The 115343-nt window shown below is 65.8% G+C and carries 75 protein-coding genes (1 of these 75 running past the window's edge); 16 read left to right on the top strand and 59 right to left on the bottom strand.

The features are described from left to right. From QX108_RS20220 to QX108_RS20190, 7 genes are all read right to left on the bottom strand, one after another. Positions 1–569: the 5' portion of an ATP-binding cassette domain-containing protein gene (locus QX108_RS20220; RefSeq protein WP_315782949.1), read on the bottom strand. The gene continues 184 nt to the left of window position 1, outside the view; the window shows 569 of its 753 coding nt (coding positions 1–569); its start codon is at positions 567–569; its stop codon lies beyond the left edge, outside the window. Between the two features lie 43 nt (positions 570–612). Next, positions 613–1935: a xylose isomerase gene (gene xylA, locus QX108_RS20215; protein WP_315719026.1), complete on the bottom strand. Its 1323-nt coding sequence runs from the start codon at positions 1933–1935 to the stop codon at positions 613–615. Next, a complete protein-coding gene (gene xylB, locus QX108_RS20210; protein ID WP_315782816.1) occupies positions 1932–3389 on the bottom strand; it encodes a xylulokinase in 1458 nt (485 codons plus the stop codon). Before xylB ends, xylA begins: the two co-directional genes overlap by 4 nt. Before the next feature lie 116 nt (positions 3390–3505). After that, positions 3506–4534: a LacI family DNA-binding transcriptional regulator gene (locus QX108_RS20205; RefSeq protein WP_315719024.1), complete on the bottom strand. Its 1029-nt coding sequence runs from the start codon at positions 4532–4534 to the stop codon at positions 3506–3508. Positions 4535–4653: 119 nt separating this feature from the next. Continuing rightward, complete coding sequence (locus QX108_RS20200; RefSeq protein ID WP_315719023.1) at positions 4654–4986, bottom strand: PAN domain-containing protein; 333 nt, start codon at positions 4984–4986, stop codon at positions 4654–4656. A gap of 877 nt (positions 4987–5863) precedes the next feature. After that, on the bottom strand, positions 5864–7036 hold the full coding sequence (gene pobA, locus QX108_RS20195) for a 4-hydroxybenzoate 3-monooxygenase (RefSeq protein ID WP_315782819.1): 1173 nt from the start codon (positions 7034–7036) through the stop codon (positions 5864–5866). Between the two features lie 162 nt (positions 7037–7198). Further along, a complete protein-coding gene (locus QX108_RS20190) occupies positions 7199–8119 on the bottom strand; it encodes a helix-turn-helix domain-containing protein (RefSeq protein ID WP_315782821.1) in 921 nt (306 codons plus the stop codon). Between the two features lie 135 nt (positions 8120–8254). Between QX108_RS20190 and QX108_RS20185 the strand changes: the two genes are divergently transcribed. Then, positions 8255–9418, top strand: a complete 1164-nt coding sequence (locus QX108_RS20185; protein ID WP_315782823.1) for a cytochrome P450 — start codon at positions 8255–8257, stop codon at positions 9416–9418. Positions 9419–9780: 362 nt separating this feature from the next. Here the strand turns inward: QX108_RS20185 and QX108_RS20180 are convergent, their stop codons facing one another. Further along, positions 9781–10899 carry an NADH:flavin oxidoreductase gene (locus tag QX108_RS20180; protein ID WP_315782825.1) on the bottom strand — a complete coding sequence of 373 codons (1119 nt, stop codon included), beginning with the start codon at positions 10897–10899 and terminating at the stop codon, positions 9781–9783. Between the two features lie 181 nt (positions 10900–11080). Here QX108_RS20180 and QX108_RS20175 point away from each other — a divergent pair, with 181 nt between their 5' ends. After that, on the top strand, positions 11081–11404 hold the full coding sequence (locus QX108_RS20175; RefSeq protein WP_315726032.1) for a helix-turn-helix domain-containing protein: 324 nt from the start codon (positions 11081–11083) through the stop codon (positions 11402–11404). Positions 11405–11493: 89 nt separating this feature from the next. On the opposite strand, the gene QX108_RS20170 is transcribed toward QX108_RS20175, so the two are convergent. Together QX108_RS20170 and QX108_RS20165 are read right to left on the bottom strand one after the other, a co-directional pair. Continuing rightward, positions 11494–12468, bottom strand: a complete 975-nt coding sequence (locus QX108_RS20170; RefSeq protein WP_315782827.1) for an MBL fold metallo-hydrolase — start codon at positions 12466–12468, stop codon at positions 11494–11496. 60 nt (positions 12469–12528) lie between these two features. Next, positions 12529–14013: an AMP nucleosidase gene (locus QX108_RS20165; RefSeq protein WP_315719017.1), complete on the bottom strand. Its 1485-nt coding sequence runs from the start codon at positions 14011–14013 to the stop codon at positions 12529–12531. Between the two features lie 258 nt (positions 14014–14271). Here QX108_RS20165 and QX108_RS20160 point away from each other — a divergent pair, with 258 nt between their 5' ends. Genes QX108_RS20160 through QX108_RS20150 form a run of 3 tightly spaced genes read left to right on the top strand, consistent with a single transcriptional unit; the run spans position 14272 to position 17168 of the window. Continuing rightward, positions 14272–15114, top strand: coding sequence for a shikimate dehydrogenase (locus QX108_RS20160; protein WP_315782951.1), 843 nt, complete (start codon positions 14272–14274; stop codon positions 15112–15114). 24 nt (positions 15115–15138) lie between these two features. Further along, positions 15139–15990 carry an amidohydrolase family protein gene (locus tag QX108_RS20155; RefSeq protein ID WP_315782829.1) on the top strand — a complete coding sequence of 284 codons (852 nt, stop codon included), beginning with the start codon at positions 15139–15141 and terminating at the stop codon, positions 15988–15990. A gap of 23 nt (positions 15991–16013) precedes the next feature. Beyond that, positions 16014–17168: an ABC transporter substrate-binding protein gene (locus tag QX108_RS20150; RefSeq protein ID WP_315719015.1), complete on the top strand. Its 1155-nt coding sequence runs from the start codon at positions 16014–16016 to the stop codon at positions 17166–17168. 56 nt (positions 17169–17224) lie between these two features. On the opposite strand, the gene QX108_RS20145 is transcribed toward QX108_RS20150, so the two are convergent. The 10 genes from QX108_RS20145 to QX108_RS20100 all read right to left on the bottom strand — a co-directional run bounded on the left by QX108_RS20145 (position 17225) and on the right by QX108_RS20100 (position 26533). Further along, positions 17225–18184 (bottom strand): Gfo/Idh/MocA family oxidoreductase, encoded by a 960-nt coding sequence (locus QX108_RS20145; protein WP_315782831.1) that lies wholly within the window; start codon positions 18182–18184, stop codon positions 17225–17227. After that, the gene (locus QX108_RS20140) at positions 18185–19048 is read right to left on the bottom strand and encodes a class III extradiol dioxygenase subunit beta (RefSeq protein ID WP_315782833.1); all 864 of its coding nucleotides are present in this window, start codon (positions 19046–19048) and stop codon (positions 18185–18187) included. Then, positions 19049–19438 carry a protocatechuate 4,5-dioxygenase subunit alpha gene (gene ligA / locus QX108_RS20135; RefSeq protein ID WP_009030426.1) on the bottom strand — a complete coding sequence of 130 codons (390 nt, stop codon included), beginning with the start codon at positions 19436–19438 and terminating at the stop codon, positions 19049–19051. It abuts the gene before it with no gap. Positions 19439–19451: 13 nt separating this feature from the next. Then, positions 19452–20366 (bottom strand): amidohydrolase family protein, encoded by a 915-nt coding sequence (locus tag QX108_RS20130; RefSeq protein WP_315782837.1) that lies wholly within the window; start codon positions 20364–20366, stop codon positions 19452–19454. A gap of 8 nt (positions 20367–20374) precedes the next feature. Then, positions 20375–21298 carry an NAD(P)-dependent oxidoreductase gene (locus QX108_RS20125; protein WP_315782839.1) on the bottom strand — a complete coding sequence of 308 codons (924 nt, stop codon included), beginning with the start codon at positions 21296–21298 and terminating at the stop codon, positions 20375–20377. 6 nt (positions 21299–21304) lie between these two features. After that, entirely contained in the window at positions 21305–22000 is a 696-nt protein-coding gene (ligK, locus tag QX108_RS20120; protein WP_011925385.1) for a 4-carboxy-4-hydroxy-2-oxoadipate aldolase/oxaloacetate decarboxylase, read from the bottom strand. Between the two features lie 17 nt (positions 22001–22017). Beyond that, entirely contained in the window at positions 22018–23043 is a 1026-nt protein-coding gene (locus QX108_RS20115) for an amidohydrolase family protein (RefSeq protein ID WP_315782841.1), read from the bottom strand. Between the two features lie 40 nt (positions 23044–23083). Beyond that, complete coding sequence (locus tag QX108_RS20110; protein ID WP_315782843.1) at positions 23084–24460, bottom strand: MFS transporter; 1377 nt, start codon at positions 24458–24460, stop codon at positions 23084–23086. Positions 24461–24976: 516 nt separating this feature from the next. Further along, positions 24977–25876 (bottom strand): LysR substrate-binding domain-containing protein, encoded by a 900-nt coding sequence (locus tag QX108_RS20105; RefSeq protein ID WP_315782845.1) that lies wholly within the window; start codon positions 25874–25876, stop codon positions 24977–24979. A 243-nt stretch (positions 25877–26119) separates the two neighbouring features. Next, positions 26120–26533, bottom strand: coding sequence for a TspO/MBR family protein (locus tag QX108_RS20100; RefSeq protein WP_315782953.1), 414 nt, complete (start codon positions 26531–26533; stop codon positions 26120–26122). A gap of 276 nt (positions 26534–26809) precedes the next feature. On the opposite strand from QX108_RS20100, the gene QX108_RS20095 reads away from it, so the two are divergent. Both QX108_RS20095 and QX108_RS20090 read left to right on the top strand, forming a co-directional pair. Beyond that, a complete protein-coding gene (locus QX108_RS20095; protein WP_315782847.1) occupies positions 26810–27769 on the top strand; it encodes a MoxR family ATPase in 960 nt (319 codons plus the stop codon). A 5-nt stretch (positions 27770–27774) separates the two neighbouring features. Then, positions 27775–29145: a vWA domain-containing protein gene (locus tag QX108_RS20090; RefSeq protein ID WP_315782849.1), complete on the top strand. Its 1371-nt coding sequence runs from the start codon at positions 27775–27777 to the stop codon at positions 29143–29145. 526 nt (positions 29146–29671) lie between these two features. Here the strand turns inward: QX108_RS20090 and QX108_RS20085 are convergent. From QX108_RS20085 to QX108_RS20070, 4 genes are all read right to left on the bottom strand, one after another. Beyond that, positions 29672–29947, bottom strand: a complete 276-nt coding sequence (locus QX108_RS20085; RefSeq protein WP_315782851.1) for a hypothetical protein — start codon at positions 29945–29947, stop codon at positions 29672–29674. A gap of 692 nt (positions 29948–30639) precedes the next feature. Then, on the bottom strand, positions 30640–31083 hold the full coding sequence (locus QX108_RS20080) for a RidA family protein (protein WP_315719004.1): 444 nt from the start codon (positions 31081–31083) through the stop codon (positions 30640–30642). Between the two features lie 21 nt (positions 31084–31104). Then, positions 31105–32787 (bottom strand): benzoate-CoA ligase family protein, encoded by a 1683-nt coding sequence (locus QX108_RS20075; RefSeq protein WP_315782853.1) that lies wholly within the window; start codon positions 32785–32787, stop codon positions 31105–31107. A gap of 165 nt (positions 32788–32952) precedes the next feature. Then, entirely contained in the window at positions 32953–33447 is a 495-nt protein-coding gene (locus QX108_RS20070; RefSeq protein ID WP_172111801.1) for a MarR family winged helix-turn-helix transcriptional regulator, read from the bottom strand. A 300-nt stretch (positions 33448–33747) separates the two neighbouring features. Here QX108_RS20070 and QX108_RS20065 point away from each other — a divergent pair, with 300 nt between their 5' ends. Together QX108_RS20065 and QX108_RS20060 are read left to right on the top strand one after the other, a co-directional pair. Beyond that, positions 33748–34920 (top strand): ABC transporter substrate-binding protein, encoded by a 1173-nt coding sequence (locus QX108_RS20065; protein WP_315782855.1) that lies wholly within the window; start codon positions 33748–33750, stop codon positions 34918–34920. 20 nt (positions 34921–34940) lie between these two features. Next, complete coding sequence (locus tag QX108_RS20060; protein ID WP_172111799.1) at positions 34941–35399, top strand: cupin domain-containing protein; 459 nt, start codon at positions 34941–34943, stop codon at positions 35397–35399. A gap of 122 nt (positions 35400–35521) precedes the next feature. Here QX108_RS20060 and QX108_RS20055 read toward each other — a convergent pair whose 3' ends face one another. The 4 genes from QX108_RS20055 to QX108_RS20040 form a co-directional block, all read right to left on the bottom strand. Continuing rightward, positions 35522–36769 carry a flavin-dependent oxidoreductase gene (locus QX108_RS20055; RefSeq protein WP_315782857.1) on the bottom strand — a complete coding sequence of 416 codons (1248 nt, stop codon included), beginning with the start codon at positions 36767–36769 and terminating at the stop codon, positions 35522–35524. 53 nt (positions 36770–36822) lie between these two features. Further along, positions 36823–39171, bottom strand: a complete 2349-nt coding sequence (locus QX108_RS20050; protein ID WP_315782859.1) for a bifunctional salicylyl-CoA 5-hydroxylase/oxidoreductase — start codon at positions 39169–39171, stop codon at positions 36823–36825. Between the two features lie 87 nt (positions 39172–39258). Then, positions 39259–40095: an enoyl-CoA hydratase family protein gene (locus tag QX108_RS20045; protein WP_315782861.1), complete on the bottom strand. Its 837-nt coding sequence runs from the start codon at positions 40093–40095 to the stop codon at positions 39259–39261. Between the two features lie 42 nt (positions 40096–40137). Then, entirely contained in the window at positions 40138–40899 is a 762-nt protein-coding gene (locus QX108_RS20040; protein ID WP_315782863.1) for an SDR family oxidoreductase, read from the bottom strand. 171 nt (positions 40900–41070) lie between these two features. On the opposite strand from QX108_RS20040, the gene QX108_RS20035 reads away from it, so the two are divergent. The 5 genes from QX108_RS20035 to QX108_RS20015 are packed head-to-tail and all read left to right on the top strand — an operon-like array spanning position 41071 to position 46789. Beyond that, positions 41071–41898: an alpha/beta hydrolase gene (locus QX108_RS20035; RefSeq protein WP_315782865.1), complete on the top strand. Its 828-nt coding sequence runs from the start codon at positions 41071–41073 to the stop codon at positions 41896–41898. Further along, on the top strand, positions 41895–43181 hold the full coding sequence (locus QX108_RS20030; RefSeq protein WP_315782867.1) for an acyl-CoA dehydrogenase family protein: 1287 nt from the start codon (positions 41895–41897) through the stop codon (positions 43179–43181). The genes QX108_RS20035 and QX108_RS20030 overlap by 4 nt, the downstream gene beginning before the upstream one ends. A 3-nt stretch (positions 43182–43184) precedes the next feature. Beyond that, positions 43185–44699 carry a class I adenylate-forming enzyme family protein gene (locus QX108_RS20025; protein ID WP_315782869.1) on the top strand — a complete coding sequence of 505 codons (1515 nt, stop codon included), beginning with the start codon at positions 43185–43187 and terminating at the stop codon, positions 44697–44699. Positions 44700–44711: 12 nt separating this feature from the next. Then, a complete protein-coding gene (locus tag QX108_RS20020) occupies positions 44712–45806 on the top strand; it encodes an NAD/NADP-dependent octopine/nopaline dehydrogenase family protein (protein ID WP_315782871.1) in 1095 nt (364 codons plus the stop codon). Further along, positions 45803–46789, top strand: coding sequence for a 3-hydroxybutyryl-CoA dehydrogenase (locus tag QX108_RS20015; RefSeq protein ID WP_315782873.1), 987 nt, complete (start codon positions 45803–45805; stop codon positions 46787–46789). The genes QX108_RS20020 and QX108_RS20015 overlap by 4 nt, the downstream gene beginning before the upstream one ends. Positions 46790–47831: 1042 nt before the next feature. Here the strand turns inward: QX108_RS20015 and QX108_RS20010 are convergent. The 6 genes from QX108_RS20010 to QX108_RS19985 all read right to left on the bottom strand — a co-directional run bounded on the left by QX108_RS20010 (position 47832) and on the right by QX108_RS19985 (position 54268). Next, positions 47832–48878 (bottom strand): peptidase M29, encoded by a 1047-nt coding sequence (locus tag QX108_RS20010; protein WP_315782875.1) that lies wholly within the window; start codon positions 48876–48878, stop codon positions 47832–47834. 33 nt (positions 48879–48911) lie between these two features. After that, complete coding sequence (locus tag QX108_RS20005; RefSeq protein ID WP_315782877.1) at positions 48912–49673, bottom strand: ABC transporter permease; 762 nt, start codon at positions 49671–49673, stop codon at positions 48912–48914. Continuing rightward, the gene (locus QX108_RS20000; protein WP_315782878.1) at positions 49670–50446 is read right to left on the bottom strand and encodes an ABC transporter permease; all 777 of its coding nucleotides are present in this window, start codon (positions 50444–50446) and stop codon (positions 49670–49672) included. Before QX108_RS20000 ends, QX108_RS20005 begins: the two co-directional genes overlap by 4 nt. Beyond that, positions 50443–51288: an ABC transporter ATP-binding protein gene (locus QX108_RS19995; RefSeq protein WP_315718990.1), complete on the bottom strand. Its 846-nt coding sequence runs from the start codon at positions 51286–51288 to the stop codon at positions 50443–50445. The genes QX108_RS20000 and QX108_RS19995 overlap by 4 nt, the downstream gene beginning before the upstream one ends. 274 nt (positions 51289–51562) lie before the next feature. Continuing rightward, complete coding sequence (gene ilvD, locus QX108_RS19990; RefSeq protein ID WP_315782880.1) at positions 51563–53269, bottom strand: dihydroxy-acid dehydratase; 1707 nt, start codon at positions 53267–53269, stop codon at positions 51563–51565. A 24-nt stretch (positions 53270–53293) separates the two neighbouring features. Next, complete coding sequence (locus tag QX108_RS19985) at positions 53294–54268, bottom strand: ABC transporter substrate-binding protein (protein ID WP_315718988.1); 975 nt, start codon at positions 54266–54268, stop codon at positions 53294–53296. Positions 54269–54793: 525 nt separating this feature from the next. Between QX108_RS19985 and QX108_RS19980 the strand changes: the two genes are divergently transcribed. Next, positions 54794–55144, top strand: a complete 351-nt coding sequence (locus tag QX108_RS19980; RefSeq protein ID WP_008965519.1) for a RidA family protein — start codon at positions 54794–54796, stop codon at positions 55142–55144. Positions 55145–55800: 656 nt separating this feature from the next. Here QX108_RS19980 and QX108_RS19975 read toward each other — a convergent pair. The 15 genes from QX108_RS19975 to QX108_RS19905 form a co-directional block, all read right to left on the bottom strand. Further along, complete coding sequence (locus tag QX108_RS19975; RefSeq protein ID WP_315782883.1) at positions 55801–57168, bottom strand: sigma-54 dependent transcriptional regulator; 1368 nt, start codon at positions 57166–57168, stop codon at positions 55801–55803. Beyond that, entirely contained in the window at positions 57158–58987 is a 1830-nt protein-coding gene (locus QX108_RS19970; protein WP_315782885.1) for an ATP-binding protein, read from the bottom strand. Before QX108_RS19970 ends, QX108_RS19975 begins: the two co-directional genes overlap by 11 nt. Before the next feature lie 190 nt (positions 58988–59177). Next, a complete protein-coding gene (locus QX108_RS19965) occupies positions 59178–60500 on the bottom strand; it encodes an NAD(P)/FAD-dependent oxidoreductase (RefSeq protein WP_315782955.1) in 1323 nt (440 codons plus the stop codon). Positions 60501–60769: 269 nt separating this feature from the next. Then, the gene (locus QX108_RS19960; RefSeq protein ID WP_315782887.1) at positions 60770–62089 is read right to left on the bottom strand and encodes a dicarboxylate/amino acid:cation symporter; all 1320 of its coding nucleotides are present in this window, start codon (positions 62087–62089) and stop codon (positions 60770–60772) included. A 486-nt stretch (positions 62090–62575) separates the two neighbouring features. Continuing rightward, a complete protein-coding gene (locus QX108_RS19955; RefSeq protein WP_210261781.1) occupies positions 62576–62920 on the bottom strand; it encodes a hypothetical protein in 345 nt (114 codons plus the stop codon). Positions 62921–63089: 169 nt separating this feature from the next. Further along, complete coding sequence (locus QX108_RS19950; protein WP_315782889.1) at positions 63090–64421, bottom strand: lysine N(6)-hydroxylase/L-ornithine N(5)-oxygenase family protein; 1332 nt, start codon at positions 64419–64421, stop codon at positions 63090–63092. Positions 64422–64435: 14 nt separating this feature from the next. Then, entirely contained in the window at positions 64436–65503 is a 1068-nt protein-coding gene (locus QX108_RS19945) for a GNAT family N-acetyltransferase (protein WP_315718981.1), read from the bottom strand. Between the two features lie 132 nt (positions 65504–65635). Beyond that, a complete protein-coding gene (locus QX108_RS19940) occupies positions 65636–67369 on the bottom strand; it encodes a cyclic peptide export ABC transporter (protein WP_315782891.1) in 1734 nt (577 codons plus the stop codon). After that, positions 67366–68349, bottom strand: coding sequence for an alpha/beta hydrolase (locus QX108_RS19935; protein ID WP_315718979.1), 984 nt, complete (start codon positions 68347–68349; stop codon positions 67366–67368). The genes QX108_RS19940 and QX108_RS19935 overlap by 4 nt, the downstream gene beginning before the upstream one ends. Positions 68350–68356: 7 nt before the next feature. Further along, positions 68357–84763: a non-ribosomal peptide synthase/polyketide synthase gene (locus tag QX108_RS19930; protein ID WP_315799601.1), complete on the bottom strand. Its 16407-nt coding sequence runs from the start codon at positions 84761–84763 to the stop codon at positions 68357–68359. Further along, positions 84756–91331, bottom strand: coding sequence for a non-ribosomal peptide synthetase (locus QX108_RS19925; RefSeq protein WP_315799600.1), 6576 nt, complete (start codon positions 91329–91331; stop codon positions 84756–84758). The genes QX108_RS19930 and QX108_RS19925 overlap by 8 nt, the downstream gene beginning before the upstream one ends. Further along, positions 91331–101044, bottom strand: coding sequence for a non-ribosomal peptide synthetase (locus tag QX108_RS19920; RefSeq protein ID WP_315782898.1), 9714 nt, complete (start codon positions 101042–101044; stop codon positions 91331–91333). Before QX108_RS19920 ends, QX108_RS19925 begins: the two co-directional genes overlap by 1 nt. 57 nt (positions 101045–101101) lie before the next feature. Continuing rightward, positions 101102–102064 carry a TauD/TfdA family dioxygenase gene (locus QX108_RS19915; protein WP_315782900.1) on the bottom strand — a complete coding sequence of 321 codons (963 nt, stop codon included), beginning with the start codon at positions 102062–102064 and terminating at the stop codon, positions 101102–101104. An 83-nt stretch (positions 102065–102147) separates the two neighbouring features. Next, positions 102148–102876, bottom strand: coding sequence for a thioesterase II family protein (locus tag QX108_RS19910; RefSeq protein ID WP_315782902.1), 729 nt, complete (start codon positions 102874–102876; stop codon positions 102148–102150). Positions 102877–102896: 20 nt separating this feature from the next. After that, positions 102897–103127: an MbtH family protein gene (locus QX108_RS19905; RefSeq protein ID WP_315782904.1), complete on the bottom strand. Its 231-nt coding sequence runs from the start codon at positions 103125–103127 to the stop codon at positions 102897–102899. Here QX108_RS19905 and QX108_RS19900 point away from each other — a divergent pair. Continuing rightward, on the top strand, positions 103126–103332 hold the full coding sequence (locus QX108_RS19900) for a hypothetical protein (RefSeq protein ID WP_315718972.1): 207 nt from the start codon (positions 103126–103128) through the stop codon (positions 103330–103332). The two genes, QX108_RS19905 and QX108_RS19900, sit on opposite strands and share 2 nt — an antisense overlap. An 89-nt stretch (positions 103333–103421) precedes the next feature. Here QX108_RS19900 and QX108_RS19895 read toward each other — a convergent pair whose 3' ends face one another. From QX108_RS19895 to QX108_RS19850, 10 genes are all read right to left on the bottom strand, one after another. Further along, the gene (locus QX108_RS19895) at positions 103422–105764 is read right to left on the bottom strand and encodes a TonB-dependent receptor (RefSeq protein ID WP_315718971.1); all 2343 of its coding nucleotides are present in this window, start codon (positions 105762–105764) and stop codon (positions 103422–103424) included. 586 nt (positions 105765–106350) lie between these two features. Then, complete coding sequence (locus QX108_RS19890; protein ID WP_315718970.1) at positions 106351–106605, bottom strand: hypothetical protein; 255 nt, start codon at positions 106603–106605, stop codon at positions 106351–106353. Next, on the bottom strand, positions 106602–107726 hold the full coding sequence (locus QX108_RS19885; protein WP_315718969.1) for a PepSY-associated TM helix domain-containing protein: 1125 nt from the start codon (positions 107724–107726) through the stop codon (positions 106602–106604). Before QX108_RS19885 ends, QX108_RS19890 begins: the two co-directional genes overlap by 4 nt. A gap of 641 nt (positions 107727–108367) precedes the next feature. After that, positions 108368–109063, bottom strand: coding sequence for an ABC transporter ATP-binding protein (locus QX108_RS19880; RefSeq protein WP_315718968.1), 696 nt, complete (start codon positions 109061–109063; stop codon positions 108368–108370). Continuing rightward, on the bottom strand, positions 109063–109812 hold the full coding sequence (locus tag QX108_RS19875) for an ABC transporter ATP-binding protein (protein ID WP_315782905.1): 750 nt from the start codon (positions 109810–109812) through the stop codon (positions 109063–109065). Before QX108_RS19875 ends, QX108_RS19880 begins: the two co-directional genes overlap by 1 nt. Continuing rightward, positions 109809–111101 carry a branched-chain amino acid ABC transporter permease gene (locus QX108_RS19870; RefSeq protein ID WP_315782906.1) on the bottom strand — a complete coding sequence of 431 codons (1293 nt, stop codon included), beginning with the start codon at positions 111099–111101 and terminating at the stop codon, positions 109809–109811. The genes QX108_RS19875 and QX108_RS19870 overlap by 4 nt, the downstream gene beginning before the upstream one ends. Continuing rightward, complete coding sequence (locus tag QX108_RS19865) at positions 111098–112045, bottom strand: branched-chain amino acid ABC transporter permease (protein WP_315782907.1); 948 nt, start codon at positions 112043–112045, stop codon at positions 111098–111100. Before QX108_RS19865 ends, QX108_RS19870 begins: the two co-directional genes overlap by 4 nt. Positions 112046–112152: 107 nt before the next feature. Beyond that, on the bottom strand, positions 112153–113385 hold the full coding sequence (locus tag QX108_RS19860) for a branched-chain amino acid ABC transporter substrate-binding protein (protein ID WP_315782909.1): 1233 nt from the start codon (positions 113383–113385) through the stop codon (positions 112153–112155). A gap of 27 nt (positions 113386–113412) precedes the next feature. After that, the gene (locus QX108_RS19855; protein WP_315782911.1) at positions 113413–113628 is read right to left on the bottom strand and encodes a hypothetical protein; all 216 of its coding nucleotides are present in this window, start codon (positions 113626–113628) and stop codon (positions 113413–113415) included. Then, on the bottom strand, positions 113625–114896 hold the full coding sequence (locus QX108_RS19850; protein ID WP_315782913.1) for a serine hydrolase domain-containing protein: 1272 nt from the start codon (positions 114894–114896) through the stop codon (positions 113625–113627). Before QX108_RS19850 ends, QX108_RS19855 begins: the two co-directional genes overlap by 4 nt. Between the last annotated feature and the right edge of the window lie 447 nt (positions 114897–115343).

Below are 115343 nucleotides of genomic sequence, written 5' to 3'. Positions count from 1 at the left end.
ATCAGGCTCAGCACCTGCTCGACCTGGCGCACCGAGATCGCTGCGGTCGGCTCGTCCATCATCACCAGCTTGGCGTTGGACAGCCGCGTGCGTGCGATCGCCACCGCCTGGCGCTGGCCGCCGGACATGTCCTTGACGAGATCGTGCGGCCGCGTCTCCGAGCGCAGCTCGCGAAACAATTCCAGCGCACGCGCCTCCATGCCCTTGTGGTCGAGCAGCACGAGAGGTCCGAAATTGCGCTTCAGCTCGCGGCCGAGAAACACGTTGGCGGCGGCGGTGAGATTGTTGGCGAGCGCGAGATCCTGATAGACGACCTCGATGCCGACGCTGCGCGAGTCCATCGGGCGATGGAAATGCACCTCGCGACCGCCGAAATGAATCGTGCCCTGGCTCGGCGGAAAGTTGCCGGCGATGATGCGCACCAGCGTCGACTTGCCGGCGCCGTTGTCGCCCATCAAACCGACGACCTCGCCGGGACGAATGGTGAGATCGACGCCGTGCAGCGCGCGGATCGCGCCGAACTGCTTGCCGAGGCCCTTCAGTTCGAGCACCGGCGCGGCTGCCACCATGGCAGTTGTTCCGGTCTGGCTCGTCGACGTATCCAGGCTGTGGTCAGACATAACGGTTCACCACGCTTTCGAGATATTCCTGCCGGCCGGAGCGCGGCTGCGGATCGAGGCCGGTACTGACGGCGCGGTCGGCGAGCTCGGCGAGCGAGCGGCGGCCGGCGAGGATCGCTTGCCCCTCCTCGCCGTCCCAGCCGGCATAGCGTTGAGCGAGCGGCGCGGTCAGCGCGCTGTCGGTGAGCATCTCGTCCGCGGCGATCAGCGCCCGCGCGCAGGCGTCCATCGAGCCGACATGGGCGTGCAGGAGATCGTCCGGATCGATCGACTGCCGGCGGATCTTGGCATCGAAGTTCAGGCCGCCCGTGGTGAAGCCGCCGGCCTTGAGCATGTCATGAAACACCAGCGCCAGCTCCGGCACGTTCATCGCGAACTGGTCGGTGTCCCAGCCCAGCAGATCGTCGCCACGGTTGATGTCGAGCGAGCCGAACACGCCGAGCGCCTGCGCCAGCGCGATCTCGTGCTGGAACGAATGGCCGGCCAGAATCGCGTGGTTCTGCTCGATGTTGAGCTTCACGTCGTCGAGCAGGTCGTAGCGCTTCAGGAAGCCGTAGCAGGTCGCGACGTCGAAATCATATTGATGCTTGGTCGGCTCCTTCGGCTTCGGCTCGATCAAGAGTGGGCCCTTGAAGCCGATCTTGTGCTTGTGCTCGACGACCATCGAGACGAAGCGCCCGAGCTGATCGAGCTCGCGCTTCATGTCGGTGTTGAGCAGGGTCTCATAGCCCTCGCGGCCGCCCCACAGCACGTAGTTGGCGCCGCCCAGCCGATGCGTCACCTCGAGCGCGGCGCGCACCTGGCCCGCCGCGTAGGTGAACACGTCGGGATCGGGATTGGTCGCGGCGCCCGCCATGTAGCGGCGATGCGAGAACAGATTGGCTGTGCCCCACAAGAGCCGCACCTTGGCCTGCTCCATCTTCTGCGCGAACAGGTCGCCGATGGCGTTGAGGTTGGCGACCGATTCCTTCAGCGTCGCGCCCTCCGGCGCCGCGTCGACGTCGTGGAAGGTGAAGAACGGCACGTCGAGCAGGCGGAACAATTCGAACGCGACATCGGCCTTGGCGCGCGCCATGGCGAGTGCATCGTCGCCGTGCTGCCACGGCCGCAGGAACGTCTCGCCGCCGAACGGATCGCTGCCCGGCCAGCAGAGCGAATGCCAGTAGCAGACGGCGAAGCGCAGATGGTCCTCCATGCGCTTGCCCCGGATGACACGATCCTTGTCGTACCAGCGGAACGACAGCGGGCTGCGTGACTCCGGACCGCCATAGGTGACGGTCGCGCCGGTCTGGAAGAAGGGAGCCTGGACGTTCACGAGATGCACTCCTTGAGAGCAGGATAGAGCTTGCGCCAACGCGCATAGGCGTCGTCGTAGGCGGCGCGCTGCGTGGCGCGGGGTTCGAAGCTCTGCAGCCGCTGCGGCTTGCGGCAGACATCGGCCGGCGCCGCGCCGGTCGCGGCGAGACGGCCGAGCCTGGAAGCGCCGATGGCGGCGCCGACCTCGCCTTCCTCGACGCGATGCACGGTGACGCCGAGCACGTCGGCCATGATCTGCGCCCACAGCAGCGAGCGCGAGCCGCCGCCGACGAGATCGAGCGCGGTGATCTCACGATCGCTGCGGCCGAGCGCGGCGAGCATGTCGCGGGAGGCGTAGGCGACGCCCTCCAGCACCGCCTGTACGAGATCGTCGCGTGACGCAGCGCTACGCAGGCCGACCAGGGCGCCGGCGGCGTGCGCATCATTGTGCGGCGTGCGCTCGCCATCGAGGTAGGGCAGGAACTGCACCGGACTCGGACGATCGACGCTCGCACCGAGCGGCGCCAGCAGCGCAGATTCCGGCGCACCGAGAATGCGCGCCAGCCACGACAGCGACGCGGCGGCCGACAGCATCACGCCCATCTGATGCCAGAGTCCGCCGAGCGCATGGCAGAACGCATGCACGGCCGCTTCCGGTGCCGGCGCGAACCGATCGGTGACGCGGAACAGCACGCCCGATGTGCCCAGCGACAGGAAGGCGTCCCCTGGCGTGATCGCGCCGAGCCCGATCGCGCTCGCCGCATTGTCGCCGGCGCCGCCCGCGATCACGACATCGGCGCCCATGCCCCAGCGCTGCGCCAGCTCGCGCGACAGCACGGCGCTCGGCTCGTTGCCCTCGACCAGCCGCGGCATGTGATTGAGACCAAGCCCGGTCGCCGCCAGCAGCCTCTCCGACCAGCGCCGCGCCCCGACATCGAGCCACAGGGTGCCGGCCGCATCCGACATGTCCTCGGCCATCTCGCCGGACAGGCGGTAGCGCACATAAGCCTTCGGCAGCAGCACCTTGGCCACCTGAGCAAAGATCTCAGGCTCGTGCTTCGCGACCCAGACGAGCTTCGGCGCGGTGAAGCCGGGCATCGCGAGATTGCCGGCGATCGCATGCAGCTCGGGGCAGCGCCGTTCGAGCTCGGCGCACTCGGCCTGCGAGCGGCCGTCGTTCCAGAGGATGGCGGGGCGCAGCGGCCGGCCGTCGCGGCCGAGCAAGGTCGCCCCATGCATCTGGCCGGACAGGCCGATGCCGCGCACCGCGGCCGTCTCGCGCGGATGGGTGCAAGCGAGATCGTCGACCGCGCCGATGACCGCCTCGACCCAGTGATCGGGATCCTGCTCGGACCACAGCGGCTGCGGATGCGACAGCGCCAGCGGACGCGACGCGGTCGCGACCAGCACGCCCGCCTCGTCCTCCAGCACGGCCTTCACGCCGGATGTGCCGACATCCAGTCCGAGAAACACTGTTCACTCCTCCCACGCGCCCCCTGGAATGCGGCGATCTTGCGTCGCCTCGAACCGGGGCCGTCCTCGTCCGCATTCCGTGATCAGTCCGGCCGCGTGCGCCGCGGCCGTCCGGCTCACGGCAGATTGTCCCGCATCACGATGTCGATGCGGATTGCTTCCTGCTCGCTCAGGAGCGGCTCGCCGCGCGCCAGCGCCAGCAGCACGCGCACCGCCGAGCGGGCCTCGTGTCCCGGATTCTGCGAGATGACGGCGTCCATCACGCCATTCAGCAGCAGCTTGCGCGTCACCGCCGTGACGTCGTGGCCGACGAACACGACGTCGTCGGCGCGACCGGACTCGGTCAGCGCCTTGGCCACGCCCGCGGTGCCGGCTCCGACGTTGTAGAGACCGACGATATCGCTGGACTCGGCCAGCAGCTTGCGCATGAGGTGTTCCGAGCGGTCGTCCACATCATGGCCCTCAGCCACGGGCAAAACTTGGAGTTGCCGGTACTCGGACGTCATCACCTGCGTGAAGCCGAAGATCCGCTCGGCATGGTCGCGCAGCCCCTGCGAGCCGGCGACGATCGCCACGCGCCCGGACCGGCCGCCGATGAAGCGCCCGACCAGCCCAGCGGCGGTCCGCCCGGCCGCGATGTTGTCGACACCGACATAATGATGCCGCCGCGACGACGGCACGTCCGACACCAGGGTCACCACCTTGGCGCCGGATTCGACGAGATCGTTGATGGCGGCACGCACGTTCGGATGGTCGAGCGCGACCACGGCCACGCCGTCGACGCGGCCGACGAGATCTTCGAGCTTGGCGGCCAGCACCGATGAATCAAACACATCCGTGGTGACGACATCGACGGTCAGGCGGCGCGCCGCCATCCAGTTCGCCAACTCGCCGAGATGCGCCTCGATCTGCTGCATGAACAGGTTGGCGCCCGCGGGCATCACGAACGCGAAGCGCCTGGAACGGGCACGCGCGAGTTCGGAGGCCGCCGCATGCGGCTGAAACGCGCTGCGCGCCATGGCGTCCCTGACCCGCCGCACCGTGTCCGGGCGGACGCCCGGCCGGTTGTGCAGGACGCGATCGACCGTGGCGAGGCTGACGCCCGCCTGCCGCGCAATGTCCCGCAATGTCAGCGGTGCGTTCATGCTCCTCCCCTTCGGGTTGAGGAACTTAGCGCGATTTTTGAGGTGCGCAACTCATTTCTGAGGTGCGGCGCTCCCCCGGCCGCCTGGCTCAGCATGGATGGAACGGCTGCGAGGCGCCCCTAATCGATCCGCTGGCCCCCGGAAATTCCGGAAATGCAGCAAGGATTGGCCCGCGCCCGCGGCACCACGCGCTTGAGCCAACAGCGCGCCGGCGGCCGCTGCAGCCCGTGCCAGAACGCCGGCGCCTTGACGTAGGTCCAGGCGCGACACCGCGGCATCTCGCGGGTGCAGGTCTGCCGGCAGGCCTGGGCGTCGTCGAACGTGTCGAAGCTGCGGTAATCGCCACCGGGACGATCGATGTCGGTGGCGTAGAAGTCGTGCGCCGTCGCGGGCGCGGCAAGCGCCGAGACGAGTACGACCGCGGACACGACGATCAGGTGACGAAGATGCATGGCAGCCTCCTGTCAACTTGGACGATCAATAGAAGCGGCGCGCCGGGTTTTGTCAAACCCGCCCTGCTCCGCGCACGGCTCACCCGCTGCTCCGGCCAATTCAGGACATCAGGCGGCCATCAGAAATTTCCGCTTTCCAGAAGATTTTGCTTTCGCTTTATCGGAAGATATGCTTATCTCCCGCCATCCCGCCTCAACGAGAGGGGCGTTGCGCGCGATCGTCACGACACGCGAGGCGGGGATGCGGTGGCCGCGGGAGATCGCAGCGTTTTCGGCAACGAAGGCGCGGACGAACGATCGCTTGCGGACGCGAAGTCGCAGCGGCCTGACACCCCGATGCTGGTGTCGCCTGCGCAATGCGCAAGCATTGTCGCGGCATGGTGGCCAACAAGCCCGGCGCACCAGGGCGACTGCGTATAAGCGTGAAGACACCGCGCAGGGAATGCCGGATGCTCGGCTGCACCTGTGGTACCTGCCGCCTGCATTTTTCTCGCAGGCGGGCCATGGGTGAGGCCGTCACCCGGCATTCCCTGCGCCCTCTCATATCTGCGAGGGGCGAACTGATGGCAGGCCTCGGGCATCAGGTGCCGCGAGAACGCGATGTCGTGTCTTTATTACTTTGCTGTTTGAACCGTGAATCCGCCCCACCCCAAGTCGTCGTCCCGGACAAGCCGCGACGCGCAACGCGCGGCGCGGCGCCGATCCGGGACCCATACGCCGCGGCCGTCGTGATGAGCACAAAAGCCAACGACCAGCCTGCCTCAAACCGCTCCCTGGAAGTATGGATCCCGGCTCGAGGCCGGGATGACAGGAGAGTTTGCTGAGGCGCTGTGCCCTCATCAACGTTCGCCGGCAAGCCACAACGCTGCGAGGTCAGCTAGAACGGCAGCCCGACATAGTTCTCCGCCAAGGACCGCTGCGCGGCCTCGGATGAGAACAGATATTCGAACTCGGTGTCCTGCAGCTTGTCCTCATAGGGCAGCCGATCGGGGAAGCGGTGCAGCAGGGTCGTCATCCACCAGGAGAAGCGCTGCGCCTTCCAGATGCGCGCCAGCGCCCGCTGCGAGTAGCCGTCGATGCCGGTGTCGTCACCCTTTTTGTAGTGATCGAGCAGCGCATGATAGAGATAGTAGATGTCGGACGCTGCCGAGTTCAGCCCGCGCGCGCCGGTCGGCGGCACGATGTGGGCGGCATCGCCGGCGAGGAACAGCCGGCCGTAGCGCATCGGCTCGGCGACGAAGCTGCGCAGCGGCGCGATGCTCTTCTCGATCGACGGGCCGGTGATGAGCTTGGCTGCGATCTCCTCGGGCAGGCGGCGCTTCAGCTCCTCCCAGAACGCGTCGTCGCTCCAATCCTCGACCTTGTCGGTCAGCGGGACCTGAACGTAATAGCGGCTCAGCACCTGCGAGCGCAGCGAGCACAGCGCGAAGCCGCGCTCATGCTTGGCGTAGATCAATTCCGGCGACACCGGCTTGGTGCGCGAGAGCACGCCGAGCCAGCCGAACGGATAGACCCGCTCATATTCCTTGATCTTGTCCTGCGGGATCGACTTGCGACTGACGCCGTGAAAACCGTCGGCGCCGATGATGTAGTCGCAGTCGACGCGGATGATCTCGTCGCCGCTGCGATAGGTGACGTAAGGCTTGTCGGAGGCGATGTCGTGCGGGGTGACGTCCTGCGCGTTGTGCACGACCTTGCCGCCGAGCTTGTCCCGCGCCTCGTAGAGATCGCGGGTCAGCTCGGTCTGGCCATACACCATCACCGAGTTGCCGCCGGAATATTTGTGCAGGTCGACGCGGTCGAGCTTGCCGTCATGGGCGATGTAGAAGCCGTGGTGGATTTCGCCCTCGCGGTCCATCCGCTCGCCGCACTGCGCCTCGCGCATCAGCTTGGCGAAGCCGTGCTCGAGCACGCCGGCGCGGATGCGCGACAGCACGTAGTCGCGGCTCGACTTTTCCAGGATGATCGTATCGATGCCCTGCAGATGCAGGAGCTGCGACAGCATCAGGCCGGACGGACCGCCGCCGATGATGCAGACTTGGACTTTCATGGGCATCTTCTCCCGGATTCGCGACAACAGGCTTTTTGGGTTTGCTTGTCAGTCGCGGATTCTACCAAGGAATGCGCGGCGTCACTTGGATGGACGCTGCATTCTCTTGCACTTTTCCGACATCACGCTGGAACAGTTTGGCGGTACCCTGCTCCCGGCGGATCAGCCGCGGCGGCCGGCGACCTCGTCGCCAACGCCCATCGCAAGGCGATAGTCGCGCGGGCTCGCTCCCGTATGGCGCTTGAAGAAGCGGCAGAAATAGGCCGGGTCCCTGAAGCCGAGCTCGAACGCCAGCTTCGATACCGGCGCGGCAATATAGGTGAGCCGGCGGCAGGCCTCGCGGGCGAGCCGCGCATGCACGATGTCGAGCGCAGACTGTCCGGTCTCCGCCCGCGTCAGCCGGTTCAGCCGCTCCGGCGTCATGCCGAGCTCGTCGGCATAGCGCGCCACCGACCAGTGATCGCGATGATGCGCCTCGACCAGCACGATGAAGCGCGTGAACAGCGCGGCGTGCCCGCTGCCGCGCCGCGCGCCCTGCGATTGCCGCGCGCTCTGTTGCGCCAGCCGCCACACGATCGAGCGTCCGAGCCAATGCGGCACCGGCGATGCTGCGGAATCGGCGGCAGCGAACTCATCGGCAAGATCGACGAAAAGCGCGGCGATCCGGCCGGTGGCCACCGCCTGCGGCTCGAGATGCAGGATTTGCGGCGTTGCAAACAAATCGCGCAGCGCCTCGCCGGTGGCCGGCACGTCGCCTTCCACCACCGCGCGCGGATTGAAGGTGAGCACGAAGCCGTCGGTGTCGCGCGAGAAGCGGAAGGCGTGAACCACACCGGGCGGGATGATGACGGCGACCGGGCCGGTGCAGCGCTCGCGGCGTTCGTCCAAGGCGATCTCGGCAGGACCGGCGGCGACCCAGAGGATCTGGTGCAGGCCCTGATGCGTGTGCGCCTCGATCTCCCAGCGATACAGTCTGCTGCGCACCTGGATCGGCTCGATGTGCAGCATGTCCGGCTGCGCGGCGAGGGCTTCGCCGTACAGTGCGAAGGCGGGAATCGACGGCTTGGTGCGAAAGCGTGGCATGCGCGGCAGCTAAGCTGGAATGTCGGAAAAGTACAAGTCTTGACCGGCGTTCGTGTCTTACGCCGCGGCCGGAGCGCGATTAGGATCGCGAAAAGAACAACAACGACCACACTCAATGGAGAGGAGGCCCGACAGATGTTCACGTTCGACCCGTATTCACCGGCAGTCGATGCCGACCCGTTCCCGTTCTACAAGACCTTGCGCGACGAGCATCCCTGCTTCTGGAGCCCGCAGGCGCAGGTCTGGATCCTGTCGCGCTATGCGGATGTCGCGGCGGCCGGCACCAACTGGCAGACCTATTCCTCGGCCAAGGGCAACCTGATGACCGAGCTGCCGAACCGCGCCGGGGCGACGCTCGGCACCACCGATCCGCCGCGTCACGACCGGCTGCGCGGTCTCGTGCAGCACGCCTTCATGAAGCGCAACCTGGAGAGCCTGTCGGGTCCGATCCGCGACATCGCCCGCGCCAGCGCCGAGGCGCTGCGCGGCCAGGAGCGCTTCGACTTCATCGAGGCATTCTCCTCGAAGTTCACCGTGCGTGTGCTGTTCGCAGCGCTCGGCCTGCCGCTCGGCGACGAGCAGACGGTGCGCGACAAGGCCGTGCTGATGGTGCAGAGCGATCCGGTCAGCCGCGCCAAGGGCCCGCAGCACATCGCCGCCTACAACTGGATGCAGGACTATGCGGCATCAGTCATCGCCGAGCGCCGCGCGCGGCCGCAGAACGATCTGATCTCGCATTTCAGCATGGCCGAGATCGACGGCGACAAGCTCGACGAGCGCGAGGTGCTGCTGACGACGACCACCCTGATCATGGCCGGCATCGAGTCGCTCGGCGGCTTCATGAGCATGCTGGCGTACAATCTCGCCGACCATCCCGACGCGCGCAGCGCCGTCGTCGCCAATCCCGATCTGCTGGCGGATGCGGTCGAGGAGTCGCTGCGCTTCAACACCTCGGCGCAGCGCTTCCGCCGCTGCCTGCAGAAGGATCTCACGCTGCATGGCCAGACGATGCGCGAGGGCGACTTCGTCTGCCTCGCCTACGGCTCCGCCAACCGCGACGAGCGGCAGTTTCCCAATCCCGATGTCTACGACATCACCCGCAAGCCGCGCGGCCACCTCGGCTTCGGCGGCGGCGTCCACGCCTGTCTGGGATCGGCGATCGCGCGCATGGCGATCAAGATCGCCTTCGACGAATTCCACAAGGTCGTGCCCGAGTATCGCCGCACCCAGGAGCAACTGCCCTGGATGCCGTCGTCCACGTTCCGCAGCCCGCTGTATCTGGAGCTGACGGTGCATTGATCAAAAGGACAGGGCATCCTCATACTAACAATGGGGGTAAGTAACGCCACGCACAAACCGGCTTATAGGGTGTGGGGTAAATATCGCGCCGCGAAGACGGTGCACCTTCTCCCCTTGTGGGAGAGGGTGGATCGCATGAGCGCAGCGAATGCGAGCCGGGTGAGGGGTCTCTCTCCGCGAGCTCCCGTGCGGAGAGAGACCCCTCACCCGCCTCCGATGCTTCGCATCTCCGGCACCCTCTCCCACAAGGGGAGAAGGTGCACCGAATCCGTGGCTCCTGTTTGCGCTCAACTAATAACCCAGACGACCTACGCTACGGGAGGAGGACGCGAATAGACGCAGTGCGCAAGCCGCGAAACAGCTCACACCAGCGCGCCGAGATCCGCGGCGTTGAAGCCCTTGAGCCCGGCCTTGTCGCCGGCCTTGATCTTGGCGACCCACTCGGCATCGCTGATCAGCGCGCGGCCGACGGCGATCAGGTCGAACTCGTCCTTCGCCATGCGCTCCAGCAGCGCATCGAGGTCCGCCGTCGTCGACGGCTTGCCGGCGAACGCCGAGAAGAACTCGTCGGACAGGCCGACCGAGCCGACGCTGATGGTCGCCGCGCCCGTGATCTTCTTCGCCCAGCCGGCGAAGTTGAGCCCCTTCTCGCCGTCGACCTCCGGGAATTCCGGCTCCCAGAAACGGCGCTGCGAGCAGTGCAGGATGTCGACGCCGGCATCGACCAGCGGCTGCAGCCAGTCGCCCATCAGCGCCGGCGTCTCGGCGAGGCGCGTCGCGTAGTCCTGCTGCTTCCACTGGCTGACGCGCAGGATGATCGGGAAGTCCGGACCGACCGCCTTGCGGATCGCGGCGACGATCTCGCCGGCGAAGCGCGAACGCTCCTTGATGGTCGGCCCGCCATAGCGGTCCTCGCGCTTGTTGGTGCCGGACCAGAAGAACTCATCGACCAGATAGCCATGCGCGCCGTGGACCTCGACCGTGTCGAAGCCGGTGCGCTTGGCGTCAGCGGCAGCCTGCGCGAACGCCGCGACGGTGTCGGCAATGTCGGTCTCGGTCATCGTGTTGCCGCGCGGCTTGCCCGGCGCGACCAGGCCCGACGGGCTCTCGACCGGCGCGTCCGGCTCCCAGCGGCTCATGCCCTTGGTCGAGCCGGTATGCCAGATCTGCGGCGCGATGCGGCCGCCCGCGGCATGCACGGCGCTCGCCACCTTCTGCCAGCCGGCCAGCGCGGCCTCGCCGTGGAAGAAGGGAATGTTGGGCTCGTTGCGCGAGGCCGGACGGTTGATCACCGTGCCCTCGGTCAGGATCAGCCCCACGCCGCCTTCGGCGCGGCGGCGGTAATAGGCGGCGTTGGCCTCGCCGGGAATGCCGTTCGGCGCGGCGTTGCGCGTCATCGGCGCCATGACGATGCGGTTCTTCAGCTCCAGCGACTTCAGGCGAAACGGACGAAACAGCACGCTGGTATCGAGATCGGACATTCAGAAGGCTCCATTGCGTTCGGAACCGCTCCAGTATACTTCGTAAACCTGGAGTCAATCAGGCACCCGAAGTCGCTCAGGTATACCCGAGGAAACCCCCATCGTGACTGTTGCGTCGACGTCCGAGACCGCCCCGCTCCGCTGCAGGCCGCAGCACTTCTCGTCGGAATGCCCGAGCCGGGTGCTGATCGACCAGATCGCCGACAAATGGTCGATGATGGTGCTGGCGGTGCTCGATGCCGGCCCACTGCGCTTCAACGCGATCAAGAAGCAGCTCGAAGGCGTGACGCAGAAGGCGCTGACGCAATGCCTGCGCCGGCTCGAGCGCAATGGCCTGGTCGCGCGCGAGGTGATCGCGGGGTCACCGATCGCCGTGCAATACGAGATCACGCCGCTCGGCCGCACCCTCCAGCCGCCGTTCCGCGCGCTCTATGCCTGGACCATTGCCAAGATGCCCGAGGTCGAGCAGGCACGTCAGGCCTTCGACCAGCGCTGGGCGCGCTGACATCGGCACACGACGCCCGCCCCGCGCTCCGGCGGCTGTGGAAGAACCAGCCGCACCGGAGTTGCCCTCAGCTTGTTGACGCCAGCCTACTAGTCAGACCGCAGCGCTTGGATCGGCTGATTCTTGGCATCCGCCCCCTGCACGTCGTCTCCGATCGTAAACGAATCGAGGTCGTGACCGACCACCAACGGGCCGCGATACGTCGTCCTCGTCCGCGCGATCAGCATGTCCTCGGGAATGTCCTGCACGGGCTTCAACGTCGCGAAGACGATGTGCGAGTAGACGGCAAGCTTGGGGCCGGCCATCGAGAAGATCTTGCCCGCCTCCTCGGGCGAGGAGTGGTGCGCTTCAATTTCGCGATAGGACGGATAGCTCTTCGACAGCTCCGGCTCGATTACGGCAACCTCGTGAACGAGGAGATCGGCGCCTTTCGCCGCATTGGCAATCCGCTCGTCGTATTTGGTATCGCCGGAGAGCACCACCTTCTTGCCGTCATACTCGATCATGTAGCCGAAGGATGGCTTGATCTTCTCGCCGTGATTGACCTCAATTGCCGTCACCTTGACGCCGTTCTTGTCGTAGACCTGTCCCGGCTCGATATCCTTGGCCGCGAAAGCGACGCCCTCCGGAGGGAGATGTTCGTCGTCCTCGCGAATCCGGATGTCCTCGGCAAACGCCTTGGTCAGATTCTCGGTCATCGCCACCGTCCCCTTGGGACCGAAGACGATCATGGGAGATTTGCGCGACGCCCAAGGCGTTCCGATCCAGCCGCTCAGCCACATGTCCGGCAGCCCGACAAGATGATCGGAATGCAGATGGGTGATGAAGTGTGCCGTGATGGACCCGAGCGCAACCCGTTTCTGAAACAGCCTGATCGTCGAGCCGCGGCCAAAGTCGAACAGCAGCTTTTCAGGACCGGCCTCGATCAGTGTCGACGCGCTGAAGCTGTTCACGCGCGGCGTCGGCGTTCCCGTTCCGAGCAATGTGACCTTCATCGTGTCGGCACTCGCAGCCTGTCCGGACACGAGCATGACGACCGTCAAGAGTGTCGGCCCGATTCGCATTGTCTCTCTCCCTTTTTCTTGTTGGTCTTCTTGTTCGCTGTCTTGGTCGAGTCCAAGCCCCTACTGAAACGCGACCTCGGCAAAGCTGCGCAGCTTGCGCGAATGCAGCCGCTCGGATTCCTGGTGCTTCAACAACTCGAGCGCCTTGAGGCCGATCTGCAGGTGCTGACCGACGCGCTGCCGGTAGAAGTCGCTGGCCATGCCGGCGAGCTTGATCTCGCCATGCAGCGGCTTGTCCGAGACGCAGAGCAAGGTGCCGTAGGGCACCCGGAAGCGATAGCCATTGGCGGCGATGGCTGCCGACTCCATGTCGAGCGCGACGGCCCGCGACTGCGACAGCCGGCGGATCACGGCGGGGCCGGAAATCTCCCAATTGCGGTTGTCGACGCTCGCGACCGTGCCGGTGCGCATCACCCGCTTCAGCTCGAAGCCGGAATAGCCGGTCACGGCCTCGACCGCCTCTTCGAGCGCGACCTGCACCTCGGCCAGCGCCGGGATCGGCACCCAGGGCGGCAGCTCCTGGTCGAGCACATGGTCCTCGCGGACATAGCCATGTGCGAGCACATAGTCGCCGAGCCGCTGGGTGTTGCGCAGGCCCGCGCAATGGCCGACCATCAGCCAAGCATGCGGCCGCAGCACCGCGATGTGATCGGTGACGTTGCGGGCGTTCGACGGCCCAGTGCCGATGTTGATCAGCGTGATGCCCTGGTGCCCGGGCTCAACGAGATGCAGCGCCGGCATCTGCGGCGTACGCGCCGGCGCCGCGCCGGTGGTGCCGCCGCCAGAACGGGCATTGCGTGTGATGACGTTGCCCGGCTCGACAAAAGCTTCAGCGTCGCCCAGCCCGGCCGCCAGCTGCTGACGGCCCCAATCCGCGAAGGCGTCGACATAGAACTGGTAGTTCGTAAAGATCACGAAGTTCTGGAAGTGATCGGGGTCAGTCCCCGTATAGTGATAGAGCCGGCGCAGCGAGTAATCGACGCGCGCCGCCCGAAACAACGACAGCGGCTCGGGCATGCCGGGCTTCAGCTCGAGCGTGCCGTCGGCGATGGCGTCGTCCATGGTCGCGAGATCAGGGGCATCGAAGACGTCGCGCAGCGAGCGCGTCACCAGCGGGCTTTCGTGATGCGGCAGCGACGTCTCGATGTTGATGTCGCGCCGGTAGGCGAAATGCACCGGGATCGGCTCGGCGGACTCGCCGATCTCGACCGGCACGCCGTGGTTCTCGATCAGGAGGCGGATCTGCTCGGTCAGATAGGATCGGAACAGATCCGGGCGCGTCACGCTGGTCTCGTGCACGCCCGGCCCCGCAACGAAGCCGTAGGCGAGACGCGAGTCCAGCCGGGCGTGGCTCGCCGTGGTGAGGCGCACGAACGGATAGGTCGCGCGGATGCGGCTCGCCGGCACGACGCCGTTGGCATAGGCCTCGAAATGAGAGCGCAGGAAGGCAGTGTTGCGCTCATAAATCTCCTCGAGCCGCGCCACTGCAGCAGCGGCGTCGGTGAAGCTTTCGGTCGCGATGGAGAGCGGAGACTGAATGGTCAATCGAGATCCCTCGTAGCCGGTCGGACGCGGCCTGTAGCCTCGGCGCGACTGTGGTTCGCAATCATAGAAACCAGCCGCCGCTTTGCCCAGAGGCAGGGTATCGCGATGCTGCATCCAGTCCACACCATGAAACGATGCGTGCATTGCGAAGGACACTGTGACGGAGTGTTTCAATTGCCTGGCTGGATCATTGCCCATAAGACGATTTCATCATCGGCCGGAACAGGCCGACATCCAGACGGGAGGCCTTGGCGCAGCATGTCGCAAGCGAACGGATTCGGATTGGCTGGCGTCGTCGGCATGCCCGTCGCGCACTCGCGCTCCCCCACGATCCACAATTTCTGGCTGAACGCGCATGGCCTGCGCGGCGCCTACGTTCCGCTGGCGGTGCAGCCGGAGCGGCTCAAGGATGCACTTGCGGGCCTGGTGGCACTCGGTTTCCGTGGATGCAACGTCACCATGCCGCACAAGCAGACGGCGATGCCGCTACTGCACCGGGTCAACGACACAGCGCGGCGCATCGGCGCCGTCAATACGATCGTCGTCGAGGACGATGGCACGCTCAGCGGCTTCAACAATGACGGCAACGGCTTCGTGCAGAGCCTGCGCGACGCCAGGCCGGGCTGGCGGGCCGACGAGGGCCCGATCCTGCTGCTCGGTGCCGGCGGCGCGGCACGCGCGGTGGTTGTGGCGCTGCTGGAGAACGGCGCCCGCGATATCCGCATCAGCAACCGCACGGCTGAGAAGGCGCAGGCCATCGCGGCCGAGTTCGGGTCAACCATCAGCACGGTGCCGTGGGACGATCGTTCGGCGGCGGTCGCCGACGCCGCCCTGCTCATCAACAGCACCGATCGCGGCATGATCGGAAAGCCCACCTTGGAGATCGACCTGGGGCGGCTGTCCGCGACGACGCTCGTCGCGGACCTGATCTATACCCCGCTCGAGACGCCCTTCCTGGCGGACGCGCGCGGGCGCGGGTGCACGACGGTGAACGGGCTCGGCCTGCTGCTCAACCAGGCCCGCCTCGCCTTCCAGGCTTGGTTCGGGGTGCTGCCGGATGTGACGCCCGAACTGATCAAGGCCATCCAGGCGACGTTCTGAACGTCGGTGAGGCGCGGTTCGACCATGGCACTCCCGATAGGCCCCAGCATCGATTGCCACATTCATGCCATCGATCCCGCGCGCTTTCCTTACGCACCGGACACACCCTACCGTCCGGCTGGCCAGGAGATCGCGCCCGCCGCGCATCTCATTCGCGTGCTCGACGTCTTCGACGTCCGGCACGCGCTGATCGTCGCGACCAATTCCGGCTACGGCTCCGACAGCCGCATCCTGCTCGATACGCTCAGGCTCGGAGACGGCAGGTTCAAGGGCGTCGCAGTCGTCGAGAAGGATGTCGGGACAAAGGAACTCGAGCGGTTGAAGGCCGCAGGCGTCATCGGGATCGCCTTCAACGTGCCGTTTCATGGCACCGACTACTACCGCGACGCCGCGCCGCTGCTCGACGAGATCGCCGACCTCGACCTGTTTCTGCAGGTCCAGGTCGAGCAAGATCAGTTGCTCGACCTGCTGCCCCTCATCGAGCGGTCGAAGGTCCGTCTCGTGTTCGATCATTGCGGCCGCCCAGCCGTGGAGCATGGCCTGCAACGCCCCTCCTTCCAGGCGCTGCTCGCGCTCGGCCGCGATCGCGACGCGCATGTGAAGCTGTCCGGCTACTATAAATTCGCGCGCCAGCCCTATCCCTACGCGGACACATGGCCGTTCATCGCCGCACTGGTCGAGGCGTTCACCCTTGACCGCTGCGTCTGGGGCTCCGACTGGCCCTTCCTGCGCGCGCCCGAGCGTCTCGACTACGGACCGCTGCTAGCGGGGATTGCCGAGATCTTTCCGGATCCAGACGATCAGCACCGGCTACTATGGCGCACGCCGTCGCGGCTGCTGGGCCTTGCACAGGTCCCGGCAGGTTCATCATCATAAGCAAAAACAATCGGGAGAACGTCATGAGGCATCTAGGAAGATTGAGCGGTTTGGCGGCCGCCATGTCGCTGTGGGCGGGTTTGGCCCAGGCAGAGAACACGGTCTATATTCCCGATGTCGTCGAATTGTCCGGTCCGGGAGCCGTGTCGGGCACGAACTGGCGTGATGGCGTCGCCCTGGCCATCGACGAGATCAACAATGCCGGCGGCATTCTCGGCCGCAAGATCGCAACCGAGCATCTGGACACCCAGAGCAATCCCGGCGTGTCGCGCGCCCAGGTGCAGAAGGTGCTCGACCGCGAGCCCTACGTTGTGCTGGGTCCGATCTATTCAGGCTCGGTCAAGGTCAACATGGCGCTGACGCAGCAGGCCGAGGTGCCGCAGATCGTCGGCGCCGAGGCCGCCGACATCACTACCCAAGGCAATCCCTGGATCTTCCGCACCGCCTTCGGCCAGCAGTTCAGCATGCCGAAGATCGCGAACTATCTGCACGACCAGCTCAAGGTGAAGTCGGTCGCAGTCGTCTGGGTCAACAACGATTTCGGCAAAGGCGGCCGCGACAGCTTCGTCAAGGAGATGAAGGCGCGCGGCATCGAGGTGGTGTCCGACATTTCGACCGAGCAGGGCCAGGTCGATTTCGGCTCCGACGTGATCAAGCTGAAGAATGTGAAGGCAGACGCCATCTTCGTCTACACCAACGAGGAGGAGAGCGCGCGCTTCCTGATCGAGGCCAAACGTCAGGGGTTGACCGTGCCGCTGTTCGGCGAAACCACGCTGCTCAGCCAGAAGGTGGTCGAACTGGCGGGCCCCGCCGCCAACGGCGTGCGTGGCCATGTCGGCCTGAGCGCGGATGCGCCCGTCCCTGCCATCCAGGCCTTCGCGAAGAAGTTCAACGAGCGCTACCGCTACTGGCCCGACCACAACGGCATCAAAGGTTACACCGCCGTCTATCTCGTCAAATACGTGACCGAGATGATCGGCAAGTTCGACGGCCACGCCTTCGGAGCCGCCATGAAGGGCCTGACGCTGACCCCGGACAAGGCGCCGGGCATGCTGATGGAGGCAAGCTGGGACCAGAACGGCGACATCGACCGTGAGAGCTTCCTGGCCGAGATCGTCGACGGCAAGCAGAAGATCGTCGTGACGCTGCCGAAGCTGAAACCGTCCAAGGCGCCGTAGGTCTGCGCCACCGCAGAAACCCTCCCCGCGCGCAATGCGCGCGAGGAGGATGAATATCAGCCCTTGGCGAGCTGCTCATCGAGATCGTGCAGCACCTGGTAGCAGGGCAGCACCTGGGCGACGGAGGCGTTCGGCTCGCGGCCCTCGCGGATCGCGGCGAAGAACTCGCGGTCCTGCAGCTCGATGCCGTTCATGGAGACATCGACCTTGGAGACGTCGATCTTCTCTTCCTTGCCGTTCACCAGATCGTCGTAGCGGGCGATGTAGGTGCCGGTGTCGCCGATGTAGCGGAAGAAGGTGCCGAGCGGGCCGTCATTGTTGAACGACAGCGACAAGGTGCAGATCGCGCCGTTGGCGGCCTTGAGCTGGATGGACATGTCCATGGCAATGCCGAGGGTCGGATGGATCGGTCCCTGGATCGCATTGGCCTTCACGATCGGCGAGCCCGCCTGATAGGCGAACAGGTCGACGGTGTGCGCGGCATGATGCCATAGCAGATGGTCGGTCCAGCTGCGCGGCTGGCCCAGCGCGTTCATGTTGGTGCGGCGGAAGAAGTAGGTCTGCACATCCATCTGCTGGATATGGAACTCGCCGGCCTTGATCTTCTTGTGCACGAACTGATGGCTGGGATTGAAGCGGCGGGTATGGCCGCACATCGCGACCAGCTTGGTCTCCTTCTGCAGCTCGACCACCTGCTGCGCGTCCTTCAAGGAGTCGGCGAGCGGGATTTCGACCTGGACGTGCTTGCCCGCCTTGAGGCAGTCGATCGCCTGCGCGGCATGCATCTGCGTCGGGGTGCAGAGGATCACGGCGTCGACCTCCGGCAGCTTGAGGCTGTCGGAAAGCTCGGTCGAGACGTGCTTGATGCCGTATTTGTCGGCGACTTCCTTGGTCTGGTCGAAGCGGCGGCCGACCAGCGACACCACCTCGACGCCATCGATGTTCTTGATGCCGTCGAGATGCTTGATGCCGAAGGCGCCGGCGCCGGCGAGCGCGACCTTGATCGTGTTGGCCATTTAGTTGTTCTCCAGAATGACATGGCCGACGGCCGTGTTGCTGGCCGGCACATGGTAGAAGCGGTGACGCACGGTCGGCGCGTTGCCCTTCTTGGTCTCGTTGACGTCGCTCATGGCGCCGCGCGCGATCAGCCACATCACGAGCTCGATGCCCTCGCTACCAGCCTCGCGGACGTAGTCGATATGAGGCACCTTCGACAGACCTTCCGGGTCGTTGATGAGCTTGTCGAGGAACATGTTGTCCCATTCGCGATTGATCAGGCCGGCGCGCGGCCCCTGCAACTGGTGGCTCATGCCGCCAGTGCCCCAGATCTGCACGTTGAGCGGCTCGTCATAGCTCTCGATCGCCTTGCGGATCGCCTTGCCCAGCATGAAGCAGCGGCGGCCCGACGGAACCGGATATTGCACGACGTTGACGGCGAACGGGATCACTGGGCACGGCCACGCGTCGACCTGACCGAAGATCAGGCTGAGCGGCACGGTGAGGCCGTGGTCGACATCCATCTTGTTGACGATGGTGAGGTCGAAATCGTCCTGGATCACCGACTGCGCGATATGCGCGGCGAGCTTCGGATGTCCGATCACCTTCGGGACGGGTCGCGGGCCCCAGCCCTCGTCGGCGGGCTGATACTCGGCCGCAGTGCCGATCGCGAACGTGGGAATCATGTCCAGGCTGAAGGCGGTCGCGTGGTCGTTGAAGACCAGGAACACGACATCAGGCTTCTGCTCCTTCTCCCACTGCTTGGCGAAGTCGTAACCGGCGAACACCGGCTTCCAATAGTCCTCGCCGGTCTTGCCGAGGTCGAGGGCGGCGCCGATCGCCGGAACGTGCGAGGTGAAAACGCTTGCGGAGATTTTTGCCATTTACTTCTTCTCCCCGGTGTAGCGGTTGCCCTCAGGGGAGCGGCCGCCCTTGATCATCATCTCGCGGTACTGGTCTTCGGTCATGCCGGTCATGCTGCCGGCCATCTGCTGAAAGCTCTTGCCGTCGGTTGCGCCGATCTTGGCGAGAAAGTAGATGTTGCCGCCGAGCGCGATGCAGCGGTTGAGGTCGCGGTCGAGCACGGCCTGCTTCTGCTCCTCGCTCATCGGCCATTCGTCGAGATAAGCGCGCTCATTGGCCTTGAAGCGGGCGCGGTTCTCCGCCTTCATCAAGGACATGCAGAACTGGTTGAGGTGATAGCCCATCCGCGACATGTCTGCGTCGAAGATGGTCGTACCGGGAACGTCGGTATAGGGTTTGTCGAGCGACATCGCTTGCCTCCTCTTAGGATTTTTCGGGCCAGTACAGCCGCATCGGATTGTCGACCAGGAGCTTCTTCTGCAGCTCCGTGGTGACGGCGATATGGGGAATGAAATCGACCAGCAGGCCGTCGTCGGGCATGTGGTCCTTCAGGTTCGGATGCGGCCAGTCGGTGCCCCACAGCACGCGATCCGGGAACGTCTCGACGATGCGCTTCGCGAACGGAACGACGTCGCGATAGGCGTTCTGCTCGCCGTTCAGCGCCGGCGGTCCCTTGACCGACAGCCGCTCCGGGCAGCTCACCTTGGACCAGACGTTGCTGTGCTCGCGCATGAACTTCACGAACAGCTCGAACTCCGGACCATCGACCGGCTTGGTCACGTCGGGCCGGCCCATGTGGTCGACGACGACGGTGGTCGGCAGCGAGGTGAAGAAGTCCCACAGCTCCGGCAGGTCGACGGCCTCGAAATAGATCACGACATGCCAGCCGAGCTTGTTGATGCGGTTGGCAATCTCGACGAGCTCGTCCTTGGGCGTGAAGTCGACCAGGCGCTTGACGAAGTTGAAGCGGACGCCGCGGACGCCGGCATCGTGCATCGCCTGGAGCTCGCCATCGGTGACGCTGCGCTTCACGGTGGCGACGCCGCGGGCCTTGCCGTTGGAATGCACGAGCGCATCGACCATGGCGCGATTGTCGGCGCCGTGGCAGGTCGCCTGCACGACGACGTTACGGGCGAAGCCGAGATGGTCGCGCAGCGCGTAGAGCTGATGCTTCGAGGCATCGCAGGGCGTGTATTTGCGCTCGGGCGCAAAGGGAAATTCGGCGCCAGGGCCGAACACGTGGCAATGCGCATCGACGCTTCCGGCCGGCACCTTGAAGCGCGGCTTCGACGGACCGTCGTACCAGTCGAGCCATCCCGGGGTCTTCTGGAACTCCATGAGGTTCCCTACTCCTTGGATTTGATCTTGTTGATGATACGATCGGCCTCGGTGCGCCAGTCCGGGCTGCGCGCGAACTCTTTCGTGCCGCGGGTGCCGAACAGGCCGTCATCGGCGAGGTCGGCGACCCAGGCCTGGCGCTCGGCGGTGCCCTCCGCCGACCATGGCGTCAGCCCGATGTCGCGCACGGTCTCGGCGACTTCCCGAACCTCCTCGGCGCGGCGGCGGCCATGCTCGATCACGCGCTGAAAGAAATAGGCGCCCTGCTTCTCCCAGTCGATGCCGGGAAAGGTCTCCTTCAGCGAGGCCAGCACCGCGTCCTCCACGCCATAGGCCCGCGCGGTGGTGAAGCTCTCGATCACCATGGCCTCGAGGCCCTTGATCATGATGCTGCGGCACATCTTGGTCGCCGAGGCCACGCCAAGCTTGTCGCTGGCCGGCTTGGCGGCAAAGCCGAGATCGTTGAGCAGCGGCGCGAGCTCGCGTGCGCCGGCACCGCCGAGCAAGAGCGGCACCTTGATGCGATAGGGCGGCACCGAGGTCATGACCGCGCCTTCGACATAGCGACCGCCGGCTCCGTCGATCAGCGCGGCCGCGCGCTGCTTGGCGCCGGGAGAGGCCGAGTTGAAGTCGAGGAACCAGGCGCCGGGCTTGATCGCCGGCGCGCAGGCTTCCGCGACCGCCACGTCCTGGCTGGCGGTCACGGCCGAGACGATGAAGTCGGCTTGCGCCGCGAGCTCCGCATGCGATGCGGTCAGCGTCACGCCGATGCTGTCGGCATGGGCGCGCATCACGTCGCCGCGGCTGTCCGCCAGCTTGACGTCATAAGCCGAGATACGTACGCCGTCCTTGCGCAGATCCTCGGCGAGGATCTTGCCGACCTCGCCGTAGCCGATCAGCCCGACATGCCACTGGTTCGACGCGGCTGCCATTGCGCCTCAGTCGATGTACTTGAGCCCGGCCTTCGCCAGCGGCTCGCGCATCTTGTACATGTCGAGGCCGAGCACGCCCGAGGCCAGCTTCTCGCGCTTGTCGGCCTCGTTGGCCTCGCGCGCCGCAGCGGCGTCCGCCGCCTGATGCGCGACGGCGGCCGGCACCACGACGATGCCGTCGACATCGGCGACGATCACGTCACCCGGATTGACGGCGGCACCGGCGCAGACGATCGGGATGTTGACCGAGCCGAGCGTCGCCTTGACCGTGCCGCGGGCGCTGATCGCCCGCGAGAACACCGGGAACTGCATCTCCGTGAGATCGGCGACGTCACGCACGCCGCCGTCGATCACGAGGCCCTGCGCGCCGCGGGCGCGGAAGCTGGTGGCCAGCAGATCGCCGAAGAAACCGTCGGTGTTCTCGACCGTGCAGGCGGCGACGACGACGTCGCCGGGCTGGATCTGCTCGGCCGCGACGTGCAGCATCCAGTTGTCGCCGGGCTGCAGCAGCACGGTGACGGCGGTGCCGCACATCTTCGCGGTCGGATAGATCGGACGCATGTAGCACTGCATCAGGCCGACGCGGCCCATCGCCTCGTGGATGGTGGCGACGCCGAACTTGGACAGCTTCTCCACCGCCGCCTTGTCGGCGCGAGTGATCTTCGTCTTGACGATGCCGAGATTGTTCATGGGTGTGCTCATATCGCGTGCCCTTTAGATTACTTGCCCTTGGCCTTCAACGCGGCGTCGAGACGCGGGAACACGCGCCGGGCGTTGCCTTCGTAGATCTGGTGACGCTGCTCGGGCGTCAGCTTGGCGGCCTCGATATAGCGCTTGGTGTCGTCGTAGTAGAAGCCGGTCTCCGGATCGATGCCGCGGACGGCGCCGATCATCTCCGACGCGAACAGGATGTTGTCGATCGGGATCACGCCGGTCAAAAGGTCGATGCCCGGCTGGTGATACACGCAGGTGTCGAAGAAGATGTTGTTGAGCAGGTGATCCTTCAACAGCGGCTTCTTCATCTCTTGGGCGAGGCCGCGGAACCGGCCCCAATGATACGGCACCGCGCCGCCGCCATGCGGGATCAGGAACTTCAAGGTCGGGAAGTCCTTGAACAGGTCCGAGGTCAGGCATTGCATGAACGCCGTGGTGTCGGCGTTCAAATAATGCGCGCCCGTGGTGTGGAAGCAGGCATTGCAGCTGGTCGAGACGTGGATCATCGCGGGGATGTCGAGCTCGACCATCTTCTCGTAGATCGGATACCAGTGCCGGTCCGACAGCGGCGGCGAGGTCCAGTGGCCGCCCGAGGGATCCGGGTTCAGATTAATGCCGACGAAGCCGTATTCCTTGATGCACTTCTCCAGCTCGGGAATGCAGGTCGCAGGGTCGACGCCGGGCGACTGTGGCAGCATCGCGACGCCGATGAAATTGTCCGGGAACAGCTGGCTGACGCGGTAGCACAGCTCGTTGCAGATGCCGGCCCAGGTCGACGACACCTGGAAATCGCCGATGTGGTGGGCCATGAAGCTCGCGCGCGGCGAGAACACGGTGAGGTCGCTGCCGCGCTCCTTCATCTTCTTGAGCTGGTTGCTCTCGATGCTCTCGCGCAGCTCGTCGTCGCTGATCTTGAGCTCCGAGGCCTTCGGCATCACCGACGGATCCTTGATGCCCGCGATCTGCCGGTTGCGCCACTCTTCCAGCGCCTTCGGAGCCGTCGTGTAATGGCCGTGCACGTCGATGATCACGTCAGTCTCTCCCTCAAGCTTTTCGTTCGTCCGGCGCCGCTCAATGCGCGACCACGGGGCTGCCGACATCCTTGCCGCTGGCGCGGCCGCCCGGTCCGACCGCCTGCTTTACCACAAGGGCGAGCGCCGCGATCAAGCCGGGAACTGCGATCACGGTGAAAATCTCGCTGAAGGTCAGGTGCCGCGCGGTCAATTCGGCGACCAGGAAGGAGCCGGCGATACCGCCGAAGCGGCCGATGCCCATCATCCAGGCCACCCCGGTGGCGCGGCCCTGGGTCGGGTAGAACGACGCCGCCAGCGCCGGCAGCGACGACTGCGCCGTGTTCATGACGACGCCGGCGACGAACACGATCACCACCAGGAAGCCCATGTTGCCGGCCGCCTGCCCGATCAGGAAGATCGTCACCGCCGTCAGCGCGTAACCGACCGCGACGATGCGGTTGGCGTTGAAGCGGTCCATCAGGAAGCCGAAGAACACCGCTCCGACGCCGCCGAGCGGGAACAGCGCGGAGATCAGGGTCGCGGTCTGCGGGTTTAGCCCGACATCCTTGAACAGGATCGGCATCCAGTTGATCAGCGCGTAGAAGATCACCAGCCCCATGAAATAGGTGATCCACAGCATCAGCGAGCCGATGCGCAGCACCGGCGACAGCACCATGCCGATGCCGGTCGCGTTGACGCGGCGGGTGGTCTCGGCGTGCTCCGGCTCCAGCATCACGAACTGGCCGACCTCGGCAGCCCTGGCAGAGATCTTGCGCATCACCTTGCGCACGCGCTCGGCGCTCGCGCCGCGCGACAGCAGATAGTGCACGGATTCCGGCAGGATTGCGATCAGCAGAACGGTCAGTACCAGCGGCGTCGCGCCACCGAGCACCAGCACGCTGCGCCAGCCCCATTGCGGGATCATCCATGCGGCGAGAAAGCCGCCGCAGGCGGCGCCGAGCGGAAAGCCGCAGAACATCAGATTGGTCATGGTGGCGCGCAGCCGGCCCGGGCAGTACTCGCTGAGCAGGGTCACGGCGTTCGGCATGGCCGCGCCGAGGCCGACGCCGGTGACGCAGCGGAGCACGGTCAGCTCGGTGAGGTTGGTGGCGAAAGCCGAGGCGAGACAGGCAACGCCGAAGATCAGGACGGAGCCGACCAGCACCAGCTTGCGGCCGAGACGGTCGGCAACGGGACCCGCGAACAGCGCGCCGGCGGCCAGCCCGAACAGCGCGGCGCTCAGCACTGGCCCGAGCGCCGATTTCTCGATGCCCCATTCCTTGAGCAGCGACGGCGCGATGAAGCCGATCGCGGCGGTGTCGAAGCCGTCGAGCAGCACGATCACGAAGCCGAGCGCGAAGATCAGCCACTGAAAACCGGAGAACTTGTGGTCGTCGAGAAAGGCCTGGACGTCGACACGGGCGGTCGCTGGCATCGCTTCTGCTTTCCTTGGGTGCTGTTCTGGCGCGTTGGCCGAGGTCCGCAGGGGCACGTTCCCCCAGCGATCGAGTCCTGCAGCTTCGGCAGCTTGACAGGGTATGTGACCGAGCGCGACCGCCCGCGCCAGCGCCGGGCGGTATCTATCAGCTATTCCGAAATGGCATAAGATATCAGATGAGCCATGCTGATTTTAGAATGGGTCTGAATAGCTTCCGGCTTGGCTGTGGATGACGTCGATGCCCCCGGATTCCCCCCCCCCCGCCTGCGGGGCACTGCTCTCGCGTTCGACAATCGCAGTTTTGCGCTCGCCTGTCTCTACGCCGTCATGGCCGGGCTTGTCCCGGCCATCCACGTCGTACGGCATGCTGGGAGCGACGTGGATGCCCGGGACGAGCCCGGGCATGACGGAGTATAAAGTTGGCAGGATCGTTCGCCGGTACGGCTGCGTGTCTGAAATGCCATAGCCCTGCCCTGCAGGGAAGAGTAGCACCGTTGCGTAGCGCAGCGCCGTCTACCGCGGTAGCTTCTTGATCAGTGCTGTCGCCAGCTTCATCGTCTGCTGCGCCAGCGGCGTCGGCCGCTTGTGCGCCGAGGTGACGAAGCACAGCACGCTGGTCGGCGCGGGCTCGGTCAGCGGCCGGATGGCAAGCTCCCCCGCCCGCCCCGAAGCGGCGACGCCGCTTGGCGTCAGCACGGCGTGGCCATAGCCGGCGCAGACGAGGTCGATGATCGAGGGCACGCTCGACACCTCCCAGGCGATGTCGAGCTTGACGCCGGCGAGCGCCGCCTGCGTCTCCAACAGCCGCCGCATCGCGTGCACGCGCTCCGGCATGATCAGGCTGTAGCGCGACAGCTCGGCCATCGGCAGCGGCGCTGTGACCCGGCGCTTGCCCTTCGGCGCGTGGCTGACGAGCGCCAGCGGCTCCTGCAGCACCGGCGTGATCTCGATGCCGGCCTGCGCGTCCGGATTGTAGACCATGCCGACATCGATGCGTCCGCTGGTGACCCACTCGACGACATGCGTCGACAGGCCCTCGACGACGGCGAGCCGCGCCGCGGGATATTCCTTCCGGAAGCGATCGATCAGCGGCAAGGTCAGTTGCCGCGCGATGCTTGGCGGCAGGCCGATGGTGACGCGGCCGACCGGCGCGTCACGGCTGGCGCCGAGATCCTCGCGCGCATGCGCCACCAGCTGCAGCACGCCGACGCTGTGATCGAGCAGCCGCTTGCCGGCTTCGGTCAGCTCGACGCCGCGGCCGTTGCGCGCGAACAGCTGCTGCTTCAGTTCGGATTCCAGCGCTCGCACCTGCCGCGACAGCGCCGGCTGGGCAACATCGAGCACCGACGCCGCCTTGCTGAACGAGCCGAGCTCGGCGACCTGGACGAAATATTCGAGCTGCTTGAGGTTCATGGGATGAGGTCTCGAACATCCAGCGTGAGGCTGCCCGGCTGCCTGCCCCACCCCCAACTGTCGTCCCGGCGAACGCCGGGACCCATAGCCACCGGCTGTCGTTGTTGAGAAAGAAAGGCGACGCACAGCCTTCTCCAACAACGGGCCGTCCGCGGTATGGGTCCCGGCGTTCGCCGGGACGACAGCGGAATTCGAGGCTGCGTCGTGCCCGATGATCTGAAGCCCAGCCCCATCAGCCTCATCTCAATTCAGCACGTTCACCGAAAAATTCAGCACCGACGCGAACGCGACCCAGCACGCGTACGGCACGAACAGCAGCGCCGCGGTGCGGTCCTCGCGCCACTGCATCACGATGAACGTCACGATCAGTACGAACATGCTGACGATGATCGCGAACGCGACCCACATCAGATGCGCGGTGAAGAACACCGGCGACCAGGCGAAGTTCAGCGCCAGCTGGCCCCACCACACCTGCATCACGGCGCCGCTCTCGACCCGCTCATAGGTGCGCCAGCCGGCCACCGCGACCAGGATGTAGATCACCGTCCAGGCGATCGGAAACAGCCAGCCGGGCGGGGTGAACCAGGGCTTGTTGAGCGAGCCGTACCAGGCGCCGGGCATGTTGGAGGCGCCGATGATCCAGCCGCCTCCGACCACAAGGACCAGGAGGACCAGGAGATGCAGGATGGATCGGTTCATATTCCGCTCGGCGTGAATTTCGGGAGAAAGTTCTCGGCTGGTCCGCTGGCGACCGGCAGCCATGCGGCCGAGACACCCACGCGCGCACTGGACAGGGCCGCCCTCTGCGCGTAGCCAGGACATAACACAATGCGAGGAAAAGTCAGGGTTTTCCCCTGGCGCCAACGTCCAGGGACCGGGAACGCCGATCAATTCAGCGCCGGGGTCCTGATACCAGGAAACGGAGCTTTCTCAGTGGCTGATTCCCCGGCCCCCTCCTCAGCCATCGCCTCGATCGCGGCCGTCGAAGCCGGCCTCGCCGCGCAGGGCTATATCGCCAGCCGCCAGATCGCGACCGCCGTCTATCTGTCGCAGGCCATCGACAAGCCGATCCTGGTCGAGGGTCCCGCCGGCGTCGGCAAGACCGAGCTTGCCAAGGCGATCGCCGCCTGGCGCGGCCTGAAGATGATCCGGCTGCAATGCTATGAGGGCCTCGACGAGGCCAAGGCGCTGTACGAGTGGAAATACGCCAAGCAGCTGCTCTACACCCAGATCCTCAAGGACAAGCTCGGCGAGGTGCTCGGCGGCGCCCAGACATTGCACGCGGCGCTCGGCCAGTTGCATGATTTCGGCGACGTGTTCTTCTCCAAGGAATTTGTCGAGCCGCGGCCGCTGCTACGGGCCCTGCTCGAGCCCGACGGCTGCGTGCTGCTGATCGACGAGATCGACAAGTCGGACGCCGAATTCGAATCGCTGCTGCTGGAGATCCTCTCCGACTTCCAGGTCACCATCCCCGAGCTCGGCAGCATCGCCGCCGCCAAGCCGCCGACCGTGATCCTGACCTCCAACTCCGAGCGCAATCTCGGCGACGCCTTGAAGAGGCGCTGCCTGCATCTGCATATCGGCTTCCCCGAGCAGCGGCTGGAGGAGCGCATCGTCGAGAGCCGGGTGCCCGGCATCTCGCAGACCCTGCGGCGCCAGCTCGTGGCCTTCATCCATGACATCCGGACGCTGGACCTGAAGAAGCAGCCCTCCGTCAGCGAGACCATCGATTGGGCCCGGGTGCTGGTGCTGCTGCAGGCCGCCGAGCTCGGCCACGAGGTGGTCAAGGACACGCTCAACGTGCTGCTGAAGTACGAGTCCGACATCGAGGTGGCGCTGCCGCAGGTGACGACCTTCGTCGCCAAGGCGCAGCGCCAGAACATCTTCGGGTAGGCGCCATGCAGGAGAACCTGCATCGGTTCTTCCGGGCGGCGCGCGGCGCCGGCGTCCACGTCTCGCCGGCCGAGAGCATCGACGCGATGCGCGCGGTGGCGAGCGTCGGGGTCGCCGATCGCACCGTGCTGCGTGACAGCCTGCTGCTGACGCTCGCCAAGAGCGAGGACGAGAAGAAGGCGCTCGGCGCCTGCTTCGACCTGTTCTTCGCCCATGTCGATCCGGCGCAGGCCGAAGCCAGTGACGAGGCGCAGGACGCGGCGTCGAACGAGGCCCAGGCTGCTCCGCCATCGGGACAGCCAAGCGATGCCGACACGAGCGCCGAACTCGGCCCCCTCGCCCAGATGCTGCTGGCGCAGAACACCGCCGACATCTCGGCCGCCATCGCCAACGCCTCCAGCGCCGTCGGCCTGTCGGAGATCCGCTACTTCACCCAGCGCGGCCTGTACTCCAGCCGCATGCTGGAGACGATGGGCATCCAGCGGCTGCGAGATGATCTGGACAGGCTGACGGAGACCAACCCGGGGCTGGCCGAACGACTGCAGGCCGGCCTCGAGGCCTTGCGCGACACCGTGCGCGACGCGGTCGCGCAGGCGCTGGCGCTGTACGGCCGCGAGGAGACCGAGAACCTGCGTCACGAGATCCTGCGCAACGCGCAGCTGTCGCGGATCGAGCCGCGCCAGGTCGCGGCGATGCGCGCGCTGATCCGGCAGATCGCCCGCCGCCTGCGCGAGCGCTACAGCAAGCCGCGCAAGCGCCAGCGCCGCGGCCATCTCGACGTCCGCCGCACCCTCCGCCGCAACGCCGCCTGGGGCAGCGTCCCCTTCCTCACCGCCTGGAAACGGCGACATCGCGACCGCCCGAAGATTGTGGCCCTGTGCGATGTCTCCGGCTCGGTCGCCCGCGTCTCGGACTTCTTCCTGCTGCTGATCCACAGCCTGCACGACGTCGTCAGCGACGTTCGCTCGTTCGCCTTCTCCGGTCATCTGATCGAGGTCAGCGAGATCCTGGAGCAGAAATCCGCCGAGGAGGCCATGGCCGAGATCATGCACAAGGTCGGCTTCGGCTCGTCCGACTACGGCTCGTCGCTGGTCGATTTCGAGAAGCAGTTCATGGCCTCGGTGACGCCGCAGACCACCGTGATCGTGCTGGGTGATGCCCGCAGCAACAAGCTCGACCCGCGCGCGGATATCCTCAAAGCCATCTCCGAACGCGCCAAGCGCGTGGTCTGGCTCAATCCGGAGGGCCGCGTCACCTGGGGCTGGGGCGACTCCGAAATGCCGCGCTACCAGACGTTCTGCAACGTGGTGCGCCCGTGTGCCACGGCGCAGCAGCTGGAGCGCGCGGTGAGCGATATCGTGTCGGCCTATCAGTAGACCTCCACGTATCAGTAGGCTTGCGCGACGCAGCTGATTGCTTCATCTCGGAGAGACCGGCGGGTCGAAGTAAGATTCCATGTTATGAGTCCCAGCGTTTGGCCTGCGCGATATTAGGAGTTGCGGCTCGATATGCGAGCCCCACCCATCGCTGTCGTCCCGGACAAGCCGTGCCGCGCATCAGCGCGGCGCGGCGCCGATCCGGGACCCATACTCCGCGGCGGACGTGAAGGGCACGAAGCCAACCGCCAGCGTGCCTCAAACTGCTCCCTGGGGGTATGGGTCCCGGCGTTCGCCGGGCGACAGCTTTTTTTGTCGTTCGACCGTCGCATATGCAGACACAGATGCTGCGCCTCATGTGCATCGAACATAGGGTGGGCAAAGACATCGCGCGGCGCAAGCCGCGTGAGGGCGTGCCCACCGACAGCCCATCGACGAAGAACGGTGGGCACGGCGCGATCATATAGCGGTGACCAACAACTGCATTACGGGCGCGCCTTTGCCACCCTACGAACCGTCCCCTGAGCTATCGTCCTCCCGCCGCCCGCTTCAGCAGGACAGCGCGCTGCTGGTCCGTAAAGCTCACGCCCGACTTCTTCTCCACCACCTTCACCGCCCACGACCGCATCGGATCATCATCCACGCGCGCCGGCTCGCGCAGAATGGCGACGCCGATCTCCAGCATCTTGGCGTCGGCCTGATGCTCGATGCCGCCGCCACCGGCGTTCGCCAAGGCCAACGCGCCGGCCACCGCTCCGATGGCAGCTGCCAACGCCGTCGTTACGAAGAGTTTCCAGTCCAACTCAGCCCCCTGCTCTCAAGCGCCACTGCGCCGCCACGCTCGAACAGGTTGTTGTCTGCGACATGGCGATCTCGCGTCGGTCGTTCGGCAGACACGTCATCGCGCGACCATAATTGTTCGATCCACGAATGAGCCGCTCGCATCCGTGACGTGCTGTGTGACTGCCCGTCGCGTTACCATGTCGCAGCGCGCTACCCTTGTGCCGTCGGGCAAATCACGACGATGCTTGCGCCCAACCTGCTCCGGCGAAAAGGGGCGTACGCGTCGTCACGATACGTGGGGCAGGCCGCGGTGGACGCTGTTGCATCATGCGCTTGTTGCGCAGACGAGTGATGTAGCGCGTACGGTGAAGTCGTGATGTCCTGATACCCCGACGCTGGTATCAAGGTCGAGAGAGACGAATGCTCCGACCGATGGTGGCCAAAACGCCCGGCGCACCAGGGAGACCACGTATAAGCCGTCAAACGCCGCGCAGGGAAGGCCGGCATGTTCGGCCCACCTGTGGTTCCTGCCCCGTGCATTCTCTGTTGCACGGGGGCCGCGGGTGTGGTGGACACCCGGCCTTCCCTGCACCCTCGGCTTTTCCAGGGGGTGATTGACGAGCAAAGCTCGGGCCGACCAGCCGCGAGAACGCGATGTCACGTGCCAAATTCGACCTATCAAAGACCGGCCGCGGCCGGCAGCACGCGCGCTCAGCGCGGCACCACCGCGGTGGCCTCGATCTCCACCCGTGCCGTCTTCTCCACCAGCCTGACGACCTGCACCAGCGCCATGGCCGGATAGTGGCTGCCGAAGATCTCGCGATAGATCTTCCCGAGCTCCCTCAGATTGCCGAGATACTCGTCCATGTCGACGACATACCAAGTCAGCCGCACCAGGTGCTCTGGACGCGCATTCCCTTCTGCCAGGATCGCGGCAATGTTCTGCAGCGCCTGCCGGACCTGGGCGACGAAGCCGTCGGCGAGCTTCTCCTGCTCGTCCCAGCCGATGACACCGCCGGTGACGACGATGCGTCCTTCCGCGCTGATGCCGTTGGCATAGCCCTTCGGCATCGGCCAGCCGCTCGGCTGCAGCACGCGCAGGCTCGCATCATCCTGCTTCACCACGGCGAGCGTCGGCGCTTTGGTCGTGCTCACGAACGTCTCTCCTTGTCTCTGCTACGCGGCCGGGCCCGAAGCGGCCGACGCCTGCGCGATCTGCCGCAAGGCGAACCGCTTCAGCTTGCCGGTCTCGGTCTTGGGCAGCTGCGTGACGAACTCGATCGCGCGCGGGTATTTGTACGGTGCGATCTCGCGTTTGACATGCTCCTGCAGCTCAGTCACGAGCGCCGGCGTGCCCTCCGCTCCGGGCGCCAGCACGACATAGGCCTTCACGACCATGCCGCGGGCTTCGTCGGGAGCCCCAACCACGCCGCATTCGGCGACGGCCGGATGAGTCAGCAGCGACGCCTCGACGTCGGTGCCGGCGATGTTGTAGCCCGACGACACGATCATGTCGTCGGAGCGGGACTGGTACCAGAAGTAGCCGTCCTCATCCATCACATAGGTATCGCCCGTCACGTTCCAGCCGTTCTGGACATATTTGCGCTGGCGCTCGTCGGCGAGATAGCGGCAGCCGGTCGGACCGCGCACCGCGAGCCGGCCCATCGTGCCCGGCGGCACGTCGCGGCCCTCGTCGTCGACGATCTTGGCCTCGTAGCCCGGCACCGGCTTGCCGGTGGCGCCGGGACGGATCTCGTCCTCGACGGCGCTGATGAAGATGTGAAGCATCTCGGTCGAGCCGATGCCGTCCATCAGCCTCAGCCCGGTCGCCTTGAGCCAGGCATCGAAGGTCGGTTTCGGCAAGGTCTCGCCGGCGGAGACGCATTTGCGCAGCGAGGAGATGTCGCGGCCCTCGAGCTTGCCCAGCATCGCGCGATAAGCGGTCGGCGCGGTGAAGCAGATCGTGGCCTTGTACCGCTCGATCGCGGCCAGCAGATCGTCCGGCGTCGTCTTCTCCAGCACGACATAGGACGCACCAATATGCATCGGGAACAGCACGCCGCCGAATCCGAAGGTGAAGGCGAGCGGTGCGGTGCCGATGAAGCGGTCGCTCTGGCTGGCGCGGAGCACGTTCCGGGCGTAGCCGTCGCACACCGCGAGCATGTCGCGGTGGAAGTGCATCGTGCCCTTGGGATCGCCTGTGGTGCCCGACGTGAAGGCGATCAGGCAGAGGTCGTCGGACGCGGTGTCGACCGCGGTGAACTCAGGGCTGGCATCGGCGATCAACGCCTCCAGCGAGTCGGGCCGTCCATTGCCCCAATACACGATCTGCTTGAGCGCGGGCGCAACCGCGCGGGTCTTTTCCATCTCGTCGGCCAGCTTGCCGTCGCACAGCGCCAGCGCGATCTGCGCCTTCTGGATCGGATAGGACAATTCCTTGGCGCGCAGCAGCGGCATGGTCGCCACCACGATGCCGCCGGCCTTGATCGCGGCAAGATAGGTCGCGACCATCATCGGGTTGTTGGCCGAGCGCAGCAGCACGCGGCCGCCGGGCACGAGGCCGAGCTTGCCGACCAGCACGTTGGCGATCTTGTTCACCAACACCTGCAGCTCACGATACGTGTAGCTGACCTCGGTGCTGATGATGCAGGGCGTATCGCCCCGCCCCTCCTCGATCCAGCGGTCGAGAAAGTGCGTGACGCAGTTCAGCCGTGGCGGATAACGGAGTTCGGGCCTGCTGAACACGAAGTCGGGCCACAGCTCACGCGGCGGCAGATTGTCCTGGGCAAAGGTGTCGAGATGGGCGCTATGCGCCTGCGCGCCGGCGCTTTCGGGCTGAACCTTGGCGGCAGTGGCCATCACACGCTCCTGTCTAAGGGGAAGAACGCCCGGCACGTTTCAGTCCTAAACATTTTAGACTTAAAACATCTCGGCGCAAGAGCGGACAAGAGTCGAACATTGTGCACTGCCCGCAAAATGTTTGAGCGGTTGCCGCACACGGCGGCGGCACCGCCCCCTCCGGCCTCACTCCTGCCGGCGCTGCACGGCCTTCTGCGCCGATCCCTTGGTCTTGGCGAGCAGGCGCATCAGCTCGCGGACGTCCTTCTCCGTGAGATCGCCGAAGATGTCGGCGATCCAGGTCTCGTGCTCGGCGGCCATCTTGCGGAATTCGGCACGCCCGAGCTTGGTCAACCGGATCACCTGGACGCGACGGTCGGTATCCGAGGTGCGGCGATCCAGATGGCCGGATTCGACCAGGCGTTCGACCAATCCGGTGACATTGCCGTTCGAGACCATCATGCGCTTGGAGACGTCAGACAAGGTCATTCCGTCCGGCGCCTTGTCCAGCTGCGCCATGAGGTCGAACCTCGGCAGCGTCACATCAAAGCGCTCGCGCAGCCGGCTGCGGATCTCGCCCTCGATCAGCGTCGTGCAGGTCAGAAGCCGCAGCCACAGCCGCAACTCATCGGCATGGTCCTCGGGCAACTCGACGGCCTTGGTCTCGGAATCAAGAGTCATGATGGAATCACATGCGCACGTTCAGCCCCGGCGGGCGGGCCCGTGAGTTTGACCTTCCGGACGTTCCGGGAGCAAGGAAAAACGTACCGCAGCTGCGGCGAAGCGCGCTTCCGCAATTCCTTTAACCTTCAAGCAATTGGCGCGGCGCTTGCATGCATGCCGAAACTGCCCTTTCCGCGAGCAGTTCGCTTGCGGCTGAGGGCATCATCAGACTAGGCTTGCGACCAAGCTGCGGTCTGACCCATCGTTAGGTCAGGTGCAAAAACAGAAGCCTGAATTTCCGCATCCCGGGGGATTGTCATGAAAGTGAGTTGGAAGCTGGCCGGTCTCGGCGTCGTGGCGTGCATGCTGGTGCAGCCGGCGCTGGGCGCCGACAAGATCAAGATCGGCGTCATCGTCACCCTGTCCGGCCCCGCAGCCGCGCTTGGCGGACAGGTCCGCGACGGCTTCAACCTCGCGATCAAGGATCTCGGCGGCAAGATGGGCGGCAAGGACGTCGAGGTCGTCGTCGCCGACGACGAGCTCAAGCCGGACGCCGCGATCACCAAGGCCAAGGGCCTGCTCGAGCGCGACAAGGTCGACTTCGTCGTCGGCCCGATCTTCTCCAACATGCTGCAGGCGATCCACCGCCCGATCACCGAGAACAAGACCTTCCTGATCAGCCCGAATGCCGGCCCGTCCAGCTATGCCGGCAAGGAGTGCAGCCCCTATTTCTATGTGACGTCGTATCAGAACGACCAGGTGCATGCCGTTCTCGGCAAGGTCGCGCAGGACCGCGGCTACAAGAAGATGTATCTGCTGGTTCCGAACTACCAGGCCGGACGCGATTCCGTCGCCGGCTTCAAGCTCGACTACAAGGGCGAGATCGTCGAGGAATCCTACGTTCCCCTCAACACGCTCGACTTCCAGCCGGAGCTGTCCAAGATCTCCTCGCAGAAGCCCGACGCCGTGTTCACCTTCATGCCCGGCGGCATGGGCGTGAACCTCGTCAAGCAGTTCAAGCAGGCCGGCCTCGCCGACACGGTTCCGGTGCTCTCCGCCTTCACGGTCGACGAGTCCACGCTGCCGGCGCAGCAGGATGCGGCCGTCGGCATGTTCGGCGGTGCAAATTGGGCCCCCAACTTCGACAACGCTCAGAGCAAGAAGTTCGTCGCCGGCTATGAGGCCGCCTACAACAGCGTGCCCGGGACCTATGCCATGCAGGCCTATGACGCCGCGCTGCTGATCGACAGCGCCGTGAAGGCCGTGGGCGGCGATCTCGCTGATAAGGACAAGGTGGCCGCGGCGCTGAAGAAGGCCGATTTTGCCTCGCTGCGCGGCAACTTCAAGTTCAACACCAACGGCTATCCGATCCAGGACTTCTACCTGACCAAGGTCGCCAAGCGGCCCGACGGCAAGTTCCAGACCGAGATCGTGCAGAAGGTGTTCGAGAACTACGCCGACCGCTATGCCAAGGATTGCGCGGCCAAGTAACGACAGGGAGCGAAACCAATATGAGCCATCCGGAAATCGCCGGCATCACCCGGGCCAATGAGGGCATCCAGGGCATCTCCTGGAACATCCTCGGCCAGGTCTACGTCCCGAAGAACCGCACCGAGCACAGCTTCTCCTGGCACGCGACGTTCCCGGTCGGAACCTTCGTGCCGCCGCACATCCATCCCGACCAGGACGAGTATCTCTACATCCTCGAAGGCCGGCTCGACTTCTTCCTCGACGGCGCCGAGGAATACGCCACCGCCGGCGACACGGTGCGGCTGCCGATGGGCAAGCCGCACGGCATCTTCAACAAGTCGCAGCAGACCGCGAAGACCTTGTTCTGGGTATCGCCGACGCGGCGGCTCTACGAGCTGTTCTGGGCGATCCACAACATGCGCGAGCAGAACCCCGACGACGTCGTGAAGCTCGCCGCCGAGCACAACATCCACTTCCTCCCGCCCCCTCCGGGGGCGTGAGTCGACTGCGCGTTTGATCGCAGACTATCGCGCCGCAAACGGTGCGCCCCCTCTCCCCGTTCTTACGGGGAGAGGGCTGGGGTGAGGCGCAGCCCTACGAACGGTGTGCTTTCAAGCCAAGGTTACGACGCCTGCCGCGTCACCATCCGCGCAGCAAAGCCCGCCCTGCTCGCATACCCCCGCACGATGCCCTCGCGGGCCTCGTAGTTCAGGATGGTGTTGATGTCGCTGAACCCCTGCGGCGCGAGCTGCTCGACCGCATCGATCACGCCTTCCGGACCGCCACGGCGGTTCGACGCCACGATCTCCGCGGTCATCGGCAGCCGCTTCTGCTCATAGGCCATCAACGCCTGGCGCGGATGCTCCGAGCGAGCCAATGCATCAGCCAGCGCCCGGGCATCGAGGATCGCCTGCGAGGCGCCGTTGGAGCCGACCGGGTACATCGGATGCGCGGCATCGCCCAGCAAGGTGACACGCCCGCTCGACCAGTACGGCAGCGGATCGCGGTCGCAGCAGGGATACTCCCAGAACTCCGGCGTCGCGCGCACCATGGCCGCGAAGTCGACCTGGGGAATGGAGAAGCCGTTGACATGCGGCATCAACTCGTCGGCCTTGCCCAGCCGCGACCAGTCCTCCCGCCGCGGAGGCGCGGTGTTGGCATCGCCGATGCGCACCAGCACGGCCCAGTTGGTGAGCCGCGTCGCGGGGCTCGAGCCCTCGGCAATCGGATAGATCACCGCCTTGGCGTTGAGGCCGCCGGCGATGATCATCGACTGCCCGGTCAGGAACACCGGCCAGTCGGTGGCGCCACGCCACAGCATCAGGCCGTTCCAGCACGGCGCGCCCTCGTTCGGGAACAGCGTCTGCCGGACCTTGGAATGGATGCCGTCGGCACCGATCAGCACGTCGCCTCGGACGGTGTGAACATGGGACCCGGAGCGGTCGAAGAAATAGGCGGTCACCCCGCCCTCGTCCTGGGTGAAGGAGCCGAGCCGGCAGCCGGTGTGGACCTTCTCCGGCCCGAGCCGCTGCATCACGGCCTGATGGATCACGCTCTGCAGTCGGCCGCGGTGGATCGAGAATTGCGGCACGTCATGGCCGGCGTCGACGCCGCGGGTCTCGTGCCAGACCTCCTGGCCGCGCCGGGTCAGATAGAACAGCTCGTAGGTGCGGATGGCGACCTCATCGAGCCGATCCAGCAGCCCGAGCTGCGCCAGCTCGCGGATCGCGTGCGGCAGGGTGTTGATCCCTACGCCGAGCTCACGGATCGAGTCCGCCTGCTCGAACACCTCGCAATCGATGCCGCGCGCCCGCAGCATCAGAGCCGTGGTCAACCCGCCGATACCACCGCCAACGATGATCGCCTTCATCGCCCCTACTCCACTGACATTGGTCGCACCGGGCGGCAGCGTCGCACAGCGGCTTACTCCGCCGCAAGCGGCTTCGCCGCCTCCGCCTTCAGCTCCGCCCGCGTTTTCGGTTTAGCCTTAATCTTCAGCTCCTCAAAGTCTTGCCGCTCCCGCACGCTGTTGCGGAAGATCTGCTCTTTGCCCGGCAGATATTGCGGCGGACAGAACATGTCGGCGCCATACCAGGCGGCCGCCTTCATGGTGAAGGCGGGATCAACGAGATGCGGGCGACCGAGCGCGACGAGATCGGCGCGGCCGGCAGCGAGGATGGTGTTGACCTGGTCGGCGCTGGTAATGTTGCCGACGCACATGGTCGCGACATGAGCCTCGTTGCGGACCTGGTCGGAGAACGGCGTCTGGAACATGCGGCCGTAGATCGGCCTCGCCTCGCGCACGGTCTGTCCCGTCGAGACGTCGACGAGATCGACGCCTGCTTCGCCGAATGCGCGGGCGATCTGCACCGCGTCGTCGCCGGTGATGCCGCCCTCGGCCCAGTCGGTCGCGGAGATGCGCACCGACATCGGCTTGTGCGCCGGCCACGCCGCGCGCATCGCGGTGAACACTTCCAGCGGGAAGCGCAGCCGGTTCTCCAGCGTGCCGCCGTACTCGTCTGTGCGCTTGTTGGTCAGCGGCGAGATGAAGCTCGCCAGCAGGTAGCCGTGGGCGCAATGCAGCTCGAGCATGTCGAAGCCGCAAGCGTGGCCGCGCTCGGCCGCCGCCACGAAATCCGCCTTGATCGCATTCATCGCAGCCCGATCGAGCTCGCGCGGCACCTGGCTGTCGGGGAAGTACGGCAGCGGCGATGCCGAAACGATGTCCCAGCCGCCCTGCTCCAGCGGACGGTCCATGCCGTCCCACATCAGCTTGGTCGCGCCTTTGCGGCCGGCATGACCGAGCTGCAATGCGAACTTCGCCTTCGAGTTGGCGTGAACGAAATCGACGATGCGTTTCCAGGCCGCTTCCTGCGCGTCGTTCCACAAACCGGCACAGCCGGGCGTGATGCGCGCATCGCGGCTGACGCAGGTCATTTCGGTGAACAGCAGGCCAGCACCGCCGATTGCGCGCGAGCCGTAATGCACCAGATGGAAGTCGCCCGGGACGCCCTCCTCGGCGGAGTACATGCACATCGGCGACAGCACAGCACGATTGGCCAGCGTCATGTCACGCAGCTTGAGCGGCTGGAACATCGGCACCACGGGCTTCTCGACATCGACATCAAAGCCCTTGGCGCGCACCTGGCGTGCAAAAGCCTTGTCGACCTCGGCCACGAAGTCCGGCGCGCGCAGCGTGAGATTGTCGTAGGTGATCGCTTTCGAGCGGGTCATCACGCCGAACGCAAACTGCACGGGATCGAAGTCCCAGAAGCGGTCGACATGCTCGAACCAGACCAGCGACACGTCAGCCGCGTGCTGAGTCTTCTCGACCTCTTCGCGCCGGCCGTGCTCGTAAAGATCCAACGCCGCCGGAATGCTTGGCGCACGCTGCATGGCCTCGGCCAGCGCAATCGCATCCTCCATCGCGAGCTTGGTGCCCGAGCCGATCGAGAAATGCGCTGTCGACTTGGCGTCGCCGAGCAGCACCATGTTGTCCTTGACCCAGCGCTTGTTGCGGATCATCGGGAAATTGCGCCACATCGAGCGGTTGATCAGCAGCGGATGATCGCCGAGGAACCAGCCGAAGATCTCCTTCATGCGGTCGGCGGACTGCCGCTCGTCGAGACCGGTCAGGCCCGCCTTCTCGAAGGTCTCGGGATCGGTCTCGAAGATCCAGGTCGAGTGTCCCGCCTCGTACTGATAGGCGTGCGCGATGAAGGGACCCCACTCCGTCTCCTGGAAGATGAAGGTGAAGGCGTCGAGCGGCTTGGTCGAGCCCATCCACGCGAACTTGTTGGCGCGCAGATCGACCTCGGGCTGGAAGTGATCCACGTACTTCTGACGGAAGCGGCTGTTGATGCCGTCCGACAGAATCATCAGGTCGGCATCCGCAAACTGCGACTCGTCCTCGAGATCGACCTCGAAGTGCAGGGTGACACCGAGCTCGCGGGCCCGCTCCTGAAGAATGCGCAGCAATGTCCGGCGCGAGCAGCCGCAGAAACCATTGCCGCCGACGCGGTGCACCGTGCCGCGGAAGTGCACGGCGATGTCATCCCAGTACGCGAACTCCTGGGTGATACGCTGGTAGCTCGGCAGGTCGTGCTTCTCGAAATTGTCGAGCGTGGCGTCGGAGAACACCACGCCGAAGCCGAACGTGTCGTCGGCGCGGTTGCGTTCGTAGACCGCGATGTCGGCCTTGGGCCGCTGCTTCTTGAGCAATATCGCCGCATAGAGACCGGCAGGTCCGCCGCCGATGATCGCGATCTTCATGAGCGCCTCCACTGGAGAGCCGAGCCAATGGAAATTATTTTAGACCTAAAATATTTCCTGGCAAGCCCCTTCGGTTCCCGCAGCAGCTCAGTTTCCCTGGAAGACCGGCTTCGACTTGGCGGCGAAGGCTTCGAAAGCGCGATTGAAATCCTCTGTTGTCATGCACAAGGCCTGGGCAACTGCCTCCGCCTCGATCGCCTCCTCGACCGACATCGCCCATTCCATGGCCAGCATGCGCTTGGTCATCGTGTTGGCGAAGGTCGGACCATTCGCGATCTCGGTTGCCAACACCACGGCCTGCGCCAGCACGTCGGCAGGCGCGACGATGCGGCTGAAGAAGCCCCAACGCTCGCCCTCCTCCGCGCTCATGAACCGGCCGGTATAGAGCAACTCGGAGGCGCGCGACTGACCGATAATGCGCGGCAGGATCGCGCAGGCTCCCATGTCGCAGCCGGCGAGACCCACCTTGTTGAACAGGAAGGCGACCTTGGCGCCCGTCGCGGCAAGCCGGATATCGGAAGCCATCGCAACGATGGCGCCAGCGCCGGCGCAGATTCCCTCGACCGCCGCGACAACCGGCTGCGGGCAGGCGCGCATCGCTTTGACGAGATCACCGGTCATACGGGTGAAGGCGGTGAGCCCCTTGGTGTCCATCTTCACCAGCGGGCCGATGATCTCGAATACGTCACCGCCGGAGGAGAAATTGCCGCCTGCGCCGGTCACGACAATGGTCTTGACGTCGTCGTCGACGGCGCAGGCGCGGAAGAAGTCGGTCAGCTCCCGATAGCTCTCGAATGTCAGCGGATTCTTGCGCTCCGGACGGTTGAGCGTCACGGTCGCGACCCGATCCTTGACCGTCAGCAGGAAATGGCTCGGCTTGTAGTCGGCCAGCGGCACGGTGACGGAATTGGCGGGCTTCGACATGATGGCTCCCTTTGTACGATTGTTCTGGTTGGACGAGGCGGCTCAGACTTCGCCACCCGCCACTGCGATCGCCTGCCCCGTGATGGCGCCGGCGCCTGTGCCGCACAGCCACAGCACGGTGTCGGCGACCTCCTGAGGCTTAATCAGCCGCCCCTGCGGATTGTGCTTGGCCAGTTCGGCGACCGCCTGCTCACGGCTGCGGCCGGTCTTTTTCATGATGTTGTCGACGCTGTCGGCGACGAGGTCCGTATCGGTGAATCCAGGGCACACGGCGTTGACGGTGACGCCCGTGGCGGCCAGCTCCAGGGCAAGCGATCGCGTCAAGCCGACGACCGCATGTTTTGCAGCCGTGTAGGCGCTGACATAGGGATAGCCCTTGAGGCCCGCGGTCGACGCGACCGCAACGATGCGACCGTAAGGCTGTGCCTTCATCGCCGGCAACACGGCCTGCACGGCGTGCACGACGCCCATGAAGTTGACGTCCATCATGCGGCGGAACAGCGCGGCGTCGGACTTCAGGAACGGCGCGGACTCCGCGCTTCCCGCATTGGCAACCAGGATCGTGATCGGCTGTCGCTCGGCGGCAGCCGCCACCGCCGCCGTCAGCGCCGACTGATCGGCGACGTCGGCGACGGCGGCGTGCTCGGCACAGCCGGACGCGATTGCTTCATCGAGCGTTGCGCGGCTGCGCCCGACGATCGTCACGGTTGCGCCGGCGGACTTCAAAGCGCGCGCGATTTCGCGTCCGATGCCGCGACCGCCGCCCGTCACCATCGCATGTGCTGCTGCGGGCAGTCCGGACATGCGCGCGTCTCCTCTTCTTTTGCCATACGATCGCAGCTCGCAGATTATTTTAAACTTCAAATTTTTGCAACAACACGGCCGAAGCGACTTGACACTCTTGTCGACGCGGCTAGCGTTCGAAGGCCTGGAGCAAGCAGCGTTGCGGCCTCGGGCGCCATCTCGGAGGTCTGCGTGTCCCCGTCGCAAATCCTGACCACGAAGGACGGCCGCTTCGGCTACGAGGCAGCGGGAGCGCCTGATCGGCAGACTCTGGTGTTCCTGCACGGCATCGGCGGCGCGGCGCGCGCCTGGCGCGGTCAGCTTGCGCATTTCGGCGAGCGTTTCCGCGCAGTGGCGTGGGACATGCCGGGCTACGGGCAGTCCGCCAGACTCGACACGGTGAGCATCACCACTCTCGCGGCCGCGCTTCAGAACTTCCTGAACCAGATCGACGCGCGGCAGCCAATCCTGGTCGGCCATTCCATCGGCGGCATGATCACCCAGGAATGGCTGATCACGCATCCGCACGCCGCGGGCGCTGTGGTGTTGGCACAGACCAGCCCGGCGTTCGGCAAGGCTGATGGCGACTGGCAGAAGTCCTTCATCGAGGCGCGCCTCGGGCCACTCGATCGCGGCGCCACGATGGCGTCGCTGGCACCGGATCTCGTGAAAGAGCTGGTCGGCGACGATGCCGACCCCGCCGGTCTCGACCTTGCGACATCCTGCATGGCCGGCGTTCCCGAGGCGAGCTACCGCGCCAGCATGCTGGCGCTGCTCGGCTTCGACCGGCGGCAGGCGCTCAAGGAGATCAAGGTGCCGACGCTGGTGCTCTCGGGCTCCAGGGATCGCAATGCGCCGGCGCCGATGATGGAGAAGATGGCGAGCTTCATTCCAGGCGCTGAGTATGTCGAGCTTGAAGGTGCCGGTCATCTCGTCAATCTCGAACGTCCCGGCGAATTCAACGCTGCGCTCGACTCCTTTCTGAAATCACACGCCACGACAACTGCGGAGGCACGATGACCATCCAGGTGCAGAAGACGGCGACGACCTCCGGCGAAGCGCTCGACGCGCCGATGTTCGATCCGGCCGCCTACCGGCTCACGGCCGAACAGGCTGATATCATCACCCGCGCCCGGCAACTCGGCCAGAGCGTGCTGGCGGGACGTGCCGCGACGTGGGATCGCGAGGCGAGCTTTCCGACCGAGAACTACAAGGATCTGCATCGCGCCGGCCTGCTCGGCATCTCCGTACCCAAGACGCAGGGCGGTCTCGGCGCCGGCTATCAGACCTACGCGCTTGCGGCGGCCGAGATCGGCCGCTATTGCGGCGCCACGGCGCTCACCTGGAACATGCACGTCTGCTCGACGCTGTGGTCGGGGCCGCTCGCCGACGATCTCGACATGGAGGACGGCGTCCGCGCCGAGCACGAGCGGCGGCGCGCGATCCACTACAAGCGCATCGTCGAGAACGGCGCGATCTATTCGCAGCCATTCTCGGAGGGCGGCGCGGCGGCTGCGGGCGGCGTCGCGTTCGGCACCGAGGCAAAGCCGGTCGACGGCGGCTGGCTGGTCAGCGGCAAGAAGATCTTCGCCTCGCTGGCCGGACATGCTGATTATTACGGCGTGCTTTGCACCGAGGTCAGCGAAGGCGAGAAGGCGTCTCGCCGCAACACGCTCTATCTCGCCGTCCCCGCGCAGACCAAAGGGGTCTCTGTGGTCGGCGACTGGGATCCGCTGGGCATGCGCGGCACGGTCTCGCGCACGCTGCTGTTCAAGGACGTGTTCGTAGACGAGGATGCGGCGCTGATGCCGCGCGGCGTCTACTTCCAGGCGGCGATGCGCTGGCCACACATGTTCATGACCTTGTCGCCCACCTATATGGGCCTGGCGCAGGCCGCCTACGACTTCACCGTCAAATATCTGCGCGGCGAGGTGCCGGGCATGCCGCCGGTCAAGCGGCGGATGTACCCCACCAAGCAGATCGCGGTGGCGCAGATGCAGATCAAGCTGGAGCAGATCAAGGGCATCTGGTTCCAGGCCGTGACCGAGGCGCGCGCCAATCCGACCAAGGAGCAGGTGCTGCGCGCCTACGCGGCGCAATACTCGGTCATGGAAGGTGCCAACGAGCTCGCCGCGCTCGCGATCCGCACCTGCGGCGGGCAGTCGATGCTGAAGACCTTGCCGCTGGAGCGCATCTATCGCGACAGCCGCTGCGGCTCGCTGATGCTGCCCTGGACGGCCGAGCTTTGCCTCGATCGCATCGGCCGCGAGGCGCTGTACGAGCCCGGCGAGACGGACGAATAGAGCGTGGACCTCTGCAGCCTGATCGAGCGCAACGCCGCGTTCACGCCGGACAAGCCGGCGATCCGCTTCGAAGGCGCGACGCTGACCTACGCCGACTTCAGCACGCGCATCGCGTCGATGGCGCGGGCGCTGAAATCCGAGTTCGGCGTCGGGCGCGGTGATCGTGTCGCGATCCTCAGCCTGAACCGGCCGGACTATCTGGTCCTGCTCTATGCCTGCGCGCGGCTCGGCGCGATCATGGTGCCGCTGAACTGGCGGCTCGCGGTGGCCGAGCAGGTCTTCATCCTGTCGGACGCCGCCACCAAGGTGCTGGTGCTGGAGCAGGCCTTTGCGCCGGTGCTGCCGGCGCTCGCGGAGCAGCATCCCGAGACAGTACCGGTCGGTGTCGACTTCACGCCGGCCAACGGTCTGGCGATCGATGAACTGATCGCCCGCGGTCACGGCGATGATCGCAATCCGCACATCGATCTCTCCTGCCCGCTGCTGATCGTCTACACCTCGGGCACCACGGGACGGCCGAAGGGCGCGGTGCTGCGGCAGGAGGCGCTGCTGTGGAACGGGGTGATGAGCCAGCACATGCACGGCCTCACCTCGGACGATCACGTGCTGACGGTGCTGCCGCTGTTTCATGTCGGCGGCCTCAACATCCAGACCACGCCGGCGCTGCATCACGGCGCCACGGTCACTTTGCATGCGCGCTTCACGCCGGATACCACGCTCGCGGCGATCGTCCACGAGCGGCCGACATTGACGGTGCTGGTGCCGGCAACCATCCAGGCCGTCACCGAGCACCCCGACTGGGCGGCTGCGGACCTCTCCTCGCTCAAGGCCGTCTCGACCGGATCGAGCATCGTGCCGCCGGCGCTGATCGATCGCATCACCGCGCGCGGCGTGCCGGTGTTGCAGGTCTATGGCTCGACCGAGACCTGTCCGATCGCGGTCTATACGAGGCTGGGCGGTGACCTCTCCCGTGTCGGCTCCACGGGCCTGCCGGGGCTGTGCTGCGAGGCCAGGATCATCGACAAGGACGGCGATGAACTCCCGGCCGGCAAGGCGGGCGAGATCGCGGTGCGCGGGCCCAATTTGTTCTTCGAATATTGGGGCAACGCCAAAGCCACGCAGCAGGCAATTCACGACGGCTGGTACCGCACCGGCGACATCGCACAGCGCGATGCGGACGGGTACTTCTTCGTGCTCGAGCGCAAGAACAACATGATCATCTCGGGCGGCGAGAATGTCTATCCCGCCGAGATCGAGCGCGTGCTCGGCGAGCATCCCGACGTCATGGATTGCGGCGTGATCGGCCGGCCCGATCCGCGCTGGGACGAGGTGCCGGTGGCCTTCGTCGTCAAGCGCAAGGACTGCGCGCTGGACGCGGAGACGTTGCGCGCGCATCTGCAGGCGCAGCTCGCGCGCTACAAGGTGCCGCGCGACATCGTCTTTGTCGACGATCTGCCGCGCACCGCGCTCGGCAAGGTGCAGCACCATCTGCTGCGCCAGAGGCCGGATGACCGATAGGGAGATGTGCTCTTGAAAATAGCAGTGCTCGGCGGCGGCAATGGCTCGTTCGCGGCCGCGGGTGATTTCGCCCTTGCAGGCCACGAGGTCCGGTTCTGGCGCCGTGATGCGGACGCCGTGGCGCAGCACAGAGCGGCGGGCTCGACCATCATCGTCAAGGACGTCAGCGGCCGGCATGAAGCGAAGCTTGCGCTGGTCACGACCGATATCGGCGAGGCCGTCCGGGGCGCCGAGCTGATCCTGTGTCCGGCGCCGGCGTTCGCGCAAGGCGACATCGCGAAACAGCTCGCGCCGCATCTCGCCGATGGACAGGTCGTATTCCTGCCGCCGGCGACGTTCGGCACGATGATCTTCGCGGCAGCCGCGCGTGACGCCGGCAACAAGGCCCAGGTCGGCTATGCCGAGACCGGTACCCTGCCCTGGCTGACGCGCAAGCACGGGCCGTTCGAGGTTGCGATCACCATTCGCGCCAAGCGCCTGCCAGTCGGCGTGTTTCCGCTGAAGACGGCCGACCATGCGCTCGCCGTGATCGGCAAGGCGTTCCCCGGTGTGATCGAGCCGTGCGGCGATGCGCTGTCGGGCGCGCTGATGAATGCCGGCTGCATCATCCATCCGCCGCTGATCGTGATGAATGCCGGTCCGATCGAGCATTTCGAGCGCTGGGACATCCACAAGGAAGGCACGCAGCCCTCGATCCGCCGCGTGACCGACGCGCTCGACGCGGAGCGGATCGCGTTGCGCGAGGCGCTCGGCTATGGCGCGCCGCATTTTCCGCTGGCGCATCACTACGCCAAGGAGGGCGAGATCTGGATGTACGGCCGCGGCTCGCATGATCGGCTCACGGACTCCGGTGACTGGCGTGAGCGGCTGGTGCTGACGGAGCATCGCTACATGCGCGAGGATCTTCGGCTCGGCCTGTCGTTCCTGATCTCGGTCGCCGCACTGACCGGCACGGCCGTGCCGCTCGCCCGCGCGTTCCTGGCGATCGGGGGCGCGATCTGTGGTGAGGATTTCATGGCGACGGGCCGCACGCTCACGAGCCTCGGCTTCGGGGGGCTCGATCGGGCCGCGCTGCAGGCGCTGCTGCGCGACGGGTTCGTGGCATGAGCGCGCGCGGTCACATCGCATGTCTTGGCGCTGGCCGCATGGGCCGCGGCATCGCCGTGGCGTTCGCCTATGCCGGCCATCCCGTGACGATGATCGACATCAAGCCGCGCTCGGCCGAGGAGTTCGCCAAGCTCGAGCGCGAGGCGCTCGGCGAGATCAGCGCGACGTTCGCGACATTGGCGCGGCTCGGGATGCTGCAGGCTGCCGATGCTGACAAGCTGATGGCCAAAGTCACCGTCGCACCAGCCAGCGCGAGCAGCGATGTGCTGGCGCAGACGACGCTCGTCTTTGAAGGCGTGCCGGAGATCGTCGACCTCAAGCGCGAGGTGTTGGCTGCGGCCTCGCGCGCCGTGGCGTCGGACGTCATCATCGCCTCGACCACATCGACGATCCTGGTCGATGATCTCTCCGGCGCAATCGAGAAGCCTGAGCGCTTCCTCAACGCGCACTGGCTCAATCCGGCCTATCTGATCCCGCTGGTCGAGATCTCTCCGGGCAAGGCCACCGATCCCGAGATCACGGCGCGGCTGAAGGCGCTGCTGGAAGGCATCGGCAAGGTGCCGGTGGTGTGCGCGGCGACGCCGGGCTTCATCGTGCCGCGCATCCAGGCGCTCGCGATGAACGAGGCGGCGCGGATGGTCGGCGAAGGCGTCGCCAGCGCCGAGGAGATCGACAAGGCGATCCGCTACGGTTTCGGTTTCCGCTACGCGGTGCTCGGCCTGCTCGAATTCATCGACTGGGGCGGCGGCGACATTCTCTACTACGCGAGCCGCTATCTCGAAGGCGCACTGGGCAGCGATCGGTACCGCGCGCCCGGGGTGATCGAGCGCAACATGGCCGAGGGGCGCATCGGCCTGCGCACCGGCGCGGGGTTCCTCGACTATTCGGGGATGGATGTGAGCGCCTATCGCGAGCAGCGGCTTGGGGCGTTGGTCGAGATGCTCAGGCATTTCAAGCTGGCCCGGCCGCCGGTGGTGGAGTGAGGATCGCGCATACCGGTCTGTAGGGTGGGCAAAGGCGCTTGGCACGCTGCAGATCGTAAGCTGAGCTCTCTCGCGCCGTGCCCACCATCGCGCTCGGCATCCGCGGATGCATGGTGGGCACGGCGCCATCACCAGCTGAAATCCGAGACGCAGCACGGCAGCGCCTTTGCCTACCCTAGTGCAGCTTCGCACGCCGCTCTTGTCTTGTCGTCGTGGCTTGCATCGACACACTCCGCCGTCGTCCCGGCCTTGAGCCGGGACCCATACCCCCAGGGAGCGGATTGAGGCAGGCTGGTCATTGGCTTTTGTGCCCTTCACATCTGCCGCGGAGTATGGATCCCGGATCGGCGCCGCGCATTGCGCGTCACGGCTTGTCCGGGACGACAGGGTGGGTGCAGAAGCATTTACGGTTCAAACAGCGGCCTGCATGAGATCGCCTTCTCGCAGCGCAACGCGCCCGAGGTCTGCGGTCAGCTCGGCCCTCGCGAGCATGCAGAGGGCGCAGGGAATGCCGGGTGACGACCTCACCCATGGCCCGCCTGCGGAAAAGAATGCAGGCGGCAGGTACCACAGGCAAAGCCGAAACACGCCGGCATTCCCTGCGCGATGGTCTTCACGCTTATACGCAGTCTCCCTGGTGCGCCGGGCTTGTTGGCCACCATGCCGCGACAAGGCTTGCGCCTTGCCCGGGTGACACCAGCTTCGGGGTGTCAGGACGCTGCGACTTCGCGTCCGCAATCGATCGTTCGTCCGCGCCCTCGCGAGAGGACGCTGCGATCTCTCGCGGCCATCGCTCCCCGCCTCGCGTGTCGTGACGATCGCGCGCAACGCCCCTCCGCAGTGAGGCGGGATGGCGAGAGAGAACCATGTTTTCCGAAAAATAGCAAGACAATTCCTATTTACGGAAGACAAATGATTTCTGTCTCGGCGCTTGTCATTTGGGCCAGCCCGCCACCATGATGAAGGTGCGCTCTCCTCCCCCCTCGCGGGAGGGAAGCGCACTACCGTCGCGGCAGCAGCTCGCCAGCAAATGCGCAGGCCTCTACCCGAACACGTCCTGCAGCACGCCGTCCTTGATCACGGCCACCCCATCCAGCTCGATCGTGGTGCCCATCATCGGCAAATCAAAATGCCCTGCCGTGTAGCGGCCGGCGAATTCGTTGGCGCCGGTGGAGAACAGGAAGTTGCCGGGGACGGCGCGCAGCTCGGTGCCGTTGGTGTCGCGCTGGTCGTACATGGTCAGCGCTTCGTAGCGCGCGCCGGGGTTCATGCCCCAGCCGACATGCGACACGGCATAGGCTTCGCGATCGCCCCAGGACGCGAGATAGGCGCGCATCATCGCAGCATCGGCACCCTCGCCTTCCAGGTTCGTGATGTAGTCGTCGCGCATGGTCATGGTGACAGGCGAGCTCAGATAGCGCTTGAAGGTGAGGTTGATGTCGCCGGGCGCCATCACGATGGAGCCGTTGACCGAGCCGCTCTTGGGGAAACTGACGACGATGCCGCCCGGCCAGTGCGCGAGCGTGCCGGGACGATCGGTCCAGCCCCAGACGCCGACCGTCGAGGCGCCCTCCATGATGACGTCGAGATCGGTCCCCGCCTTGGAGGTCACGCGCATGCGCTTGGTGCCGCGCAGCATCTTGGCGGCGGCGCGGACGCGCTTCTCCAGCACTGCATCGGGCCGCATGCGCTCGAGCGCCTCCGGGTGCTCATTGGAGATCACGAGAATGCGCGCGCCGGCCTTGAGGATCTCCGGCGTCTCCACCGCATGCATCAGGCCTTCGATGGTGCAGTCGACGACGAAGCCGGCCTGCTGTAGCGCCGTCACGACGGGGCCGAGCTTGCCGATCGCCTCCGACGCGCCGGTCGAGCGCACCGGGACCGGATGGCGGTTGCGCGGCGTCGGCACCACCACATGGAACGGCCGCGCGCCCATGCGCAGCAGCGCCAGCTCGGCGATGTGGACGTTGAGCGGACGCGACTGCGTCTCCGACAGGATGGCGGCGGTGTCGCCCGCCTTCACCGCGCAGCGCTCGAAGATCTCGCAGAATGCGTCGATCCATTTCGCCTCGATGCGATCCGCCAGCATGGTCGTTCTCCCGATGATCGTTCGTTGTGTTTATCAGACTGAGGGGAAGCCGCGCAGCAGATAGGCGCGCAGGCCCTGCAGCAGGGCGTTGAGAATGAGGCCCAGCAGCGAGATCGTGATCAGCGGCACGAACATGTCGACCGCCTGGAAGGTGCGCGCGGCCGTGACCAGCACATGGCCGAGCCCGTCGGTCGAAGTGATCATCTCGGCCAGGAACACCACGATGCAGGAGATCACGAGGCCGATGCGGCAGCCGGTGAGGATCGAGGGCATCGCCGCCGGCAGCACCACCTTCCACAGCACGTCCCGCGGCGGCGTGCCGGCGGCGAGCGCGGACCAGATCAGCTTCTGCTCGACGGTGGTGGCACCGTAATAGGTCGACAGCAGGATCGGAAACAGCGCGTCGGCCGCCACCAGCATGATCTTGGATTCGTGGCCGAAGCCGAGCAACAGCAGGAACGCGGGATAGAGCGCGACCTTCGGCAGCGGGGCCAGCACGCGGACGATCGGCTTGACGGCGGCGTTGATGGGCGGGCTCACCGCCGCGGCAATTCCCAGGGAAACACCGAGCACCACGGCAATCGCAAAGCCCGCGAACAGCCGGAACAGCGTCGCCACGATGTCCTGCTGGAAGGTGACGCTGGAGAGCTGCTGGCCCATGCGCAGGAACACCTGGCCCGGCGGCGGCAGCAGGGTGGGCGGCGCGTAGCCGAACGACACCAGCGCCTGCCACAGCAGCAGGACCAGCACGATCGGCGCGGCGCCCAGCAGGATATCGTTGGAGGTGCGCGTCATGAGAAGCTCAAGGGCATGTCGAACTGCGGCTCGGACCAGCGCACCAGCCAGCGCCTGACAATCTCGAACGCCGCATCGAGGCAGATGCCCATGGCGCCGATGATGATGATCATCGCAAACACGGTGTCGTACTGGCCCATGTCCAGCGCGTTGAACAGGATGTTCCCGGCGCCGGACTGCCGCGCGATCATCTCGCTGGTCACCATCGTGATCAGCGCCAGCACGAGCCCGGTACGGCAGCCGGTGAGAATCTCCGGCAACGCCGCGGGAAGCACGATGCGCAGCAGACGCTCGGGCGGCGACAGTCCCATCGCCGCCCCCGACCACAGCATCTTCTCCTCGACGGCCTTGGCGCCTTCGAAGCTGTGATAGATCACCGGCAGGCTGACGCCGAGGAAGATCACCAGCGTCTTGGAGACGTCGCCGACGCCGAGCCACAGCATGATGATCGGCATCAGGGCCGCCTTCGGCACCGGGTAGATCAGCATCAGCAGCGGATTGAAGAACGCCGCCGTCGTCCGGCTGCGGCCCATCAACAGTCCCAGCGGAATCGCGAACGAAAGCGCCAGCGCGAAGCCGATCGCCATCCGCCGCAGCGAGGCCAGGATGTTGATCAGCGATTCCTTGTCGGAGAGGATCGGCGGAATCGCGCGCAGCGAGTCCAGCGCAGTCGGGAAGCTGTCGTTCTTCAGCCCCAGCGAGGCGAACTGCCAGGCGAGCAGCAGGCCGCAGCAGGCCAGCACCGGCGCGAGCGGCTTCCAGAGCCCGTTCATGACGGCAGCTCGTTGTCGCCTGACGCGTCGAACATGCGCTCGATCTCGACGATGTATTTCTGATAGCGCGGGTCGAGCAGCAGCTCCTCGCGGCGGCGCGGCCGCGGCAGGTCGATGTCGATGACCTCGCGGATGCGCCCCGGCGAGCGCGACATCATCACGACCTTGTCGGACAGGAACACCGCCTCCTCGACCGAGTGGGTGACGAACAGCACGGTCTTGCGGTCGCGCTCCCAAATGTCGAGCAGGTCGTTCTGCAGCCGGGTGCGCGTGTGCGCGTCGAGCGCGCCGAACGGCTCGTCCATCAGCAGCACCTCGGGGCCGTAGGCGAGCGTGCGCGCCAGGGCGACGCGCTGCTTCATGCCGCCGGAAAGCTCCTTGGGATAGAACTTCTCGAAGCCGGTGAGGCCCACCATGGCGAGCAATGTTCGCGCGAGGGCCGCGGCCTTCGCTGGCTTCATGCCCTGCTGCAGCGGGCCATACATCACGTTGCCGAGCACGCTCTTCCAGGGAAACAACGCGAACTCCTGGAACACCGGGCCGCGATCGGTGCCGGGACCGGTGATCGGCTTGCCCTTCATCTTCGCCGTGCCGCTGGTGGGGCTCACGAAGCCGCCGACGATGTAGAGCAAGGTCGACTTGCCGCAGCCGGAGGGACCGAGAATCGAGACGAAGGCCCCCTCGCCCACCGTCAGCGAAATATCCGACAGCGCGGTATGGTCGCGGCGCGACGACGTCTTGAACACCTGCGAGACGTGATCGATCTCGATGATCGGTGTGGCCGCACGGCGGCCGAGCGGGACGCCCGCGAGCTGGCCAGGTCGGATCGGGGTCACGCCCATGTCGGCTTCTCTTTCCGATGCAGCACGCGGAAGGGCTCCAAATGATCAGGTATGACGGAATGCCGCAGATATGCGCCTTCGACCATAGACGATCGCAGTTTTGTGCTGGTCTCTCTCCACGTCGTCATGGCCGGGCTTGTCCCGGCCATGACGGAGTAAACCAACTAGCAGGATTGTTCGTCGCGACAGTCGGGATTCCCATATGTCTACCCTGCGAAATGACGGGGTGCTGAGAGATTAGCAAGAAGCCTGCCAATCGTCGCCCCATCGCCGCTCATTGCTGCTCCTGATCGAACCACGGCCATTCGGCAGGTCCCTCATGCGTGACCGCTCCGAGCGGCGCCTGTCCGACCAGCTTGGCGTATTTGGCCAGCGCTCCCGCGCGGTGCCGCGGCGGCCGTTGCGTCCAGGCCTTATGGCGCGAAGCGAGTTCGTTATCATCGAGCAGAAGGTCGAGCGTGCGCGCTTTCGCATCGATACGGATCGGATCACCGTCCTTCACCAGCGCGAGCGGGCCACCGACGAAAGCCTCCGGGGACACATAGCCGATGCACATGCCGCGGGTGGCGCCGGAGAAGCGGCCGTCCGTGATCAGGGCGACCTTCTCGCCCATGCCCTGGCCGTAGATCAGCGCGGTGACGCCGAGCATCTCGCGCATGCCGGGGCCGCCCACCGGGCCCTCGTTGCGGATGATCAGCACCTCGCCGGCCTGATAGTTGCGCGCGCGCACGGCGGCGACGCAGGCCTCCTCGTCCTCGAACACCCGCGCGCGGCCCTCGAACACCAGGCTCTTCAGCCCGGCGACCTTGATCACGGCGCCATCGGGCGCGAGGTTGCCCTTGAGCACGGCGACGCCGCCATCCGCCATCATCGGCTTGTCCGGGTGAAAGACGATCTCGCCGTCAGGCGCGTTGGCCGAACCATATTCCTCGGCGAGCGTGCGGCCCGTGACCGTTATGCAGGAGCCGTCGATGTGCCCGCTCTCGATCAGCGCGCGGATCACCACGGCCGCACCGCCGATGTCGTAGACGTCCTTGGCAGTGTACTTGCCGCCCGGCCTGAGATTGCCGATCAGCGGTGTCCGCGAAAACACCGCGCCGACATCGTCCAGCGTGAAGCGGATGCCGGCCTCGTTGGCGATGGCCGGCAGATGCAGCGCGGCATTGGTCGAGCCGCCGGTGGCCGCGACGATGGCGGCGCCGTTCTCCAGCGCCTTTCGCGTGACGATGTCGCGCGGCAGTGGACCGCCCTTCGCCAGCATCTGCATGATCAGCCGCCCGGCCTGCCGCGCGACATGAGCGCGCTCGGCATAGACGCCGGGGATCATCGAGACGTTGGGCATCGACAGGCCCATCGCCTCCGACAGCATGCCCATGGTGTTGGCGGTGAACTGTCCGGCGCAGGCGCCGATCGTCGGCAGGCAAGACAGCTCGATGCCGCGCAATGTCTGCTCGTCGATCTCCCCGGTCATGTAGCTGCCGACCGCTTCATACGAGTCGAGCACCGTGAGCGTTCGCCCCTCGAACTTGCCCGGAAGCGCGCTGCCGCCATAGATGAAGATGGAGGGCACGTTGCAGCGAACCATGCCCATCATGACGCCGGGCAAGGTCTTGTCGCAGCCGCCGAAGCCGATCAGCGCGTCATAAGCGAGGCCGTGGACCACGGCCTCGATCGAGTCGGCGATCAGCTCGCGCGAGAACAGAGAGAACTTCATTCCCTCATGGTTCATGCTGATGCCGTCGGAGACCGAGACGGTCGCGAACTCGCGCGGCGTGCCGCCGGCCTCGGAGATTCCCGTCTTGGCCGCGTCGACCTGGAAGTCGTGCGTCATGTTGCAGGGCGTCTGCTCGCCCTTCTGGCTGACGACGCCGATCATCGGCTTGGCGATGTCGGCATCATCCAGCCCCATCGCGCGCATGAAGGCGCGGTGCGGGGCGCGATCGAGCCCCTCCACCGTCACGCGCGAGCGCAGCTTCTTCATCGACCTCGTGCTCCGCGTGGCGCCCTACTGGATCGGCGCGACGATCGTCGGATGCTTGAACTGGGCGACGTCGAGCTTCGGCAGCATGCCGGTCTCGGCATAGATGTCGAGCATCTTCTGGATCGCCGGGAAGTTCGGCGCGGCCACGGGATCACGGCCGAAATCATTGTCCTTGAGCAGATAGGTATCGATCACGGCGACCGGCGCCTTCATCACCTCGGACACGACCTTCAGCGTCTCGTCGCGGTTCGCCAGCGCCTTCTTCATGCCGGCGGTGATGTCGCGGACATAGGCTTTCACCAGCTCCGGATTCTTGTCGACGAAATCGGCGCGGCAGGCCTCCAGGATGTGGACGATGTTCGGCATCGCCTCCGACAGCGAGAACAGCTTGCGGGTGCCGCCCTTGGCCTCCGCGCGCGCAGCGAACGGCTGGTTCATGTTGACGGCATCGACGCGGCCCTGGCGCAGCGCGTCCTCCGACACGGCGAAGCCGACCTCGACCAGCTTGATGTCCTTGGCCGGATCGAGCCCGGCCTGCTTCAACAGCATGTTGAACGGCCCCTGCGTGCCGCCGCCGATCACGGAGATGCCGACCGTCTTGCCCTTGAGGTCGGCGATGGTCTTGATCGGCGAGTCGTCCTTGACCGCCCAATAGACCGAGAAGCCACCCGGCTTCTCATAGACGTGCTGGGCGACGATGTAGGCCTTGAGCCCGCCGCCGACGACCCCGTTCGACAGCGACAGCGGCGCCTGGGTCGCGCAGTCGAGCGCGCCGGCAGCCAGCGCCTGGGTCATCGGTGCCGTGCCCTGGAACTGGGTCCATTCGATGTTGTAGGTCTTGCCGAGATCCGGAAATTCGCTCGGGCGCTTCATCATCCAGTACTTGGATTCCTCCGCCGGAATGGTCCAGCCGACGCGGATCGTCTGCTGAGCAAAGCTGGACCCTGCACTCGTCGCCAACGTCATCGCCGCCAGCGCCAGCATTAACCGTTTCCGCATCACGCCCCTCCGCCTTGTCATAAGACCAACCTCGCTGAGAATGTTTCATGTCTCAAATATCGGTGCAAGCGCGGAAAACGCCCCATGCGTGCCTGCCCCATGGGCAGGGCTGCTGTGCAACGCGGTGAAGCCCATCACCGGCAGATGCCGCTGCCCGTGTGCTGTACGCACCTTGGCAACGCAAGGTCGTGTGTCTGATCGCGTGGCGCAGCAATTGCGCACGACGTCACGCCGGCTGTGAGCTGCATGGTTCGAGACGCGTCGCGAGCGGCGCCGCTCGCCATGAGGAGAGGGATTGCGCCGGAGGGCGGATGAATGCGCCGCGAATTGCAACTCGTCCTCAGCCGCGTCCTGGCCTGAAGCGGGCGTCTCACAGGACAGAGGGCCCATTGCCGGCCGAGGCTTCGTACGGGTGGGCTGGGGACAGGCTCATTTGCGATCCCTGCGCTGCCTCAGCCGACTGGCGCTGCCGCGCTGCACGCGCTAGGGAGAGGCCCCGATTTGATCTTTTGAGGAGTTCTCTCGATGTCCATCCAGCGTTTCGAAGTCGGCCCGCGCATGAGCCAGGTCGTCGTGCACGGCAATACCGTCTATCTGGCGGGCGTGGTCGCGCAGAAGACCGCCGGCGAGAGCGTCACCAAGCAGACCGAGGAGATCCTCTCCATCATCGACGGCCATCTCGCCAAGGCCGGTACCGACAAGACCAAGCTGCTGTCGGCCACGATCTACCTCACCGACATCAAGACCTTCGGCGAGATGAACGCGGTGTGGGACGGCTGGGTCTCGGCCGGCAACACGCCGGCCCGCGCCACGGTCGAGGCCGGGCTCGCCGCGCCGCAATACACGGTCGAGATCATGGTGATCGCGGCGAAGTAAGTTGAACGGCCGCCGCGGTCCTATGTGGTGTCGCGGCGGCCGGTGTTGCGATTGAGCGGATCGCGCCGTTCACGCGTCAGCCCTTCCGGCAGCACCGGTTCGGTCCCCGGAAGCGGCTCGGCGCGAACATCGGCGCCCCACTGCTCCTGCTGTCGGGGCGTCGTCGCGTCCAAAGGTCTCCTGTTCGGAAGTGACCTCGCAGCAATGATGTCGTGTAGCGGCCGTTCCCAATGCGCCGCGCCGCTGCTCTACAACGACTCTGAAGCGGCGTCGTTCTAGAGCATGATGTGCTTATTGCATCATGACGGCATGACGCACCTTTTCGATCCCGCAGCGCGCAGCTTCGAGGTCAGCCCCGCTCTCACCCTCCCCTGGAGGGGGAGGGTCGGCTCACATGGAGCGCAGCGTAATGTGAGCCGGGGTGGGGTGATCCCTCCACTTGCACCGGTCTCGAGGAGAGATCACCCCACCCCGCTCGCCCGCTTCGCGTGCGATCGACCCTCCCCCTCCAGGGGAGGGTAAGACAGAATTCGCGGGCCTTCCGTCACCCCTATCAGCACGTTGGCGATCAGAGCATGATGCGTTTCCACATAATCGCATCATGCTCTAATCCAGGTTAGGACGCGCGACGCATGCGCGTGACCGATGGTCGCGGATCAATGCCGCTCGCGGATGCCGTCGACATTGACCGCCAGCCGCTTGATCTTGTCGTACAGCGTCTGCTTCGGGATGCTGAGCATCGCCGCCGTTGCCTGGACATCGCCGAGCTTGCGGCGCAGCGCGTCCTCGATGATCGAGCGCTCGATGTTCTCCAGCTGGCGCGGCAGCGACAGCTCAGACGTAGCGCCCCCCGACCGGTCGAGAACCTTGCGATCGAGCACGCCGAGCACGAAGCGGTCGGCGACGTTGCGCAGCTCACGCACATTGCCCGGCCATGAATAGCTCAGCAGCAGCGACATGGTCTGCTCGTCCACGATCGGCGCGTCGCGCTCGAAGCGCTTGGCGGCCTCCAGCGTGAAGTGCTCGAACAGGACCGGAATGTCCTCGCGCCGCTCGCGCAACGGCGGCAGCTCGATGAAGGCGACGCCGAGACGGTAATACAGATCGGCGCGGAACTGCTTGCTCTCGCTGAGCTCGTAGAGATTGGCCTTGCTGGCGGCGACCACGCGGCAATCGACCGCGACCGGCTTGTTGGAGCCGACGCGCTCGATCGAGCGGTCCTGCAGCGCCCGCAGCAGCTTGACCTGGACGCTCGCTGGCATGCTTTCGATCTCGTCGAGGAACAGCGTGCCGCCATGGGCGTATTCGATCTTGCCGATCCGCTGCTTGGTCGCGCCGGTGAAGGCGCCGGCCTCGTGACCGAACAACTCGCTCTCGACGAGCGATTCCGGCAGGCCGCCGCAATTCACCGCGACGTAGTTGCCGCCGCGGCGGGCGCTGTGATTGTGCAGGCAGCGCGCGACGACGTCCTTGCCGGTGCCGGTCTCGCCATAGATCGTGACGTCGACATTGGTGGACGCGAGATTGGCGACGAGGCGGCGCACCTCCTGGATCTGCGGCGAGCGCCCGAGCAGGCTGGCCTCGATGCCCTGGCTACCTTGGCGGTCGGCCAGTGCGGAGCGCAGCGTGCGGACCTCCAGCGTGAGCCGCCGCTTGTCGAGCGCGCGGCGCACGACCGCGACGAGCTGCTCGGAGGAGCATGGCTTCTCGATGAAGTCATAGGCGCCGTTGCGCATGGCTTCCACGGCCATCGAGATGTCGCCATGGCCGGTGACAAGGATGACGGGCAGGTCCGGATCGAGCCGGTGCAGCTCGGAGAGCCATGCGGTGCCGCTCTTGCCGCGCAGCTGCACGTCCGAGACCACCACGAACGGCATGTCGGCGCGGACGGTCGCGCTCGCGGCTTCCACCGAGCCGAACGGCGTCACCGGCAAGCCGGCGAGCTGCAGCGCCTGGACGGCGCCGATGCGCACATCCTCGTCGTCCTCGACATAGATCACGCCGACCGGTTGCTCAGGGCTCATGGGGGGACCTCGTGATCTCGGCCAGCGGGAGCAGCAGCACGAACTCGGCGCCGGACGGCTCGAGATTCCGCGCCCGCAGCTCGCCGCCGAACGACCGCGCGATATGGTTGGCGATGACAAGACCAAGGCCGAGGCCCTTGCCGGCCGGTTTGGTCGTCACGAACGGCTCGAACATGCGCTTGAGAACGTCGGCCGCGATCGCCGGGCCGCTATTGGCGATGGCCATGCGGCAATGGCCGTCCTCGCGCATGGCGCGGATCGCGATCGACTTCTGCGCCGCGCCCTCGACGGCGTCCAGCGCATTGGCGAAGATGTTGCAGAGCAATTGCTCGAGCCGGATCTGATCGGCCCGGACGAGAAGCCCCGGCGCGAGATCGATGGTCACCTCGACGCCGCCGTCCTTCACCCGCGCACCGAGGATCTTGAGCGTTTCGGCCAGCGCCTGCTCGACCGAGACGGCATCGAGCGGCGCATTCGATTTGTAGGCGAACACGCGCAGCTGGCCGGTCAGGCGCGCCAGGCGGCGGACCAGCTCGCCGATGCGGACGAGATTGCCGCGGGCCTCGGCGATCATGCCGCGGTCGACGAACTGCACGGTGTTGTCGGACGCGGTCTGCAGCGCCGCCAGCGGCTGGTTGATCTCGTGCACCATGCCGGCGGACATCTGGCCGAGCACGGCGAGCTTGCCGGCATGGACGAGCTCGTCCTGCGCGGCGCGCAGCTCGGCGGTGCGCTCCTGCACGCGGATCTCGAGGCGGTCATTGGCGGCCTGTAGCGCGGCCTGGCTCGCCAGCCGTTGCCGGATCTCCCGCCGCCGCTGCGCCAACAGGCCGAACGCGAGCAGCGCGACGATGCTGGCGAGCCCCGACAGCGTGCCGATGATGAAGGCCGTACGCCGGATCGGCGCCTCGTCGTCGAGCAGCAGCAGCTGCCATTGCCGCCCGCTGAGCGGACGCTCGTCGACGCTGTAAACCGCGCCGCCCTCGGTCGCGACCTGACCGCCGCCACGATCGGTCCTGTCCATGAAGGTCCAGCCGAGCGGCGCGAGATTCGAGCTGCCATAGGGCTTCGACGTCGCGATCTCCTCCAGTGCATCGACCGAGAGCGGCGTCAGCGGCCGCAGGCGCCATTCGTCGCGCGAGGCAAGGATGGTCACGCCGCGGGCATCGACCAGAACCATGTCGCTGCCGCGGTTGCGCCACTCGCGCTCGAAGGCGTCGAGATTGACCTTGACCACGGCAACGCCGATCGTGCGTCCTTCGCGCTTGACCGCATAGGACAGATAGTAGCCGGCGCGCGCGCTGGTGATGCCGATGCCGAAGAACGCGCCGCGGCCAGTCGCCAGCGCCTGGCGCATATACGGTCGGTAGGACAGGTTGATGCCGACCGGCGTGCCCGGCTGGTCGAAATCGGCGGCGGCGATCGCGTCGCCCGCGACGGTCAGGACGTAGAGATTGTCGGCGCCGGCCAGCAGATTGATCGACTTCAGATACAGGCTGACGCTCTGCTGCAGCGCGCGATCATCGGGCGTGCCGAGCAGCCGGTAGACGTCCGCCGAGGTCTCCAGCAGCGACGGCAGATATTCGAAGCGTGAGAGATAGCCGTCGAGCTGCGCGGCCTCGACCGCCAGCCGCTGCTGGGCCGCGGCGTGCCGTTGATCCAGCCCATGGGAGAAGGCGATGGCGTAGCCGAGCCAGGCCGCGGCGCCGACCAGCGCAACCGCCAGACATCCGCGAACGAGCCAGCCCGCGCGCCCCGGAACCGCCGCGGCGACGTCGGAATGTCCATCGAGGCCGATCCGAATGGGGAAGTCCGTCATCTCCTGAGCCGGGCAAGATCGAGGCGCGGCGGGCCGCGACGAACGCGCCCGCATTTCGCCAGCAACTCTAAGGTCTTGCGCCGGAATAGGCGACACAAAATCCGGCCTCCGCACGTCCGCAACGCAGAGCGATGGCGTCCGATACCGGCGGCAGGGCCGAAGCGGACGCCGGCCGCCGAGCTTGCGCGCATCAATGCAGCTTCACATGCGGCTCGGTGCGGCGGGTGATCAGACGCGCCAGCGTGTCCAGGGTCACCTTGGCGAGGCCGTGCAGGGCGTATTCGTGCATCTTGTACAGCGCCAGATACATCATCCGCGCGAACAGCCCTTCGAACACGAGATTGCCGCCGACCAGCGCGCCCATCATCGAGCCGACCGTGCTGAATTCGCCGAGCGACACCAGCGAGCCGAAGTCGTGATAGCGGTAGTCCGCCAGCCGCTCGCCCCGGATGAAGCGCGGAATCTGCTTGTAGAGATGCGAGGCCTGCTGATGCGCCGCCTGAGCACGCGGCGGCACGTTGCCGCGCGTCCCCCAGGCGCAAGCCGAGCAGTCGCCGATCGCAAAGATGCGCTCGTCGCGCGTGGTCTGCAGGGTCTGCCTGACGACGAGTTGGTTGATGCGGTTGGTTTCGAGACCCGCGATATCCTTGAGGAAGTCCGGCGCCTTGACGCCGGCAGCCCAGACGATCAGTTCGGCCGGGATGATGCGACCGTCCGAGAGGCTGACCCTGTCGGCCCCGACCTCCGCGACCTTGGCGCCCACCAGGACCTCGACGCCGAGCCGCGCGAGCAGCTTCTCGGTCTCGCGCGAGACCCGCTCCGGCAAGGCCGGGAGCACCCGGTCCGCGGCTTCGATCAGCGTGATCCTGATGTCCTTCTCGGCGTCGACCTGGTCGAGACCATAGGCCACCACCTCGCGCGTCGTCCGATGCAGTTCGGCGGCCAGCTCGACCCCGGTCGCCCCGGCGCCGATGATCGCGACCTTCAGCTGATGCGGCGCGATCGGCGTCGACTGCGAATGGGCGCGGATGCAGGCGTTGACCATGCGCTCGTGGAAGCGCCGGGCATCGCGCTGCGACTCCAGCTTGATCGCGTGGTCGACCACGCCGGGCGTGCCGAAATCATTGTTCTGGCTGCCGATGGCGATGACGAGCACGTCATAGGGAATGGTTCGCCGCGGCGTGACCTCACGCCCCTCCGCATCGAGATAGGGCGCGACCAGCACCTCGCGCCGGTCGCGATCGAGCCCGATCATGTCGCCGATGCGATAATGGAAGCCGTGCCAATAGGCCTGAGCGAGATAGTCGACCTCGTGCGCCGAGATGTCCATGCTGCCGGCCGCGATCTCGTGCAGCTTCGGCTTCCAGACGTGGGTGCGGTTGCGCTCGACCAGGGTGACCTCGAGCTTGCCCTTACGGCCGTATTTGTCGCCGAGCCGCGTCGCCAGCTCCAGGCCGCCGGCGCCGCCGCCGACGATCACGACACGCGGAACCCCGGACTGCGGGACGGCCATCATCAAATCTCCCCAAGCAAGACCGCGGCGCCGCCGGTGTCACGCCGTCAGCGCCGCGTCCTGGTGCTTTTTTAGCAGATCATTTGAGGATGGCGGCATCACGATTGGGCATCACCCGCCCGTTCGCCGGTCTCGCGCCCGACGAGAGCCGGCAGCTTTCAGCCGGCCGTCGTACGGGACGCGTCGCCTTGCGAGAGCAGCGGCGACGCGTGAACGGGGGCGTTTGTTCGGGTCGCCGACCACGCCGGCAACGCCGTGCGGCCTTGGTCTCAGCCCGTCGTGACGGCGATTTCGACGTCCGAAGGATCGATATCCTTGTCGAGCGCGGTACGCAGCTTGTCGCGGTCGAGCTCGCCCTCCCACCAGGCGACGATCACGCAGGCGACGCCATTGCCGCACAGGTTGGTGAGGGCGCGGCACTCGCTCATGAACTTGTCGATGCCGAGCACGATCGCCATGCCCGGAACGAGCTCCGGCCGGACGGCCGCGAGCGTGCCGGCCAGGGTGATGAAGCCGGCGCCGGTGATGCCCGAAGCGCCCTTCGAGGTCAGCATGGCCACGAGAAGGATCGTGATCTGCTCGCCGAAGGAGAGGTGCACGTTCATGGCCTGGGCGATGAACAGCGTCGCCAGGGTCATGTAGATGTTGGTGCCATCGAGGTTGAAGGAGTAGCCGGTCGGAACCACGAGGCCGACGACAGGCTTGGAGCAGCCGAGACGCTCGAGCTTCTCCATCATCTGCGGCAGCGCGCTCTCGGACGACGAGGTGCCGAGCACGATCAGCAGCTCGTCCTTGATGTATTTCAGGAACTTGAAGATCGAGAAGCCGGCAATGCGGGCGATGATGCCGAGCACGATGATGACGAAAGCGAGCGCCGTGAGATAGAAGGTCGCGATCAGGCCGGCAAGATTGCCGAGCGCCTGCGGGCCATAGCGCCCGATGGTGAAGGCCATCGCGCCGAACGCGCCGATCGGGGCGAACTTGACCACGATCGCGATGACGCCGAAGATCGCGTGTGCCGCATCGTCGATGAAGGCGCGCATCGTGTGGCCCCGTTCACCGAGGCTCATCAGGGCGATGCCGAACAGGATCGAGAACAGCAGCACCTGCAGGATCTCGCCTTGCGCGAACGCGCCCACCACCGTGTCGGGGATGATATGGAGCACGAAGTCGATCGACTTCATCTCGCTCGCCTGCTTGGCGTAATTGGCGACAAGGGCGGCGTTGCTCTGGCCCTGGAACCCTGCCCCCGGCTGGATGAAATTGCCGACGATCAGACCCAGCGCGAGCGCGAAGGTCGAGACGATCTCGAAATAGATCAGCGCCTTGACGGCCACGCGGCCGACCTTCTTGACCTCGGAGACATGCGCGATGCCGGACACGACGGTGCAGAAGATCACCGGCGCGATCACCATCTTGATCAGCTTGACGAAGCCATCGCCGAGCGCCTTGATCCACTCGTTCTTGCCGACCTCCGGCCATACCCAGCCGACGATGACGCCGAGCACGATCGCGACCAGGACCTGCACGTAGAGGACCCGGTAGAATGGCTTGTTCGGGGCCGTGGCCGCCGCAGTGGTTGTAGACATCAGATGTTCTCTCCCTGGTCTCACTCGGTCTACGTCTCGTCTCAGCCGGCGGTGGGTCGACGCAGTGTCCTTCAAGCACGTCTGCGGGCATCCCGGACCGAAGCCCCCCTCCACGAGCATGCACGCCGGTCAGGCACGCACGCGAACGCTCAAGCGTAATCGTCTGCTCGGCGTGTCTAAAATCAAGGGCGGCTTTGGGCTGGCGTCCGGACGTCCCCTCGATTGTTCTGGAGCTGGCGCTCGTTTGGCGGCTCATTAAGCAGCATTCGTGCCAGGGGATCGGCGCGGCCCGGTGACGGCGCATGTGCTTCAGTTTGCTACCATTTACAAACCATTGCGGGGAGCGGCGACAGGCGTTGCGCGGCGCGCCGTCCGAAGTTTCGGAAATGGCCGGCGGCGACCGTCCGAAACTTCGGACGGCCGAGGGCAGCACCCGTCACGGCCCATCTCAGGGACTTCGGCTGCGGACGGCCGCCGAACCGATCGTCAGCCCGGCTCCTTCGGAGTGGCCTTCGGATCCAGCCGACGCCGCCGGGCGCCGAGACGCGAGCGCCGGATGCGCCGCTTGCGGAACTCCAATCCGCACATCGCGATATCGATGCTCTCGGTCGGACGGCGCAGGCGCCGTCCGTGGAAGCCGAGCCACTTCTCGACCTGCCGAACCAAAATGCGATCGAGCTCCAGACGCCGCAGCAGTTCGTCGCGCGTATGCAGCGACGCGATGTCGACGATGTAGTCGAACCGCTCCGACAGGGTTCGGCCGACGAGCCGCGCGTAATCAGACGATATCAATAAATTCACGACCCGCTCAGGCAAATGCGGCTCAGCCATATCTCATTCCCGAACTTCGCCGTGCCTGCCGACCGGTCCTGGATGCCGGCTTTCCCAAATTCGCAATCACGACGACCACCGATGTTCATCCGGCCGTGACATGCGACGAGCGCCACGACCGTCATGAAGGCTCCTCACGACTCAGCTTTCCGACCGCGGGAGGACATGCTCATGAGTACACACGTTCCTCCCGATGCGGGTCATGCTCCTGACCGTTCGGCCTGGCCGCCGTCGCCACCAGCGACGCCGTGATCTCCTGGGCCCGCATCGGCAGCACCGACAGCAGCGTGTCGCTCAGGCCATGCGAGGTCTCCGAGCAGCCCTGCAGGTAGACCTGCGGACGAAAGCCCGGAGCGGTCTGCAGCCGGTAGTCCCGATCCAGCGCGCCGGCCTCGATGTAGCGGCTGATCGGATCGAGAAAGGCCGGCACCGGTGATCGCTCATAGCCGGTGGCGATGACCACGGCGTCGTAGCTCGCGCGGCTCCGAACATCCTCGTCCTTATTGTGCAGCTCGATCGTGATGCCGTCGCGCGTGACCCCCGCGCCGACGATCTCGCTCCGCGGATGCAAGACGAGCTTTCTCTCGCCGGCGACGCGCTGCTGATAGGTCATCCGATAGAGCTGATCGAGCAGATCGGGATCGACCACCGCGTAATTGGTATTGCGGAAGCTGCGAATAATCGATGCGCGCTGCGCGTCCTCGCGCGAATGGAAATAGTCCGTGTACTCCGGATTGAAGATCTCGTTAACGAATGGGCTGCTGTCGGACGGCTTGAGCGCGTGCCCTCGGAACACCAGATCGATATGCGCATCGGGAAACCGCTCGCTCAGATCGAGGGTGACCTCTGCGGCGCTCTGGCCACCGCCTATCACTGCGACGCGAGGCGCCTGGCCGTGCAATTCGGTGATCAGCGGCGATCCAAGATAGCCGCTGGTGTGCACCACCCGCCGGTCTCCGACGATCGGCTCGAGCACGGCTGGGACGTGCGGAACGCCGCCGACGGCGACCACGAGATTCCGCGCAATGCGCGACCGGGTCTCGCCAGTCCCCGTCTGCGTCACCACCCGAAGCGCGACCACCGACTGACCGGCCATGACCGGCTCGACGGCCACGACCGTCTCGCCATAGTCGACCATCGCGCTGAACTGGTCGGCGACCCAGCACAGATAGTCGTTGAACTCGATGCGGCTCGGATAGAACGTCTTGCAGTTGGTGAAATCGAGCAGCCGCCCCGACTTGTGCAGATAGTTGATGAAGGTGAATGGGCTGGTCGGATCACGCAGCGACACGAGATCCTTCAGGAAGGAAATCTGCATGTTGCTGCCCGGGAGCAGCATGCCGCCGTGCCATTTGAAGCTTGGCTGACGCTCCACGAACAGCGAGCGGCAACTCACGCGCTGTTGTCTCCTGCAATCGTCGAGTGCGATCGCCAGCGCCAGGTTCGATGGCCCGAAGCCGACACCGACGACATCATAGTCCGGGGCGATTTGATACGACATGAGGTGATGCTCCGTCAGCGTTGGGTCTCTGGCGTCGCGTCCTTGGCCGCCGGCTGCCACAGCCGGTCGCCAAAGAAGCGTTCGCGAAGCAACATGACCAAGGTTGCTCGCTTGTGCGGGAAGTCGAAATTCTTGATCCGGGCGAAGCCGGCGCGATCGAGATTGCGCAACTGCTGGACGTGGGCTGCCGCGGGCTCGCCGACGATGCGCATCGTGCGCTCATCGTCGAGGAACATGTAGTGCATCAGCGACGGCAGCCACGCGGTGATGAAGTCGCGGCCACGAAACTCGTCCTCGCCGACGATCACATGCCAGCCGCGGTCGTAGTCGGCGGCGTCGTAGAACGGCGCGATGCGGTTCTCCTTGGCCCAATACAGCTCGAAATAGCCAAACGGACGATCACCGAAGCAGCCGATCATCGGCAGCATGTGCGGATCCGCCAGGATCCTGGAGAGATAGTCGCGGTGCTTGTCTAGGTCACCGGCCTCGTTCCAGAACGCATCCACGCGCGGATCGTTGAGCCAGCGGTGGACGAGCGACAGATCCCGCTCGACATCGACGACTCGAAAGCTGACGGTCTCCGACAGCCATGGAATGAAACGGGAATAGACACGGCCGGCCGGCTTCGACGGCCGTCGCGGATGCCGCCTGCCGTCAGTCATGGCATAAGACAGTGGAAACGCCGGCCGCGCGGCATCGGTCAACCAATTGTCGCGCCGCTGCATCACCAGTTCGGGCAGCAGCACCGGCGCGCCATTGATGGTCACCGCGAGACCCTCGCGCGCCAGCGCCGATTCGGCCGCCGGCCAGTCGCCGGTCGCGAGGAAGAGCCTGTCGAGTGACGGATGCCAGGCGAACAGCGCTTCGGCCGCGGCCGACAACGCACGCACCATCCGCTGCGGATCGCCGGCCCTGTCCGATGCGACCAGCGCCGCCCGACGCTCATCGAATTGAAGCGACAGCAGCACCGCACCATCGACCAGGACCCGCACTGCTCCGTCGTCGCGAACGACGGACATCGCAGTCTCGCTGCCGGCCTTGAAGGCCTCACGTCTTGCGTCGAAGCCCGTGCTCGCGTCCATGCGCCTCTCCCCTCCATTGCCCTTGTGCGAAATTCGCCACGGTCGGCGCCCGCTCAGGATGTAAATTTGCCGCCGCCTCGAACACAAGCGGGCCCGTCACACTGTCGAACTAGATTAGTTACAAGCTGCGGCTCACGCTCTCGATGGTTCCTGCGATGCGCCCTCGTCTTGCAGTCGCGACGCCGGCGATCGCCTCGGCCGTGCGTGCCGGCGCTGTTGCGTCGGCCGGTCCTCCTGGAGTTGTCCATTGCGCAGCCGCACGAGCCGGTCCGCGCAGTGGAAGTAGCGGTCGTCATGCGAGATCACGATGATCGTCTTGCCCAGCCGCTTCAGGTCGGCGAGCAGCTCGGTATAAAAGACGTTACGGAATGCCGGATCCTGATCGGCGGCCCATTCGTCGAACACCAGAACGGGGCGGCCTTCGATCCAGGCGTTGATCAAAGCGAGGCGCTTGCGCTGGCCGGTCGACAGGTCCGTGGTCGAGAACATGCCGTCTTCGACCGAGACCTTGTGGGCAAGCTCGAGCCGATCGAGGTAGCGCTGCGCGCCTTCGGGAGCCTGATCATCGTGACGCAGCAGCGTGTCGAACAGGTAATAGTCCGCAAACACGGTGGTGAAGAGTTGCCGGTAGTCGTCGCGTGTTGCGCCGATCACCGGTACGCCGTCGCGCAGCAGCTGTCCCTGATCCGGCACGTAGAGGCCGAGCAGCAGCTTGATCAGCGTCGTCTTGCCGCTGCCGTTGTCGCCGACGATGAAGACGATCTCGCCGCGCCGGATGCGCAGATCGACCGGACCGAGCACAAAGGGTGTCTCGTTGGCGGCGGCCTGAAAGGAATAGGAGACGCCGCGCAGCTCGATCGATTCGATCCGATCCGTCATCGCGTCGGCGGGATGCTCGAGCAGATCCTGCTCTGCCGTTGCAAACCGCTCGGAGAGATCGGCAATCCGGCGCATCGCGACCTGTGCGCGACCGAGCGACGGCAGCATGCCGATGAGCTGATCGATCGGACCGCGCATGAACAGCAGCACCAGGACGAAGCCGCTGGACACCGATGGCGGACTGTCCGGCCATAGCAGCGGCCGCAGCACGAGCGCGGTCCCGATCACCATGAACAGCATCACCGTTCCGAGCGCACGGGCGGTGACCAGCAGATTGATCGCGCCGATCTGCACGTCGCTGATCCTGTCGACGGTGCGCTGGATCAGGTCGACATGCACATGGTGCCGGCGCGGCCGGTGGAGCCGCAGCTCCTTGGCGCCTTCGGCGATCGTCCGATAGTGCTTCTGCAGATCGTCTTCATATTGGCGGGCCAGGTTGAAGCCGGACATGCCGCGCTGTCTCGCCCGGAAGTGGGCGAACGATCCGAGCGCGATCAGCGCCGCCGTCACGAGGAACAACGGCCACGACAGCATGGCCAGATAGACCAGGCAGCCGGCGACGACGACACCGGAAACCAGAAACGCCGGAAAGAAGAAGGCAAAGTCGCTGATCGCATCGACGTCCTTCGTCAACACGGGGATGAGCCGGTGCGCGCGGTAGGATTCCAGCTGGTCGATCGGCGCCATCAGGATCTTGGCGGCCAACGACTTGCGCAGCGAGGCGACGATCTTCTGTCCGACGGCATTGGCGCTGATGTCCGAGCCGACCGACCCGATCACGATCAGGACGCAGAGCCCGGCAAACGAGGCGATCAGGCTGCCGACATCACCGGAGCCGGCGTAGAGGCCCTTGTTCACCACGGCGAGCAGGCCGGCGACGCTGGCACCGCCGACGAGGCCGAGCAGGATGCCGCAGAGAACCAGCTTCCAATAGGGCCGCAGCAGGCCTCCGATATGGAGCTTCCCGGGATTCGACGACGTGATCATCGGTGACAGTCTCCGGCTTGCTGGGCAAACAGTTCGGCAAGCGTGGCACCGATCTCGGCGCGCGCCCGCAGCGCATCCGGCACGACGTTGCCCATGCGCAGGAACTCGTGAATCATGCCGGGATAGACCTTGAGGTCGACGGCGACGCCGGCCGCGCGCAGCCGTTCGGCGTAGTCGCGTCCCTCCGCGATCAGCGGGTCGAACTCGGGCAGCAGCATCAGCGCCGGTGCGACGCCGGACAGGTCGGGCGCCGCCAGCGGCGCAAACCGCCAATCCCGGCGATCGGACTCGTCGCGCAGATAGTGGTTGAAAAACCAGTCCACAGTGTCGCGCTCGAGCAAATAGCCCGAGCCGTAGTCCGCGTAGGACTGCGATATCTGCTCCGGGCTGAGGCCCGGATAGGCCAGCACCTGGAGGAGCGGTTGCGGCAAGGCTCGATCGTCGCGAGCTGCGATCGCCAGCGCTGCCGCCAGCGTGCCGCCGGCACTGTCGCCGCCGACGGCGACGCGGCGGGGGTCGAGACCAGCGGCTGGCCCCTCGCGCCCGATCCAGGCGAGAGCATCCACGCAATCCTCGAACGCAGTCGGAAAGCGATGCTCCGGCGCGAGCCGGTAGCCGATCGACAGCACGGCCGCGCCGCTGTCGCTCGCAAGGCCACGGCATAGCGGCTGATGCGAGTCGAGACTGCCGACGACGAAGCCGCCGCCATGCATGTAGAGCAGCACCGGCAGCGGCGCAGCGCAGTTGGGCATTTGTCCTGCATAGAGGCGTGCAGCGATCTGCGCACCATCGCGCGTCGGCAGCGTGAGCTGCCTCTCGAACGCAAGCGCGGGAGGATCGAGGTCGAGCAGCGGCGACGAGGCCTCGAAATCGGCGCGCGCCTGCGCCGGCGTGAGTTGCGGGAACGGAACGCGCGCGCCGGTCTCGGTCCCCAACTGGATCATCTCGAGCAGCGCCGCGATATCTGGATGAAGGCTCATGATCACCTCATTCGGCCGGTTCGGATTGCAGCGCCGGCATCGTCTGCGCCGCGTCGCGCGATTGCAGCCACTTGGAGATTGCGGCGACGAAGGTCTCGTTGCTCAGGATCGAGAAGTGGTCGTCACCGACGACGCCGAGATCCGTCGCGCCCCCGAACCGTGCAGTCAGCCAATCGCGCTGTCGCAGCCGCCCTGAGGTCCACCAGCATCCAGGTGTCGCCTTGAGCTCGGTCGGCCAGTCGGCGGTCTGCGCCAGCTGTCCGAGGTGGCGTCCGACCGTGAACGCGCCGATGATGTCGTCGACCCCGAGCAGATGATCCCTTGGCTGCAAGGGCGCCGCGCCGATCACGTCCGCAAGCAGGCGCCGCATTGCGTCATCCGTCGCAGGCTCGCCCGCGGCGCGGATGATGGCGGCGCGAGATCGGACCGCCGCGAGTTCTCCCCCTGGGATGGCGATGGACAGCAATCCCAGCAGGTCGTCGGTCCAATGCCGCTCGGCCCCTGGCCTCTCATTTGCGCACGGATCAGGAACGAAGCTGTCGACCAGCGCCAGACGCGCGACGACCTCGCCGCGACGCTCCAGTTCTGCTGCGGCGAGGCATGCGACCAGGCCGCCCAGCGACCATCCGATCAGATAATACGGCCCGCGTCCCTGCGCCTGCACGATCTCATCGGCGTAATCAGCGGCCATCGCCGCCAGCGATGAATCGGAAAAGGACGGCGCGATCAACGTCCGGCATTGCAGACCGATCACTTGACGCCGCCCCTCGAGGCGGCGCGCCAGCGGCGCATAGTCGAACACCGTGCCGAAGCCGCCATGGAAGCAGAACACGGGCTCCATGCCGGACACCGGCGCGTTGAGCGGCAGCAGGGCCGACACTCGCCTTGGCTTGCTGTCCGACTCGCCGAGCAAGGCGCGGATCGTCGGCTTCTGCAGGAGATCACGCAGCTTGATCTCGCCGCCGATGATCGGCTCGCGCCGGAGCCGTGCGATCACCTTCAAGCTCAGGATCGAGTTGCCGCCGAGCTCGAAGAAATTATCGGTGACGCCGACCTGCGGAGTGCCGAGAACCTCGGACCACAATCGGACCATCGCGATCTCCGCCGGGCTCTCCGGCGCGATGAAGGTGCGCACAGCCGCGACGTCGGGCGCCGGCAGCGCCCGGCGGTCGACCTTGCCGCTGGACAGCGTGGGCAGACGCTCGAGCACGATGATTCTTGCCGGCACCATGTAGGCAGGCAGCGTTCGACGCAGCGCGGCCGCAAGACCCTCCGACAATTGCTCAGCCGAGCGGCCGGCCGCGTCGCAGCCCTCACTCGGCGCGACATAGGCGACGAGCTGGCTGCCGCCGGCACTGGGCACGGCGAGCACGGCCGCTTGTGCGACATCGGGCTCCGACAGCAATGCCGACTGGATCTCGCCGAGCTCGATCCGGAAGCCGCTGACCTTGACCTGATCGTCGCTGCGCCCGAGATATTCGATCCTGCCATCCGCATCCCACCGGGCGAGGTCGCCGGTGCGATAGAGACGCGCGCCGGGATCGGCGGCGAAGGGATCCGGAACGAACCGCTCCGCGGTCATGCCGGGCTTGGCGTGGTATCCGCGCGCAAGGCCAAGACCGCCGATATAGAGCTCTCCCGCAGCGCCGGCCGGGACGATGTCGAGCTGACCATCGAGGATGTAGGCGGTGCGGCTGCCGACGGGGACACCGATCGGCGCGTAGGCCTTGTCGCAGTCTGCGTTGCCGTCGACCTTCCAGACCAGCGGCGTAACCACGGTCTCGGTCGGGCCGTAGCCGTTGATCAGGATCTGCGGCTTGAGCGTCCGCTTCACCTTGTCGAAGCCGGCCTTGGGCATCGCCTCGCCGCCGAACGAGTACAGCCTCACCGGCGGCGGATGACCGGTCTGCTCCACCCAATCGGCCACCTGCTGCAGATAGGCCGGCGGCAGGCCGATATGGGTGATGCTCCGGGCGCGCAGCATCTCGACCGTCTGCTCGGGCGTCCACAACTCGGCATCGCGCATTACGAGCCGCGCCCCCTGCGAGAGCACCGTAAGCCAGCGTTCATGGGCGCCGTCGAATGCGAGCGACAGGAAATGCAATTCGCTCGATTGCGGGTCGATCTCATAGAGCGCTGCGGTGGCGCGGCAATGCATCGCCAGCGGGCCGTGCGCAACGGCGACGCCCTTCGGCCGTCCGGTCGAGCCGGACGTGTAGATCACATAAGCGAGATTTCCGGGGTGGAGGCGCAGCTGCGGCGGATGATCCGGTCCCGTCTCGAAATCGAATCGGGCCAGATCGATGTGCCGGACAGACGCGGGCATGAGAACATCACGCGTGCCGGACAGCATGAAAGCCGCGCCGCTATCGTTCATCACGTAGGCGACCCGCTCCGGCGGAAGCTCGGGATCGAGCGGCACATAGGCGCCGCCCGCCTTCATCACGGCCAGCAGCGCGATCATCGTTGCCTGCGTGCGCGCCACCACGATCCCGACGCGCTGATCGGGCCTGAGCCCCTGCCCGATCAGATGATGCGCGAGACGGTTGGCGCGGCGCTCCAGCGCGCCATAGGACAGGCTGCCGCCGCCGATCTCGAGTGCGATCCGCTCCGGATTGCGCATCGCATGCCCGCTGATGGCCTCGTGCACGAGCGGCTCCGCTCCGACAGGCAAAGCATGAGCGTTGCAGGCACGCGCGCGCGCCGTGTCATGATCGGTCGCCGCATCGATCGCCCCGATCAGCGCCGTCGCATCCCGGGTCAGCGCCGCGAGCAGATGTTCGAACTGGGCCCTGATCTGCTCGGCCTGGTCGGGCGCGAAATGGCTTGGCATGTATGTGAATTCGACCTGGAGCGTGTCCTCGACCAGCACCGACAGGTCCATCGGATAATTGGTGACGTCGACATTGCGGAGGCCGCCGAACTGGAGCGAGCCGTCCCCCTGCAGCAGGCCACGCTCGATCGGGTAGTTCTCGAACACGATGATGCTGTCGAACATCGCCTCGCCGGCGCGACCGGCCCAGCCCTGGATGTCGTAGAGCGGCGTCTGCTCGTAGTTGCGGACCGCGGCGGTGCGGTTCTGGATCGCGCGCAGCCAATCGCCGACGGCGCAGGCGGGCGACGGCGTCTCGATCATCGGCAGCGTGTTGATGAACAGGCCGATCATCTGCTCGGCGCCGTCGAGGCCAGCCGGACGGCCGGCCACCGTCGCGCCAAAGGTCACGGTGTGCTGGCCGGTGAAGCGCTGCAGCAGCAGCGTCCAGACGCCCTGGATCAGCGTGTTCAGGGTGATGCGCTCGCGGCGGGCGAACGCCTTCAAGTCCGCCGTCGCGCCCTCGTCGAGCCGCGTGTAGCAGCGTCGATGCCCATGCGCGTCGTAGCGGCGAGCGCCGAACGCATCGGCCAGTTGCGTCGGCTGATCGAAGCCGGCGAGCTGTTCGCGCCAGAAGCGCTCGGCCGCCATGGCGTCCTGGGCAACGAGCCAGGCAACGTAGTCGCGGTACTGCGGCGTGCCGGGCGCAAGCTTGCGGCCGGCATAGAGCTGCAAGATCTCGCCGATGAAGCGCGCCGAGCTCCAGCCATCCATCAGGATGTGGTGATAGGTCCAGATCAGGCGATGACAATCGTCGTCCACGCGCAGCAGGCGCACGCGCTGCAGCGGCGGCTGCGCCAGATCGAACTCAGCATCACGCTCACCGGCCAGCGCCGCCGAGAGCCGGGTCTCGTCGATCAATTGCCCGCGCCAGTCTTCGATCTCGAACGGCACGATCGCCTGACGATAGACAGCCTGCAGCGGGGATCCGGACAACTCGCGCCAGAGGAATCCCGTCCGCAGCATCGGATGGCGCGCGGATGCGTCCTGCCATGCCGCGCGCAGGCGCTCGACGTTCAGCCCGCGGATCTCGACGCTGATCTGATTGACGTAGACGCCGCTGCCGGCATCGCGCAGGCTGTGGAACAGCATGCCCTGCTGCATCGGCGACAGCGGATAGATGTCCTCGATGCGGTCCCAATCGAGACCGAGCTGCGCCAGCTCCTGATCGGTCAGGCCCGACAGCGTCCCCCGCGCCACGACGGGCATCCGCTGCGCATCGGAGATCGCGCGACAGAGCGGCGCGAGCTGCTCGATCGTCTGATGCCTGAAGACGTCCCTTGGCTCCAGCGCAAGACCGGCCCGCCGTGCGCGACCGACGATCTGCAGCGAGATGATGGAATCGCCGCCGAGCTCGAAGAAATTGTCGGTGACGCCGACCTCGTCGTGCTGCAGCAGCTCGGCCCAGATCGTTGCGAGCGCGGCCTCGGTCGGATTGCGCGGCGCGACGCGTTGCGCATCCGCAGGGCGTGCATCCGGCTGCGGCAGCGCCTTGCGGTCGATCTTGCCGTTGGGCGTCAGCGGCAGTTGCGGCAGCACCATGACCCGTGACGGCACCATGTAGTCCGGCAGCACCGCGCCGAGCGCCGCACGCAGGCCCGCGCCGTCGAGCGCATCATCGCCGCTGACATAGCCGACCAGCTGCCGGCTGCCGCCGAGCTCCTGCGCCACCACGACGCTGTCGCGCACGCCGGGCTCGGCCCGCAGCCGCGCCTCGATCTCGCCGAGCTCGATGCGATGGCCCCGGATCTTCACCTGATGATCCGCCCGGCCCACATGGTCCAGCACACCATCGCCGCGCCAGCGCGCGAGGTCCCCGGTGCGGTACAGCCGCTGCCCCGCCGATCCGAACGGATCGGGGATGAAGCGCTCGGCGCTGAGCGCCGCACGATTCCAATAGCCGCGGGCCAGCCCCTCGCCGCCGATGAACAGCTCTCCGGCCACCCCGACCGGCGCCAGATTCAGATCGCCATCCAGCACGTACAGCGTGGTGTTGCCGATCGGAGCACCGATCATCGGCGACGGATCGGCCGCATCGAGCCGGTGCCGCGCCGACCACACCGTGGTCTCCGTCGGCCCGTACAGGTTCCAGACCTCGCCGCCCAGCGCCGTCAGGCGCCGCGCCAGATCCGGTGCCAGGGCCTCGCCGCCGCTCAGCACCCGGCAGCCCTCCCCCAGCCACGTGCCGGCGCCGTCATGATCCAGCAGCATCCGCCAGCTCGACGGCGTCGCCTGGATCATCGTCACGCCGTGCCTGACGACGACCGCCTTCAGCGCCGCCGGATCATGCGCCGTCGCCCGATCCGCCAGCACGATTTGCGCGCCATGCGTCAGCGGCAGCCACAGCTCCAGCACCGCGATGTCGAACGACAGCGAGGTCAGCCCGAGCACGCGATCCTCGCGTGCGATGCCCGGCCGCTCGGCCATGGTCGCCAGGAAGTTCGCCACCGCGCCATGGCGCACCATCACGCCCTTGGGCAGACCGGTCGAGCCGGAGGTGTAGATCACGTAAACGAGGTTCTCCGGATCGATCGCGATGTCGAGATTGGCGGCGTCGCCGCTGCCTTCTCCCACCGCTGCATCGAGCAGCCAGGCCTCGGCACCGCTGCCTTCCAGAACCGGAGCAAAACGCTCCTGCAACGTGGCCTGCGTCAGCAGCAGCCTGGCCCCGCTGTCGCCCAGCATGTGCGCCAGACGCTCGGCCGGATAGTCCGGATCGAGCGGCAGGTAGGCCCCGCCCGCCTTCAGCACCGCGAGCAGTGCCACCATCATCGGCACGCCGCGCTCCAGCGCCAGCCCGACCACGACGTCCGGCCCGATGCCCTGCAGCATGAGCCGCCGCGCCAGCCGGTTTGCCCGCGCGTTCAGCTCGCCATAGCTGATCGTCTCGTCCCCATGCACGATTGCGATCGCATCAGGAGAACGCGCCGCCTGCGCTTCGCATTGAGCAACGACCCCGGCAGATTGCTTTGTCGTGACCGTGTCGTTGACGCGCGCCAGCATCGCGAGATCTTCGGGATCGTCACCAGCGATCCGGCCGACCGCGTTGGCGGCATCGCCGCTGATCGACGCGAGCAGCGCCACGAATGCCGTCTGAAGCCGGCCGATCTGGCGCTCTTCGAAATGCCGGCGCTGGAAGTTGAACACGAGCCGAAGCTCGCCGTCGAGACCGACGCTGACGAACAACGGATAGTTGCTGGTCTCCAAAATCCGCGTGCGGCTGGCGCGGAGCTGCCCGCGGTTCGTCCTCAATGCCTGGTCGACCGGATAGTTCTCGAACACCAGTATGCTGTCGAACAGCGGATGTCCGGCACGTCCGGCCAAGCGCTGAATATCAGCGAGCGGCATCCAGCCATGCTCCCGCAGAGCCAGGTTGCGGTCCTGCAAATCGCGCAGCCAGTCGCCGACACTCTGCTGAGGATGCTCGCGGTCGATCATAGGCAGCGTGTTGATGAACAGGCCGACCATGTCCTCGGCGCCGACGAGATCGGCAGGCCGATCTGAAACCGTTACACCGAAGCACACTGTGTCCTGGCCGGTCTGGCGGCGCAGCAGCTTCGCCCATGCGGCTTGAACGAGCGTGTTCAGCGTGATCCGCTCGCGCGTGGCGAATTGCTGAAGCCGCTCGCTGAGACCACGATCCACGACCGTCGTCAGCGAGCCGTGGTCCATGGCCTCGTTGGCGTTGGCGGGTGCGAGCAGACTTGGCTCTTCGAGCTCGGCCAGGGCTGTGCGCCAGAAGTCGGCGGCCGCACGGTGATCCCTGGCCCCGAGCCAGGCGATGTAGTCGCGGTAGCGCGGCCGCTGTGCCGGCAGGGAGCCATGCTCCAGCAGCTGCATCACCTCGGCCATGAACCGGGCCGAGCTCCAGCCATCCATCAGGATGTGATGATGAGTCCAGATCAGCCAATGGCGCTCGTCGTCGAGCCGAACCAGCGTCAGACGCTGCAACGGCGGGCGCGCGAGATCGAAACCTGCCGCGCGATCACGCTGGGCCACCACCGTCAGCGCATCGTCCAGCGCCGCTGGCGCAAGGCCGGCTGCATGCGTGCGCCAATCCTCCTCGACGACGCGTACCTCCGCGCGCCGGTAGACCACCTGCTGCGGCGGTCCCGACAATTCGCGCCAGAGAAAGCCGGTGCGCAGCACGGCGTGACGATCGCTGACGGTCTGCCAGGCGGCCCGCAGCTTCTCGGAATCGAGACCGCGGATCTCCGCCGTGAGCTGGTTGACGTACACACCCGTGCCGTCATCGTGCAGGGCGTGGAACAGCATGCCCTGCTGCATCGGCGACAGCGGGTAGATGTCCTCGACCTCGCGCCAATCCAGTCGGAGCGCGTCGAGCTCGGCCTGCGTCAGCTTCGACAGCGGAACGTCCGACGGCGTCAGCCCATGGGCATCGCTCGAGCAATGAGCGATCAGCTCCTGGAGCGCGGATTCAAAGCAGTCGGCGAGGCGTTCGACCGTTGCCGTCCGGTAGCGCTTCCGGCTGAAGCCGAACGACAGCTGCAGTCGCCCGCCTTGGACCCGCGCATTGATGGTGAGGCGATGCCGCAACGGGCTGGAGGCAGCGCGTGAAGGGCCCGCGCTCTCCAGGGCGAGCGCGAACAGCCCAGCCTCGCCGGTCCTGTCGTCAACCTGGCCGAGATAGTTGAAGCCGATATGCGGCGTATCACCCGAGGCAAGCGTTGCGCGCTGAGCGTCGGAGCCAAGATAGCGCAGGATGCCATAGCCGAGACCTCGATGCGGAATCGACCGCAGCATCTCCTTGGTCGTCTTGATCAACGAAGCGGCCTGCAGCCCGCCGGCTGCGAGCTGGATCGGAAAGGCGGAGGTGAACCAGCCGACGGTGCGCGACAGATCGAGCCCGGAGCCGATCTCCTCGCGGCCATGGCCTTCGAGCTCGATCACGACGTCCTCGCGACCGGACCAGTGCCATAGCGCACGCGCCAGCGCGGAGAGCAGGAGATCATTCGCCTGGGTCCGGTAGGCTCCATGCGCAGGCCCGAGCAGCTGCGACGTCAATTCCGCATCGATTTCGCGCTGCACTTCCTGTGCGTCGGCGATCGTATCCCGCTCGGAATGATCCTCGTCGCAAGCAAGATGGTGCGCCTGCCGGATCTGCGACCAATAGTCCAGCTCCGCGGCAAGCGCGTCCGACGATGCATAGGCATGCAGCGCGGCCCCCCATTGTGCGAAGGCGTGGGTCTTCGGCGGTAACGTCACCGTCTTGGCGCCGCGCGCGAGCTGCTCATAGGCTGCCGCGAGATCCTCGATCAGCACCCGCCATGACACGCCGTCGACGACGAGATGATGGATCACGATCAGGAGCCGTTGCTCGCCTCCCGGCAGTTCCATCCCGGCCACACGGACCAGCGGACCATGCGCGAGCGACAGGCTGGCCTGCATCTCGGCAGCGAGCGCCGTGACCGCCGCGGCATCTGCCACCTCGCAGTCTCGAAAGAGGTCGCCGCGAGCGGCGGACGATGCATGCTCTGCCCGCCAGACACCGTCGACCCGCTCGAAGCGCAGTCCTAGCGCATCGTGGTGAGTCACCACGGCGGCAACCGCACGGCGCGTCACATCCCAGTCGAGCCGCTGCTGCGGCCGCAGCAGCAGCGCCTGGTTCCAATGATCCGGCGCCGCCAGCTCCTGCTCGAAGAATCTGAGCTGGATCGGCAGCAAAGGCTGCGGCCCTCCGACCAGGCCCTGCTCCGCACGAATTGCGGGCGCCAGCTCCGTACGGGCCTCTCGTGCCAGCGCTTCCAACGTCTGATGCTTGAAGACGTCCCGTGGCTCGATCACCAGCCCGACACGGCGCGCCCGGCTGACGAGTTGCAGCGAGATGATGGAATCGCCGCCGAGCTCGAAGAAGTTGTCAGTGATCCCGACACCGGGCTGACGCAGCAGATCCGCCCAGATCGATGCCAGCACGCGTTCGTTCGGCGTCCGCGGCGCAACCCGGACGGTCGCATCGGTAGAGTCGGGCGCTGGCAGCGCATGGCGATCCACCTTGCCGCTCACCATCAACGGCAGACGATCGAGCACGACGATCCACGCCGGCACCATGTAGTCCGGCAACTCGGCCGACAGCGCGTTGCGTAGCGCGAGGCCATCGAGCCCTGCATCTCCGCTGACATAGCCGACGAGTTGCCGTCCGGCGCCAAACTCGCGTGCGACGACCGCCGCAGAGCCGACCATCGGCTGCTCCAGCAGCCGCGCCTCGATCTCGCCGAGCTCGATGCGGAAGCCGCGCACCTTCACCTGATGATCGGCCCGCCCGACATAGTCTATGCTGCCATCATGGCGCCACCGCGCCAGATCTCCGCTGCGGTAGAGCCGTGCACCGGGCGGTCCGAACGGGTCGACGATGAAACGCTCGGCCGTCAGCCCGGCGCGACCGAGATAGCCGCGCGCCAGCCCGACGCCGCCGATATAGAGCTCGCCGGTCGTTCCCTCCTCGACGGGGTTGAGGTCGGCATCCAGAATTCGCAGCACCGTTCCCGGGATCGGGTGTCCGATCGGCGCAGTTGTCCCGCTGAACGCGCGGCAATTCCAGAAGCTGGCATTGATCAGCGTTTCGGTCGGTCCGTAGCGGTTGTCGAAGCGAATCGTGGGGAAGGCTGCATGGACCTGCTGCATCAGCTGGACCGGCAGCGCTTCGCCGCCGGAGAACAGACGCTTCAGGCTCGCGCATCGCGCGACGTCCGGCTCTGCGACGAATTGCGCCAGCATCTGCGGGACGAAGTGCAAGGTGGTGACATGGTGAGCCACCACGGCTTCGACCAGCCGCTTGGGCTCGCGATGGGCCCCGGGAGGCGCGATCGCGAGCCGTGCGCCCACGATCAGCGGCCACAACATCTCCCAGACAGCGACATCGAAGCTGAAGGGCGTCTTCTGCAGCAAGGTCTCACCTGGCGCGAGTCGATACTCCGCCTGCATCCAAGCCAGCCGCGCCGACAGTGCCCCCCGCGTGCAGCCGACGCCCTTCGGCACGCCGGTCGAGCCGGACGTATAGATCACATAGGCGAGACCGTCGGGATGCGATGAAACACCGAGGTCGGAGCCGTCGCGGTCGTGCGGGCCGCCGTCATCAATGGCGACATCGACCACGATCAGACCAGCGTCGGCGGCGATCGCCGCCAGCCGGTCGTTCAGTTGCGCCTGCATCAGCACCAGTCTTGCGCCGCTGTCGCGCAGCATCGCGGCGAGACGTTGCTGCGGATAATCGGGATCGAGCGGCAGATAGCCCGCCCCTGCCTTCAGCACCGCAAGCACGGCTACGATCATCTCGACGCTGCGCTCGAAGGCGAGCGCGACGGGAGCATCGCGACGGACACCGCGCGCCTTAATCTGTCGCGCCAAGCGGTTCGCACGCGCATTCAGCTCGGCGTAGCTGATCTGCTCGCCCGCATAGATCAAGGCGATCGCATGCGGAGTGTCGGCGACCTGCCGCTCGATCCGGGTTACGACATCGATCAGTTCCTCTCTGATCGTCGGAGTCGCAGCCCCAGCGCTCCAGCCATGCACCCGCTGCAGCGTGGCTTCATCCAGTCCGTGCAGTTCGGCGAGCGGCCGGTGCGTCCCGTTGGCAATACGGTCGAGCAGCGTAGCGAACGCGGTCTGAAGGCGCGCAATCTGAGCCTCGTCAAACCGGCTGAGGTCATGACGGAAGCCCAGCCGAATGCCGGAGTCACTGACGAAGACCGCGATTGTCAGCGCATAATTCGTAATCGATATCTGCTCTGCGCGGCTCGCGCGCGGACCATCACCCGCCTGATCTCGCAGGACGTCATCGACCGGATAGTTCTCGAACACGAAGATGGTATCGAACAGCGCCCGGCCGGAGCGGCCGGCGAGGCGCTGGATGTCATAGAGCGGCATCCAGCCATGCTCGCGCAGATCGACATTGCAATCCTGCAGACCGCGCAGCCAATCGCCGATCATCGTCTGCGGGCTGGCGTCGTCGAGCACCGGCACGGTGTTGATGAACAGGCCCACGATCTCCTGCACCCCCGCGATCTCGGGCGGCCGGCCCGACATCGTGGCGCCGAAGCAGACGGCCCGCTGGCCGGTCAGTCGCCGCAACAGCTGAGCCCAGGCGCCCTGCAGCACGGTGTTCAACGTCACCCGTTCGCGGCGGGCCACGGCCTGTAGCCGATCGGTCCGCGCGGCGTCGATGACGAGGTCAGTCGACAGATGACCCGTCGCCGGCTCCGCCGGTCCGCCCAGCGCATCGGCGAGCAGGCTCGGTTCATCGAGCCGCGACAGCAGATCCGACCAGAAGGCACTGGAAGCCTCACGATTCTGTCGCAGCAGCCATCCGATGTAGTCACGATACCGGCCGGGCGCTGCGCCCGGCAATCGGCCGCGAACATGCTGCATGATCTCAGCGATCAGCTGCGCGGCGCTCCAGCCATCGAGCAGAATGTGATGATGAGTCCAGATCAGGCGATGAACGCCGCCCCCGAGATCGATCAGCCGAACCCGCTGCAGCGGCGGCCGTGACAGATCGAAGCCGAGCTGCCTTTCGGCCCGTGCGGCATCGGCGAGCGCCGCGTCACGGGCCGCCGGATCCATCGTCCCGACGCGATCGCTCCAATCCTCCTCGACGAAGGGAACTGCGACGTGCCGATGCACCACCTGCTGCGGTGCGCCCGACAATTCCCGCCAGACGAAGGCGGTGCGCAACACGGCATGTCGTGCGGTCACCGCCTGCCAAGCCCCGCGCAACCGTTCGACGTCCAGGCAGCTGATGTCGACGGCGATCTGGCTGACATAGCTTTGGCTATCGGCATCGCGCAACGCGTGGAACAGCATGCCCTGCTGCATCGGCGACAGCGGATAGATGTCCTCGACCTCGCGCCAGTCACGCGCAGCTCCGAGCATGTCGAGCTCCGGCTGGCTCAGCCGCGACAGCGGGACGTCCGATGGCGTGACGCCGTGGACGCCGCTGGTGCAATGCGCGACGAGCTGGCGCAGCGCATCCGAATAGCAGGCCGCGAGACGCTCGATCGTGGCGCGGCAATACCGCTTGCGACCGAAGCTGAAGGTCAGCCGCAGCTCGCGATCCAGCACCTGGCCATTGATGCTGAGCCAGCGTCCGAGCGGCGCGCTGGCGCTTCGCGACGGTCCGGCACTCTCCGGCGCCAGCGCGAACGCGTTGTCGGCGCCGAGGCTGGCGTCGAACTGGCCGAGATAGTTGAAGGTGATGCGCGGCTCCGCTGCGCCCGCCAACGCTTCGCGCTGCGCCTCGCTGCCGCAATGCCTCAATAGTCCGTAGCCCAATCCGCGCGACGGAATGGCGCGCAGCTCCTCCTTGATCGACCTGATCAAGGCCGCGTCATCGCTCGCACATTGCGACAGACGGACGGGAAAGGCCGTCGTGAACCAGCCGATGGTCCGTGACAGATCGACACCTTCGAAGATGTCCTCGCGGCCATGCCCTTCCAGCTCGACGAGGACGTCCTCCACGCCGCCCCACTGTCCCACTGCGCGGGCCAAGGCCGCGAGCAGCAGGTCGTTGACCTGGGTCCGATAGGCCGCGGGCGCCTCCCTCAACAGCTTCGCTGTCAGATCCGCGTCGAAAGCCAGGATGACGTCCTCGCCATCCGCCACCCGGTCGACGTCGTCGGGACGCTCGTCACAAGGAAGATCACCCGCGACGGTTCGCGTCCGCCAGTAATCGATCTCGCCGGCGAGCTCTGCGGACGCCGCGTGGGCTTCGAGACGCCGTGCCCATGACGCCACCGATTGAGTCTTCGGTGGCAATACGATCGCCGCAGCCCCCTGAGCGGCCTGTCGATACGCCGAGGCCAGATCTTCCAGCAGAAGACGCCAGGACACGCCGTCGACGACGAGATGATGCACGACGATCAGAAGTCGCTGGCTGCCGTCCGCAACGTCCATCCCGACGACGCGCAGCAACGGCCCCTGCAGGGACAGGCTTGCTTGCGCCATCGCCGCAAGCGCCTCGATCCCTGCGACATCCGCGACGGTGCGCGTCCAGAGCAGATCGGATGATGGTGACGCCTCGCCATAGCCGGCACGCCATTCGCCATTGGCCTCTGCGAATTGCATTCGCAGCCCATCATGATGCGACCAGACCGCGGCGATCGCCCGAGCCATTGCGGGCCAGTCCAGCCGCGCTCTCGGCCTGAGCAGCACGGCCTGGTTCCAATGGTGCCGCTCACCCGCGTCCTGTGCAAAGAAGCTGCGTTGGATCGGCAACAGCGGCACGGGACCAGCGAGATCCTCGGTCAGCACCTCCGCCACCTGCTCGCGGCGCGCGGCGCTCGCGAGCTCCCGGAGCGTCTGATGCCGGAACAGGTCGCGTGGCTCGATCAACAGTCCACGCTGACGCGCGCGCCCGACCACCTGCAGCGAAATGATCGAATCGCCGCCGAGCTCGAAGAAATTGTCGGCCAGTCCGATGCGCTGGTGCCCAAGCAGCTCACCCCAGATTTCCGACAGCGTGATTTCCGCCGCGGTCTGCGGCGCGACGTAGGCAGCTTCGCCGGCAGGCTGCTCGGGAAGCGGCAGCGCATCGCGATCGATCTTGCCATGCGTGGTCAACGGCATCCGCGGCATCGGAATGATCCGCGCCGGAACCATGTAGTCCGGCAACTCCTCCAGCAGAGCTGCCCGCAAGCTGGCTTCATCGAGATCGCTCTCGCCGCAGACATAGCCGACGAGCTGCTGCCGTCCAGCAATTGCGCGAGCAACGACGACGGCCGACCGGACACCCACCTGTCGCGCCAGCCGTGCTTCGACCTCCCCCGGCTCGATGCGGAAGCCACGGATCTTGAGCTGGTGGTCGGATCGGCCGACATACTCGATCACGCCGTCGGCACGCCAGCGCGCAAGATCGCCGGTGCGATACAGCCGAGCCCCCGGCTCACCGAACGGATCGGGAATGAAGCGCTCCGCCGTCAGCGCCGGTCGTTTCCAATATCCGGTCGCGAGCCCCTCGCCTCCGATGTACAGCTCGGCCGAGACCCCGACGGGAACGATGTTGAGATCGCCGTCGAGAAGATAGGCCGAGCGTCGGCCGACCGGCCTGCCGATGGGCGCATAGGCGCAATCGATTTCGGCATCGGCATCGACCTTCCAGACCAGCGGCGTGACCACCGTCTCGGTCGGGCCATAGCCATTGATCAGCTTGCGCGGCCGCAGCGCGCGCCTGATCTTGTCGAAGCCGGATTTCGGCATCGCCTCGCCACCGAACGAATACAGCGACACCGGCGGCGGATCGCCCCGCCACGCCGCAAAATCCGCGAGCTGCTGCAGATAAGCGGGCGGAAAACCCGCGTTCGTGACCTGCTCGGCACGCATCACTGCGAGCGTCTGCTCGGCCGACCAGAGATCGGCGTCGCGCATGACCAGCGCAGCGCCACAGCTCAACGCCGTCCACAACCGTTCGTGCGCGCCGTCGAACGTGAACGAGAGAAAGTGCAGCTCGCGCGACCGCGCGCTCATCTCGTAGAGCTCTGCCGTGGCCTCGCAATGCATGGCGAACGGCCCGTGGGCGACGGCGACGCCCTTCGGCAGCCCTGTCGAGCCCGACGTATAGATCACGTAAGCGAGACTGTCCGGATGGACCTCGATTGCGGAATCAGGCGGCGCCGTTCGGTCCGAGATTGCGCCGAGATCGCTGACGCGGACGCCGGGCATCGGCGGAAAAGGGACCACACCGGCGGCGTCGACCAGCACGACACGCGCACCGGCGTCCAATATCATTGCGGACTGCCGCGCCGGCGGATGATCCGGATCGAGTGGCAGATAGGCCGCGCCGGCCTTGAGCACCGCGAGACATGCGGCCACCAGCTCGGGCGATCGCCGCATCGAAATGCCGACGAGCTCGCCGGAACGAATGCCGAGTCCGCGGAGATGCATGGCGATCGCATCGGCCCGCTGGTCGAGCGCCTGATAGCTGATCGTCTCCTGACCGTAGACCAGCGCCGGCGCGCCCGGCGCCGCCTGGGCGTGCTGGGAGACCCTGTGATGCACGGGCACGAACGGCGTCACGGTGCCGGCATGCTCGTTCCATCGCCTGACATCATCGCGCTGCTGCGCGGACAACAGGCCGATCGATGCGACGACGCGCGTCGGATCCGCAACCATGATCTCGAGAATGGCAAGCCAATGTGCCGCCATCCGCTCGATGGTCGAACGGTCGAACAGCGCGGTGGCAAAGGAGAACAATACCGAGATCTCTCCCGACGGCGCTTCTTCGCTATCGACGGCGAGATCGAATTTGACGGTCTCGACATCCGGCGCGATCGCCTCGATCTGCAACTCGTCACTGCCGGACATCCCCGTCAGGTCGCGCCGGCGCTGATGATTGTAGAGCACCTGGAACAGCGGATTCTGACTAAGGCTGCGCTGCGGCTGCAACACTTCGAGCAGCCGTTCAAACGGAAGCTCCTGGTGCTCCTGTGCTTCGCGCGCGGCGCTACGGAGCTCCCCGATGACGTCGGCCATCGTGGCCCGACTATCGATCCGGGTGCGCAACACCTGCGTGTTGACCAGCAGGCCTATGAGCCGCTGCGTATCCGAACGATGGCGGTTGGCAATCGGGATACCGATGCTGATGTCGGGCTGGCCGCTGTAGCGGTACAGGACCAGCTTCAGGGCTGCGAGCAGAACCACGAACGGCGTCGTCTCGTGGCGCCGCGCCAGCTCGCGCAGGCGATCGGCAAGCGTGGCACGGAGTGTAAGGCGCAGACCCTCGCCGGACTGATCCGCTTGCGCCGCGCGGGGGCGATCGAACGGCAACTGCAGCGCCGCGGTGTCCTGGAGGCGGGAGGTCCAATAGCTCAGCTGCCTCTCGCCCTCCACGGCGCTCATCTGCAACTGTTGCCAGCTGGCGAAGTCGGCGTAATCGATCTCCGGCGCGGGCAGCGGCACGGACTCGCCTCCGATCGCCGCCTGATAGAGTTGCCAGAACTCCTCACTCAGGATCTGCAGCGACCAACCGTCGGCGACGATGTGGTGCAGTGTTACGGCAAGGATATGATCCTGCTCACCGGTCGCCAGCAGTCCCGCGCGTAGCAATGGCCCCGTCTCGAGATCGAACGGCAACGCCGCTTGGTCCCGCAACAGCCTGCGCGCCTGCTGCTCCCGATCGTCACCGCCAACCTCGAAGCGCTGCAGCGCGACCGGCTGCGGCGGACATACGATCTGCTCGGGCTGATTCCCTTCCTGACGAAACACCGTACGGAGCGCGCTGTGACGAACGACCAGTTCGTCGAGCGCGCGCTGCACTGCGCTGACGTCGAGGCGCCCGCGCAAGCGGATCGCCAGCGGCATGTTGTAGGCGGGGCTGTCCCGATCCATGCGCCAGAGGAACCAGAGCCGCGCCTGCGCGAACGATAGCGGCGCGCGCTGCAAATTTTGACGAGCGATCGGCAGGATCGACAGCTCGATCCCCCTTGCGGCGAGTTGCGCCAGGAATGCGCGCTGCTTCGTCGCGTCGAGCCGGGCCAACCGCTGCGAGATCTCGCTGAGCTGCTGATTCTGAAGTCCTGACTGATCATTCATGGGCGAACTCGACTTCATTCAGCGCATCGAACATCGCGGCAATGTCATCGCTGCGCGTGTTCACGAGCGGGTCCGCGGCGAGCGCGGACGCCATGGTCTCAATCGTCGTCAGCTGGAACAGCCGCTTCAGCGGCAGATCACGAGCCAGATCACGCTTGATGCGGCCGACGAGTTGCACGGCAACCAGCGAATCGCCGCCGAGCTCGAAGAAATTGTCGGTGACACCGACCTCGTCGTGCTGCAGCAGCTCGGCCCAGATGGTCGCGAGCGCGGCCTCGGTCGGATTGCGCGGCGCGACGCGTTGCGCATCCGCAGGACGCGCATCCGGCTGCGGCAGCGCCTTGCGGTCGATCTTGCCGTTCGGCGTCAGCGGCAGTTGCGGCAGCACCATGACCCGTGACGGCACCATGTAGTCCGGCAGCACCGCGCCGAGCGCCGCACGCAGGCCCGCGCCGTCGAGCGCATCATCGCCGCTGACATAGCCGACCAGCTGCCGGCTGCCGCCGAGCTCCTGCGCCACCACGACGCTGTCGCGCACGCCGGGCTCGGCCCGCAGCCGCGCCTCGATCTCGCCGAGCTCGATGCGATGGCCCCGGATCTTCACCTGATGATCCGCCCGGCCCACATGGTCCAGCACACCATCGCCGCGCCAGCGCGCGAGGTCCCCGGTGCGGTACAGCCGCTGCCCCGCCGATCCGAACGGATCGGGGATGAAGCGCTCGGCGCTGAGCGCCGCACGATTCCAATAGCCGCGGGCCAGCCCCTCGCCGCCGATGAACAGCTCTCCGGCCACCCCGACCGGCGCCAGATTCAGATCGCCATCCAGCACGTACAGCGTGGTGTTGCCGATCGGAGCACCGATCATCGGCGACGGATCGGCCGCATCGAGCCGGTGCCGCGCCGACCACACCGTGGTCTCCGTCGGCCCGTACAGGTTCCAGACCTCGCCGCCCAGCGCCGTCAGGCGCCGCGCCAGATCCGGTGCCAGGGCCTCGCCGCCGCTCAGCACCCGGCAGCCCTCCCCCAGCCACGTGCCGGCGCCGTCATGATCCAGCAGCATCCGCCAGCTCGACGGCGTCGCCTGGATCATCGTCACGCCGTGCCTGACGACGACCGCCTTCAGCGCCGCCGGATCATGCGCCGTCGCCCGATCCGCCAGCACGATTTGCGCGCCATGCGTCAGCGGCAGCCACAGCTCCAGCACCGCGATGTCGAACGACAGCGAGGTCAGCCCGAGCACGCGATCCTCGCGTGCGATGCCCGGCCGCTCGGCCATGGTCGCCAGGAAGTTCGCCACCGCGCCATGGCGCACCATCACGCCCTTGGGCAGACCGGTCGAGCCGGAGGTGTAGATCACGTAAACGAGGTTCTCCGGATCGATCGCGATGTCGAGATTGGCGGCGTCGCCGCTGCCTTCTCCCACCGCTGCATCGAGCAGCCAGGCCTCGGCACCGCTGCCTTCCAGAACCGGAGCAAAACGCTCCTGCAACGTGGCCTGCGTCAGCAGCAGCCTGGCCCCGCTGTCGCCCAGCATGTGCGCCAGACGCTCGGCCGGATAGTCCGGATCGAGCGGCAGGTAGGCCCCGCCCGCCTTCAGCACCGCGAGCAGTGCCACCATCATCGGCACGCCGCGCTCCAGCGCCAGCCCGACCACGACGTCCGGCCCGATGCCCTGCAGCATGAGCCGCCGCGCCAGCCGGTTTGCCCGCGCGTTCAGCTCGCCATAGCTGATCGTCTCGTCCCCATGCACAATTGCGATCGCATCAGGCGCACGCGCCGCCTGCGCTTCGAACTGCCGCTGTAGACACCCCCTGTCCCAAACTCTCGCGGTCGCATTCCATCCATCGAGCAGCAGCGCACGATCCTCGGCTGGAACGACACCGAGCTGGCGTACAGGCAGGTGCGGAGCCGTCTCCAGCGCCGATGCCAGCTGATCGAGAGCCTGTTGCATCATCGCGCAGACCCGGTCCGGCGCAACCGGGGAGACGACCTGGGCCGTCAGGCGTAGCGCATCGCCGTCGTCGTCCACTGCAAGCATCAACGGATAGTTCGTGCGCTCCTCTGCGCCGAGCCACTCGATCTCCCGAAGCGGACTGCCGAGCGCCGATTCAGCGTGGTTATTCTCCTTGCGACTATGTCGGTAATTCAGGATCGCGGAGAACAACGGCGTTGGCGCAGCAACACCGCTGCAGCGCTGCGCCATTGCCAATGACGCATGCTCATGAGTCATCAACTCGGCCAGCCGCGCATGCGTCGCACGCGCGCTCTGCTCGACGGAGGCGTCGTCGAGATCAACGCGCAGAGGCAGCGTATTGATGAACAGGCCGAGGCTGCGATCCATCGCAGCACCACCCTGCATGCGGCCGAACAGCACGGTGCCGAACACGACCTTCTCCCGACCGCTGCTCCGCGCCAGCACCTGAGCCCAGGCGAGGTGACAGAGGCTGGCGAGACTGACGCCGGCACGTCGTGCCTGCACCCGAAGTCGCGTATCGAGGACGGCCGGGATCGCCAGCTTCGCCTCATGCACGCCTCCTCCCTCGCTCCGCACCTCCATCAATCCGAACGGTGCGGTCGGCGCGTCGACGTCGGCGAGCATGCCGCGGAAGAAGCGCTGCTGCGCGTCCTGCCCGGCGGCGTCGCGAGCAAGCGCCACGAGATTGCGAAACGGCACCGGAGCCGCCAGGAGATGGCCGCGGCCCGCCAGAATGGCCTCCACCTCCTGATGAATCGCCTGTAAGGTCGAGTGATCGCCGATCAAATGATGCAGCATGACCTGGAGCAGCACGCGATCCTTTCCGGGGTCGCGTGCGACGATGAAGCGCAACAGCGGCGCTTTGCCGAGATCGAGCCGGCGCGATCGCGCGTCGAACCGTCCAGCAAGTTGCAGATCCGCCGGTGCGCCAGCCTCGAGCATGAGCTCCGTGACGTCGAGACTTGCGTGTCGCCATACCACCTGCGCCGGAACGGACAGGCCATTCCAGACGATCGATGTGCGGAGCACGTCGTGACGCGCGATCACCTGCTGAACGGCTGCAAGATAGCGGTCGAGCAGGCCGCGGTCGGGAAACGCCATCTGCGCAGCGAGCACGTAAGGATCGCCCTCGGTTGCCAGCAGATGATGAAACAGGATGCCTTCCTGCAACGGCGACAGCGCGTAGATGTCCTGAATGTTGGCAATGCCCCCCGGTACCAGACCGACGACGCGGTCGATCTCCGGCTGGCTCAGCACGATCAACGGCAACAGTTCCTGCGTGATCGCCGTCGTATCTGCCGTGATCCGGTTGGCGGGAACGACGATCTCGTCGCCACGATGAAGGGCGGCGGCGAGCGCGCGAAGCACGGGCTTCACGAACACGGTTCGCGCATCCACGGCAAAGCCGCGGCGTTTCAGGCGGTCCAGCATGCGAACGATCAACAGCGAATGGCCGCCGAGCTCGAAGAAATGGTCGTCACGTCCGACGCGATCGACCGCCAGGAGCTCGCCCCAGATCGCGGCGAGCATCAGCTCGATCTCGCCCTGCGGCGGATCGTAGGCACGGCGCGAGAAGGCGTCGTGATCCGGAGCCGGAAGTGCATGCCGGTCGACCTTGCCATTCGGCGTCAGCGGAAGCGTTTCGAGACGCACGATGGCCGATGGCACCATGTAGTCGGGCAGACTGGCCTGCAGCTGAGCCCGCAGTTGCGCGCTCCAGTCGACGGCGTCGGCCACGTCGTCCGCCGGCACGGCATAGGCAACGAGCATGGTGTCGCCGAGGGCATTGCGCTGGGCCAGGACGGCAGAATCCCTGACCCCCGCCAATGCGCTCAAGCGGACCTCGATCTCCCCAAGCTCGACTCGGAACCCGCGGATCTTCACCTGATGATCGTTGCGGCCCAGGAACTCGATGTCGCCGCTCGGGAGATGACGACCGAGATCACCGGTCCGATACATCCTGCCATCCGACTTCGGACTGAATGGATCGGCTGCAAAACGCGCGGCCGTGAGGTCGATGCGGTTCAGATATCCGCGCGCCGTCCCCGCCCCGCCGATCCAGATCTCACCGACCGCACCGCGCGGCACCGGCAGCCCCTCATCGTCGAGCAGATAGATTCGCGCATTGGCAATCGGACGGCCGATCGGAACGATGTTGTCGGCAAAGCCGACAGGACGTCGCCAGGCCGTGGCGCAGACGGTCGCCTCGGTCGGCCCATAGGCGTTGAAGACGGCGATGCCTTGCGGCAACGAGGCGATCAGCTCCGTACGGGGCAGCTCGCCAGCCAGCACGAGAACCTCGAGCTCGGCGAGGCGCGCCAGATCCGCCCGTCCTTGCAGCAGCGCCGGCGGCAGTGTCGCGTGGGTGATGCGGTGATCTGCGAGGTACCCCAGGAGCGCGGACGCGTCGCGATGCTCGTCATCTCCGAGCAGATGCAGCTCGGCCCCGGAGCACAGTGCCATCACGATGTCCCATACGCTCGCATCGAAGCTCAGGGACGCAAACTGCACGATACGACTGCGCTCGGTAGTTTCGAACAAGGCGATCTGCGCCAAGGCCAGATTCACCAATCCACGATGCTCGATCATCACGCCCTTCGGCTTACCGGTGGAGCCGGACGTGTAGATGACATAGGCCAGATGACGTGGTGTCAGGCGGAGAGCGGCGACATCCGGCGTCACGTCCGGCAGTTCCCGCCATGCCGCAGCATCGCGTCTGATGTCGAGGACGGAGCACGCGACGTCGCCCAACACCCCCGCGCCGGCTTCGTCGCAGATCAGCAGCGCCGGCTGTGCGTCGGCAACGATCTCACGCAGCCGCTGTGGAGGATAGATCGGATCGAGCGGCAGATAGGCCGCGCCTGCCTTGAGCACTGCAAGGATGCTGATGATCGCATCGATGCCGCGCTGCTGGCAGATCGCCACCAGACGATCCGGCCCGGCTCCCGCCGAAACGAGGCGGTGAGCGAGCCGATTGGCCTGCGCCTCCAACTCGCCATAGGTCAGTCGGACATCAGCATGAACCAGCGCGACCGCGGACGGCCGGCGACGGGCCTGGTCGGCCACCAGCTCCTGGATGCAGCGGCTGGGCTGACTGAACATTTCGGTCTTGTTCCAGCCGTCGAGAAGCAGCGATCGCTCCTCGGCGGCAAGGAGGTCGACCCGGTGCACCGGTCGACCGACGTCGATCACCATGGCCCGCAGCGCAGCCAGCAGATAGCCGCGATAGCGCAGCACGGTGTCTGCATCGAACACGGCCGTCGCGTAGTTCAACTTGCCGGAGATGCAAACGCCGGTCTCGCAGAGATCGAGCTCGAGATCGAACTTGATCTCCCGCTGCTCGACCACCAAGCGCTCAATATCGATGCCGGGTAACGCAAGCTGACCGATCTCGTCGCCCTGCCACGCGAACACGACTTGAAAGATGGGCGTGTAGGCCGGATTGCGCGGCGGCTGGAGCGCTTCGACGATGTGCTCGAATGGCAGTTCCTGATGATCTTGCGCCGCAAGAGCTGTATTCTTGACATGTTCGACCAGCTCCGCGACGCTCCGCGTCCCGGAGAGATCGAGCCGCAGCGGCAGCATGGTGGCGAAGAACCCGACCAGCCCCTCCACCTGTGCCCGGGTGCGGTTTGCCGTTGGCGTACCGATCACGAGATCCTTCTGGCCCGCAAGTCGCGACAACACGATGGCCCAGGCCGACAGCACGATCACGAACGGCGTCGCGCCGAGCGTGTGTGCCATCTGCCTGATTGCCGCCGACAGTTGGTCATCAATCTCGACATGCAACGCAGCGCCCGCGGTGGATCTCGTGGCCGGTCGCGGACGATCGGTGGGCAACGTCAGCAACGGTGGCGCTCCGGCCAGCGTAGCCTTCCAATGATCGAGCTGGCCCGCCAGCCGCGCCGGCGTCAGCGTTTGGCGCTGCCAGGCGGCATAGTCCGGGTACTGGATGTTGAGTTGCGGCAACGGATCGCGCTCCCCGGCGGCGAACGCGCCATACAGCGCGGACAGTTCGCGGACGATCACGCCCATCGACCATCCATCGGAGACGATGTGATGCAGGCTGAGCAGCACGACATGCTCCTGCTCGCCAAGCCGGATCAGGGCGCTGCGGATGAGCGGCCCCGTGGCCAGCTCGAACGGCGCGCGCCTGCTTTCATCGAGTAGATCGCGCATCCGCGCCTCGCGATCGAGCCGATCACCGAGGTCGTGGATCTCCAGCGGCAACGCGGTGTGAGGCGGCAGCACTCTCATCAGCGGCTCGCCGTCCTCCGCGACGAATACTGTCCGCAGTGCCTCATGGCGCGCGAGCAGATGATCGAGGCTGCGTCGCCATGCCGCGACGTCGAGTCGGCCCCGCAGCCGCAGAACGGCGTCGAGGTGGTAGTTCGTGCTCGACCCGTCGAGCTGCGTCAACAGCCAGAGTTGCTGCTGCGCGAACGACAGCGGCATTTTGTCCCTGCGATCGACGATCGGGATCGTGTTGGCCGCGCGGCCGCCGCGACCGCGCTCTCTGGCCGCGAGCGCCAGACGCTGCAAGGTGTCCGAATCCAAATCGGGCAGGCTCGGCTTGGCTGATTGTTTCTTCATCACATCTCTGCCCCGATCAGCTCCTGAAGCTCACGCTCCTCGAATTGCTCCTCGATCAGGGTGATCGAGACGACACGGGCGAAGTCCGCCAACTCGGAATGAGCGAACAGTCTGGACAGCGGCACGGAGACGCCGAACTCATCGGAGACGCGGCTCATCAACCGCACCGCCAAGAGCGAGTGACCGCCGAGCTCGAAGAAGCCGTCGTTGCGACCGATACGCTCGACGCCGAGCAGCTCGGTCCAGATGCGCGCCAAGGTCGTCTCGATCTCGCCAGCGGGCGCCGCATGATCCCGACCGTCCGTTTCGCCCTGCGAAGGCGGCGGTAGCCTGCGGCGATCGATCTTGCCGTTCGGGGTCAGCGGCAGCTGCGGCAGCACCATCACCCAGGTCGGCACCATGTAGTCCGGCAGCATCGACCTGAGCCTGGCGCGCAGACCCGCGCCATCGAGCGCATTCCCGCCGCCGACATAGGCCACGAGCTGTGGGCTTCCCCCGATCTGGCGCGCCACGACGACGCTGTCGCGCACGCCGGTTTGTTCCCGCAGCCGCGCTTCGATCTCGCCGAGCTCGATCCGGTGGCCCCTGATCTTCACCTGATGATCGACGCGGCCGACATAGTCGAGCAGACCATCGTCACGCCAGCGGACCAGATCCCCGGTGCGATACAGCCGCGTACCATCGGCGCCGAACGGATCCGGGATGAAGCGCTCCGCGCTCAGCGCCGCACGATTCCAATAGCCACGCGCAAGCCCTTCGCCGCCGATGAACAGCTCTCCCGCGACACCTAACGGCGCGAGATTGAGATCGGCGTCGAGCACGTAGACCGTCGTATTGCCGATCGGACGACCGAGCAACGGCATCGGATCCGATGCATCGAGCCGGTGGCGCGTCGACCATACCGTCGTCTCGGTGGGTCCATAGAGATTCCAGACATCGCGGCTCAGCGCCGTCAACCGTCGTGCGAGATCCGGTGCCATCGCCTCGCCACCGCTCAGCACGCGGCAACCCTCGGGCAGCCACCTCTCGTCCTCCTGGTGGTCAAGCAACATCCGCCAGCTCGACGGTGTCGCCTGGATCATCGTCACGCCGTGCCGAGCCACAACCGCCTTCAGCGCTGCCGGGTCGCGCGCCGCGGCCTGGTCGACCAGCACGATCTTCGCGCCATGCGTCAACGGCAGCCACAGCTCCAGCACCGCGATGTCGAACGACAGCGAGGTCAGGCCGAGCACGCGATCATCGCGCACAATGCCCGGCTGCTCGGCCATCGTCGCAAGGAAGCCGGTCACCGCGCCGTGGCGCACCATGACCCCCTTCGGCGTGCCGGTCGATCCCGAGGTGTAGATCAGGTAAGCGAGGCTCTCTGGATGAGGGGCGAGGCCGAGATTGCTCGCATCGCCGGCGTCCTCTCCCGCGGTCTCGTCGAGCAGCCAGGCCTCGGCCTCACTCCCGGAAAGTGCCGGTGCGAACCGATCGTGCAACGACGTCTGCGTCAGCAGCAGCTTTGCGCCGCTGTCGCGCAGCATGAGGCCGAGCCGATCGGACGGATAGTCCGGGTCGAGCGGGAGATAGGCACCGCCAGCCTTGAGCACCGCAAGCAAGGCCACCATCATCGTGACGCCGCGCTCGAGTGCCAGGCCGACGACCACATCGGGGCCGATGCCGCGCGCCCTGAGCCGCCGCGCCATCCGATTGGCGCGTGCATTCAGCTCGCCGTAGCTCATCTGGCTGATACCGCTGACAATCGCTGTCGCGTCAGGCGTTTCAGCGGTACGCGCCTCGATCAGTGCGACGAGGTTCAACGACGTTGCGGATCGGACGTCACCGATGGTGCCTTTGCTCCATCGCATGATGCGATCAAGCGCATCGCTCCCGAGCGCATGCAGCGCACCGGAGGGACGGGCAGCATCGGCGGAGATCTGCACCAGCCAGTCTCGCATGGCAGAGCTCACGCGCCCGATCGCGCTTTCGTCCAACTGCGCACGATCGAAGTTGAAGTCGAGCCGCAGACCGTCGGCCCCATCGAACACGCCAACGGCGACTGCATAGTTCGTCGGCGTCACATGCTCGACGCGCCCCACCTGCGGTCCAGTCTGGCTGCCATTCACCAGTGACCGGTCGATCGGATAGTTCTCGAACACCATGATGCTGTCGAACAGCTGCCGCCCGCCATGCGCGGCGAGGCGCTGGATCTCGTGCAACGGCAGCCACTCATAATCGCGGGCCGCGACGTTCTTTGCCTGCAGCGCACGCAGCCAATCACCGACGGAGGCCTGCGGGTGCGGCCCATCGATCAGCGGCAGCGTATTGATGAACAGGCCGATGATGTCCTCGGCGCCTGCCAGCTCCGCCGGACGACCGGCCACAGTGGCGCCGAAGCAGACCGTGCTCTGCCCACATGTGTGCCGCAGCAGTTGTACCCAGGCGGCCTGAAGCAGGGTGTTCATCGTCACCCGCTGCTGCGTGGCGAACCGCCTGAGACGCGCAGCGAGGTCGCGGTCCAGCGAAAGCGTGAGCCGCCCATGACCGTCCCCCGGCGCAATCAGTCCCCTTCCGCGCAGCGCATCAGCAAGCAGCGTCGGCTCGCCGGCGTCGCTCAACGTCTGGCGCCAGAATTCGACCGCTGCACCGCGGTCCTGCGTCCGGAGCCACGCGATGTAGTCGCGATACCTGCCATGCGGGACAGCGGGCTCCGATCCGCCGGCGCGCTGTAGCACGTCCGCGAGCAGCCGCGCCGAGCTCCAACCGTCGAGCACGATGTGGTGGTGCGTCCAGATCAGCCATAGTCTGTCATCGTCGAGCCGGATGAGGCGCAGCCGCTGCAGCGGAGGCCGGGTGACATCGAAGCCAAGCACGCGCTCCCGTTGCCCCGCTTCGGCCAGCGCGGCGTCGAGATCGCTGCCGGCAGCCGAATTCACCGTGCGCCCTCGCCAATCCTCCTCCACGATCGGCAGATCGAGCCGCCGATACACGATCTGCTGAGCGGCCTCCGACAGGTGCTGCCATGCGAATCCCGTACGCAATGTCGCATGCTGCGCACTGGCCGCCGACCACGCCGCACGCAGCTGCGATGGCGTCACGCCGCGCAGCTCGACTGCGAGCTGATTGACATATGCGTCGTTCTTGCCGTCGCGGAGGGCGTGAAACAGCAGGCCCTCCTGCATCGGCGACAACGGATAGATGTCTTCGACGTTGCGGGCGTCGACCGATGCGCAAACGCGATCGAGCGTCTGTTGATCGAGTCCGGACAGCGGGACGTCCGACGGAGTGAGACAGCCTGCACCGCACAGGCAATGATCGACCAGACCGCGCAACGCGGTCCCGTAGAGGTCCGCAAGCCGCTCGACGGTCGAACGGCGATAGCGCCGCCGGCCGTAGCGAAAGGCCAGGCGAAGTTGACCGTCGCGCACCTCCCCGATGATGGTGAGCCATGCCCGTAGCGGCGTATCAGCCGCGCGCATCGAGCCCGGTGACTCAGGTGCAAGCCGGTACGAGGCCTCATCGCCGAGCGATGCATCGAAGCGGCCGAGATAGTTGAAGACGATCCGCGGGCTGCCCAGCTCCGCCAGCGCGGCGCGTTGTGCAGGCGCGCCGAGATAGCGCAGCACGCCGTAGCCGAGACCGTGATCAGGGACAGCGCGCAGGGCTTCCTTCGTCCGCGCGATCAACACACGATCCGTATCGGCCCCGCCCGGCAGACGGAACGGGAATGCGCTCGTGAGCCATCCCACCGTACGGGTAAGGTCGGCGTCGGCGAAAATATCCTCGCGTCCGTGCCCTTCAAGCTCGATCACGATGTCCTCGCGTCCGCTCCAGCGCCAGACGGCGCGCGACAACGCTGCAAGCAGCAGATCGTTGATCCGAGTCCGGTAGGCTGCCGGCACGGCCTCGAGCAGCTGCACGGTCAGGCCGGCATCGAGGCTAAGCATGACCTCGTCGGCGTCGGCTTCGACATCGATGCTGCCGTGGTCCTCGTCGCACGGCAGCTCGCCGCTCGGGCCCGCCGCGAGCCAGAACGGCATCTCGGCCGCCAGCCGTTCGCAGGTCGCGTGCGCGCGCAGCCGTTGCGCCCAGGACGACGGCCCCTCGCCCTTCGGCAACGCCACCGCTGCGGCACCGTTTGCGAGCTGCGTGTAGGACTGCGTCAGATCCTCGAGAAGGATACGCCAGGACACGCCGTCGACGGCCAGATGATGGATCGCAATCAGCAGGCGCTGGCTGCCGTCGATCAGGTCGAAGCCGACGGCGCGCATCAGCATCCCCGATGCGAGCGAAAGGCTCGCCTGCGCCGCCGATGCGATCGCGCCGACCTCATCGTGACGGACGCCGCCGCGGATCCAGAGCAGATCCGCCGCCGCAGGGCCCTCCGTCGGCAAGGCCTGCCAACCCTCACCCGTCCGGCGATAGGCCGTCCGGAGCGCTTCGTGATGCTTCACGACCGCAGCGAGCGCAGCTTGAAGCAAGTTCCACGCGACGCGATTCTGCGGGATCAGCAGCACGGCCTGGTTGAAGTGATCGCGGCTCGGGATCGCCTCTGCAAAGAACCGCAATTGGATCGGCAGCAGCTCCGCCGCGCCGGCGTTCACGGCGCTGCGTGCTGCTGCCGGCGACGCCGTCGGCGCGGAGGTGGTCGCAACCACGCCGGCCAGCGCCGCTATCGTCTGCTGCGAAAACATCTGCTTCGGCGTCAGCTTCACGCCGCGCTTGCGCAACCGCGCGATGATTTGCAGGCTGAGAATGGAATCGCCGCCAAGCTCGAAGAAATTGTCGTTGCGACCTATCCGATCGCGGCCGAGCACCTCCTGCCACACCGCGGCGATCGACTCCTCGACCTCCCCGACGGGAGCGGCATAGGCGATGACGATCTCCTCATCCGGCTGGGGCAGCGCAGCACGGTCGAGCTTGCCGTTGGCCGTCAGCGGCAGACGATCGAGCACGACGATGCGCGACGGAACCATATAGCCGGGCAGCAGCGCCGAAAGCTCCTGCCGCATTCCGTCGGGCTGCAGCACCGCACCGGCCGCAGCCACGCAATAGGCCACCAGTTCCAGGCGCCCCTGCTCTGCATCGACCACGCGCGCCACAACCACGGCATCGGCGACGCTGCCCAGCGACATCACCGCACGCGTGATCTCGGAAGGCTCGATGCGATAGCCGCGCAGCTTGAGCTGATCGTCGCGCCGGCCGAGAAAAACGATGCGTCCGGCCTCGTCACAACGCACGACGTCGCCGGTGCGATAGAGGCGCGCGCCGGGCGGGCCGAACGGATCGGGAATGAAGCGCTCAGCCGTCTGAGTCGGCGCACCGCGATAGCCTCGCGCGACGCCCGCGCCACCGACGTGGAGCTCGCCCGCGACACCACGCGGCACCGCGTTCAACGCATCATCGAGCACGTAGGCCTGCAGATTTGCCAGCGGCAGACCGACCGGGACGGCGTCGCCGGCAATGTCGTCCGTGCAGTCGTAGGTCGCGATGCCAACCGTCGTCTCGGTCGGCCCGTAGTGATTGATGATCCGGCATTGCGGGCGCAGCCGCCGGACGTCCTGGATCAGGCGCCGATCACACGCCTCGCCGCCGAGAATCAGTACGTCACGCGGCAGCAGGTCGGCAGACCTCCGCGCCTGCAGCAGACCGCGGAGGTGGCTCGGGACGATCTTCAGGATGCCGACCTCTCCCTCGCGCATGGCCTGCGCAAACGCGTCGGCATCGAACGCCGCATCGGCAGGCAGAAGGTTCAAGGTCGCGCCGCTCGCCAGCGCGCCGAACAGCACCGTGTGGCCGAGGTCGGCGGCGACGGTGGAGACCATCGCCATGCCCGCATTCACGTCGGGCCGCAGGCGCGACAGCAGCGCCTGCACATAGTTCGCGAGCGAGCCGTGAGAGACGGCAACCCCCTTGGGCGTTCCCGTCGAGCCGGACGTGTAGATGATGTAGGCGCTCTGTGCCGGGTGGACACGAGACGGAACGAAGACCTCGGACGGGTCATCGCCGCGCCGTGCTGCGTCGAGCACGACGCAGTCCAGCCCTCTGGCGACGGCCAGACGATCGGCGGTCGCCATCAATCTGGTGATGCCTCCGTCGCAAAGAATGCGTTGCACGCGCGCGGCTGGCCAAGCCGGGTCGAGTGGGACATAGGCGCCGCCCGCCTTCAACACGCCGAGCATGGCTGCGACGAAGGCCGGTGACCGCTCGATCCAGAGGGCTACCGGAACGTCGGATCCGACGCCGTTCGCAGCCAGCCGCTGCGCAATCGAGTCAGACCAATGCGCAAGCTCGGCGACACTGATTTCGACCGCGCCCTGGCGGAGCGCAACGCGATCGCCTCGGCCGGCAGAGGCGCCACCGATCATGTCGAGGATGCAGGTCGAGGCAAGATCTCGTGTCTCGCTCGCGATCACTTCGCGAGCATCAGGCGCCACGACGAAGTCTGCGATCGACCGGCCCGCTCCATTGGCGATCTGCTGCAGGAAATCGACGAGCTGCGTCGCCATCCGCGCGACCGTCGCCCGCTCGAACAGATCCGTCGCGTAGTTGAGGCTGGCCGCCATCCCATCGGGACCATCGACAATGTCGAGCGCCAGGTCGAAATGCGAGCCGGCCAGATCCATGATGCGGGTGTCGGCGCGCAGGCCGTGGCCGGTGAAGCCGCGCGGCTGCGTCATGTAGTTGAACTTGACCTGAAAGAGTGGATTCTGGCTGCCCGAGCGTTCCGGCTTGAGCGTATCGACCAGGCGGTCGAACGGGAGATCCTGGTGCGCAAGCGCAGAGATGACCTCCTCACGGGCCGACTCCAACAACGCCGCGAAGCTCATGTCGGCCGCGATGTCGGCACGCAGCACCAGTGTATTGACGAAGCAACCGATCAGAGAGGCGAGCTCGGCATGCCGACGCCCGGCAACGGGGACGCCGATCCGAAGATCCGACTGACCCGAATAGCGAAACAGCAGCAGCTGGTAGGCCGCGAGCAGCAGCATGAACATGCTGACGCGCTGCTGACGCGCGAGGGATCGCAGCTTCTGTGCCAGCTCGGGTGCGATCTCGGCATGAACGGTGTCGCCGCGATAGCTCTGCAGCGGCGGTCGCGGCCGATCGAACGGCAGCGCGAGCGGGGGATGGGTGTCGCCGAGCCGACGACGCCAATAAGCGAGCTGCCGGTTCGCCTCCGGGCTGGCGAGCCAGCCCCGCTGCCATGCCGCATAATCGGCATATTGAATGGCTGATGGCGGACGCAACGTCGCGGCTCCACGCCGGAGCCCGTCATAGAGCGCCGAAATTTCGGTCAGCAGCACGTCGAGTGAGAGACCGTCGGCCACGATGTGGTGGGCCGAGAGCAGCAGCTCGTGCCGGTCGTCGGCGAGCTGAATCAGCACGGCGCGCAGCAGTGGCCCGTTGACGAGGTCGAACGGCTTGGCTAGCTCATCGCGTCTGCGAGCCGCAGCGCGCCTCTCACGATCGCCCGGAGAGCAGCGGCTGAGATCGTCGACCGCGACAAGAAGCTCCTGCGCGCCGTGGATCACCTGCATTGGACGGCCGTCCTGCGCCACAAAGGTGGTGCGCAGCGGCTCATGGCGCGCGACGATCTCGGTCAGCGCCCGCACGAGCAGCCGATGATCAAGCGGTCCTTCGAACCTGACGGCACAGGCGACCGTGTAGGCTGTACTGGCCGGGTCCATGTTCCAGAGGAACCATAGCCGTTCCTGTACCGACGAGAGTTGCCGCCGCATGTCAGGTGCCACGGGCCGCAGCGGCGCCAATGCTCCGCCAACGTCACCGGCTGCATCCACGTGCTCCGCCAGAGCACGGAGCGTCGGCGCATCGAGGAAGCTGCGCAGATCGAGATCGACATGGAGCCGGTCGCGAACGATCCCCGCGATTTGCGCGGCCGCGATCGAGTTGCCGCCGAGCATGAAGAAATCGTCGTCGCGGCCGACCTGCGCGACATCGAGCACGTCCTGCCAGATCCGCGCGAGATTGCGCTCGGTCGCCGTCATGAGGTCCGAATCGTGCGGCGACTGCGATGCCGCGTGTCTCCGCTCGAACACCATGAAGCTGTCGAGATCCCCCTGCATCCAGCCGGCGCGGCAGGCCGAGCGCTGCAGCTTGCCGCTGGTCGTCAGCGGCATGCCCTGCGGATTCAGCAGCACGACGACGGCAGGGTGCTCCTGTGTCTGAGCCATGACCGCATCGCCGATGGCCTTGATCAGAACATCGGAGGGCGTCCGTCGGAGCACTGCCCGGCTGAACTCTGCGGCAATGCCGATGCCCTCGATGCCGTCGATCTCGACGGGAAATGCGGCCACACGGCCTTTCCGCACCGAGGTCACCTCGGTTTCGACCGCCTGCTCCAGGTCGAACGGATAGATGTTCTGACCACGTACGATCAGCAGATCCTTCAGCCGGCCGGTCACGACCAGCGCGCCGTCGCGGAGGAAACCGAGGTCTCCCGTCCGGAGCCAGCGCGCACCGTCCCGCTCCACGAATGTCTGCTGCGTCGCCTCGGGATTGTTCCAGTAGCCTCGCGCAACGCTCGGACCTGAGACCCAGATCTCGCCGATCTCGTCGGCATCGGCCTCGGACGACGCATCGGGCCTCATGATGCGCACCGCATGGCCGTCCGCGACGGTGCCGCACGCCATGAGGTCCGCCCCCTCGGCGGCATCTTCGGCGCGCCCGCTGGCGAGCGCAGTCGGATCGAGCGTATGACAGACGGGATGGCTTGCGCGATCGCCGGCGGTCACGAGCAAGGTTGCCTCGGCGAGGCCGTAGCACGGCTTCAGCGCGCGAGCATCGAAGCCCGCCGGCCGGAACCTCCGCACGAAGCGGTCAACCGTTGCACGGCGAACGAATTCGGAGCCGGAGAACGCGAACCGCCAGCGGCTGAGATCCAGCCGAGCAAGGGCTTCGTCGGACACCCGATCCGCGCATAGCGCGAACGCAAAGTCCGGCCCACCGCTGCATGTGCCACCCTGACGATCGATCGCATCGAGCCAGCGTCGCGGCTGCTCGAGAAAGTTGCGCGGCGACATCAGTACGGCAGTAAAGCCCGTGAAGAGCGGATTCAGCAGGCCGCCCATCAGTCCCATGTCGTGATAGAGCGGCAGCCAGCTGACGAACACGTCGTCGCTCGTGCCGCCGAGCGCGGCCTCCATCGCAATCTCGTTCGCAACGAGGTTTTCGTGGGTGACGCAGACGCCCTTCGGCTGGGACGTCGAGCCCGACGTATATTGAAGAAAGGCGATCCCGTCGCGCCTGAGGTCCGGCTCACGCCACGTCTCGGCAGCATCGACCGGCACCGCGTCCACTGGCAGGACATGCGCGCCGGTTTTGCCAACAGACGCCTCGACGGCATCACGCAAGCTGGCCAGCGTGAGAATGAAACGGGGCGTCGCATCGCTCAGAATGCCGGCGAGCCGGTCGGTATAGCGCTTTTTGCCTGTCTCTGGCGGATAAGCGGGCACGGCGATGACGCCGGCGTAGAGACACGCGTAGAATGCGACGGCATATTCGGGACCGTTCGGGAGAAGGATCACGGCACGTTCGCCACTGCCGGACAGCTGCTGGAGATGAGCGGCGAGCGCGCGAATGCGCCGATCCAGGTGAGAGAACGTCAGCTCCTCGACGACCTCGTCGCCTTCGATGAAGCGCAACGCTGCATGATCAGCCCGCAGGGCGGCATGTCCGCGCAGTCGTTCGACGAGAGTTCTTGTCCGCATGTTCCTGATGTCCGATGGCAGCGTGGCGTTCAACCAAGAGGGTCGGCGGGCGCCGGCTCAATGCAGTCCATGGGCTTGCGCCATCGCGACGATCACCCGGCGGGGACCTTTGAACGGCTCCCGCGCGTGCGCTGTCAGCATGTTGTCGAGCATCACGACGTCGCCCGCCTGCCAGGGGAAGACGATCTTGTGGCGATCGAGCACGCCTCGCACCGTGCTCAGCGTCTCGTCGTCGATCGGCGAGCCATCGCCATAGAAGGCGTTGCGCGGCAGCTCCAGCGGGTCGCCGACGATGTCGAGCAGGCTTTCGCGCACATCCGGTGCCAAGCTGGAGACATGGAACAGGTGTGCCTGGTTGAACCACACGACATCGCCGGTGACGGGGTGCACGGCGGTGCCCTGGCAGACCTGGCGTGTGCGCAGCTCGTCGCCCTCCTTCCATTCGCAGACGATCGAATGAGCCGCACAATAGGCTTCGACCTCTGCCTTCGAGTCGGTGCCGAACACCTGCCGCCAGTCGACGTCGAGACCGGCGCCATAGTTGCGGACGTACATCACGCCCTTCTCGGCAAACCGATTGCGTATGGCCGCGGGCATGTCGCGGTGAATGAGCCTGCTGTCGGCGATCGGCGTTTCGCCGCCCTGCTGAGCGGGCTGCTGGCAATAGAACCAGATCTTCATCGGCCAATCGCGCGTATAAGCCTGCTCGTTGTGCAGCGGGATGCTCTGGTGCGGCGGGTATTCGGTCGACGTGTAGACGCCCGAACTGACCTGCGATCGCGGGGTCGAGCCGAACTCGTAGGCGAGCAGCGGATGCCCGAAGCTGGCGGCAAAGCTCCTGAAAGCCTCGGCGCCATCGAGCTGAAAATCGCGAAACAGAATGCCGCCGCAGCCGTAGAGCTGACGCTCGATCATCTCGCGCACCTCGCTGACGGCTTCCGACAGCGGCTGCTGCTCGCGCCCCGCCCGCAGAAGGAACGGCAGAGACTCTGAATCTATTTTAGGTTGCATCTTGAACATGATGTCTCCCTATTCTCTCGAGTTCGGCATCGGATCGTCGACCCCGCCGATTTCCGGCGGGTTTTGCGCTCAGTGCACGGGGATCACGGCACGGCGCAGGTGACGGCAAGCTGCGGCTCCATCTGGCGAGCCAGCAATATCGTGATGCGGTTCAACAGCACCGCCTGCTGCGAGTGGATGAAGAAATGGTCTCCCGGCAACATGTCGAGCCCAAACGCGGCCGAGGTCTCGTGACGCCACGCCTTCAACGCCTCGAGATCCGTTTCATCCAGCTCCCCGCCAAAGGCATGAATCGGACAGGGCAACGCCTGACGACGCCGGTCGACATAGTTGCCGCACATCAGGAAATCGGCGCGCAAGATCGGCAGAGCGCTGCGCATGATCTCCATGTTTTCGAGCGCCTCCATCGGCGTGCCTTTCAGCCTCAGAAGCTCGTCTCGCAGGGCATCGTCATTCAACGGCTCCCGCCACCGATGGCCATCCCGCATCGTCGGCGCCTCCGTTCCGGACACGAACAACATTCGAGGAGCGGGTGCGCCGAGCGCGAGCAGCCTGTGCGCCATCTCGAAGGCGATCAGGCCACCGAGACTGTGGCCGAACAGGGCGTAGGGCCCAGCGAACGGCTTCTCGCTCAGCTCAGCCGCAAGTTGATCGGCCAGCACGGACGGGTCCGTGTGCAAGCGCTCGTCCATCCGCACACCGCGCCCGGGTAATTCCAACGGGACCACATCGATCCACGAGGGAAGACGTCGCTTCCAGCGCGCGTAGATCATGGCGCTGCCTCCCGCGTAGGGCAAACAGATGAGCCGCATCGTGGCCGATCTCCACTGCGTCAAGTTTCGGACACCGCGTGCGAGCTCTCCTCCATGAACTTGCGAAGCGAAAGCGGCCGCATGTCGGTCCATACCTGCTCGATATGGTCCAGGCACTCCTTCTTGCTTCCGGTCACGCCGACGGCTGTCCACCCGTTCGGGACCTCCTTGAACGTCGGCCAGATCGAATATTGCTCTTCGTGATTGATGACGACCGTGAAGGTGACGTCGTCTCTGTCGAAGACCATCATGTCCGGCTACTCCCAACTAACAAGCTACGTTTCTGAACTACGAGTAATGCAGTTGCGAATGACAGTCAAAGTGATACCGCTGATCGAAGTTTTTAATCTCTCCAAGGTGACCTACGGCAAACGTTTCAACATCAGGGTGCATTCGATGAAATGCGACTATTCTCCGATCGCCCGTCCCAAGTATGCATCGATATGCGAAGCCTGACGCGCGAAGACTGATGCAGACGATGGGAGACGGAAGGCCGCCGCACAACTTCTATGCGACGGCCCTTTCGTCGGGAGTCGTCCCGCCGCTCAGAAATTGAACGTCGTTGAGACCAGATAGGTGCGCGGCGCGCCCAGAGTGATCACGCTGCTATAGGCGGACGCCCAATAGGCCTTGTTGAATACGTTCTCGACGCTGGCCCGCACCACAATGGGCTTTCCGTTCCAGGGCGACGTGAAGGTATAGCGGGCCCCCAGATCAAAACGCGTCCAGTCTGGCAGCACGAGCTTGTTGTACGTATCGACATATTGCTCGCCGGTGTAAACGACGCGGCCCGTCAAGGTAAGATCCCGCACGAACGGTGTATCCCATTCGGCGCCCAGGTTGACCGTGAGTTCAGGGACGCCGACTGCACGCTTGCCGTCAGTGAGGCCCCCCGATGTCTTCTCCTGCACACCATGGATATAGGCGAGACCTCCGAGTAGCCGAAACGCTGGCGTCACCTCGCCGAAGACGTTGAATTCAGCGCCGGTGTTGCGCTGAACGCCATTCATCACCTGCGTCAGTGAACCAGACGTTCCCGTCGTAATCACGCTGGGTTTGGAAATGTCGAAGGCGCTCAGTGTGGTTGTGATGCGACCAAAATCGATCTTGACGCCGGTCTCGACCTGCTTGGTCTGACCGGGCGCGAACACCGTGCCGGAGTTCGTGTAACCGGTTGGGACGACGACCGGCGTCTGCAGGCCCTCGATGTAGTTGGCATAGAGCGAGACGTGCTCGACCGGCTTTACCACCAGGGCATAGGCGGGTGTCCAGACGGAGGTGTCCGAGAACGGACGACTTCCGCTCGAAGATATCAGGTTGGTTACCTCGGTGCCCGCGGTCTGCCTGCGGACGCCGACCGTGAGCTGGACACGTTTGTTGAGGATCGACATCGTATCTGATACACCGACGCTCCAGAGATTGGCGCCAATGATCTGGTCGGCGAACAGCCGGGGGAAGTCCGGCAGACCGACGTTGGTCGGCTCGGTGTACAGATTCCATTGCAGCGGGGCAGCGCCCGCTTTCACGGTCGTGAGATGCTGACCATAGGTCCGATCGGTGATCGAGTAACCGACGTTGACGGCATGGTTGACCGGACCCGTGTCCATCGTGGCGCGGATCCCCGCGTCGCCGGCCAGCGTTTCGAACCTCTCGCTGGCTGTTCCGGGAAGCGGCACTGCGATGTTGCCCGCGTTGTCAATGAGATTGGGCGACGGATAGCGATAGTTGATGTTGCTGTCGTGGTAGCCGAACGACGCGTAGGCGGTGAGCTTGTCGTTCAGATCGACCTCGCCCTTGACCGTCGAATAGAAGTCCGTCGGCACGTAATAGGCCCAGGGGACCTGAAAGTTGGTGCCCGCAGCCGGGGGCGCCGGAATGCTCGTTATCTTGGTCGTGCTTGACGTGTCCAGACCGAAGAATCGCAGGGGCGGCCGCAGGTTGTCGGCCTGATAGCCGACATCGGCATCGATTCGGACGTTCTCGCCGTGATAGTCAACTGCCAGATTGGCGTTGCCCAGTTCATCGGTCTGCCGGTTCCAAGGCGTGTCCCCCTTCGAGTAGCCGCCGTTGAAGCGTACACCCCATTCCTTACGCTCGCCGAAGCGGCGGCCGACGTCAATCTGCTCACCGAACTGCGACCTCGATACGTAGGTCGTGGTCAATTGGGTGATGTCCGTATCCAGTGCGTGCTTTGTGACGAGGTTTACACTGCCGCCCACGGCGCCAGCGCTCGATGCACCGGTGCCGCCCACTGTCATGCCATTGAGCAGAGCAGCCGGTCCTTTCAGCAGCTCCACGCGTTCGATGAAGTTTGCCCCCGTCGAGTAATAGGGCGCGATGCCCGCGAGGCCGTTCAGAGAGTAGTCGCCGCTGTCGTACTGGAAGCCCCGGATGAAAAGACTGTCGGCACCGCCGCCGGCGGCCTGGACCGTGCGCACCGAGGGATCATTGATCAGCACGTCGCGGATGGTGCGGGCCTGCTGGTTCTGGATCAGTTGCGACGTGAAACTGGTCTGGTTGAAGGGCGTGTCCATCACGCCGCGATTGCCGAGCAGCCCGAGCCCGCCGCCGCTCGCAACCTGGCCGCCGGCATAGGGTGACGGCGGCGCGCCGATCGTGCCTGTCGACGGCGTCACGTAGGGAACAGGAGCCCTGGGGGGGAGATTTCGCGTTGCGACCCGGCGTTGCGCGTTCCGCGTCGAGGTCGCCTGGGTTCTTTGAACGGTCTGCCGCGCCTTCGGCTTGGGCGCGTCGACCGTCACGTCGGGAAGCTTGGTCTGCGCGAACGCCTGTTGGACGCCCCAGACATTCAGCGTGAGCGCCAACGAGCTCACAAGACCCAATGAAATCGTAAACCCGACGTCTCTATCCTTCACGCGACAAATCATTCTGACACCCCGATCATTCCAAGTTCCAACTTGGTCCGTCGGCGCTCCTAACACACGGGTATTCGAGGATGGCGTCGCTGCACGTAGAACTCGTCTAACGAACGACATCTTCGCCGAAGAGAACGATTCAAGGGCTTGTCGTTGCAGCAGGATTTTTTTACGGGCGACTTCTTCGAAGCCTTCCAAAGAAGCGCGCGACTCTCGCACTTCACCATGAGCTACGCACTCGCTCTTGAGCAAAACGGCACGTCTCAAGCGTCACGATTGAGACGAGGACGTCGGTCCCACGTCGGCGCCGGCGATGCGGGCGCGCCTTTACTAATCAGTGCATCTCTTTGATTCAATAAATCTGCGAAATCGCCGCAACTCTGCCGCATCTTATTCAGATGCGCAACCGCCGGCGCGCCTCTTTGTGTCCGATTGTTTCAAGAGCCAGGATCAGCTCTGCGTCGCTCGTGCGTCGGTAGACTGCGGGCTGAATGCAGCGGCCGCGCGACAGCGAGCGTCTCGAGCGAGGTCAGGCTGACGCCATCTGGGCCTCGTCGGCATCACGGTGTCGGAATGGGACCAGTCGGCAGGGCGTTTTCTACGCGTCGACCTGCACGTCCTGAGAGCCTGGTTGAGAGCCGAAATTCCATCCTGCGCTGTAGATCAGCGACAGCAGGATCGGAACCGATAGTCCGAGCCAGCACAGGCCGTCCCACAGGCCGTCGCCGAACAAGCCGAAGATCAGGCCGGCTGCGGCGACGATGCCGACCAGCAACGGCGCGCGAAACACCTGCCATGTCGACAGCTGCGCCACGCGGGCCGACGGCGCTGAGGTCGATGCGGACGAGCTCATGGCGACACCGTCACCGGCGCGGCAACGACGCTCGCGAGCCGGCGCTTGCTGCCCCATCGCTTGGCAGCCCAGAGATAGAGACCGCTGCAGAGCACGATGATGGTGATCACGTCGAGCAGCGCCCAGATGATCTTCAGCGGCAGTCCGCCATAGTCGCCAAAATGCAGCGGCCGCGACACCTGAAGCGCGCGCAGATACCAAGCCAGCTGCGGCGCCACCATCTTGGTGCTGTCCCGCGCGTCGACCATCACGGGCGTGAACATGCGCGCCGTGAATGGCGTCCTGCCCTTTGTCCAGACGATCACATGCTGCGGGCTGCCGAACCGTGCGGTCGTCGGCATGGTCACGGACGCCACCAGCCGGTCAGGGAACGCCGTGCGGACCGCGTCGACCGCGGCCTCGACGGATGCGGCCTCGGCAAGCGGTTTGCCCTGATAGGGAGCGAGCAGCGCCGGCATGGTCTGAGCCCGCCAGAGATCGAACAACGGCACCGCGAGCGTGTTGATGGTGCCGGTCACGCCGACCGCAAGCGTCCAGCTCACCGTGACGATCCCGAGCAGATTGTGCATGTCGAGCCATTTGAGGCGTGTCGAGCGATCCCGTACCGTTCCAAATTGCAGACGCCGCATGAACGGCCAATAGACCACGACGCCCGAGACGATGGACGCCGCGAACACCAATCCCATCAGACCGAGAAAGAGCTCACCGGGCAGGCCCGTGAACATGTCCCTGTGGATGCGCAGGATGATGTCCATGACGTCCTGCCGCGGCGGCTCCTCGCCGAGGACGACACCAGTGCGGGTATCGACGGTCAGCCGATGAAACTGGCCCGGCACCGGGATGGCAGTCGGCGACATCGCGACGACGACGAGCGGCTCGGTTTCCTTCACGGCCACGAACATGACGTACTGCTCGGGCAATTGCTGCCTGGCAGAGGCGATCAGGCGATCGAGCGGCAGAACGGGAGTTCCTGGCGGCATCGCGGGCGCGGAAATCTCGTCCTCGAGATAGTGGCTGATCTCGTCATGGAAGATCAGCGGAAGTCCCGTCAGACACAGCATCAGCAGAAAGATCATGCTGATCAGCGACGTCCACGTGTGAACCTGAACCCACAGCCGCATTGCGCTCGAACCTACCTTGCTTCACCACCCACCGCGCCCCGGCACCCAGCAGCGCCAGACATTTGCATCGAATCTCGGCATCGCAGTCACCTGCATCCGGGACGCTGGGCGGGATGGATCGACCACGATCGAAATCCGACAATCCGGAAACCAGCAGACGAGCGAAAGCGCGCGCACGGCCAGCGCTCGACGCTCATCCCACTCTGCGCACCAATGACGAGTCCGGCAGCTGCCAAAACGACAAGGACTTCGTCGCTCAAGACAAATCGAGAGCCGGTATCATGCTGATCATGCCGTGATGCATCAATCGAATTCGACGGCGACGCCGCTGGAATCGCTTTAAGGTAGCGCATGAAATGTGGCTTGCCCGACCGCTTCCCCTCCCGCACGTCGGGCATCGCGTGGTCGAAGTCGGGCGGAATTCCGGACGCGGCATCGCGCACTGCGACGCGCGATCGGCAAAAATCCGCCTATTCTGCTGCATGACCCGCTGGCGCAACCAGCCCGCCACCGTGATCAGAAGCGCAAAACTCTCGTCATGGGTGGTCCAAATTTCGGTCTCACTGCGAGACCTACTCGGACTCAAAATGCTGCTGGATGAAACTTCGGTGGCGGGTGACCGTCCCCAAATTCCGCGACGGTCAGACTTCGAGCCATTCCTGGCGCACCGCGGTGTTGGCCTTGAGCTGGTCCGGTGTTCCCTCGAACACGACGCGGCCGTGACCCATGACGTAGACGCGCTTGGAGATGCGCATCGCAATCGAGAGCTTCTGCTCCACCAGCAGGATCGCAACACCGGCCTCCGCGATCCGCGCGATCAGGTCGCCGACCTGCTGCACGATCAGCGGCGCCAGACCTTCGGTCGGCTCGTCGATCATGATCAGATCAGGGTCGCCCATCAGCGTCCGGCAGGTGGTCAGCATCTGCTTCTCACCGCCCGAGAGCACGCCGGCCGGCGTATCGGCGCGCGCGGCGAGATTGGGAAACATGTCCAGCATGTCCTGCAGGCGCCACTTGCCCGGCCGCCTGATATCCTTGATGCCGAGCACGAGATTCTGACGCACGGTCAGGCTCGGAAAGATGTCGCGATGCTCGGGCACGTAGCCGAGCCCGAGCCGCGCAATCTTGTAGCTCGGCAGGCCGGCAATGTCCCTGCCCTTGAAGCGGATCGTCCCCTGCGGACTGACCTCGCCCATGATCGCCTTGACGGTGGTCGAGCGTCCGACGCCGTTGCGGCCGAGCAGGCTGACGACTTCGCCCGCGGCGACGTCGAGATCGACGCCCTGGAGGATGTGGCTCTTGCCGTAATAGGCGTGGAGGTTCCTGACTTCGAGCATCAGTGGGCCTCCTCGCCGAGATAGGCTTCCCTCACCTTCGGGTCGCGCCGGATCTCCTCCGGAGTCCCCGACGCGATGATGTGGCCATAGACCAGCACCGAGATGCGATCGGCAAGGCCGAACACGACGCTCATGTCGTGCTCCACGATCACCAAGGTGCGCCCTTCGGTGAGCCGCCGGATCAAGGCCACGGCGCGCTCGGTTTCCGCGTTGCTCATTCCGGCGGTCGGCTCGTCGAGCATGACGACGGTCGCGCCGCTCGCGATGGTCACGCCGATCTCGAGCTCGCGCTGCTCGGCATAGGTCAACAGCCCCGCGGGAACGTCACGCCGGTGGGTGAGATGGATGTCGTCGAGGATCTCCGCGGTCCGCTGACGCACCTCCGGCAGGCTGTCGACGTTCTTCCAGAAGGCGTAGCGATGCCCGGTCGCCCACAGCACGGCACACCGAACGTTCTCCCACACCGTCATGCGGGAGAATACGTTGGTCACCTGGAACGAGCGTGACAGGCCGCGGCGGTTGATCTCGAACGGCTGCAGGCCCGAGATGACAGCGCCGTTCAATCGCACCTCGCCCGAACTCGGCCGGATGTGGCCGCTGATCAGGTTGAACGTCGTGGACTTGCCGGCACCGTTCGGACCAATGATGGCGTGTCGCTCGCCCTTGGCAACGCTGAGATTGAGGTCACGGATCACGCTGACATTGCCGAAGCGCTTTTCGACGCCGCGGACTTCGATGGCTGCTGTCATGCCAGATACCCCCGGTCTCGCGCCACGGTGGCGGCCCTGTCCCAGGCTTCGGCGATCCGTCGCCAAGTCAAGCGTGCGACGAGGAATCCACCCACTACCTCGACCGCGGCGACAGCCCACGTCACCGGAGATTGCGGATTGAACGCCACGCCGAACAGGTTGATCGCGTCGCCGCCGGAATAGCGCGCGACCGTCTCAATGGTCAGGATGACGCCGCAGGCGAGCGCCGCGGTCGGCACGACCGCCAGGAGATAGGACGGGATCACCATTCCGAGTGTCCCGGCGCCGATCAGCGGCCGGTGCATCATCAACAGGCCGGCGATGCCGCCGGGCGAGAACATGACGATCCCGATGAAGATGAGACCGAAATACAGTTGCCAGACGCTGGTGAGGCTCGTCAGCCCGAGCTGGAGATAGGTCACCAGGATGGCGCCGAGGATCGGGCCGAAGAAATAGGCCGTCCCGCCGATGAAGGTCGAAAACAGCACGAGCCCCGACTGGATCGCGCCGAGATAGGCGGAATTGGCGATCTCGAAGCTGATCGCCGCGAGGCCCCCCGCGACGCCAGCGAAGAAGCCGGCGAAGCAGTAAGCGAGATAGCGGACGACATGAGGATCGTAGCCGATGAACTGGACGCGTTCGGGATTGTCGCGAACGGCGTTGCTGATCCGCCCCAAGGGCGTCCGGGTCAGCGCGTACATCGCGATCGCCGAGAGCACCAGCCAGAACGCAATGAGGTAATAGACCTGCAGCTGCGGCCCGAAGGTCCAGCCGAACATGCGCGGCAAGGCCGTGCGGTCGGTGGTGATGCCGGCTTCGCCGCCGAACACCGAGCGCAGGATCAGCGACGACGATGCGACGAGCTCGCCGATCCCAAGCGAGATCATCGCGAACACCGTGCCGGCCCGCTTGGTCATCACCCAGCCGAGGAGAATGGCGAAGGCGAGCCCGCCCAGCCCGCCGAACAGCGGAATGAACGGCAGCGGAACCGGCCAGCCATGCGCGACCACCGCATTCATCATATGGCAGGCGGCGAAGCCGCCCAGGCCGTAGTGAACCGCATGGCCGAACGACAGCAGCCCGGTCTGGCCGAGCAGGATGTTGTAGGAGAGCGCAAAGACGATCGCGATCCCGATCAGGCTGAACGAGGTCAGCGATCCGCCCGAGCTGAACAGCAGCGGCAGGATGATCAGCACGGCAATGCCGAGCAGCCAGATGGCGTAGAAGCGGAGGTGGGAGCCGGCCGACCGCGCCGACACGGGCGAGGCCGAGGTTACTGCTGCGGTCATGATTCACGCGTCCCCATCAGGCCCACGGGACGCACGATCAGCACCAGCACCAGCAGCAGGTAGGGCACGATCGGCGCGACCTGCGCGATCGTGACGTTCCAGATGTCGGTGAGTACCGATGGTCCGGCCGAGGGATCGAGCGGGCCGAAGGCGCTCGCCAGCGAGCCGTTCAAGGCCACGGCGAAGGTCTGGACGAGGCCGATCACCAGCGAGGCGATGAAGGCGCCCGGCAGCGAGCCAAGGCCGCCGAACACGATGACCACGAACAGGATCGGGCCGAGCGCCGCGGCCATGTCGGACTGCGTCACCAACGCAGGTCCGGCGATGACGCCGGCGAGACCCGCCAGCGCGCTGCCGACCCCGAACACCACCATGAACACGCGTCCGACATTGTGGCCGAGATGGCCCACCATGTGAGGATGCGTCAACGCCGCCTGTACGATCAGGCCGACGCGGGTGCGCTTGAGCACGACCAGCAGCACCACGAAGATCGTGACCGACACGGCCAGCATGAACAGCTTGTAGGCTGGATAGTTGGTCGAGAAGATCGTGAACGCGGGAAAATCCAGCAGCGCCGGGACGCGATAGTCCAGCGGCGTCTTGCCCCAGATCATCGAGACGATTTCCTCGATCGCGAATGCGAGGCCGAAGGTCAGCAGCAGCTCGGCGACATGACCATGCTTGTGCGTATTGCGCAGCCCGTAACGTTCGACGGCCATGCCGATCGCTCCCACCAGGAGCGGCGCCAGCAGCAGCGCCGGCCAGAAGCCCATCCATTTGGTGAGCTGGAAGCCGAAAAAGGCGCCCAGCATGTAGAAGCTCGCATGGGCGAAATTGAGCACCCCCATCATGCTGAAGATGACGGTCAATCCGCTCGATAGCAGGAACAGCAGCATGCCGAACAGCACGCCGTTGAGGGTGGAGATGACGATGAGTTCAAGCACGGCGCACTCGCGAATGTCGGGCTTCGATGCCCTGGCCGCTCAGTCCGGGTCAGATCGGCGTGAGGCCTCCCGCACGGTGGGGCCGTGCGGGAGGCCGGCGCAGATGGTTACGGGCGCGTCATCTTGCAGGTCGTGGACACCATGGCCTGGGGCGTATCGACCTTGGAGACCAGATGCCATCCCCAGCCGGTGTTCTCCTCGTCGAACGGCTCGTTCGCCGCAAGCTTGCCGAAGGAGGAGATGTAGATCGGCTGGAAGAACTGGTGGTCATCCTTGCGCATGAGGCCGGTGCCGCCGTCCAGGACCTCGAACTTGAGATCCTCAAGCGCGGCGGCGACCTTCACCGGATCGACGGAGTTGGCCTTCTCGGCCGCCGCCTTGAACATGCGCATCTCGTTGACCGCGCGCGGATACCACAGCGACATGTTGACCTTGGCGCGGAACGCCTTCTCGTAGTCCATCGCCGATTGGTTGCCGGAGTTGGCGAAGCCTTCGGTCAGCTGGAAGACCTGATGATCCAGGCCGGTCTGCTTGATCGCGGTCGGACCGCCGGCGCCGCCGGCGTAATACGTGTACCAATTGACCTTCAGGCCGGCGTCGGCCGCCGCCTTGAGCAGCAGCGCGATGTCCTGGCCCCAATTGCCGGTGATGACGCTGTCGGCGCCGGAGGCCTTGATCTTGGCGATATAGGGCGAGAAGTCCGTGATCTTCAGCAGCGGATGCAGCTCGTCGCCGACGATCTGCACATCGGCGCGCTTCGCCGCCAGCATCTTGCGCGCGTCGCTGCGGACGGACTGGCCGAACGAATAGTCCTGGTTGATCAGGTACACCTTCTTGATGGACGGGATGTCCTTGATGTAGTTGGTCAGCGCCTCCATCTTGATGTCCGAGCTGGCATCCCAGCGGAAATGCCAATAGCTGCACTTCTCGTTGGTCATGCTCGGATCGACGGCGGCATAGTTGAAATAAAGCACTTCCTTGCCCGGATTGCGGGTGTTGTGCTTGTTGACGAAGTCCTCCAGGGCGAGCCCGACGGATGAACCGTTGCCTTGCGTGATGTAGCGAACGCCGGCATCGATCGCCTTCTGGGCCTGGACCAGGCTCTCCTGCGGATTGGTCTTGTTGTCGTACGGCACGATCTCGACCTTGCGGCCGAGAATGCCGCCCTTGGCGTTGAGCTCGTCGGCCAGATATTGGAAAGTCTTCAGGCCCCCCTCGCCCACGCTGGCACCACCGCCGGACAGCGGATCGATATAGCCGATCTTGATGGTGTCCTCGGCCTGCGCGGCATGACCGAGCATCGGAACGATCAGGGCAATGGCCAAAGTTAACTTGCGCATATTTTGTTTCCTCACTGGCTGTCGACTTCAGTCGATCGATCGATGCGCATGATCGCGCAATTTGAAAAGGCACTGAGCAGAATAACGGGCGGAATACAAGCTCAAGGATGTCACGAAGGCATGTTGCAGTTCCGGCATGCGAGGCAGAAGCTCGCGCTGCTCGAACGTTTCATTGCGCGGAATGTCGGCGTCCACATCGTGGACAAGCCTCCTTTCCACCACTCGCATCCGCGGCAAGGTCATATCGTGTGTTCCGCCATATCGGACAGCGCCGCATAGGTTCCACTCTGAAAAATGGGCAGAGCCCGGCGCCCGGCAGCGCCGCGCCCGGTGGCGATCGTGGCCGCTACTCCGGCCGAAACCGGCACCTGATGCTGAATCAGATAGATCATGATCAGATCGTTGACGGGATCGACCTGCCACCACGTGCCGAAAATGCCCGGCCAGGTCATCGATCCCGGCGCGCCGCAGGCATAGGGATTGCCGACCGGCGTCTCGGCAATCGCAACCCCGAGCCCGAACCCGCAGGCCTGCCACAGCGGCATGCCGGCGAATGGGACATTCCGCTGCGACGGGGTCAGACGGTTGGTCCGCATCAGCTCGACGGTTTCACGCCGCAGCAACCTGACGCCGTTCAGCTTCCCTCCTCCGAGCAGCATGCACGCGAACCGATGATAGTCGGGCGCGGACGAGATCAAGCCGCCACCGCCAGGCGTGTAGGCGGGCGGCGCGTCGTACATCACCGGCTCGACCTTCGCGAGCCGGCTTGTCGCCTCGTCATAGCTGTACAGGCTTGCGAGACGATCGCGCTTGGCATGCGGCAACCAGAAATCGGTATCGACCATGCCGAGCGGGGCGAAGATGCGCTCTCGCAGCACCTCCCGGAACGGCTTGCCTTCGACCCGGCCGATCAGGAAACCGAGCACGTCGGTCGAATGACCATAGTGGAATCGGTCGCCGGGCTGATGCGCCAGCGGCAGCGTACCGAGCGCGGCGAGCCATTGGTCGGGCGTCGACCGGTTCATGGCGGGATCGCCGAGCGCGCGCTCGTAGGCGAGCTTGAGCGGGCCTTCCGAAAAGAACGCGTAGGCAATCCCTGCGCGATGCGTCAGCAGATCCTCGATCGTGACCGCGCGGTTGGCGGGCACGGTGTCGTCAAGCGGACCAGCGGGATTGCGCAGCACCCGCAGATCGGCGAGCTCCGGAACCCAGCGCGAGATCGGGTCCGCCAAGCCGATCCTGCCTTCCTCGACCAGCATCATCGCCGCCACCGAGGTGATCGGCTTGGTCATCGACGCGATCCGGAACAGCGTGTCCGGGCGCATCGGGCTCTTGGTCTCGACATCGCGCCAGCCGATGGTCTCTGCGTGAACGACCTCGCCGCCCCGCGACGTCAGCGACACGATGCCTGCGAACTCTCCGCGATCGACGAACTCGGCGAGCGCCGGGCCGATCGCTGCGAGCGCCGCGGGGTCGAAGCCCCGACGGCGGCGAACGGCTTCACTGGTCATGCGCGGCGCTCCGATGGAGAGAGTTCTTTGGGTGGACGCCGGCACAGGACAAGCGGCGTGGGCTTAAGGCTCAGGGTCAGGCGAGATGACCTAGACGACCGTTTCCGGAATCCTGGCACGTCGACCATGTGACCCCCGCTGTCATCGTCCGCGAAAGCGGACGATCCAGTACGCCGTGACACCTCGGTGAGTCTCCTCCGCTGCGGAGTACTGGATGCCCCGCTTTCGCGGAGCATGACCGTGGTGGAGATGGCGAGAACTTGCCCCCCCCCGGAAACGACCTGTTCCAAGGAAGTTGGTCTAGGTTCTGTACTCATAAATGGATTCCGTTAGCTGACGGACGGTGATTCACTCCCCTTAGGTGATTTGGGGGGGGGCGAAATGGCGCGGTTTGACCTGAGCGATCGAGAATGGGCTTTGATCAAGCCCTTGCTGCCGAATAAGCCG

The organism is Bradyrhizobium sp. SZCCHNR1002 (genome assembly GCF_032381435.1).
Taxonomy (GTDB): domain Bacteria; phylum Pseudomonadota; class Alphaproteobacteria; order Rhizobiales; family Xanthobacteraceae; genus Bradyrhizobium; species Bradyrhizobium aeschynomenes.
Note: the sequence above shows the minus strand (reverse complement) of the source record. Positions and strands in the feature narration are given on the sequence as shown.

What these genes read in the sequence shown, in the direction of transcription:
- QX108_RS20205 (WP_315719024.1), bottom strand. Translation starts at nt 4,534, where the DNA reads ATGAACGCACCGCTGACATTGCGGGACATTGCGCGGCAGGCGGGCGTC.
- QX108_RS20200 (WP_315719023.1), bottom strand. Translation starts at nt 4,986, where the DNA reads ATGCATCTTCGTCACCTGATCGTCGTGTCCGCGGTCGTACTCGTCTCG.
- pobA (WP_315782819.1), bottom strand. Translation starts at nt 7,036, where the DNA reads ATGAAAGTCCAAGTCTGCATCATCGGCGGCGGTCCGTCCGGCCTGATG.
- QX108_RS20190 (WP_315782821.1), bottom strand. Translation starts at nt 8,119, where the DNA reads ATGCCACGCTTTCGCACCAAGCCGTCGATTCCCGCCTTCGCACTGTAC.
- QX108_RS20185 (WP_315782823.1), top strand. Translation starts at nt 8,255, where the DNA reads ATGTTCACGTTCGACCCGTATTCACCGGCAGTCGATGCCGACCCGTTC.
- QX108_RS20180 (WP_315782825.1), bottom strand. Translation starts at nt 10,899, where the DNA reads ATGTCCGATCTCGATACCAGCGTGCTGTTTCGTCCGTTTCGCCTGAAG.
- QX108_RS20170 (WP_315782827.1), bottom strand. Translation starts at nt 12,468, where the DNA reads ATGCGAATCGGGCCGACACTCTTGACGGTCGTCATGCTCGTGTCCGGA.
- QX108_RS20160 (WP_315782951.1), top strand. Translation starts at nt 14,272, where the DNA reads ATGTCGCAAGCGAACGGATTCGGATTGGCTGGCGTCGTCGGCATGCCC.
- QX108_RS20155 (WP_315782829.1), top strand. Translation starts at nt 15,139, where the DNA reads ATGGCACTCCCGATAGGCCCCAGCATCGATTGCCACATTCATGCCATC.
- QX108_RS20150 (WP_315719015.1), top strand. Translation starts at nt 16,014, where the DNA reads ATGAGGCATCTAGGAAGATTGAGCGGTTTGGCGGCCGCCATGTCGCTG.
- QX108_RS20145 (WP_315782831.1), bottom strand. Translation starts at nt 18,184, where the DNA reads ATGGCCAACACGATCAAGGTCGCGCTCGCCGGCGCCGGCGCCTTCGGC.
- QX108_RS20140 (WP_315782833.1), bottom strand. Translation starts at nt 19,048, where the DNA reads ATGGCAAAAATCTCCGCAAGCGTTTTCACCTCGCACGTTCCGGCGATC.
- ligA (WP_009030426.1), bottom strand. Translation starts at nt 19,438, where the DNA reads ATGTCGCTCGACAAACCCTATACCGACGTTCCCGGTACGACCATCTTC.
- QX108_RS20130 (WP_315782837.1), bottom strand. Translation starts at nt 20,366, where the DNA reads ATGGAGTTCCAGAAGACCCCGGGATGGCTCGACTGGTACGACGGTCCG.
- QX108_RS20125 (WP_315782839.1), bottom strand. Translation starts at nt 21,298, where the DNA reads ATGGCAGCCGCGTCGAACCAGTGGCATGTCGGGCTGATCGGCTACGGC.
- ligK (WP_011925385.1), bottom strand. Translation starts at nt 22,000, where the DNA reads ATGAGCACACCCATGAACAATCTCGGCATCGTCAAGACGAAGATCACT.
- QX108_RS20110 (WP_315782843.1), bottom strand. Translation starts at nt 24,460, where the DNA reads ATGCCAGCGACCGCCCGTGTCGACGTCCAGGCCTTTCTCGACGACCAC.
- QX108_RS20105 (WP_315782845.1), bottom strand. Translation starts at nt 25,876, where the DNA reads ATGAACCTCAAGCAGCTCGAATATTTCGTCCAGGTCGCCGAGCTCGGC.
- QX108_RS20090 (WP_315782849.1), top strand. Translation starts at nt 27,775, where the DNA reads ATGCAGGAGAACCTGCATCGGTTCTTCCGGGCGGCGCGCGGCGCCGGC.
- QX108_RS20075 (WP_315782853.1), bottom strand. Translation starts at nt 32,787, where the DNA reads ATGGCCACTGCCGCCAAGGTTCAGCCCGAAAGCGCCGGCGCGCAGGCG.
- QX108_RS20070 (WP_172111801.1), bottom strand. Translation starts at nt 33,447, where the DNA reads ATGACTCTTGATTCCGAGACCAAGGCCGTCGAGTTGCCCGAGGACCAT.
- QX108_RS20065 (WP_315782855.1), top strand. Translation starts at nt 33,748, where the DNA reads ATGAAAGTGAGTTGGAAGCTGGCCGGTCTCGGCGTCGTGGCGTGCATG.
- QX108_RS20060 (WP_172111799.1), top strand. Translation starts at nt 34,941, where the DNA reads ATGAGCCATCCGGAAATCGCCGGCATCACCCGGGCCAATGAGGGCATC.
- QX108_RS20055 (WP_315782857.1), bottom strand. Translation starts at nt 36,769, where the DNA reads ATGAAGGCGATCATCGTTGGCGGTGGTATCGGCGGGTTGACCACGGCT.
- QX108_RS20050 (WP_315782859.1), bottom strand. Translation starts at nt 39,171, where the DNA reads ATGAAGATCGCGATCATCGGCGGCGGACCTGCCGGTCTCTATGCGGCG.
- QX108_RS20045 (WP_315782861.1), bottom strand. Translation starts at nt 40,095, where the DNA reads ATGTCGAAGCCCGCCAATTCCGTCACCGTGCCGCTGGCCGACTACAAG.
- QX108_RS20040 (WP_315782863.1), bottom strand. Translation starts at nt 40,899, where the DNA reads ATGTCCGGACTGCCCGCAGCAGCACATGCGATGGTGACGGGCGGCGGT.
- QX108_RS20030 (WP_315782867.1), top strand. Translation starts at nt 41,895, where the DNA reads ATGACCATCCAGGTGCAGAAGACGGCGACGACCTCCGGCGAAGCGCTC.
- QX108_RS20015 (WP_315782873.1), top strand. Translation starts at nt 45,803, where the DNA reads ATGAGCGCGCGCGGTCACATCGCATGTCTTGGCGCTGGCCGCATGGGC.
- QX108_RS20010 (WP_315782875.1), bottom strand. Translation starts at nt 48,878, where the DNA reads ATGCTGGCGGATCGCATCGAGGCGAAATGGATCGACGCATTCTGCGAG.
- QX108_RS20005 (WP_315782877.1), bottom strand. Translation starts at nt 49,673, where the DNA reads ATGACGCGCACCTCCAACGATATCCTGCTGGGCGCCGCGCCGATCGTG.
- QX108_RS20000 (WP_315782878.1), bottom strand. Translation starts at nt 50,446, where the DNA reads ATGAACGGGCTCTGGAAGCCGCTCGCGCCGGTGCTGGCCTGCTGCGGC.
- QX108_RS19995 (WP_315718990.1), bottom strand. Translation starts at nt 51,288, where the DNA reads ATGGGCGTGACCCCGATCCGACCTGGCCAGCTCGCGGGCGTCCCGCTC.
- ilvD (WP_315782880.1), bottom strand. Translation starts at nt 53,269, where the DNA reads ATGAAGAAGCTGCGCTCGCGCGTGACGGTGGAGGGGCTCGATCGCGCC.
- QX108_RS19985 (WP_315718988.1), bottom strand. Translation starts at nt 54,268, where the DNA reads ATGCGGAAACGGTTAATGCTGGCGCTGGCGGCGATGACGTTGGCGACG.
- QX108_RS19980 (WP_008965519.1), top strand. Translation starts at nt 54,794, where the DNA reads ATGTCCATCCAGCGTTTCGAAGTCGGCCCGCGCATGAGCCAGGTCGTC.
- QX108_RS19975 (WP_315782883.1), bottom strand. Translation starts at nt 57,168, where the DNA reads ATGAGCCCTGAGCAACCGGTCGGCGTGATCTATGTCGAGGACGACGAG.
- QX108_RS19970 (WP_315782885.1), bottom strand. Translation starts at nt 58,987, where the DNA reads ATGACGGACTTCCCCATTCGGATCGGCCTCGATGGACATTCCGACGTC.
- QX108_RS19965 (WP_315782955.1), bottom strand. Translation starts at nt 60,500, where the DNA reads ATGGCCGTCCCGCAGTCCGGGGTTCCGCGTGTCGTGATCGTCGGCGGC.
- QX108_RS19960 (WP_315782887.1), bottom strand. Translation starts at nt 62,089, where the DNA reads ATGTCTACAACCACTGCGGCGGCCACGGCCCCGAACAAGCCATTCTAC.
- QX108_RS19955 (WP_210261781.1), bottom strand. Translation starts at nt 62,920, where the DNA reads ATGGCTGAGCCGCATTTGCCTGAGCGGGTCGTGAATTTATTGATATCG.
- QX108_RS19950 (WP_315782889.1), bottom strand. Translation starts at nt 64,421, where the DNA reads ATGTCGTATCAAATCGCCCCGGACTATGATGTCGTCGGTGTCGGCTTC.
- QX108_RS19945 (WP_315718981.1), bottom strand. Translation starts at nt 65,503, where the DNA reads ATGGACGCGAGCACGGGCTTCGACGCAAGACGTGAGGCCTTCAAGGCC.
- QX108_RS19940 (WP_315782891.1), bottom strand. Translation starts at nt 67,369, where the DNA reads ATGATCACGTCGTCGAATCCCGGGAAGCTCCATATCGGAGGCCTGCTG.
- QX108_RS19935 (WP_315718979.1), bottom strand. Translation starts at nt 68,349, where the DNA reads ATGAGCCTTCATCCAGATATCGCGGCGCTGCTCGAGATGATCCAGTTG.
- QX108_RS19930 (WP_315799601.1), bottom strand. Translation starts at nt 84,763, where the DNA reads ATGAATGATCAGTCAGGACTTCAGAATCAGCAGCTCAGCGAGATCTCG.
- QX108_RS19925 (WP_315799600.1), bottom strand. Translation starts at nt 91,331, where the DNA reads ATGAAGAAACAATCAGCCAAGCCGAGCCTGCCCGATTTGGATTCGGAC.
- QX108_RS19920 (WP_315782898.1), bottom strand. Translation starts at nt 101,044, where the DNA reads ATGCGGACAAGAACTCTCGTCGAACGACTGCGCGGACATGCCGCCCTG.
- QX108_RS19915 (WP_315782900.1), bottom strand. Translation starts at nt 102,064, where the DNA reads ATGTTCAAGATGCAACCTAAAATAGATTCAGAGTCTCTGCCGTTCCTT.
- QX108_RS19910 (WP_315782902.1), bottom strand. Translation starts at nt 102,876, where the DNA reads ATGCGGCTCATCTGTTTGCCCTACGCGGGAGGCAGCGCCATGATCTAC.
- QX108_RS19900 (WP_315718972.1), top strand. Translation starts at nt 103,126, where the DNA reads ATGTCCGGCTACTCCCAACTAACAAGCTACGTTTCTGAACTACGAGTA.
- QX108_RS19905 (WP_315782904.1), bottom strand. Translation starts at nt 103,127, where the DNA reads ATGATGGTCTTCGACAGAGACGACGTCACCTTCACGGTCGTCATCAAT.
- QX108_RS19895 (WP_315718971.1), bottom strand. Translation starts at nt 105,764, where the DNA reads ATGATTTGTCGCGTGAAGGATAGAGACGTCGGGTTTACGATTTCATTG.
- QX108_RS19890 (WP_315718970.1), bottom strand. Translation starts at nt 106,605, where the DNA reads ATGAGCTCGTCCGCATCGACCTCAGCGCCGTCGGCCCGCGTGGCGCAG.
- QX108_RS19885 (WP_315718969.1), bottom strand. Translation starts at nt 107,726, where the DNA reads ATGCGGCTGTGGGTTCAGGTTCACACGTGGACGTCGCTGATCAGCATG.
- QX108_RS19880 (WP_315718968.1), bottom strand. Translation starts at nt 109,063, where the DNA reads ATGCTCGAAGTCAGGAACCTCCACGCCTATTACGGCAAGAGCCACATC.
- QX108_RS19875 (WP_315782905.1), bottom strand. Translation starts at nt 109,812, where the DNA reads ATGACAGCAGCCATCGAAGTCCGCGGCGTCGAAAAGCGCTTCGGCAAT.
- QX108_RS19870 (WP_315782906.1), bottom strand. Translation starts at nt 111,101, where the DNA reads ATGACCGCAGCAGTAACCTCGGCCTCGCCCGTGTCGGCGCGGTCGGCC.
- QX108_RS19860 (WP_315782909.1), bottom strand. Translation starts at nt 113,385, where the DNA reads ATGCGCAAGTTAACTTTGGCCATTGCCCTGATCGTTCCGATGCTCGGT.
- QX108_RS19855 (WP_315782911.1), bottom strand. Translation starts at nt 113,628, where the DNA reads ATGACCTTGCCGCGGATGCGAGTGGTGGAAAGGAGGCTTGTCCACGAT.
- QX108_RS19850 (WP_315782913.1), bottom strand. Translation starts at nt 114,896, where the DNA reads ATGACCAGTGAAGCCGTTCGCCGCCGTCGGGGCTTCGACCCCGCGGCG.